Origin of the sequence: Rothia sp. P5764 (assembly GCF_048512965.1) — a bacterium.
In the GTDB taxonomy this organism is placed as follows: domain Bacteria; phylum Actinomycetota; class Actinomycetes; order Actinomycetales; family Micrococcaceae; genus Rothia.
This window is the reverse complement of the sequence record NZ_JBLXXQ010000004.1, coordinates 57,672-173,014: the sequence shown is the minus strand read 5'-3', so window position 1 is coordinate 173,014 and position 115,343 is coordinate 57,672. Positions and strand designations below refer to the sequence as shown.

The 115,343-nt window shown below is 56.9% G+C and carries 98 protein-coding genes, 2 tRNA genes and 1 pseudogene (2 of these 101 cut by a window edge); 75 read left to right on the top strand and 26 right to left on the bottom strand.

Translation table 11 applies throughout. The features are described 5' to 3' along the window. From ACN08Y_RS07490 to ACN08Y_RS07460, 7 genes are all read right to left on the bottom strand, one after another. On the bottom strand, positions 1-902 hold the beginning of the coding sequence (locus ACN08Y_RS07490; RefSeq protein ID WP_419111322.1) for an acetyl/propionyl/methylcrotonyl-CoA carboxylase subunit alpha. It extends 916 nt beyond the left edge of the window; only the first 902 of its 1,818 coding nucleotides appear in the window; it begins with the start codon at positions 900-902; its stop codon lies beyond the left edge, outside the window. A 106-nt stretch (positions 903-1,008) separates the two neighbouring features. Next, positions 1,009-1,704, bottom strand: coding sequence for a Maf family protein (locus tag ACN08Y_RS07485; protein WP_419112269.1), 696 nt, complete (start codon positions 1,702-1,704; stop codon positions 1,009-1,011). A gap of 171 nt (positions 1,705-1,875) precedes the next feature. Next, complete coding sequence (locus ACN08Y_RS07480; protein WP_419112268.1) at positions 1,876-3,399, bottom strand: aldehyde dehydrogenase family protein; 1,524 nt, start codon at positions 3,397-3,399, stop codon at positions 1,876-1,878. Positions 3,400-3,595: 196 nt separating this feature from the next. Next, positions 3,596-5,299, bottom strand: coding sequence for a DUF885 domain-containing protein (locus ACN08Y_RS07475; protein WP_419112267.1), 1,704 nt, complete (start codon positions 5,297-5,299; stop codon positions 3,596-3,598). Positions 5,300-5,391: 92 nt separating this feature from the next. After that, positions 5,392-5,709, bottom strand: a complete 318-nt coding sequence (locus ACN08Y_RS07470; protein WP_419112266.1) for an acyl-CoA carboxylase subunit epsilon — start codon at positions 5,707-5,709, stop codon at positions 5,392-5,394. A 14-nt stretch (positions 5,710-5,723) separates the two neighbouring features. Then, positions 5,724-7,328: an acyl-CoA carboxylase subunit beta gene (locus ACN08Y_RS07465; RefSeq protein ID WP_419112265.1), complete on the bottom strand. Its 1,605-nt coding sequence runs from the start codon at positions 7,326-7,328 to the stop codon at positions 5,724-5,726. 223 nt (positions 7,329-7,551) lie between these two features. Then, the gene (locus tag ACN08Y_RS07460) at positions 7,552-7,830 is read right to left on the bottom strand and encodes a YciI family protein (RefSeq protein WP_419099824.1); all 279 of its coding nucleotides are present in this window, start codon (positions 7,828-7,830) and stop codon (positions 7,552-7,554) included. A gap of 116 nt (positions 7,831-7,946) precedes the next feature. Here ACN08Y_RS07460 and ACN08Y_RS07455 point away from each other — a divergent pair, with 116 nt between their 5' ends. The 9 genes from ACN08Y_RS07455 to gatB all read left to right on the top strand — a co-directional run bounded on the left by ACN08Y_RS07455 (position 7,947) and on the right by gatB (position 18,993). Next, entirely contained in the window at positions 7,947-8,804 is an 858-nt protein-coding gene (locus ACN08Y_RS07455) for a biotin--[acetyl-CoA-carboxylase] ligase (RefSeq protein WP_419112264.1), read from the top strand. 99 nt (positions 8,805-8,903) lie between these two features. After that, a complete protein-coding gene (locus ACN08Y_RS07450; RefSeq protein WP_419099822.1) occupies positions 8,904-9,377 on the top strand; it encodes a PH domain-containing protein in 474 nt (157 codons plus the stop codon). Positions 9,378-9,657: 280 nt separating this feature from the next. Further along, entirely contained in the window at positions 9,658-10,785 is a 1,128-nt protein-coding gene (locus ACN08Y_RS07445) for an adenylate cyclase regulatory domain-containing protein (protein ID WP_419099821.1), read from the top strand. Continuing rightward, a complete protein-coding gene (locus ACN08Y_RS07440) occupies positions 10,782-11,858 on the top strand; it encodes a PP2C family protein-serine/threonine phosphatase (protein WP_419099820.1) in 1,077 nt (358 codons plus the stop codon). Before ACN08Y_RS07445 ends, ACN08Y_RS07440 begins: the two co-directional genes overlap by 4 nt. A 184-nt stretch (positions 11,859-12,042) precedes the next feature. Then, entirely contained in the window at positions 12,043-14,181 is a 2,139-nt protein-coding gene (ligA, locus tag ACN08Y_RS07435) for an NAD-dependent DNA ligase LigA (RefSeq protein ID WP_419112339.1), read from the top strand. A gap of 529 nt (positions 14,182-14,710) precedes the next feature. After that, complete coding sequence (locus ACN08Y_RS07430; protein ID WP_419112263.1) at positions 14,711-15,400, top strand: transglycosylase family protein; 690 nt, start codon at positions 14,711-14,713, stop codon at positions 15,398-15,400. Positions 15,401-15,597: 197 nt separating this feature from the next. Beyond that, positions 15,598-15,894, top strand: a complete 297-nt coding sequence (gene gatC, locus ACN08Y_RS07425; protein ID WP_419099818.1) for an Asp-tRNA(Asn)/Glu-tRNA(Gln) amidotransferase subunit GatC — start codon at positions 15,598-15,600, stop codon at positions 15,892-15,894. A gap of 9 nt (positions 15,895-15,903) precedes the next feature. After that, a complete protein-coding gene (gene gatA / locus ACN08Y_RS07420; protein ID WP_419112262.1) occupies positions 15,904-17,493 on the top strand; it encodes an Asp-tRNA(Asn)/Glu-tRNA(Gln) amidotransferase subunit GatA in 1,590 nt (529 codons plus the stop codon). After that, positions 17,494-18,993, top strand: a complete 1,500-nt coding sequence (gene gatB, locus ACN08Y_RS07415; RefSeq protein ID WP_419112261.1) for an Asp-tRNA(Asn)/Glu-tRNA(Gln) amidotransferase subunit GatB — start codon at positions 17,494-17,496, stop codon at positions 18,991-18,993. A 335-nt stretch (positions 18,994-19,328) separates the two neighbouring features. Here gatB and ACN08Y_RS07410 read toward each other — a convergent pair whose 3' ends face one another. Genes ACN08Y_RS07410 through ACN08Y_RS07400 form a run of 3 tightly spaced genes read right to left on the bottom strand, consistent with a single transcriptional unit; the run spans position 19,329 to position 23,552 of the window. After that, on the bottom strand, positions 19,329-20,342 hold the full coding sequence (locus tag ACN08Y_RS07410) for a hypothetical protein (protein ID WP_419112260.1): 1,014 nt from the start codon (positions 20,340-20,342) through the stop codon (positions 19,329-19,331). A gap of 26 nt (positions 20,343-20,368) precedes the next feature. Next, positions 20,369-21,343: a hypothetical protein gene (locus tag ACN08Y_RS07405; protein ID WP_419112259.1), complete on the bottom strand. Its 975-nt coding sequence runs from the start codon at positions 21,341-21,343 to the stop codon at positions 20,369-20,371. 40 nt (positions 21,344-21,383) lie between these two features. Beyond that, positions 21,384-23,552, bottom strand: coding sequence for a S9 family peptidase (locus ACN08Y_RS07400; protein ID WP_419112258.1), 2,169 nt, complete (start codon positions 23,550-23,552; stop codon positions 21,384-21,386). A gap of 349 nt (positions 23,553-23,901) precedes the next feature. Between ACN08Y_RS07400 and ACN08Y_RS07395 the strand changes: the two genes are divergently transcribed. Further along, entirely contained in the window at positions 23,902-24,585 is a 684-nt protein-coding gene (locus tag ACN08Y_RS07395) for an alpha/beta hydrolase (protein WP_419112257.1), read from the top strand. 161 nt (positions 24,586-24,746) lie between these two features. On the opposite strand, the gene ACN08Y_RS07390 is transcribed toward ACN08Y_RS07395, so the two are convergent. Beyond that, positions 24,747-24,965 carry an RNA-binding S4 domain-containing protein gene (locus tag ACN08Y_RS07390; protein WP_419100238.1) on the bottom strand — a complete coding sequence of 73 codons (219 nt, stop codon included), beginning with the start codon at positions 24,963-24,965 and terminating at the stop codon, positions 24,747-24,749. Positions 24,966-25,107: 142 nt separating this feature from the next. Between ACN08Y_RS07390 and ACN08Y_RS07385 the strand changes: the two genes are divergently transcribed. After that, the gene (locus ACN08Y_RS07385) at positions 25,108-26,490 is read left to right on the top strand and encodes a glycine--tRNA ligase (RefSeq protein ID WP_419112256.1); all 1,383 of its coding nucleotides are present in this window, start codon (positions 25,108-25,110) and stop codon (positions 26,488-26,490) included. A 286-nt stretch (positions 26,491-26,776) separates the two neighbouring features. On the opposite strand, the gene ACN08Y_RS07380 is transcribed toward ACN08Y_RS07385, so the two are convergent. Next, entirely contained in the window at positions 26,777-27,397 is a 621-nt protein-coding gene (locus ACN08Y_RS07380) for a GNAT family N-acetyltransferase (protein ID WP_419111336.1), read from the bottom strand. Between the two features lie 187 nt (positions 27,398-27,584). Here ACN08Y_RS07380 and ACN08Y_RS07375 point away from each other — a divergent pair, with 187 nt between their 5' ends. Together ACN08Y_RS07375 and ACN08Y_RS07370 are read left to right on the top strand one after the other, a co-directional pair. Next, positions 27,585-28,592 carry a GNAT family N-acetyltransferase gene (locus ACN08Y_RS07375; protein WP_419112255.1) on the top strand — a complete coding sequence of 336 codons (1,008 nt, stop codon included), beginning with the start codon at positions 27,585-27,587 and terminating at the stop codon, positions 28,590-28,592. A 3-nt stretch (positions 28,593-28,595) separates the two neighbouring features. Continuing rightward, positions 28,596-28,928, top strand: a complete 333-nt coding sequence (locus ACN08Y_RS07370) for an MGMT family protein (protein WP_419112254.1) — start codon at positions 28,596-28,598, stop codon at positions 28,926-28,928. Positions 28,929-29,374: 446 nt separating this feature from the next. On the opposite strand, the gene ACN08Y_RS07365 is transcribed toward ACN08Y_RS07370, so the two are convergent. Further along, positions 29,375-29,914 (bottom strand): hypothetical protein, encoded by a 540-nt coding sequence (locus ACN08Y_RS07365; RefSeq protein ID WP_419112253.1) that lies wholly within the window; start codon positions 29,912-29,914, stop codon positions 29,375-29,377. Positions 29,915-30,155: 241 nt separating this feature from the next. Here ACN08Y_RS07365 and dusB point away from each other — a divergent pair, with 241 nt between their 5' ends. The 14 genes from dusB (at position 30,156) to ACN08Y_RS07295 (ending at position 46,072) form a co-directional block, all read left to right on the top strand. Next, entirely contained in the window at positions 30,156-31,355 is a 1,200-nt protein-coding gene (dusB, locus tag ACN08Y_RS07360; RefSeq protein WP_419112252.1) for a tRNA dihydrouridine synthase DusB, read from the top strand. A gap of 625 nt (positions 31,356-31,980) precedes the next feature. Then, positions 31,981-32,352, top strand: a complete 372-nt coding sequence (locus tag ACN08Y_RS07355; protein WP_419112251.1) for a DUF6176 family protein — start codon at positions 31,981-31,983, stop codon at positions 32,350-32,352. Positions 32,353-32,763: 411 nt separating this feature from the next. Then, on the top strand, positions 32,764-33,330 hold the full coding sequence (locus tag ACN08Y_RS07350) for a GNAT family N-acetyltransferase (protein WP_419105040.1): 567 nt from the start codon (positions 32,764-32,766) through the stop codon (positions 33,328-33,330). Between the two features lie 32 nt (positions 33,331-33,362). After that, complete coding sequence (locus ACN08Y_RS07345; protein ID WP_419112250.1) at positions 33,363-34,703, top strand: deoxyguanosinetriphosphate triphosphohydrolase; 1,341 nt, start codon at positions 33,363-33,365, stop codon at positions 34,701-34,703. A 39-nt stretch (positions 34,704-34,742) separates the two neighbouring features. Then, entirely contained in the window at positions 34,743-36,653 is a 1,911-nt protein-coding gene (dnaG, locus tag ACN08Y_RS07340) for a DNA primase (protein ID WP_419112249.1), read from the top strand. 95 nt (positions 36,654-36,748) lie between these two features. Continuing rightward, a tRNA-Asn gene (locus ACN08Y_RS07335) sits at positions 36,749-36,821 on the top strand. Between the two features lie 636 nt (positions 36,822-37,457). Then, positions 37,458-38,327, top strand: coding sequence for a phage holin family protein (locus tag ACN08Y_RS07330; RefSeq protein WP_419100226.1), 870 nt, complete (start codon positions 37,458-37,460; stop codon positions 38,325-38,327). A 223-nt stretch (positions 38,328-38,550) separates the two neighbouring features. Continuing rightward, entirely contained in the window at positions 38,551-39,759 is a 1,209-nt protein-coding gene (locus ACN08Y_RS07325; RefSeq protein ID WP_419100225.1) for a glycosyltransferase, read from the top strand. A gap of 139 nt (positions 39,760-39,898) precedes the next feature. Then, positions 39,899-39,972 (top strand) — tRNA-Ile (locus tag ACN08Y_RS07320). A 390-nt stretch (positions 39,973-40,362) separates the two neighbouring features. Beyond that, on the top strand, positions 40,363-41,736 hold the full coding sequence (gene bioA, locus ACN08Y_RS07315) for an adenosylmethionine--8-amino-7-oxononanoate transaminase (protein WP_419112248.1): 1,374 nt from the start codon (positions 40,363-40,365) through the stop codon (positions 41,734-41,736). After that, on the top strand, positions 41,736-42,860 hold the full coding sequence (locus tag ACN08Y_RS07310; protein ID WP_419112247.1) for an aminotransferase class I/II-fold pyridoxal phosphate-dependent enzyme: 1,125 nt from the start codon (positions 41,736-41,738) through the stop codon (positions 42,858-42,860). Before bioA ends, ACN08Y_RS07310 begins: the two co-directional genes overlap by 1 nt. Further along, a complete protein-coding gene (locus tag ACN08Y_RS07305) occupies positions 42,857-44,056 on the top strand; it encodes a cytochrome P450 (protein WP_419112246.1) in 1,200 nt (399 codons plus the stop codon). Before ACN08Y_RS07310 ends, ACN08Y_RS07305 begins: the two co-directional genes overlap by 4 nt. Further along, positions 44,046-44,804, top strand: coding sequence for a dethiobiotin synthase (gene bioD, locus ACN08Y_RS07300; protein ID WP_419112245.1), 759 nt, complete (start codon positions 44,046-44,048; stop codon positions 44,802-44,804). The genes ACN08Y_RS07305 and bioD overlap by 11 nt, the downstream gene beginning before the upstream one ends. A gap of 215 nt (positions 44,805-45,019) precedes the next feature. Further along, positions 45,020-46,072, top strand: a complete 1,053-nt coding sequence (locus ACN08Y_RS07295) for a hypothetical protein (RefSeq protein WP_419105370.1) — start codon at positions 45,020-45,022, stop codon at positions 46,070-46,072. 85 nt (positions 46,073-46,157) lie between these two features. Here ACN08Y_RS07295 and ACN08Y_RS07290 read toward each other — a convergent pair whose 3' ends face one another. Continuing rightward, positions 46,158-46,751 carry a M23 family metallopeptidase gene (locus ACN08Y_RS07290; protein WP_419112244.1) on the bottom strand — a complete coding sequence of 198 codons (594 nt, stop codon included), beginning with the start codon at positions 46,749-46,751 and terminating at the stop codon, positions 46,158-46,160. A gap of 507 nt (positions 46,752-47,258) precedes the next feature. On the opposite strand from ACN08Y_RS07290, the gene rpsB reads away from it, so the two are divergent. The 12 genes from rpsB to dxr all read left to right on the top strand — a co-directional run bounded on the left by rpsB (position 47,259) and on the right by dxr (position 59,225). After that, on the top strand, positions 47,259-48,071 hold the full coding sequence (rpsB, locus tag ACN08Y_RS07285) for a 30S ribosomal protein S2 (protein ID WP_419100218.1): 813 nt from the start codon (positions 47,259-47,261) through the stop codon (positions 48,069-48,071). A 114-nt stretch (positions 48,072-48,185) separates the two neighbouring features. After that, the gene (tsf, locus tag ACN08Y_RS07280; RefSeq protein WP_419100217.1) at positions 48,186-49,016 is read left to right on the top strand and encodes a translation elongation factor Ts; all 831 of its coding nucleotides are present in this window, start codon (positions 48,186-48,188) and stop codon (positions 49,014-49,016) included. A 180-nt stretch (positions 49,017-49,196) separates the two neighbouring features. Continuing rightward, positions 49,197-49,937 (top strand): UMP kinase, encoded by a 741-nt coding sequence (gene pyrH / locus ACN08Y_RS07275; protein ID WP_419111366.1) that lies wholly within the window; start codon positions 49,197-49,199, stop codon positions 49,935-49,937. A gap of 193 nt (positions 49,938-50,130) precedes the next feature. Beyond that, complete coding sequence (frr, locus tag ACN08Y_RS07270) at positions 50,131-50,688, top strand: ribosome recycling factor (protein WP_419100215.1); 558 nt, start codon at positions 50,131-50,133, stop codon at positions 50,686-50,688. Positions 50,689-50,694: 6 nt separating this feature from the next. After that, positions 50,695-51,540, top strand: a complete 846-nt coding sequence (locus ACN08Y_RS07265; protein WP_419100214.1) for a phosphatidate cytidylyltransferase — start codon at positions 50,695-50,697, stop codon at positions 51,538-51,540. A 29-nt stretch (positions 51,541-51,569) separates the two neighbouring features. Next, the gene (locus ACN08Y_RS07260) at positions 51,570-52,211 is read left to right on the top strand and encodes a DivIVA domain-containing protein (protein WP_419100213.1); all 642 of its coding nucleotides are present in this window, start codon (positions 51,570-51,572) and stop codon (positions 52,209-52,211) included. Between the two features lie 135 nt (positions 52,212-52,346). Further along, positions 52,347-52,721, top strand: coding sequence for a DUF485 domain-containing protein (locus tag ACN08Y_RS07255; protein ID WP_419100212.1), 375 nt, complete (start codon positions 52,347-52,349; stop codon positions 52,719-52,721). Between the two features lie 92 nt (positions 52,722-52,813). Then, positions 52,814-54,367: a cation acetate symporter gene (locus ACN08Y_RS07250; RefSeq protein ID WP_419100245.1), complete on the top strand. Its 1,554-nt coding sequence runs from the start codon at positions 52,814-52,816 to the stop codon at positions 54,365-54,367. A 183-nt stretch (positions 54,368-54,550) separates the two neighbouring features. Beyond that, positions 54,551-54,817, top strand: coding sequence for a GlsB/YeaQ/YmgE family stress response membrane protein (locus tag ACN08Y_RS07245; protein ID WP_419100211.1), 267 nt, complete (start codon positions 54,551-54,553; stop codon positions 54,815-54,817). A gap of 183 nt (positions 54,818-55,000) precedes the next feature. Continuing rightward, positions 55,001-56,821 (top strand): ABC transporter ATP-binding protein, encoded by a 1,821-nt coding sequence (locus tag ACN08Y_RS07240; RefSeq protein WP_419105375.1) that lies wholly within the window; start codon positions 55,001-55,003, stop codon positions 56,819-56,821. An 84-nt stretch (positions 56,822-56,905) separates the two neighbouring features. Beyond that, positions 56,906-57,904 (top strand): alpha/beta hydrolase, encoded by a 999-nt coding sequence (locus ACN08Y_RS07235; RefSeq protein WP_419112243.1) that lies wholly within the window; start codon positions 56,906-56,908, stop codon positions 57,902-57,904. A 19-nt stretch (positions 57,905-57,923) separates the two neighbouring features. Continuing rightward, positions 57,924-59,225 (top strand): 1-deoxy-D-xylulose-5-phosphate reductoisomerase, encoded by a 1,302-nt coding sequence (gene dxr, locus ACN08Y_RS07230; protein ID WP_419112242.1) that lies wholly within the window; start codon positions 57,924-57,926, stop codon positions 59,223-59,225. A gap of 1,245 nt (positions 59,226-60,470) precedes the next feature. Here dxr and pflA read toward each other — a convergent pair. From pflA to ACN08Y_RS07215, 3 genes are all read right to left on the bottom strand, one after another. Further along, a complete protein-coding gene (gene pflA / locus ACN08Y_RS07225) occupies positions 60,471-61,352 on the bottom strand; it encodes a pyruvate formate-lyase-activating protein (protein WP_419105377.1) in 882 nt (293 codons plus the stop codon). A gap of 6 nt (positions 61,353-61,358) precedes the next feature. Continuing rightward, positions 61,359-61,610 carry an autonomous glycyl radical cofactor GrcA2 gene (gene grcA2 / locus ACN08Y_RS07220; protein ID WP_419100206.1) on the bottom strand — a complete coding sequence of 84 codons (252 nt, stop codon included), beginning with the start codon at positions 61,608-61,610 and terminating at the stop codon, positions 61,359-61,361. Between the two features lie 116 nt (positions 61,611-61,726). Next, entirely contained in the window at positions 61,727-63,847 is a 2,121-nt protein-coding gene (locus tag ACN08Y_RS07215) for a pyruvate formate lyase family protein (RefSeq protein WP_419100205.1), read from the bottom strand. A 610-nt stretch (positions 63,848-64,457) separates the two neighbouring features. Between ACN08Y_RS07215 and ACN08Y_RS07210 the strand changes: the two genes are divergently transcribed. Beyond that, entirely contained in the window at positions 64,458-65,807 is a 1,350-nt protein-coding gene (locus ACN08Y_RS07210; protein ID WP_419112241.1) for a M50 family metallopeptidase, read from the top strand. A gap of 61 nt (positions 65,808-65,868) precedes the next feature. Here ACN08Y_RS07210 and ACN08Y_RS07205 read toward each other — a convergent pair whose 3' ends face one another. Next, positions 65,869-66,351 (bottom strand): MOSC domain-containing protein, encoded by a 483-nt coding sequence (locus ACN08Y_RS07205; protein ID WP_419112240.1) that lies wholly within the window; start codon positions 66,349-66,351, stop codon positions 65,869-65,871. Between the two features lie 136 nt (positions 66,352-66,487). Here ACN08Y_RS07205 and ispG point away from each other — a divergent pair, with 136 nt between their 5' ends. The 4 genes from ispG (at position 66,488) to ACN08Y_RS07185 (ending at position 71,850) form a co-directional block, all read left to right on the top strand. Next, positions 66,488-67,651, top strand: a complete 1,164-nt coding sequence (gene ispG, locus ACN08Y_RS07200; RefSeq protein WP_419100202.1) for a flavodoxin-dependent (E)-4-hydroxy-3-methylbut-2-enyl-diphosphate synthase — start codon at positions 66,488-66,490, stop codon at positions 67,649-67,651. A 21-nt stretch (positions 67,652-67,672) separates the two neighbouring features. Then, entirely contained in the window at positions 67,673-68,857 is a 1,185-nt protein-coding gene (locus ACN08Y_RS07195) for a GNAT family N-acetyltransferase (protein WP_419105380.1), read from the top strand. Positions 68,858-69,146: 289 nt separating this feature from the next. Further along, positions 69,147-70,946 (top strand): proline--tRNA ligase, encoded by a 1,800-nt coding sequence (locus ACN08Y_RS07190; RefSeq protein WP_419105381.1) that lies wholly within the window; start codon positions 69,147-69,149, stop codon positions 70,944-70,946. A 97-nt stretch (positions 70,947-71,043) separates the two neighbouring features. Next, positions 71,044-71,850 carry a TSUP family transporter gene (locus tag ACN08Y_RS07185; RefSeq protein WP_419100199.1) on the top strand — a complete coding sequence of 269 codons (807 nt, stop codon included), beginning with the start codon at positions 71,044-71,046 and terminating at the stop codon, positions 71,848-71,850. On the opposite strand, the gene ACN08Y_RS07180 is transcribed toward ACN08Y_RS07185, so the two are convergent. Next, positions 71,847-72,695 carry a hypothetical protein gene (locus ACN08Y_RS07180; protein ID WP_419112239.1) on the bottom strand — a complete coding sequence of 283 codons (849 nt, stop codon included), beginning with the start codon at positions 72,693-72,695 and terminating at the stop codon, positions 71,847-71,849. The two genes, ACN08Y_RS07185 and ACN08Y_RS07180, sit on opposite strands and share 4 nt — an antisense overlap. A gap of 123 nt (positions 72,696-72,818) precedes the next feature. Between ACN08Y_RS07180 and rimP the strand changes: the two genes are divergently transcribed. The 9 genes from rimP (at position 72,819) to ACN08Y_RS07135 (ending at position 81,600) form a co-directional block, all read left to right on the top strand. Continuing rightward, complete coding sequence (rimP, locus tag ACN08Y_RS07175; RefSeq protein ID WP_419100197.1) at positions 72,819-73,418, top strand: ribosome maturation factor RimP; 600 nt, start codon at positions 72,819-72,821, stop codon at positions 73,416-73,418. Between the two features lie 136 nt (positions 73,419-73,554). After that, complete coding sequence (nusA, locus tag ACN08Y_RS07170) at positions 73,555-74,589, top strand: transcription termination factor NusA (RefSeq protein WP_419100196.1); 1,035 nt, start codon at positions 73,555-73,557, stop codon at positions 74,587-74,589. A gap of 151 nt (positions 74,590-74,740) precedes the next feature. Continuing rightward, on the top strand, positions 74,741-74,986 hold the full coding sequence (locus ACN08Y_RS07165; RefSeq protein ID WP_419100244.1) for a YlxR family protein: 246 nt from the start codon (positions 74,741-74,743) through the stop codon (positions 74,984-74,986). Between the two features lie 237 nt (positions 74,987-75,223). Beyond that, entirely contained in the window at positions 75,224-78,094 is a 2,871-nt protein-coding gene (infB, locus tag ACN08Y_RS07160) for a translation initiation factor IF-2 (RefSeq protein ID WP_419112238.1), read from the top strand. A gap of 105 nt (positions 78,095-78,199) precedes the next feature. Continuing rightward, positions 78,200-78,637 (top strand): 30S ribosome-binding factor RbfA, encoded by a 438-nt coding sequence (gene rbfA, locus ACN08Y_RS07155; protein WP_419105161.1) that lies wholly within the window; start codon positions 78,200-78,202, stop codon positions 78,635-78,637. Between the two features lie 5 nt (positions 78,638-78,642). After that, entirely contained in the window at positions 78,643-79,731 is a 1,089-nt protein-coding gene (gene truB / locus ACN08Y_RS07150; protein ID WP_419112237.1) for a tRNA pseudouridine(55) synthase TruB, read from the top strand. A gap of 15 nt (positions 79,732-79,746) precedes the next feature. Further along, positions 79,747-80,121 carry a hypothetical protein gene (locus ACN08Y_RS07145; protein WP_419100192.1) on the top strand — a complete coding sequence of 125 codons (375 nt, stop codon included), beginning with the start codon at positions 79,747-79,749 and terminating at the stop codon, positions 80,119-80,121. Between the two features lie 21 nt (positions 80,122-80,142). Next, the gene (locus ACN08Y_RS07140; RefSeq protein ID WP_419112236.1) at positions 80,143-80,583 is read left to right on the top strand and encodes a hypothetical protein; all 441 of its coding nucleotides are present in this window, start codon (positions 80,143-80,145) and stop codon (positions 80,581-80,583) included. Between the two features lie 66 nt (positions 80,584-80,649). After that, positions 80,650-81,600 (top strand): bifunctional riboflavin kinase/FAD synthetase, encoded by a 951-nt coding sequence (locus tag ACN08Y_RS07135; RefSeq protein ID WP_419112235.1) that lies wholly within the window; start codon positions 80,650-80,652, stop codon positions 81,598-81,600. A 75-nt stretch (positions 81,601-81,675) separates the two neighbouring features. Here ACN08Y_RS07135 and ACN08Y_RS07130 read toward each other — a convergent pair whose 3' ends face one another. From ACN08Y_RS07130 to ACN08Y_RS07120, 3 genes are read right to left on the bottom strand one after another with little or no spacing between them, the layout of a single operon-like run. Continuing rightward, positions 81,676-82,500 carry an aldo/keto reductase gene (locus ACN08Y_RS07130; RefSeq protein WP_419112234.1) on the bottom strand — a complete coding sequence of 275 codons (825 nt, stop codon included), beginning with the start codon at positions 82,498-82,500 and terminating at the stop codon, positions 81,676-81,678. 10 nt (positions 82,501-82,510) lie between these two features. Next, positions 82,511-83,248, bottom strand: a complete 738-nt coding sequence (gene mtnN, locus ACN08Y_RS07125; protein WP_419112233.1) for a 5'-methylthioadenosine/S-adenosylhomocysteine nucleosidase — start codon at positions 83,246-83,248, stop codon at positions 82,511-82,513. Further along, positions 83,248-83,715, bottom strand: a complete 468-nt coding sequence (locus ACN08Y_RS07120; protein WP_419112232.1) for an S-ribosylhomocysteine lyase — start codon at positions 83,713-83,715, stop codon at positions 83,248-83,250. Before ACN08Y_RS07120 ends, mtnN begins: the two co-directional genes overlap by 1 nt. A gap of 364 nt (positions 83,716-84,079) precedes the next feature. On the opposite strand from ACN08Y_RS07120, the gene ACN08Y_RS07115 reads away from it, so the two are divergent. The 4 genes from ACN08Y_RS07115 to ACN08Y_RS07100 all read left to right on the top strand — a co-directional run bounded on the left by ACN08Y_RS07115 (position 84,080) and on the right by ACN08Y_RS07100 (position 89,438). Further along, positions 84,080-84,742 carry a hypothetical protein gene (locus ACN08Y_RS07115; protein WP_419112231.1) on the top strand — a complete coding sequence of 221 codons (663 nt, stop codon included), beginning with the start codon at positions 84,080-84,082 and terminating at the stop codon, positions 84,740-84,742. A 225-nt stretch (positions 84,743-84,967) separates the two neighbouring features. After that, the gene (gene rpsO, locus ACN08Y_RS07110; protein ID WP_419100185.1) at positions 84,968-85,237 is read left to right on the top strand and encodes a 30S ribosomal protein S15; all 270 of its coding nucleotides are present in this window, start codon (positions 84,968-84,970) and stop codon (positions 85,235-85,237) included. A 253-nt stretch (positions 85,238-85,490) separates the two neighbouring features. Next, positions 85,491-87,719 (top strand): polyribonucleotide nucleotidyltransferase, encoded by a 2,229-nt coding sequence (locus tag ACN08Y_RS07105; protein WP_419105155.1) that lies wholly within the window; start codon positions 85,491-85,493, stop codon positions 87,717-87,719. Between the two features lie 387 nt (positions 87,720-88,106). Continuing rightward, positions 88,107-89,438, top strand: coding sequence for a M16 family metallopeptidase (locus tag ACN08Y_RS07100; protein WP_419112230.1), 1,332 nt, complete (start codon positions 88,107-88,109; stop codon positions 89,436-89,438). A gap of 80 nt (positions 89,439-89,518) precedes the next feature. Here ACN08Y_RS07100 and ACN08Y_RS07095 read toward each other — a convergent pair whose 3' ends face one another. After that, positions 89,519-91,474 carry an acyltransferase family protein gene (locus ACN08Y_RS07095; RefSeq protein ID WP_419112229.1) on the bottom strand — a complete coding sequence of 652 codons (1,956 nt, stop codon included), beginning with the start codon at positions 91,472-91,474 and terminating at the stop codon, positions 89,519-89,521. 335 nt (positions 91,475-91,809) lie between these two features. Here ACN08Y_RS07095 and dapB point away from each other — a divergent pair, with 335 nt between their 5' ends. The 11 genes from dapB (at position 91,810) to ACN08Y_RS07040 (ending at position 104,052) form a co-directional block, all read left to right on the top strand. Further along, on the top strand, positions 91,810-92,565 hold the full coding sequence (gene dapB, locus ACN08Y_RS07090) for a 4-hydroxy-tetrahydrodipicolinate reductase (RefSeq protein WP_419112228.1): 756 nt from the start codon (positions 91,810-91,812) through the stop codon (positions 92,563-92,565). 4 nt (positions 92,566-92,569) lie between these two features. Then, positions 92,570-93,175, top strand: a complete 606-nt coding sequence (locus tag ACN08Y_RS07085; protein WP_419112227.1) for a tetratricopeptide repeat protein — start codon at positions 92,570-92,572, stop codon at positions 93,173-93,175. Between the two features lie 73 nt (positions 93,176-93,248). Then, positions 93,249-94,181: a 4-hydroxy-tetrahydrodipicolinate synthase gene (dapA, locus tag ACN08Y_RS07080; RefSeq protein WP_419100179.1), complete on the top strand. Its 933-nt coding sequence runs from the start codon at positions 93,249-93,251 to the stop codon at positions 94,179-94,181. A 103-nt stretch (positions 94,182-94,284) separates the two neighbouring features. Beyond that, positions 94,285-96,000, top strand: a complete 1,716-nt coding sequence (locus tag ACN08Y_RS07075; RefSeq protein WP_419100178.1) for a ribonuclease J — start codon at positions 94,285-94,287, stop codon at positions 95,998-96,000. 213 nt (positions 96,001-96,213) lie between these two features. After that, on the top strand, positions 96,214-99,438 hold the full coding sequence (locus ACN08Y_RS07070; protein WP_419112225.1) for a DNA translocase FtsK 4TM domain-containing protein: 3,225 nt from the start codon (positions 96,214-96,216) through the stop codon (positions 99,436-99,438). A gap of 41 nt (positions 99,439-99,479) precedes the next feature. Beyond that, positions 99,480-100,085 (top strand): CDP-diacylglycerol--glycerol-3-phosphate 3-phosphatidyltransferase, encoded by a 606-nt coding sequence (gene pgsA / locus ACN08Y_RS07065; protein WP_419112224.1) that lies wholly within the window; start codon positions 99,480-99,482, stop codon positions 100,083-100,085. Between the two features lie 9 nt (positions 100,086-100,094). Beyond that, on the top strand, positions 100,095-100,598 hold the full coding sequence (locus tag ACN08Y_RS07060; protein ID WP_419112223.1) for a CinA family protein: 504 nt from the start codon (positions 100,095-100,097) through the stop codon (positions 100,596-100,598). A gap of 244 nt (positions 100,599-100,842) precedes the next feature. Continuing rightward, positions 100,843-101,292: a helix-turn-helix domain-containing protein gene (locus ACN08Y_RS07055; RefSeq protein ID WP_419100175.1), complete on the top strand. Its 450-nt coding sequence runs from the start codon at positions 100,843-100,845 to the stop codon at positions 101,290-101,292. A gap of 82 nt (positions 101,293-101,374) precedes the next feature. Next, a complete protein-coding gene (locus ACN08Y_RS07050; protein WP_419100174.1) occupies positions 101,375-101,596 on the top strand; it encodes a DUF3046 domain-containing protein in 222 nt (73 codons plus the stop codon). A gap of 231 nt (positions 101,597-101,827) precedes the next feature. Next, on the top strand, positions 101,828-102,934 hold the full coding sequence (gene recA / locus ACN08Y_RS07045) for a recombinase RecA (protein WP_419100173.1): 1,107 nt from the start codon (positions 101,828-101,830) through the stop codon (positions 102,932-102,934). A 125-nt stretch (positions 102,935-103,059) separates the two neighbouring features. Beyond that, positions 103,060-104,052: a regulatory protein RecX gene (locus tag ACN08Y_RS07040; RefSeq protein WP_419112221.1), complete on the top strand. Its 993-nt coding sequence runs from the start codon at positions 103,060-103,062 to the stop codon at positions 104,050-104,052. A 142-nt stretch (positions 104,053-104,194) separates the two neighbouring features. Here ACN08Y_RS07040 and ACN08Y_RS07035 read toward each other — a convergent pair whose 3' ends face one another. Beyond that, positions 104,195-105,334, bottom strand: coding sequence for a hypothetical protein (locus ACN08Y_RS07035; protein WP_419112220.1), 1,140 nt, complete (start codon positions 105,332-105,334; stop codon positions 104,195-104,197). Positions 105,335-105,369: 35 nt separating this feature from the next. Here ACN08Y_RS07035 and miaB point away from each other — a divergent pair, with 35 nt between their 5' ends. The 3 genes from miaB to dapF all read left to right on the top strand — a co-directional run bounded on the left by miaB (position 105,370) and on the right by dapF (position 108,905). Further along, positions 105,370-106,890, top strand: coding sequence for a tRNA (N6-isopentenyl adenosine(37)-C2)-methylthiotransferase MiaB (gene miaB, locus ACN08Y_RS07030; RefSeq protein WP_419100170.1), 1,521 nt, complete (start codon positions 105,370-105,372; stop codon positions 106,888-106,890). Further along, a complete protein-coding gene (gene miaA, locus ACN08Y_RS07025) occupies positions 106,887-107,876 on the top strand; it encodes a tRNA (adenosine(37)-N6)-dimethylallyltransferase MiaA (protein ID WP_419105145.1) in 990 nt (329 codons plus the stop codon). The genes miaB and miaA overlap by 4 nt, the downstream gene beginning before the upstream one ends. A gap of 72 nt (positions 107,877-107,948) precedes the next feature. Next, entirely contained in the window at positions 107,949-108,905 is a 957-nt protein-coding gene (gene dapF / locus ACN08Y_RS07020) for a diaminopimelate epimerase (protein ID WP_419105144.1), read from the top strand. Positions 108,906-108,984: 79 nt separating this feature from the next. Here the strand turns inward: dapF and ACN08Y_RS07015 are convergent, their stop codons facing one another. Beyond that, on the bottom strand, positions 108,985-109,590 hold the full coding sequence (locus ACN08Y_RS07015; protein ID WP_419112219.1) for a class I SAM-dependent methyltransferase: 606 nt from the start codon (positions 109,588-109,590) through the stop codon (positions 108,985-108,987). Positions 109,591-109,676: 86 nt separating this feature from the next. On the opposite strand from ACN08Y_RS07015, the gene hflX reads away from it, so the two are divergent. Next, positions 109,677-111,284, top strand: coding sequence for a GTPase HflX (hflX, locus tag ACN08Y_RS07010; protein ID WP_419111391.1), 1,608 nt, complete (start codon positions 109,677-109,679; stop codon positions 111,282-111,284). Then, positions 111,281-113,329, top strand: coding sequence for an ATP-dependent DNA helicase (locus ACN08Y_RS07005; RefSeq protein ID WP_419112218.1), 2,049 nt, complete (start codon positions 111,281-111,283; stop codon positions 113,327-113,329). Before hflX ends, ACN08Y_RS07005 begins: the two co-directional genes overlap by 4 nt. Before the next feature lie 96 nt (positions 113,330-113,425). On the opposite strand, the pseudogene lexA reads toward ACN08Y_RS07005, so the two are convergent. Next, a pseudogene (lexA, locus tag ACN08Y_RS07000) lies at positions 113,426-114,085 on the bottom strand (transcriptional repressor LexA); the annotation flags it as partial. Positions 114,086-114,356: 271 nt separating this feature from the next. On the opposite strand from lexA, the gene ACN08Y_RS06995 reads away from it, so the two are divergent. Together ACN08Y_RS06995 and ACN08Y_RS06990 are read left to right on the top strand one after the other, a co-directional pair. Then, a complete protein-coding gene (locus ACN08Y_RS06995) occupies positions 114,357-115,025 on the top strand; it encodes a LysM peptidoglycan-binding domain-containing protein (protein ID WP_419112217.1) in 669 nt (222 codons plus the stop codon). Positions 115,026-115,065: 40 nt separating this feature from the next. Next, positions 115,066-115,343, top strand: the start of a protein-coding gene (locus ACN08Y_RS06990; protein ID WP_419112216.1) for a histidinol-phosphate transaminase. It continues 868 nt past the right edge of the window; 278 of the gene's 1,146 nt are visible here — the first part of the coding sequence; its start codon is at positions 115,066-115,068; its stop codon lies off the right edge, out of view.

Below are 115,343 nucleotides of genomic sequence, written 5' to 3'. Positions count from 1 at the left end.
TCGGTACCCACTAAGAACTCGCAGGTACCCGCGCCCTGGTAGCCAGCCTCCCGCAAAATTGCCTTAGAAGCATCGTAGAGACGCTTGTTCTGATCATCGGTCAGGTAAGGAGCAGGTGCCTCTTCAACCAGCTTCTGGTTACGGCGCTGCAGTGAACAGTCGCGGGTGGAAACCACCACAACATTGCCGTGCGCATCGGCCAGGCACTGAGTTTCCACATGGCGTGGGGAATCCAAGAAACGCTCGATAAAGCATTCACCGCGCCCAAAGGCCGCAAGGGCTTCGCGCACCGCTGAGTCGTAGAGCTCACCAATACCTTGGCGCTCGCGGGCAACCTTAATACCGCGTCCGCCACCACCAAAAGCTGCCTTAATGGCAACGGGCAGGCCGAACTCATCGGCAAAAGCCTCGACCTCAGCGGCGCTCTTGACGGGGTCCTTGGTTCCGGGAACCAAGGGTGCGCCGACCTTTTCCGCGATATGGCGGGCGGCTACCTTATCGCCCAGACGGTTAATCGATTCGGGGGAGGGCCCAATCCAGGTCAGCCCAGCGTCAATGACCTGCTGGGCGAACTGGGCGTTTTCTGAGAGGAAGCCGTAGCCGGGGTGTACCGCATCGGCACCGGAGCGGCGGGCAACCTCAAGGAGTTTGTCCATGACCAGGTAGGACTCGGTAGCGGTGTTACCGCCCAGGGCATAGGATTCATCGGCAAGCTGGACGTGCTGGGCCTGGCGGTCAGGGTCAGCGTAGACCGCTACGGTGGCGATTCCCTCGTCCTGAGCGGCGCGGATAACGCGCACAGCAATCTCACCACGGTTGGCAATGAGTACCTTACTGACGGGGCCGGTGTGGCGGCCTGCAACAGGGGTAAATTGCTGATCCTGGGTCTTGGTTTCAGTCACGTACAGCTCCTCGGTAGTTTTACCCCGCCTAGTGCAGCGCGCTGGCGGGTGAGGCGGTTTTTAGGCACGCTTACGATGGCAAGCAGAAAAAGCCGCATCTTGAAATTTATCGCGATTTTTTCCAAATGTCGGTGATTGAAACGCCTAGACTGCCCAGCATTGTACGCAGGGCATGGATTGAGAGTCCTACGACGGTGTGATATTCGCCCTCAATCCCACGAATAAAGGCGGCGCCGAAGCCGTCGATGGTGAAGGAACCTGCCACCCAGATAGGCTCGCCTGTGGCTACATACCCCTCAGCTTCTGCCGGGCTGAGCGTGTCAAAGTGGACGGTTGCGGTGCGGAGCTCGCTGGCTTCGGGCAGTTTCTGCTGGGTGCCTGTGCGGTTGTCGATGAGCCAGTGCCCCGTATGCAATAGCCCGCTCCGCCCGCTCATTGCGGTGATACGTTCGAGGGCTTGCTCAGCGGTGCCGGGCTTGCCGTAGGCCTGCCCGTCAAGCTCGAAGACGGAATCGCACCCCAGAACCAGGGCGCCGGCGGTTTCGGGGAGCGCTGCAACGGCCTGAGCTTTTGCCTTGGCCAGTAACTGGGCTGTCTGGGCGGGAGTAATCTCCCCCAGCCCCCGCGCGTAAGCCTGGTTTTGTGCTTGCGCTAGGGCGGCGTCCTCATCGACGTCACTGACCAGGATCGTGAATTCAAGGCCGGCGTCTTCAAGAAGTTTTTTGCGAGCTGGGGAGGCTGAAGCCAGAATCAAGCGGGGCGAGTCTTGGCCGTTGTCATCGGTGCTGGTAGAGGTCTGCATATGACCAGTCTAGTGTCTTGTAGGAAAGAGACTTTGATAAGTGCATAAAACCCCGCTCTTTCTCTCCTAGCCCCGGTGAATAAGCTCGGAGTGAGGAGAGAAAGGGCGGGGTTATTCTTGCTCGGCTCTGGCTCAGGGCCTGGAACACCCAGGGCCTGGAACACCCAGGGCCTAGAAGAGGCCTGTCGGCTCAGGGCTGTAGGAGACCAGCAGGTTTTTGGTCTGCTGGTAGTGTTCAAGCATCATCAGATGGTTCTCCCGGCCAATACCGGATTTCTTGTACCCGCCAAAGGCTGCGTGCGCCGGGTAGTTGTGATAGTTATTGACCCAGACTCGACCGGCCTGGATCGCACGCCCAGCACGGTAGGCGGTGAACTGATCTCGGCTCCAAACCCCTGCGCCCAGACCGTAGTCGGTGTCATTGGCGATGCGAATAGCATCATCAAAATCGGTGAAACTGGTGGTTGCCAGCACAGGACCAAAAATTTCCTCACGGAAAATCCTCATATCGTTATTTCCAGCAAAGACGGTGGGCTGAATATACCAGCCCCCGGCCAAATCGCCGCTCAGTTCACAGGCCTGGCCACCGACGAGGACCTCTGCGCCTTCCTCTTTACCCAGCTGCAGGTAGCCGGTAATCTTATCCCACTGCTCCCGCGATGCCTGAGCACCCACCATAGTCTCGGTATCGAGGGGGTTGCCCTGCTTCATAGCTTTGACCCGCTCAATTCCAGCTTCCACAAAGCTATCGTAAATGGGCTTCTGAATTAGGGCACGGGAAGGGCAGGTGCAAACCTCACCCTGGTTAAGGCCGAAGGAGGCAAACCCCTCCAGAGCCTTGCTGTAGAAAGAGTCCTCTTGGCTAGCCACATCGGCAAAGAAGATGTTAGGTGACTTACCACCCAGCTCAAGGGTGACCGGAATGATGTTCTCAGAGGCGGCTTTCATGATGATGGAGCCGGTGGTGGTTTCGCCGGTGAAGGCTATTTTGCGGATTCTCTTGTGCCCAGAAAGCGCAGCGCCGGCTTCAGCCCCAAAACCATTAACAATGTTGAGCACACCGGCCGGTAATACATCCTTCCAAAGGTCTGCGAGAAAGAGGATGGAGGCAGGTGTCTGCTCGGCCGGCTTGAGTACGATAGTGTTACCCGTTGCCAGGGCCGGGGCGATCTTCCAAATAGCCATAAGGATGGGGAAGTTCCAGGGGATAATTTGCCCTACGACTCCCAGGGGCTCATGAAAATGGTAGGCAACGGTGTCCTCGTCCAGCTGGGAGATACGGCCTTCCTGCGTTCGGATTGCCGAGGCGAAGTAGCGTAGCTGGTCGATGGCCAGGGGGATATCCGCGGCAAGGGTTTCGCGGACTGGTTTGCCGTTCTCCCAGGTCTCGGCTACAGCTATTTTCTCTAGATTATCCTCCATGATGCTCGCCAGCTTGAGCAGGAGGGTGGCTCGCTCTGTAGGTGAGCTCTTGCCCCAGGTTATAAAGGCTTTCTCGGCAGCATCGACGGCTTTATCAATATCCGCAGCGCTTCCTCGGGCAACCTCGGTGAAGGGTTTGCCGGTGACCGGGGAGTAGTCCTCAAAGTAGTCTCCTCCGGTTGGAGCTACCCACTGGCCCCCAATGAAGTGATCGTAGCGGGACTTAAAAGTAAGAAGTGAATCCTTGGATCCAGGTGCGGCATAGACAGTCATGGCTCTCCTTTGAGCTGGGTGAGGATTTACCCCCACGATGGGTAAGGTAAATCACAGTCTAGTACCGCAATGACTGTAAAAGAAGAGGTCAAGGCCTCTCAACCGGGTCTAAAGCGCTGGCGGGCCACCGGCCTAACCGGTGGAGGCCTTGCCACATGCCCCGCACCGGTAAGAGTGCGGGGCATATGAGCTGTATTTAGGCTGCTAGTGCTCGGCGCAGGGTGTCAAGCCCTACTGAGCCCAGAAGGAGGGCGCGGGTATGGAAGTCTCGGTCAGAGATACCGGCAGCTCGTGCCTGCTCCCGGAGCTGGAGCCAGACACGCTCACCTACCTTGTAGGAGGGAGCCTGGCCCGGCCAGCCCAGGTAGCGCAGGAACTCAAAGCGGCGCTGGCCCTCAGAGGTATCCAGGTTAGCTTCCAGGAAGGCGTAGCCGCGCTCCGCATCCCAGACACCCGGTTCAAGACCGAGTTCAGCTACCCAACGCTCAGGGATCTCAAACTGGCAGTGCAAACCAATGTCAAAGACCACCCGTGCCGCGCGCATGCGTTGGGCATCGAGCATACCCATCCGGTCACCGGAATCAGAAAGATAGCCCAGCTCACCCATCAGGCGCTCAGCGTAAAGAGCCCAGCCTTCGCCGTAACCGGAGACCCAGCAGGCACTGGCACGCCACTTGTTGAGGGCATCGGCCATAGCGGTTGCGTAAGCAACCTGTAGGTGGTGGCCGGGGACTCCCTCGTGGTAGACCGTCGAGGTCTCACGCCAGGTACCGAAGGTGTCCTCGCCCGCAGGAACAGACCACCACATACGCCCTGCCCGCTCAAAATCAGCGGACGGTCCGGTGTAGTAGATACCGCCCTCCTGAGTGGGGGCAATCATGCACTCAAGCTTGCGCAGGGGACCTTCAATGGTGAAGTGCTCACGGCTCAGGTAGTCGACTGCGGCGTCGGATAGTTTCTGCATCCAGGCCTGCAGAGCATCGGTTCCCTTGAGAGTTCGCTCGGGGTCCGCGTCAAGAAGTGCTTTGGCTTCTTCGATACTGGCCCCGGGTTTGATCTGCTCGGCAACCTGCTTCTGTGCCTCGATAATCCGGTCGAGTTCTTCCACACCCCAGGCGTAGGTTTCCTCAAGGTCCAGGGCGGTTCCCACAAATTTGCGGGAGTACAGGGCGTAGCGGTCACGGCCCACGGCATCCTGTTCAGGGGCTTCGGGGCGCAGAGTTTCTTTCAAATAGGTCAGGAACTTACCGTAACCGGCCTTGGCCGATTCTGCCCCGGATCGGGCCTGCTCAGCGTGTTCGGGGCAGGCATCCACGACTTCCTGAGCCAACGAATCAAAGAAACCGCCTTCAGAGACGTAAGCGCCCACCTGCTCGATAATGGTATCGACCTGGCGAACAGCAGAGACCTTACCTGCCTGACGAGCCTGTTCTAGGGTTTCTGTAAAACCAGAAATAGCGGCAGCAACATTGTGCAGACGCCCTGCGATGTGCCCCCAGTCCTCGGGAGTGGAGCGGTTCATCAAGTCAAAGGTGGCGCGAATTGTTTGAACGGGGCAGGCGATGTTGTTGAGCTCCCAGCTGTCGAGTCCTGCTTCGTGCAGTTCAATCTCAAGGCCCAGGCGCTCGCGCATAGCATCGAGAGTGACAAGATCAATATCATCTGCTGGTTGGGCGCTATCAAGTGCGGCAAGGGTAGCCCGAACAGTAGCCACATATTCTTCGATACCCGCAGGGGAGTAGTCTGCGTACTCGGTTTCCCGGCCCTTATAGCCCTCCATGGTGGCAAAGGCAGGATCAAGTTCTAGGAGTTTCTCAAAGTGAGCGTTGGCGATCCGGTCAATCTGGGTTTCCGGGCGTTCGGTGCGGAAAATTTCAGGAAGTTCAGGGTGCATAGTCATACCTACCATTGTAGGCAGTATGACCTAGCTTTTATGGGAGCGGTCACAGGTAAAGGTTAGGTAACTTAGCTAGCTACCCTCACCACATGATGCTACTGGGGCCGCGCCCGTCTCCAAGACCCCGGCCCCGGTCGAAGCTTCACACCTAGCCGTTGGGTGTTATTCAGACGGCGTTGCCACAGCTCCAGCGCGGTTTCTTTGTGCGCATTAGCCTGCTGCTGAGCTGCGACAATCACGCTGGCAAGGGCTGCTAGTTCCTCCTCGGTTGGGTTGCCCTTGACCACAGAAAAAAGAGCGGGAGGCTCTTCGAGAGCACCCGGTGTATCGTGCTCTACTTTGGCAGGGGTAGAACGGGGTGCAGGCTGTTTCTTGCCGAAGCCCAGAAGGGAGAGCGGGTTAGCGGTTGCCATATCTACCTAAACCTTTACAGAGGAATGTTGCCGTGCTTCTTGGCGGGGGTTGCTGCCCGCTTATCGTGCAGAGCACGCAAGGCGCCTACAAGACGGACGCGGGTTTCGGAGGGCGCGATTACCTCGTCAATAAAGCCGAGCTCAGCCGCCTGGTAGGGGTTAAGCAGTTCTTCCTCGTACTTCTGAATCAGCTCAGCCCGTTTAGCCTCAATGTCTCCACCTTCTTGGGCAAGAGCAGCCAGCTCACGGCGGTAGAGAATATTAACGGCACCCTGGGCACCCATGACACCAATCTGGGCAGTGGGCCAGGCCAGGTTAATATCAGCGCCCAGCTTCTTGGAACCCATCACAATGTAGGCACCACCGTAGGCCTTGCGGGTAATGACGGTAACCAGCGGAACCGTCGCCTCAGCGTAAGCGTAGAGTAGCTTAGCGCCGCGGCGGATGATTCCGTTGAACTCCTGATCGGTACCGGGTAGGAAGCCGGGAACGTCAACAAAAGTGAGAATCGGGATATTGAAAGCATCGCAGTTACGCACAAAGCGAGCGGCCTTCTCCGAAGCATTGATATCGAGGGTTCCCGCAAACTGCATGGGCTGGTTAGCCACAATGCCCACGGTCTTACCCTCAAGGCGGGCATAGCCAACCATCACGTTGGGGGCATAAAGCGCCTGTAATTCAAAGAAGTGGCCGTCATCAACGACCGACTCAATCACAGCCCGCATATCGTAGGGCTGGTTGGCGGAATCGGGAATCAGCAAATCCAGGTCAAGGTCATCGACCGTAACCTGCGGCTCCTGGTCATGATCCAGCGGGAAAGGCTCGCTGAGATTATTAGAGGGCAGAAACTCTACCAGCTCACGCACAAAGTCAAAGGCGTCCTCTTCATCCTCAGCCAGGTAAGTGGAGGTACCGGTGACAGCATTGTGCTGGCGGGCACCACCCAGAGTCTCCATATCAACTTCTTCACCGGTCACAGTCTTAATTACATCGGGGCCGGTAATAAACATGTGGCTGGTCTTATCTACCATGACAATGTAATCAGTTAGAGCGGGGGAGTAAGCCGCACCGCCAGCGCAGGGACCCATGATGACCGAAATCTGGGGGATAACCCCCGAGGCCCGAACATTCATGCGGAAGATATCGGCAAACATAGCCAGCGAAGCCACGCCCTCCTGAATACGGGCGCCGCCACCGTCATTAATGCCGATAATGGGGCAACCATTTTTCAGGGCAAACTTCTGAACCTTAACAATCTTCTCGCCGTTGACCTGCGACAGTGAACCACCGTAGACAGTGAAGTCCTGAGAATAAACAGCAACCAGTCGCCCGTCAATAGTGCCATAGCCAGAAACCAAACCGTCACCGAGTGGCTTCTTCTTCTCCATACCAAAAGCGGTGGCGCGGTGCTTGGCTAGAGCATCAAACTCAACGAAAGAACCCTCATCCAGGAGCATCTCGATGCGCTCGCGAGCGGTCTGCTTGCCTCGCTCATGCTGGCGGTCGATAGGGCCTTGACCGGTAGGGGCTAGGGTCTGCTCGCGGCGGGCGTAGAAGTCCGCAATCTTACCGGCTGTGGTGGTCAGATCGGGTGCTTCGGAAGTGGAGTTCTCGCTCATGCTGGGCCTTCTCACGCGGGGGTTGGTAGGGCGGATGGGGACTGACCGGCGGTGGGGTCGTTCCTAACAACTATAGACTGCGCCGCTTGTGCCACCCAATTATTCTTGTGATTTTGAGGTCATTTTTTCTAAATAAGAGACGGGGCTAGAGCATCTGGCTATGTCATGAGACGTAGCTCTGCCCTAACCCCTCCCTGGAGATACTCAGTATTTACTGTATTTACTAACCGAGCTTGCCGATGACAGGGTTCCATTCGCGGACAGTGTGGCCGGTAACTGCGCCGCCGGAGTGCATGGGGTCAGCCGCAACAAGCTGGTCGAGCTCTTGGCGGTTCTGTACTTCAAAGATCAGCAGAGCGCCGGCGGGATCATCGACCAAGGGACCTGAGACGTAGAGCTTGCCCTGCTCGTGGAGCTGGGCAAGGTATTGACGGTGGGCGGGGCGGTGCTCAGCCTGAACTTCGGCGGGACCGTAAGAGTACTGGACTGCATAAACTGCCAAGGGAATAGCCTTTCATAGGGTGCATGGTATAGCCAGTATCTCACCCCTCTTACGACGGAAGCTACAAAAGCCGTAAAATGACGGGCAGAAGATACCCCAAGCTAGAAGGGCCCATCATGCACGCCAAACTCAGCGCAACTGAGCTTAACCTGACCGGGTACGACCGGGTTGAGGTGCTGACCAGGGTCGGATCTACCAACGAATACGCCCGCAAGATTCTGGTAGGCGATGCGCTGACTCGGCGTAGCTACGGTGAACTTTCACTGGTGAGTACCTCAGACCAGAATGCAGGTAAGGGGCGTCTGGATAGGGTGTGGGTCGCTCCGCCCGGTGCAACCCTTGCAACGAGTTTTATGGTGCGCCCTCATGCCAACCCTGCCAATAAGGTAGCTCCTGATCAGTATCACTGGTTTACTTCGCTGGTGGCCTTGGCGGCTTGTGATGCCCTGGAGCAACTGTGTGGGCTAAGCCCCTCCATCAAGTGGCCCAATGACGTTTTGCTGGGAAACCGTAAGGTCTGCGGGGTTCTTGCTCAACTGGTCATAGAGCCAGAAGGGAACATCTCGGTAGTGGTGGGTATTGGTATGAACCTGAACGTCAACCAGGAACAGCTGCCGGTGCCCACTGCCACTAGCACTCTTGTTGCAACCGGACAGGAGGTCAATCTTAACCGCGCTCTCAACATCTTGGCCCAGCGGTTTGAACAGCACTATCGTGACTTTGCGGCGGCAGGCTTTGATGCTGGGATTGACAGGGGAGCAGGAACTCTGATTCAGAGACTCAAAGACGCCATGAGTACCCTGGGTTCCAGACTGACCATTCACCTTCCGGGGGAGGAGATTTTCCGAGGAATCGGTGTAGACCTGACCGACCAAGGTCAACTGGTTGTTCGCTCAGCTACCGGTCAGGAACGCAGCTTCACTGTAGGTGATGTGGTGCATGTGCGACCCGAAGGATACGGTGCTGGAGCGTAAAGGGAGGCCTGTTCCCAATCATTTATACCTATATATACAGGGCTCTTTTCAGGGTGGGTTGAGGTATGTTTTCAGCTTTCCCCGATACACTCAAAGGCGATGAAACTACGCGGACCACTCAACCCAGATGAATACACGCTGACCGCTACGCGCGCTCACGGGATCGTGCTTGTGCGCCCTCTGTGCTATGTGCTGGTAGCCATGGCACTGTGGAGTTTTTCCTCGGCGCTAGGCTCGGCGCAGGCCTGGATCTCATACCCGGCCCTTATGGTGTCTTTGGTGCTGGCTGTGCTTGCCGTCAGGTACCTCGCAGCCTGGATTTTGACCAGTTACCTGCTGACCAGTGATCGGCTGGTCATTCGCCGGGGCTTATCTGCCAAGAAAGACATTTGCGTCCCCCTGTATGAAATTGAGAGGGTGAGCGTGGGGTACAAAGCTTTGATGGGGGTTGTGGCGGCGGCTCCTTTGACCGTGTATGGGCGTGGCATCAGCCATGTTTTGCGGGCTGTTCCTGATCCCGAGAGATTTAGTGCCCGTATCCGCACTGCTCAAGAAGAGTATCTAGAGCGCTAGCACCTTTGGGCGTCTAAGGGGTATCCCTTTTGACCAAGCGAGGCAGGAGTTGCCTTGGGTTTTTGCCTAAAAAGTCCTGTGATGAGCCCACATATGGCTGTATGGTTTTTGAAAAAGTGACCGGGGGCATAGAATATGCAGGTAAATGAAACTCTACCCCTGCCGGTCGTAGCCCAAGTCACACCGATTTGGGTATTCTTGAAGAAGGCCCCTTGGGGTCCAGCTAGTAATAATGGCGAGGCACCGAGCTCAGGCCAGAGAGAAGAGAAGGAATACTCCAGTGGAGAAGTCAGCACCCGGTAGCGAAAGAGCCGAGGAAACCGGCAGTGCAAGCAGCCGGAGCAGGCGCCCCCATAATCGCGTCCAGAGTCTGCTCTACCGCAGTGACGAAGCCCGCCGGGGAGTGCTAGAGCTTGAGCGTGCTCTCTTGGGTGATAACCTGACCATGAAACGCCGGGAGGTGGCTGAAGAAGCCGGTGTTTCCCTGCTGACCGCCCGTAAAATTTGGCGGTCTTTGGGGCTCCCTAACCACAAGGATGATGACGAGCACTTCACGCACGCCGACAGCAAGGCGCTTAAGACGGTGAACTCTCTAGTGCAAGAAGGCCAGCTCTCCGAAGAGGCCGCTCTTTCCATTACCCGCTCGGTCGGGCAAATGATGGACCGCATGGTTGTCTGGCAGGTAGAGGCCTTGGTTGAAGACATGGTAATCCACGGGGGTCTGACCGATACACAAGCCCGGGGGGAACTGCTGAACCTGCTCCCGCGTCTGATTGAAGACCTCGAGGATATTACGGTCTATGGCTACCGTCGCATGCTTAACTCTGCGATTTTGCGCCTTGCTTTGCGCAACGAGGAAGACGGCGCACCACTGGCCGATAGTGATTTGCCCTTGGCGCGCGGTGTTGGCTTTGTTGACCTTGTTTCGTATACCTCTCTCTCGCGTGAGATGAACGAGCGCAAACTGGCTTCTCTGGTGAAGAACTTTGAGCAGCGATGCGCCGAAGTTATTGCTGTGGGGGGCGGGCGTATCATCAAAACCGTGGGCGATGAGGTCATGTACCTGGTAGAGTCCCCTGAAGATGGTGCTCGTATCGCCTTGGCGCTCTCAAAGCTCATTAGCGAAGACCCCCTGCTCCCCGAAGCTCGAGTGTCCTTTGTGTGGGGGCGGGTTCTGCCCCGTCTGGGCGATATCTACGGCCCCACTGTTAACCTGGCTTCTCGCCTGGTAGCTTTGACTGAGCCCGGAATTGTGCTCACCGATGCTTCAACCGCTGAGGCGCTTGAAGACGATAAACGATTTGTGCTGATCCCGCAGGGCGTACGTAACGTGCGCGGGTTCGGTAATGTTAGGCCCGTGGCAATAACCCCGGGCATAGGCAACGAACTGGAGATCGATTTCGAATGACCCCGGCCCCACAACTCACCGTATATGCGGGCAAGTCAACTGACGTAGGCCAGTACCGCGATAATAATGAAGACTCCGTGGTCGTTGCTGGCACTCTCTGCGTGGTAGCTGATGGAATGGGAGGGCACGAGAAAGGCGAGGTTGCTTCGCGCTTATGCACTCGTACTCTGGCCTATTCTCCAATCTTTAGTTTGCCCGGTGGCATGACCCCTGAAGAAGAAAAAGCCTTTGACTCCGAGGTTGCGAGCGAGGCTCTTTCTGGGGATGCAGGTAGCCGCCTGCTCCGCCGACGTCGTAAAGAAACTTCAGCGCTTAATCGTCAGATTCTCAAGACTCTAGACAAGATTAAAGGGATCATCGGGGAAGCCGATGAAGCCATTAAAGGTGCCCTGGACTTACGAGCAGGTACCACCGTGACCGGTGCCTGGCTCACCCATATAGGGGACCAGCAGATGTGGTTTATTTTCAATGTGGGTGACTCTCGCACCTACCGGCTGGTGCGCAGTGAAGACGTAGAAACCGAGGACGCTCTTTCTATCTCGAACGGCCCTGTCGACGGTTTGGAGCTTGAGCAGATTACTGTGGATCACTCCGAGGTTCAGTACCTGGTCGATACAGGCCAGATTACTGCTCTTGAGGCGCTGACACACCCCCGGCGCAACGTCATTACTCGTGCGCTGGGTACCGGTAACTACTGGGAACCTGATTTCTGGGTAATTCCTGCCCGCGAGGGGGATCGCCTGATGATGTGCTCCGATGGGCTTTCCGGCGAGCTGTCCCATAACTATATGGCGCGTGTCTTAGCTACCGTTGAGCACCCCCAAGATGCGGCGGATGTGCTTCAGATGGCGGCTCTGCGTGCTGGCGGGCGTGACAACATCACGGTTGTGGTAGCCGATGCGATTACAACTGAGGATGCCCAAGCTCGTGCCGATGAGCTCAAGGAGCTAACTGAGAGCGCCGCCCAGCAGATTGTGACCGGTATTGACGGTTATGACTACCACCATACAACCACGACCGAAGAAGAGCAGTTCCACTCTGAGAAAGACCTGCACCGTGAAATAAACGGCTAATGATAGAGCCCCACCTGCAGATGCAGGTGGGGCTTTTGCGTGGGGTTTGTTTCATATCTACGCCCGGTTTTCTTGGTCAAGCCCTCCTATAGGGCACAATGGAAGCGTGAGTGAAAATAAAGACTTAGCCTCTGTCGAAGAAACTGCCCTCGAGCTTCAAGCAAGCGGCGGTGAGCGCCAGCAGATTCCCACAGATATTCGTGAGCAGTATGACCAGCTTGTGGACCGGGTGCGTCAGGCGCGTCAAAGCTACTATGTGAACGATGCTCCTACCATCTCCGATGCTGCCTACGATACCCTCTACCGGGACCTTGAGAAGCTGGAAGCCCAGTATCCTGAGCTGGTAGCTAACGACTCACCGACCCAGGAGGTGGGAGGCGAAGCTTCAGCCGCCTTCGCCCCGGTAACCCACCTGGCCCGTATGTACTCTCTGGAAGATGTTTTCTCACTAGAAGAGTTGGGCGCTTGGTTGGACCGCGCTGAGGCTAATGCTCAGCAGATGACCGGGAAGACCCCGGCTTGGCTGACCGAGCTGAAAATTGATGGTCTGGCTGTCAACCTGCTCTACCGTCGGGGCAAGCTGGTTCGTGCCGCTACTCGCGGCGACGGTACCACGGGCGAAGACGTCACCCACAACGTACTGACTATCGCTTCTATCCCCACCCAATTAGCGGGGGAGGGCCACCCCGAAGAGCTGGAGATTCGTGGTGAGGTCTTTATTTCCTCGGCTGACTTCCGTTCATTGAATGAGCAGATGATTGCCCAGGGCAAGGCGCCGTTTGCTAATCCCCGCAATGCGGCGGCTGGTTCGCTACGTCAAAAAGATGCGGCCTTGACCGCCGAGCGCCCCCTGAGCATGTTTGTGCACGGTATTGGCTCGCGCACCGGGCTTGATATCAGCACCCAGTACGAGACCTACGACCAGCTCAAAGCCTGGGGTCTGCCGGTGAGCCCCTACTCCCAGCTGCTGACTGGCAGGGCCGAGATTCTCGATTTCATTGCCCAGTACGGCGATCAGCGCCACTCTCTGGTGCACGAGATTGATGGCATCGTCATTAAGGTCAATGATTTTTTTACCCAGGAGCGCCTGGGCTATACCTCACGGGTGCCTCGCTGGGCCGTTGCCTATAAGTATCCACCGGAGGAAGTCAACACCAAGCTACTTGATATTCGGGTCAACGTTGGGCGCACTGGGCGCGTCACTCCTTACGGTGTAATGGAGCCGGTAAAGGTTGCAGGCTCTACCGTTGAGATGGCTACCCTGCATAACCAGGATGTGGTGAAAGCTAAGGGGGTTCTGGTTGGCGATACCGTTGTACTGCGCAAGGCTGGGGATGTCATCCCCGAAATCGTAGGCCCCGTTGTTGCGCTACGTGACGGTAGTGAGCGGGAGTTCGTGATGCCCACAGACTGCCCCTCATGTGGTCAGCCTCTTGCCCCGGCTAAGGACGGGGACGTCGATATTCGCTGTCTCAATGCTCGTTCATGCCCGGCTCAGCTAACCGAGCGCGTTAACCACCTGGCCGGGCGCGGTGCTTTTGATATTGAAGCCCTGGGGTACGAGGCCGCTCGAGCTTTGACCAGTCCTGCTGCTCCTGCCCAGGCACCACTGGTATCTGAAGCCTTCCTTTTTGACCTCACCGCCGAAGACTTAGCTGATGTTCGGATTGAGCGAGAGAAGAAGGTCAAGGGTGTTGCTACCGGTGCTAGCGAACTTGTGCCTTATTTCTACACCCGTGGCACCGCCAAAAAGCCGAGCGCTCCCACTCGCAATACTGAAAAGCTCTTCGAGCAGCTTGAAAAGGCCAAGAATCAGCCCTTGTGGAGGGTATTGGTTGCACTCTCTATCCGCCATGTTGGGCCCACTGCGGCTCGTGCCCTGGCCACAGAGTTCGGTTCAATGGATGCTATCAGGGCGGCCAGTGAAGAAGAGTTGGCGCATGTAGATGGGGTAGGGGCAATTATTGCTCGTTCCCTCATGGAATGGTTTGGTGAGGACTGGCATCTAGAGATCCTTGAGCGTTGGGCTGCTGCTGGGGTCCGCATGGAGGACGAACGAGACACCGCAATTGAGAGGACGCTGGAGGGCCTGACTATAGTGGTCACCGGTACTCTAGAGGGCTTTACCCGCGATAGCGCAAAGGAAGCGATTATCATTCGTGGTGGCAAGGCATCTGGATCGATTTCTAAGAAGACAAGTTACCTGGTGGCAGGGGCTTCAGCTGGCTCTAAGCTGGATAAGGCTGAACAGCTTGGTGTCCCTGTGTTGGACGAGGCTGGGTTCCGTGCGCTTCTGGCGGGTGCAAGCGAACCTTCCCACTAGAGGGTAATTACAGAAAGGTCACAGGGTTTTTGGATCTTGTGACCTTTTTGTGACCTAGAACCACCTGCCAGGCTAGGGGTTGAAAATTTTTTTGAGAAATTAAAAGAACCTTCTAACCTGTCTAAAAAATGCTTGTCCCGCTCTTAGCCTCCCAGATACAAAACCTATATATCCCCAAAAATCAGGGATTTTTTAAGGTGTGAAGGGTGATACAAGCCTGTCTTTAAGTGTGTGTATCGCACCCTCCAGAGGCGATGGGGGTCGCGCCCTTTGACTGTGTTGTGTCTCAAATTGGGGTTGGCAAAGCTGAAATCGTTACGTTATCGTTATCTACGAATCAATAAACGATCGTCCGAATGGGCGGTCAATAGTTCACGGTGGAAGCCGTGAACGCATGCTGGGCTGTACCGCACACCTGATGCCGTCTACAGGGTATAGCCTCAACTGATCCCACTACGATTACGGGTAGACGGCAATGCGAAGACGTCCAGGGATGGAAAGAGCATAAGGTGGCCTCACGGAGCATTACATGTCTTCCAATATTCGTCGTTCAGCAGCAGTACTGGCAATCGGTGGCGCAGCAGCCGCATCTCTGGCAGCTACCCCCGCAGCAAACGCTGCCCCCCTCGAAGCTTGGGAAGCTCTGGCTCAGTGTGAGTCAGGCGGTAACTGGTCAATCAATACCGGTAACGGCTTCTACGGTGGTCTGCAGTTCACCCCTTCATCCTGGGCAGCAGCAGGTGGCTCCGGTAGCCCCCAGTTTGCTTCAAAGGCAGAGCAGATTCGTGTAGCTGAAAACCTCCTGCAGATGCAGGGCTGGGGCGCCTGGCCTGCATGTTCATCTCGCTTGAACCTCTACGCCTACGGCACCGGTAGCGCACCCGCAGCCGTTGCTGAGACTCCTGCAGTGGCAGCACAGTCAACCACCGTAACCGAAGTTGTTGCTCCCGTTGTTGAGGCAGCTCCTGTCGTTGAAGCTGCACCTGTTGTTGAAGCAGCTCCCGTTGTTGAGGCAGCACCTGTCGTTGAAGCAGCTCCCGTTGTTGAGGCTGCACCCGCAGGCCAGACCTACACCGTTGTTGCCGGTGACACCCTTTCCGCTATCGCCTACGCTCACGGCTTCAACGGCTGGGACGAGCTGGTAGCAGCTAACTCCGACCTCATCAAGGACGCAAACGTCATTGAAATCGGTTGGGTACTGAACATCCCCGCTAAGTAAGACCTCAACTCTTAGCTTCAAGCGGTTATAAAACCTGTAGCTGTGGCCTACACCCTAGGGTGTAGGCCACAGCTTTTTCTGCGCTCTCCATGGTCGTGGGTTTCTTAGCTCCTGGGTAAGGGCGGGAAAATCGTGTTAAGCAGGCAAGCGGGCTAAGATAGACCATGAAAACCTCTATCTAAAATGTGGAAGTGATTATGTCTGTAATTACGAGTGAGCAGGTAGCGCACCTAGCTACCCTGGCTCATATCGAGATGACTGACGAGGAACTAGCTGCCATGGCCGCTGAACTCGACATCATCGTTGAATCCGTTAAATCTGTTTCTGATGCTGTCTCTGACGATATCCCGGCAACCAGCCACCCGATTCCGCTCAAGAACGTCTTCCGCGAAGACCTTGTAGGGGAGACCCTGAGCGCTGATGAAGCTCTCTCCGGCGCCCCCGACGCTGAGGACGGCAAGTTCAAGGTGCCCGCTATTTTGGACGAAGATTAAGGAGCAGGCATGACTGACATTATTAAACTGTCCGCAGCCGAAATTGCTGAAAAGCTTGCCGCTGGTGAGCTGACCTCAGTTGAGGTGACCCAGGCCTACCTGGACCATATCCTTGCTACCGATGGTCAGGCGCTTGACCCCGATAACCGGGCCGCTGGCAAGAGCGGCCTGAACGCTTTCTTGCACCTGAACTCTGAGGAAGCTTTGGCTGTTGCTCGGAGCGTTGACCAAGACCGTGCCGCTGGTAAGGAACTGCCTGCCCTGGCCGGTGTCCCTATCGCCGTGAAGGATCTGATCGTCACCAAGGGTCAGCCCACCACGGCCGCCTCCCGCATGCTTGAGGGCTGGATAAGCCCTTACGACGGTACCGTTACCCAGAAGCTCCGCCAAGCGCGCATGCCTATTCTGGGTAAGACCAATCTCGATGAATTTGCGATGGGTTCCACCACCGAGCACTCCGCCTTTGGCGTAACCCGCAACCCCTGGGCACTGGATCGCATTCCCGGCGGCTCAGGCGGCGGCTCAGCCGTTGCCGTTGCGGCTTTCCAGGCTCCTTTGGCCCTGGGGACCGACACAGGTGGTTCAATCCGTCAGCCTGCGGCTCTTACCGGCTCCGTCGGTGTCAAGCCCACCTACGGCTCAGTCTCCCGCTACGGTGTCATTGCTATGGCCTCATCTCTGGATCAGGTAGGCCCCTGTGCTCGCACCGTCCTTGATACCGCGCTACTGCACGAGGTCATCGGTGGGCATGACCCCAAGGACTCTACTTCACTGCCCGTTCAGGTCCCTGCTTACGCTCAGGCAGCCCGTGAAGGTGCCGCTGAGGGTGGCATCAAGGGTCTGCGGGTAGGCGTCATCAAGGAACTGACCGGCGAGGGCTTCCAAGCCGGTGTCATGGCTCGCTTCAATGAGTCACTGGAACTTCTCAAAGAAGCTGGGGCCGAAATCGTTGAGGTGTCCCTGCCCTCCGTCAGGGAAGCAATCGGTGCCTACTACCTGATTATGGCTTCGGAGGTTTCTTCAAACCTGGCCAAGTATGACGGCGTTCGTTTTGGCCTGCGTAAGCTGCCCGAAGAAGGCAGCATTACCATCGAGCGCGTCATGGCTGCTTCTCGTGCAGCAGGCTTTGGTGCCGAGGCTAAGCGCCGCATCATTCTGGGTACCTACGCACTCTCTGCCGGCTACTACGATGCCTACTATGGCTCAGCCCAGAAGGTTCGCACCCTGATTCAGCGCGATTACGCTAAGGCTTTTGAGCTTGCAGATGTACTGATCAGCCCCACCGCTCCCACCACCGCCTACAAGCTGGGTGAGAAGACCAAGGGTGACCCCATGGCTATGTACAAGGGCGATATCGCTACCGTGCCCACCAACCTAGCCGGTGTTCCTTCGCTGTCTCTGCCTGCCGGTCTAGCAGATGAAGACGGCCTGCCCGTGGGTATCCAGTTCACCGCTCCTGCCCATGAGGACGCCCGTCTCTACCGTGCAGGTGCAGGCCTGGAAGCCCTGCTTGTCGCTCAATGGGGTGGCTACCTGCACGAGCAGCTACCCGATACTGAAACCCTAATCCGTGACTTCGACTTCGAGGGAGCTAAGTAAATGTCTGACGAAATCCTGTCGTTTGAAGAAGCCATGGAGAAGTACGACCCCGTACTTGGCTTTGAGGTGCACGTAGAGCTCAACACCAAAACCAAGATGTTTGACGCGGCCCCCAACGAGTTCGGTGACACCCCCAACACCAACATCACCCCTGTTTCGCTGGGGTTGCCCGGTGTTCTTCCGGTGGTCAATGGCAAGGCTGTTGAATCCGCGATTAAGCTGGGTCTGGCTCTGGGCTGCGAAATCGCTCCTATCTCACATTTCGCGCGGAAGAACTACTTCTACCCCGATACCCCCAAGAACTTCCAGACCTCCCAATACGATGAGCCCATCGCCGCCAACGGGTCATTGGATGTCGAGCTGGAAGATGGCACCGTCTTTACCATTGAGATTGAACGTGCCCACATGGAAGAGGACGCCGGTAAGCTGACCCACAAGGGTGGTAGCGCTGGCCGTATCCAGGGCGCTGACTTCTCACTGGTGGATTACAACCGTGCCGGTGTTCCGCTCATTGAGATTGTGACCCGCCCCATTGTGGGTGCCGGTGAGCGTGCGCCCGAGCTGGCCCGCGCCTACGTTGCGGCAATCCGTGAAATCGTCAAAAACCTGGGTATCTCCGATGCCAAGATGGAACGCGGTAACGTGCGCTGTGATGCCAACGTCTCGCTCATGCCTAAGGGCACCACCGAGTTCGGTACCCGCTCAGAAACCAAGAACGTGAACTCACTGCGTTCCGTTGAGCGTGCTGTCCGCTACGAGATTCAGCGCCACGCGGCTGTTCTTGAGGCAGGGGAGAAGGTCGTTCAGGAGACCCGTCACTGGCACGAGGACACCCGCGAAACCACATCGGGTCGCCCCAAGTCCGATGCCGACGATTACCGCTACTTCCCGGAGCCTGATCTGGTTCCCGTTGTTACCGACAGTGAATGGATTGAGCGCCTGCTTGCAGAGCTACCCGAGCCTCCTGCCGAGCGCCGTCGCCGTCTGAAGGCTGACTGGGGTTTCTCGGACGAGGAGTTCCGCGATGTAGTAAATGCCGGTGCTATGGACGTTATCGAGGAAACCGTAGCTGCTGGTGCTCCCGCCTCCGTTGCTCGTAAGTGGTGGATGGGCGAAATCGCTCGTATCGCCAAGGAAGGTGAAGTTGAACTGACGGAAACCGGTGTGACTGCCCAGACCGTTGTCGAGCTAAATAAGCTGGTTGAAGCTCAGAAGATTAACGACAAGATTGCCCGCCAGGTACTTGGCTTTGTCATTGATGGTGAAGGCCAACCCGCTGAAATCGTCGAGAAGCGCGGCCTTGCTGTTGTCTCTGACGATGGGGCGCTGACCGCCGCTATCGACGATGCTCTGGCAGCTATGCCCGATGTTGCCGATAAGATTCGGGCCGGCAAGATTCAGGCTGTTGGCGCTATCGTTGGCCAGGTCATGAAAGCAACCCGTGGGCAGGCAGATGCCGGACGTGTGCGCGAGCTGATTTTAGAAAAACTGGCCGTATAAAAGCCTCTACGAGGGGCCTCAATAGCAAACAGCCCACCTGCTAGCAGGTGGGCTGTTTGACTCGCACCATTTATACCCTAGGGGGCATCATCTTGACCTTTCGGGCCAAGAGCTGGGCTTGAAAAACAAGCCCTAGAGATTCAGGAGCTATATCGCACCAAAACTACCTGAATCAATGACCGGGTGGGTTCCGCCGTTAGGAGAGCCAGATCTCTGGGGGGAGAGATCCTACTGACCAGCATGCCTGCAGATATGAGGTGAGCACCTGCGGTTTGTCAGGCTGGTTAGAGCCCTCCTGGCTGGCTGAGTAACCCCTCAAGAGGGCCTCAGCCGTTTTACCTCAACCGGTGCTTTGATTCTATAAGTGCCCATGTCGTTCTTATGTAGCACCGGGAAAAGGCAGCTGCTAGCGCCATCGAACCACCAGATAGTCGTCGCTGAGTAGGGGGGATAAAACAGGACGAGTAGTCCTCCACTGTTTCATGGATTAAAGTTGTGTCTGCTTTGGACCCGCGACCCTCCAGTAGAATTTCGATGTCTTTTTTCTGCCCTCCCGTCTCAACCCGGATCCCGGTGGAATGAACGCGCGTCGCTAAGGGGAAGTGGATTTTTCGGAAGCCCTCGGAATCGGCAGGAGCCTGGATAAGGACAGAAAACCTGAGCATAAAGGTTTGCAGGGGTGGTATGTACTGCAAGGGAGTAAAAACCCACTCCGGGCCACCTTCTAGCCTGCTGAGTAAGAAGTTGCTCTCTCGGACGGTGACTGTGCTAGTAGCTGAAAGCGGTAGCAGTAAGGCCGAGCAACCGGTCTCTAGGCTCAGGAGCTTGGCGTTGATATGAGCCATGACATGGTCTTCCCCATCCTGATCTGAGGGGGCTAAATCAACTCTAGTGAAGGAACTGACGATAGATGCCTGGGGCACCACTCTGAGCATTCCGAGCATCTCATCCGTCTCGATCCCTGTGGTCAGTACTTCATGGAGGTTAGCGCTGGCGGAGGGGCTGAAACTAAAGGTTTCGGTGAAAAGGTTGAGGGTGTCAAGACTGATATGCTCCCCGCGAATAGCGCGGCTGACCCGGTCTTTGTAGCGGCTGCTGGAGCAGTCTTGACCATAATAGTGTTTGCAATGGGCGGCGATGGCCCTGGATATGGCCCTGACCGAGAGAGTCTGGGAGGGCGGATCGCCATCTGAAGCGGTGTGCTTAGACCAGATAGCGCGGTTGCTTGCAGAGAGTAGTTCCTGGCGCAGAATCGCGCTGGCTAGTTTGACCGACTGGTCACGAAAGGAATGGGATACCGGTAGCTGGGCACCCTCATCCAGGGAAGGAAAATCAGGATTATGATTCATGACTAGAGTGACTTTCTCTCAAAGCCTTAAGAATCTGAGTGGGAGTGCTCCCACTGGTAGGCAACAATGGTGTCCTGAATAATGGGTAGGGACAGGGAATGATAGGACTGGTCGGGCAGGCTAGAAGAATCAATCAATTCGGATTCATCGATGGTGGGTCCCCAGATTTTTTTGACCATGTTCTTCAGGGGCGCCTGTCCATCAATCACTAAGGTGAAATTGTAACGGGCCTTTTCAAAAGGCCCCAGGGTGATGCAATTTTGGTTATCTGTGAGCTGATCTTCAGAGGGGTCGATATCGATTCGATACCGTACCTGGTGGATCTGTTCCTTACGGATGGGGCTAGGAGGCTGGATAACCAATTCCCACAGGGTGTTATCCTCCCCGTGGGGTTTGATCTTCTCCGGCGCCTGGGTCACCTGTAGCTGACCCCCCTCCAGCAGATTAAAGTCTGCCTGAGGGGCCTCAAAGCGGGGTAGGATACGGGTGACATGATCCCTGTCAGCTTGGATCACTTCTGTAATGTCGATGCTGGTTAAAAGGCCCTCCCTATCCGTATGGCAGATCATGATAGTGGACAAAGAAGTATAGTCTGAACGTGCTCTTTCTAGGGCATCTGGTGGCTCTTCCTCATCTGCCGAGGTAGTGGATATAGCCCTGCGAGAGAAGGTATCTGCCGAAAGGGCTTGGCGTAGCTCCTGGCGCTCTGAGAGAGTGAAACCAAAAGCGGACGCAAAGAGCTGAAGCGTTGAATCGGAGGGTAGATAGCCCGTGAGTGCGCGTGATACGCGGTCCTTGAGCGATTCTACTGATACCTCTGTGCCAGTCTCGTCAGAGAGATGATAGGCGATGAAGGTGGCTACAGCTCTTTGGTTGACCAAAGAGCCCCTTTGCCTCTGAGCATAGGGCATCCACTGAGCCCGGTAAGCAGGTTTACTGAGAATGGAGAGTAAGACCTCCTGAGTGATGCTCAGAGGGACCTTTGAAATATTGTTTGTCATAGTCGTAACTTATGCAAGGGGCCGTCCGGCCTGTGTCCGCTCAGTCTTGAGCACCTAACTTTTGTAGTAAGAAGGCATAGTCCCAGGCGATTTCTTTCCAGGCGGTATAGCGCCCCGAACCGCCACCGTGACCGCCCTCCATCTCAACCTTCAGGAGAGGCGTGGGGGAGTCCTGTGCAATGGTGTGCCTAAGAGCGGCAACCCACTTGGCTGGCTCCACATAGAAAACTCGGGTGTCATTGAGCGAGGTGACCGCTGCAATAGCAGGGTAGCGAACCGGGCGGATATTTTCGTAGGGGCTGTAGGACTTCATGTACTCATAGACCTCACGGTCGGTTATGGGGTTGCCCCACTCCTCCCACTCCAGGGACGATAGCGGCAGGTTAGGATCAAGAATGGTGGTCAGAGCATCCACAAAGGGTACCTGTGCAAGACAAGCGGCGTACTTCTCGGGAGCCATGTTCACCACCGCACCCATCAGTAGACCACCGGCAGAACCGCCCATAATTCCGATGCGGGAGGCATCAACCCAGGGCTGCTGTGCCAAAAAGTCGGTAGCAGCAATGAAATCGGTAAAGGTGTTCTTCTTAGCCAGTTTCTTGCCCTCGGTGTACCAGGCGCGGCCCAGCTCCCCGCCACCTCGAACATGGGCAACAACGAAAACGACGTTTCGGTCCAGCACACTCAGGCGGGCCGTTGAGAAATAGGGGTCCATGGAGGACTCGTAGGAGCCGTAGCCGTACTGAATCACAGGGTGTCCCTGACTCCGATCCAGGTCAGCGCGGTGCATGACAGACAGCGGAATCATAGCCCCGTCCTCAGCCGGTGCCCACATGCGGTAGGCCGTGTACTGCTCTGGCTGGTAGCCAAGGACCGGGGTCTGCCGGCGCAAAATGAGCTCATCGCTGTCCGGGAAATAATCGTAGACGCTATTGGGGGTTAGATAGGAGGTGTAGTTCAGCCGTATCACCGGGGACATGATACTGACCCCCGAAAAGGCCGAAGTATAAAGCTCATCGGTAAAACCGCCGGGCTCATAGAGACTAATACCTTGAGCGTGGGGGCTTTTAATCTGTTCTGCTAGAGCATCCCGAGGGGCAATAAAGACCTTGACCGTGGTGTTCTCACGGGCCATAAGTACCAGGTGATTCCGGGAGAACCGGACGGATTCAAGGCGAACGTCCGTTCTGTGGGGTACGAGCGGAACCCACGTTGAACGGAAATCTTCAAAAGCGCGGTAACTATCGTGAAGGGGTGCTAGAACCAACTCAGTATTAGGAGCCTGATAGTTGTGGCCGAGCATCAGGTAACCTGTTCCCTCGACATCAATCACGTCAGTGGAGTGGGCAATACGGTGCTTACGATCCAGAACGAGGGTGGGCTCGAGCTGGCCCAATTCGTGGATATTAATGACGCGGGTCTCAGAATACTCTGAATTGGAGGAAGAAATAACGACGTGGGTGCGGGACGAGGACATTCCCGCATCGAGCCACATGCCCGGATCGGCCTCAGTAAAAAGCACAATATCCTGCTCTGGGCTGGTGCCCAAGGCATGAGCGCGAACCTCGTAGGGCCGCCAGGACTCATCAGCCACTGAGTAGATCAGGTGGCTTGCGCCGGAGGCAAAGAAAGCACCGGCAAAGATGTTCTCCAAAGTTTCGGGGAGGAAGTCACCGGTCTCCAGATTCTTAAAGTACTGGGTGTAGCGTTCATCGCCGGAGCCATCAACACCGAAAGTCAAAAGGGTGCCGTCACGGGTGACCTGAAAAGAGCCCAGTGAGAAGAAAGCCATATCGCGGGCGAAGTCGTTACAGTCCAGGACGACCTGCTCCCCGTCAAGAGGCTGGCCGGGCTGAACGACCGGTGGCTCGTAGCGCTCCGCCAGGCTGCCCTCGGTCTGAGCGGGAACCCGGCACATAATCGGGTACTGCTGACCGGCGACGGTGCGATTGAAGTACCACCAGGCCCCCCTGCGCGAAGGCACCGACATGTCGGTTTGCTGGGTGCGGCCCTTGATTTCTTCAAAAATAGCGTCACGTAGGGGCTGCTGGTCGGCGGTCACGGCCTCGGTGTAAGCGTTTTCTGCCTTCAGATAGTCCAGTACCTGCTGGCTTTCTTTATCGCGGAGCCACTCGTAGTGGTCGATAAAAGTATCACCGTGGTGGGTACGTTCAAGAGGGGTACGTTGGGCAAGAGGGGGCACGGGCATGCTCGGTCACCTTTCAGCCAGATCTGTGGGTGTGTGCTACAAGGCAGGTAGGGCTACCCGGTCAGGGTAGAAAATGCCTACCAACTTTCTAGTAATTTGGTGGAACCAAATATCCTGAGTGTACGCAGTCTATAGCTTTTTTGCGACCAATGAGACTCTTTTATCTAGTGAGAGTCGTGATTGTTAGGTAGTTGGTCAGTTTTTAGACACCAGGAAAGACCTTATCTGAAGCTGGCAGAAGCAGATGAGTCACGAGACCTTCAACGAGCATCCCTGCCACATGCCGTGGCTCAGCTTGGCCACCCATGATAAGTTGAGAAAAATGAGCCACCAGCTAAGGACTAAGCCCATGAATACCCATACCCTTATCTACTCAAAAGCTGAACCCTTTCGCAAGGGCACCCACCTGGTCGTCCTCTTGCACGGCTACGGCTCCCACGAACAAGACCTCATGGGCCTGGTCAACCACCTGCCCCAAGAGGGCATCACCTACGCCTCAGTACGGGCACCCCAGCCGGTAGGCTACGCCCTGCCCGCCGACGCCAAGGACGCCTTCATTGGCGCAACCGCCCTGGGCTACCAGTGGTGGCCCCTCAACCAACAACTAGAAACCGTAGGGTTCCGTGCCATCGAACTGGCCGTGGACTACGTCCTGGAATGGCTAGAACCCCTTGCCGCCAACTACCGCAGCCTCAACCTGCTTGGCTTCTCCCAGGGTATGGCCATAGCAACCAGCATTGCCCGCCACCGGCCCGACCTGGTGCGCACTGTGATTGGGCTGTCCGGCTATGTGGTCGACGGGGGAGAGGGCTACTTCAAAGATGCCGAGCTCACCGCTCAACCTCTACCACTGTTCTGGGGCCGGGACGAAGCTGACCCCATCATCACCGCCGAAAAGATCAGCTTCACCCAAGAATGGGTCAAAGACCACACCGCCCTTACCGACTACCTCTACGCGGGCATCGGCCACGGGATTGCCCCCAGCGAACTAGCGCACATGAGCACCTTTATCCGCGAGAACATCTTGAACTAAATAGAAAACCGGCGGGCTGAATCATGCCAAACAGCCCGCCGGTACTAGGGCACAAAAGACCAAAGCCTAGGCTGAGGCCCTTGGCTCAGCACCCTAGCGACCAACTGGCTCGGGGCTGGCGTTAAGGGTCTTGGTCGCTAGGGTGCTGAGTTCACGCTTACCTAGTCGTGCGCCACCTGCACCGTGACCCCATTGAGAGTTACCCTATCCCCAGCATGCAACTGGCGGCCACGCTGCTCACAAATATCACCGTTCACCTTAACAAGGCCGTCCCGGATCACCTCACGGGCATGAACCCCGTTCTCCACCAGGTTCGCCAGCTTCAAAAACTGGCCCAGCCGAATCATCTCATCACGAATAAACACAGACTCAATACTCATAGCCTCCAGTCTAGCGACCAGTTGGTTCCCCGCCTTCAACCGGTGCGGTAGGCTTAAAGGCAGTATGCCCAACCGGGCACCGCCCCCACAATCCAAGCACGCCGCAACCGGTGGCGCAGGCTAACAGGAGAAACCAAAAAACATGGCACCGAAGTCACAACTTGATAACGTCATCTCACTGGCAAAACGACGCGGATTCGTCTTCCAAGCAGGTGAAATCTACGGCGGCTCCCGCTCCGCATGGGACTACGGCCCGCTCGGTGCCGAACTCAAAGAAAACATCCGCCAGCAGTGGTGGCAGACCTTCGTCCGCGGCCGCGCAGACATGGTCGGCCTCGACTCCTCCATCATCCTGCCTAAGGCGGTCTGGGAAGCCTCCGGCCACGTCGCCACCTTCACCGACCCCCTAGTTGAGTGCCTGTCCTGTCACTCCCGGCACCGCCAAGACCACCTCATCGAAGCTTTCGTTGAGAAGAAGGGCCGCCAGCCCGAAAACGGCATGGACGACATCACCTGCCCCAAATGCGGCAACAAGGGGCAGTGGACCGAACCCCAAAACTTCTCCGGCCTCATGAAAACCTACCTGGGACCCGTCGACAACGAAGAGGGCCTGCACTTCATGCGCCCCGAAACCGCCCAAGGCATCTTCGTCAACTTCAACAACGTCGTCACCGCCGCCCGCAAACGCCCGCCCTTCGGTATCGGCCAGATCGGTAAAGCCTTCCGCAACGAAATTACCCCCGGCAACTTCATCTTCCGAACCCGCGAGTTCGAACAGATGGAAATCGAATACTTCGTCCACCCCGACGACGCACCCAAATACTACGACCAGTGGATCGAAGACTGCTGGAACTGGTTCGTAGACCTCGGCATCAACCCCGACAACATGCGCAAATTCGATGTACCCGCCGAAGACCGCGCCCACTACTCCGCAGGCACTATGGACCTCGAATACCGCTTCGGTTTCCAGGGCGGCGAATGGGGCGAACTCATGGGCGTAGCCAACCGCACCAACTACGACCTGGGCGTCCACAACGAACACTCCAACGCTAAACTCGAATACTTCGACCAGGGCACCGGCGAACGCTACGTCCCCTACGTCATCGAGCCCTCCTTCGGTCTGACCCGCTCCATGATGGCCTTCCTCGTAGACTCCTATGTAGAAGACGAAGCCCCCAACACCAAGGGTGGCGTAGACAAGCGCACCGTCCTCAAGCTGGACCCGCGACTGGCGCCTGTCAAGGCCGCCGTCCTGCCCCTGTCCAAGAAGGAAGACCTGGTTCCTACCGCCAAGAAACTGGCCGATGAGCTACGCCGCAACTGGAACATCGACTATGACGACGCCGGTGCAATCGGCCGCCGCTACCGCCGCCAGGACGAAATCGGCACACCTTTCTGCATCACCGTGGACTTTGACACTCTAGAAGACCAGGCTGTCACTATCCGCGAGCGCGACACCATGACCCAGGAGCGCGTCTCCCTGGACCAGGTCACTGCCTACCTTGCAGCCAAGCTGACCAAGTAAGTCTGGTTCTCTGGGACCTTGCTGTTTCTGGCAATACCCTTAACACCAGCCTTAAACAGGTCACCGCTCTTCAGCAACACCCTTAAGGCCAGCCCCGCCAGTTGCCAGAGAGCGGTGCCGTCTTCGGTCGGAAATGGCCCTTAAGGCCAGCTCCGAGCCAGCTGCCGAGGCAACGGTAGTGCATTTGGCCCGGAGTACCAGCAAAATCAGGCCAAAAAAGCCGCCCGCCCCTGTTACCAGGAGCGGGCGGCTTTTGCCTTATAAGACACTAGCTAAGGGCATGAACCTAAACTTCTACGGACGCGTAGTTCACATTCAGGTGACCGCTCATAGAACGATTGGCCTCCCAGTCGCTCCGCAGGACCGACTTGATCACAGCGTCGTGGTAGGTGCCATCAATGAAGAATGCCTGGCGGCGGCGCCCCTCCGGAATAAAACCGCAGGAGGTATAAACGTGGCGGGCACGCTGATTGAAATCGACAACCTCCAGCTCAATTCGGTTCAAATCTAGATGCTCAAAGCCGTAATCCACCATCAGTTTGGTTGCCTGAGTACCGTAACCCCGGTTCTGCCCCGCTGAGCTGATGCAAATACGGTAATTGACGGACCTGCTGGTCGCATTGTATTCATTGAAGACAACCTCACCCACGTAACGGTTCAGGGCCGGGGCAAAAACAGCCAAATCAAGACGGTTATCTTTTGTATTCCTCAGTGCATACCAGTCACGGGTTGCCTGCTCATCAGCATCAGTGCCACCAATGAGTCGGGAATGCGCCGAAGCCGTCTTACGCAAAGCATCGGGCTCACGCAGAATCTCAATCATGGCATCGATAGCAGAATCGTTAAAAGGGCGTAACTGAACTAAAGAGCCGGTCAGGGTCGGCTTGTGAGAAAAAAGGGATGTCATGGAACCACACTAAGCGATAGAGTCAAATAAACTTTAAGCTCTCCTAGTCTAGCGGGTGAAGAGAAGGTTACAGGGCGGAGCTTGCTCACATTCGGGCACCCACCCCGCCTCAGTGGCAGGCAGGGAAGCCCTAGGGGACGTTAGAGTAGAGGGGTAGACCCCGCTAAGAGCCAAGGACAAGAACCCCGTGGACAAGACCACCCCCACTGCACCAGAGACCAAGACCCCCCTACCCGTCGGCTACACCCTACGCCCCTGGCGCACCGGCGACGACATGGAAATGCTCCAATACTGGCAGGACCCCGAAAACCGCCAAGTCGCAGCCTTCCGCTCATCCTTCTCTCCTGATACAGACGCGCCCTTTAGCCGCACCCTGGTTGCTGAACACCAGGGGGTTCCGGTCGCCGCAGGTACCATCTACGAAACCGACCTGCACCCACAGCGACTCTGGGCCTACCTGGAAGTAGCACCCGACCATCGCCGAACCGGCCTCGGCAACCACCTAATCGCCGCCCTCAAACACGCTGCCCAGGCAGCCCCCAGTGGTGTCAGCGCCTTCCGCACCAAGGTAGAGCCGGCTTCTAGCGGCCTAGAATTTGCTCAGGCCCAGGGCTTTGAAGTTATCCAGCGCTCGCGGATGGTTCGCATTGAAGCCGGTACTGTTCCACCGGTGCCCCTGCGCCAAGACGCCTCCGAACGCATGACCCAGACCATCGAAGACCTAGCCACCGGCTCTGTGGAGCTGACCCAGCGTTTCTGGGAGTTCTACCGGGGCATTCACGGCTGGGACCAGCCCGCTGACCTGTCCATTGGGCGGGTAAACAGGCTCTTCCTGTCCGATGAAGCTGAAGCGCTCGGCGCGGTCGTGCTGCGTGACGATATTCTGCGCGCTCAAGCCGAGGGTAAAAAAGGTGACATTCTGGCCTTTGCTGTTAGCTACCGGCCCCTGGCTGTTGACGCGGGCCTCATGGAAATCTCCGAGGACGATGCTACCGAAATCACCGTGGGCTACCGGCTGGGCCACCCCCAGGCCCGTGAAGCTATTATGCAGCTACTTTCGGTCATGACCGGCCAGTACGCGGTCTCCCTTGAGGTGGATGACTCGATGGAAGATCTGGCTGTGCTGATTGACCAGCTCATCAAGATGGGCTCCGCAAAGGTCACCAGCGAAACTCTGGTGATTGCGGATGCCTAACCGATGGAGGATGTACGGGTTGAGCGCGTCCTGAGGGTTGCTGAATCTATTCCGCCCGGGCGGGTGGCAACTTACGGGGATGTGGGTGCTGTTGCCGGGGAGTCTCCGCGTGTGGTTGGCAGGGTGATGGCGACCTGGGGGAGTGGGGTGCCCTGGTGGCGCGTGTGTAATGCCCGGGGTGAGATACCCGGTCATGCCGCACCTGCTACCGAGCGCTGGCGAGCTGAGGGTACTGCCCTGACCGCTGACGGGCGGGTTGACTTGCGGCAAGCTCGGGTAAGCGTGCCGGAATTGGCTCAATTATCTGCCACTTGGCTGGCTGAACTAGAGGTATGACGTAAGGCCCCGCCCTTTCGCTCTTGGGCCCGAGGTTATCCACCGGGCCTAAGAGCGAAAGAGCGGGGCCTTGCCGCTAGTGTGTGCCTTAGACCCCTATGTCGCGGGCTTTGCGTGATTTTTTGGAATCTTTGGGGAACAGATAGCTGCGGTTTAAAATCAAGGTTAATATCGTCCACCCTATAGCGGTGCTCGGGATATCGCGGAAGAGCAGATAGGTCATGAGTAGCCCCACGAAAGCCGCCCAGAGAGTCAGCCAGGGGTGCCAGCGTATCAGCGATGACCTTTGGTCTAGGTCAAGACATATCAGCACGTTAGCAACCATGAAGCTAAGAGCCGATATCACGCCTACTATCGGTCTACCGGTTGTTACCCCTACTATGAGACCGAAAATGCACCAGATTAGAGCTGTAATAAGTGCAGGGGCTACGCCCGCTACCGAGCCGCTACCAGGGGAGTTCGGCTGAGTCATCATTGAATATCACCAATCCTGTGATCCTGTGGGCTGAGTTAAAGGAGATTTGGCCGACCGGCTCGCCCCGCTGGTGGCGTAGCCGGTAAGTGAGGGTATAGCCTAAGGTGGCCTGTTCAATCACAGTTCTTTGGACCTCTATAAAATCACCGTTTGCCTCAAGGACCTGCTGCCAGACCTTAGCCAGCTTGCGTTTGGAGAGCATTCGGGCGGCGGTGTAGGTCATGTGATGGTGGACGTGTTGGTAGTCGCTGTGGGCGAGCGCGGCAAAGACGGCTTCGGCTACCTGTTGCAGTTTTGTCTCGATTTGGGGCAGTGAGCGTGCGTTATAGACCGAGTCGGAGAAACGTTGGGCGGCGGCCTGTTTGGTCACGCCGATGGCTGAGCCGATGAGTTGCCAGGTGGCACCGCCTGCGCGGGCGGCCTCTACTGCTTGTTCAAGGGCCTGGTTGGCGCGGGTGACCTCGGCATGGGCTGCGCCTACCGCGAGCATGAGCGGGTCTTTGGAATCCATAAACCCTCCTGGGGAATTGTCAAGAAAGATTGACTTTCCACAAGTATGAAATAAAATCTGAGTGCCTGTCAAGACTTGTTGACGGTACTCATTTTGGGTAAGTCTGGGGCCGCAAGGACCTGCCCCAGACCAGGCTGCGACGGTGCGGCTGTTCGGGTAAGAGCTGCCGGGTTATGCACCGCACACCCGCTTTGGGGTACCAGCCACTGCGCCCGCGCTGGGTTTATGCCAGAATTGCTAGGTGATCACAGAAGAAACTTCAACCGATAGCCCCCAGCAGGCCCGCACCAAACAGCTCAAGCTGCCGCCCCTGCAGCTGGGCAAGCACACCATTGACACCCCGGTCGTTCTGGCCCCCATGGCAGGGGTCACCAATAAGGCCTTCCGCAGGCTCTGCCGCGAGTACGGCGGTGGCCTCTACGTCACCGAAATGGTGACCGCCCGCTCCCTGGTGGAGCGTAACCCGGAGTCCTTGCGTATCATCGAGCACGATGGGGACGAGCAGATTCGCTCTATCCAGATTTACGGTGTGGATGCGCTGAACGTGGGTAAGGCGATCCGCCTGGTAGTTGAAGAAGACCGTGCCGATCACATTGACCTGAACTTTGGGTGCCCCGTCCCCAAGGTCACCAAGCTGGGCGGCGGCTCGGCCCTTCCCTGGAAGACTGACCTCTTTACCGCCATCGTGCAGACCGCTGTGCGCGAGGCCTCCCGCAAGGATATTCCCCTGACCATCAAAATGCGTAAGGGCATTGACGAGGACCACCTGACCTACCTGGAATCGGCTAAGATTGCGCGCGACTCCGGGGTCGCCGCGATTGCCCTGCACGGGCGTACCGCCGCCCAGCACTATTCCGGCAAGGCTGACTGGGACTCTATCGCGCGCCTGCGCGAGGCCATTCCCGATGTGCCAATTTTGGGCAACGGCGATATTTTCTCAGCTGAGGACGCGATCGCCATGGTCGAGCAGACCGGCGTGGACGGTATTGTGGTGGGGCGTGGCTGCCAGGGCCGTCCCTGGCTTTTTGGCGACCTGCAGAACGCTTTTGAGGGCTCTGAGGAACGCCACCGCCCGGCTGTGTCTGAGGTAGCCGACATGATTTACCGGCACGCGGAACTACTGGTGGAGACCTTTGGGGACGAGACTCGTGGCCTGCGGGAGATCCGTAAGCATGTGGCCTGGTACTTCCACGGCTACCCGGTGGGCGGGCGTTTGCGCGCCAAGATGTCCACGGTGCCTACCCTGGAGGTCTTCCGCGAATACCTGGCCGAGCTGGACCATTCCATTGGTTATCCGGGTGAGGCCGTTGAGGGACCGCGCGGGCGCGCGGGCAACCCCAAGAAACCGCACTTGCCGGACGGCTGGCTGGACTCCCGCCTGCTGGGCGACGCAGAACGTTTAGGCTTAGTGGGTGCTGAACTGGACATCAGCGGCGGGTAAACCGGCCTGTCCACAACTGTCACCGCCAAGATGCGGGCTATCTTTCCCTAGGCGGGGCTAACCTTCACACCTGGAAAGAAACCCCCGCGCTTGGATGTGCGAAAAGGGGATTGGCACCTGTACTAGTTCATGTCGGGTGGCGGCGGGTCGGTGGGGATCTGGTCCCTCCAAAAGTTAACATCCCACATGAGAGAAAGCGATCCAACTATGTGGAAGCTATGGAATAGAGGCCCGCATTTTTCCCCGTAAATGTTGCTGGCGGGGTCAGTGGCAGCGATACGTCGGACAGCAATAACGTTGAGCCCAATAGCACTGAGGATAAGAATAAGACCGAGCCACCACTCATAGAAAGCTGAACCAGCAGCTACCATAGTGAGCGTTAGAGTAGCCCCGCCTTTGGCTCTGTTGCCAAGAAAGAACTCATGGCTCCCCAGATAGCCTTGCCAACAAGCTATTTGGTAGGTGCGAGATTTAGTACGGATTAGTCTCTCAGAGCGGAATCGCTCAAGATCACCATAGTTAGGTACATATTTCTCCCTTTTCTCCCTCATAGGGCTACCTTACCAAGTTGAACGAGATCCTCGACTGGTAAAGTATATGGGCCTATGTGAACTACCCTGGAACCATGCTTATTGAACTTACCCGTTTTCGTGTTCTTCCGGGCAAGCGTGCCCTGGTGGATGAGTGGCTGGCCTTCCTCAACTCCAATATGGAGGCTGTGCGCGAGACCCTGGAACCAGAAGAAATGTATGTGGAGACCATCTTCGCTGAGACTATCGACGGGGTGGACTACCTCTACTGGTACTCCGTTCAAGGCGAGCAAGGCGCAAGCCGTTCGGTCCGCGACTCCCCGCACTGGCTGGACCAAAAGCACGTCTACTACTGGCGCGAATGTATCGACCCCACCTACGAGCCCCAGCAACTCACCCCGCGCGTCCACATGATGCCCGAACGGGTGCAGGCCTCCATGAAACCTCTCACACAAGAAAACACCTAGACTCCGCCATTACCACCTGAAAAAACCTCAAGCACCTATCCAGGCCCATGATTCCCTCATCACAGAATGGATTGCCAGCTACAAGCTACCTGAACAACAGGCTCCAGCCAGGCTCCTGTGCGAAGACAATCTGTCAAGATCAATCACAGAACTTGAAGAGCTCTGACCTGATGGAGCCTGCCTCAGCTGGTTCGGCGGTCCCGCTAGCAGCGCAGAACCCTGGCCCCACCGGGAGGACGAGCCCTCCACTGGCACATATCGCAATTCAGTGTCTGCCGCAAACCTTCAGGGGTCCTACAAAGAAGGCACCCCAGAAGGTTTACGGCACATATGCTTGGGGGGCGAGGGCGAAGCGGAGACTGGGAATGCCCCAGCAGCTACCGGCTTGCCCCAGCCACTAGACTAGAAGCTATGACCAGCTACACCGTTCGCCCCGAAAGCCCCGCCGATGTGCCGGCCATTGATGCCCTGCTCCAGAGGGTCTTTCCTACAGGCTACCAAGCCCAACTGGTCACCGACTTACGGGGCAACCCCGCCTCATGGGAGCCCGGTATCTCCCTCGTTGCCCACTCTGCCACCGAAGTCAGCCCCGAGCTGGCTGGCTATGTGCTTCTCAGCCGCTGCTGGGTCGGCTCCTGGCCCGCCCTCGCCCTGGCAACTCTGGCCGTTCACCCCAACCACCGGGGTAGGGGAGCAGGCACCACCCTGGTGCACCAGGCCCTCGAACTAGCTGGCAAACTAGCCCAAGAAACCAACGCCCCCACCAGCGTCATAGTGCTGGGCGATCCCGCCTACTACTGCCGCTTCGGGTTTAGACCGGCGGCCCACAGCGGCGTACGCGCCTACATTGACGGCATGACCCCCGCCGAGCTGGCCCAGAACCTGCAAGCGCTCAACCTGACACCCGACTACCCGCCGCTGGCCGGGGAAGTCACCTGGCCAGCCGAATACCGCCTTGACCAGGGCGACGACCTCTAACCCGCGCCAACCCACCAGCCAGAAAGCAGGGCATGACACCCACACCCGACCAAGTTCCCACCCCGGAACAAGCACCCACCCCCGGCTACACCAGCGCCGATGCCGCCCGCTGGGTACCCGAACACCACCGCTTTGTCTACCGCTCACCTTTCGAACGCGACCGCGCCCGCGTCCTACACTCATCAGCCCTGCGCCGCCTGGGGGCAAAGACCCAGGTGGTAGACCCGGACACAGACGACTTTGTGCGTACCCGCCTGACCCACTCCCTAGAGGTCGCCCAAATCGGGCGCGAACTAGGCCGTATGCTGGGCTGTGACCCAGACGTGGTAGACACCGCCTGCCTGTCCCACGACCTGGGCCACCCACCCTTCGGCCACAATGGCGAAACCGCCCTGGACCGTCTAGCCACCGACGCCGGTGGTTTTGAAGGCAACGCCCAAACCCTGCGCCTGCTCACCCGCCTGGAACCCAAAGTTATCCGCCATGACGGTGGCTCAGCCGGGCTCAACCTGACCCGCGCCGCCCTGGACGCCACCTGCAAGTACCCCTGGACCCGCCAGGCCGCACCAGCCCGAAACGACGGCAAACCCAACCGCAAATTTGGGGTTTACACCGATGACCTGCCCGTCTTTGACTGGTTCCGCACCGGTGCCCGCGAAGCCGGTGCCGAACCGACTCAGAAATGTATTGAAGCGCAGGTCATGGACCTCGCAGACGACATCTCCTACTCGGTACACGACGTGGAAGACGCCGTCTTTGGCGGGCACCTGCAACTGCACCAGCTCAAAGAACCCACCGCTCGCCAAGCTGTTTTTGAGAAGACCCGCCAATGGTACCTACCGGGTGTGGAGGACTCCACACTGGACCAGGCCCTAAGCCGACTCGAAGCACTGGGCCGCTGGGTGCCCTACATGAGCGGCACCCGCTCGTCGATGGCCGCTTTCAAGGCGCTGACCTCCAAATTGATTGGCCGTTTTGCCGCCAGTTCAATGGTGGCTACCCGCCAGCTCTACGGCAACCAACCACTCACCCGCTACCAGGCCCAGCTGGTTGTGCCAGAAGAAACCGAGCACGAAATAGCGGTACTCAAAGGCATTGCCACCGCCTTTGTCATGACACCGCGTGATGCCGGTGCCCACTCCGAGAACCAGCAGGAGATCCTGGAATTCCTGGTCCACGCCCTACTCGATAACCCGGACTACCTGGACCCGGTTTTTGCCGCTGACCTGCGTGAGCTTGGCCCCAACGAGGACACCGCCCGCCTGCGCCTGGTCATCGACCAGGTTGCCTGCCTAACCGACCGCTCAGCCGCCGCTCTCTTCAAACGCATCACCGGTAGCCACTGGGCGATCGGGGACAAACCCCTCTGGTAGGTCACCCGCCGGCTTGACCGCTCAACTAAACTTGAACCCGTGGCAGGCTTAATCAGAAAAGAAGATATTGATCAGGTGCGCACCCGCACCGACATCCGCGAAATCATTGAAGGGTACGTGACCCTCAAATCAGCCGGTATCGGCTCCTTTAAGGGTCTGTGCCCCTTCCACGATGAGCGAACCCCCTCCTTCCACGTGCGCCCACAGATGGGCACCTACCACTGCTTCGGGTGCGGTGAATCAGGGGATGTCATTAGCTTCCTCATGGAGATGGACCACACCTCCTTCACCGAAACCGTGGAGAAGCTAGCCGCCCGCATCAACTACGAACTGCACTACGAGCAAGGCAGCGGCATGAGCAGGGAAGAAGTGGGCCGCCGCCAGCGCCTGCTCGATGCCCACAAGATAGCCACCGAGTTCTTCCAAAAGAACCTCTACACACCCGCTGCCGTAGAAGCCCAAAAATTCTTGGGAGGTCGTGGCTTTGACCCCGCCTCCACCCAAAAGTTCGGTGTAGGCTTCGCCCCGCGAGGCTGGAACAACCTACTCAAATACCTCATGAACAAGGGCTTCACCACCGACGAGCTCCGCGCCACCGGCATGTTCTCCGAGGGCCAGCGCGGCCTCTACGACCGTTTCCGGGGCCGGCTAATTTGGCCCATCCGCAACATCACCGGTGAAACCATCGGCTTCGGTGCCCGCCGTCTCTTTGACGATGACCAGGGCCCCAAATACCTCAACACCCCAGAGACCACCCTCTACAAAAAATCCCAGGTGCTCTACGGCCTGGACCTGGCCAAGCGGCCCATCGCCAAGAAGAAGCAGATCGTGGTGGTCGAAGGTTACACCGACGTTATGGCCGCCCACCTGGCCGGGGTCGATACCGCCGTGGCCACCTGCGGCACCGCTTTCGGAACCGACCACATCAAAATTGTGCGCCGCCTGATCTCCGATGACGGCACCGGGGGAGAGGTTATCTTCACCTTTGACGGGGATGCCGCCGGGCAGAAAGCCGCCCTGGCCGCCTTCTCCGAAGACCAGCGCTTCGTCGCCCAAACCTACGTTGCCGTTGCCAAAAACGGTATGGACCCCTGCGACCTGCGCCTTACACGCGGCGACTCCGCCGTGCGGTCCCTGATCGAGTCCCGCCGACCCCTCTTTGAGTTCGCCATTGACGCGACCCTTGCCAACTACGACCTGAGCACCCTCGAAGGCCGTGTGCGCGGTATGCGGGCTATCGCCCCCATCATCGCCGGCATTAAGGACGCGGCCTTGCGCCCCGCCTACGTGCGCCAGGTATCCGGCCAGCTAGGATTAGAGACGGCCGAAGTTCAACGCGCCGTCACCTACGCCATCAACCACCCGCAGGCCAGCGCCAGCCAAAAAGCCGAAGCCGCAGAAGCCCAACGAGCCGCCTCCCGCCAAGAACAAGAAACCGTCAACACCGTAGCGGAACAGGACCCCTACGAGCTACCCGACCTGCGCGACCCCGCCGCCCGCACCGAACGCGAAGCCCTCGAAGTCATCCTGCAATACCCCGAATCCCTCAGCCTGGAACAGTGGCAAGAACTCGCCACCGTCCACTACCGCTACCGCGCCCACAGTGGCATAGCCCAAGGCATTATCGGGGCAGCCGGAACCATGGCACCAGCTGCCGGGCACGCCTGGGTCAACACCGTCCGGAGCCAGGCACCCGAACCCGTCCACGCCCTCATCGCAGAACTTACCGTAGCCCCCATACCTGCCCGCACCCCAGAACAGCTCCAGCGCTACAGCCGTGACATCCTCAACCGCCTCTTTGAACAGGAAATCACCCGCCAAAAATCAGACCTCCTCATGCAACTCCAACGGATCAACCCCGAAACTGACGCAGAAACCTTCCGCCAGATCCAACAACAGCTCCTCACCCTGGAACTACGCCGCCGCACCAAAATGCAAGGCCAAGACTAAATGTGACTGAGCTAACCTAATCTCGATTTGCGCAGGCCCCCGACCTCGCGTAAAGTTATTACACGTTGCAGCGACAACAATATCGCACACAACATTCCCCCGTAGCTCAATTGGCAGAGCATTCGACTGTTAATCGAAGGGTTACTGGTTCGAGTCCAGTCGGGGGAGCAGATATCAAGAAGCCCACTCACATGAGTGGGTTTCTTTCTTTAACCAGTAACCATTGCGCAGGCTCTTGTGAGCTCGCGCGCTCGCTCCCGCCTGCTCCATCTGGTTCGAGTCCAGTCGGGGGAGCAGATAAATAGCCCCGCCACTAGGAATAAAACTCAGCAGGCGGGGCTCATTTTTTACACCCAAAAACAAGCTGTGGTGTGTTTTTGGTGCTAATTCAAAAAATAGCTACCCTTCACCCAACGGGCTACCCAGATACCCTGTAACATCAAACACACTAGAGGCCCCCCACGTAATGCCGCCCTGTCCTAGCCGGCTTCCGACACCCAAGGGCACCTGCTGCGCCCCTTGAACCGTCTACAGCTAGTTAAAAATGTTTCGGAACAAACCCCATTCCCACCAGGAGAGAGGTACTGGAGTGTTCCCTTGCTCCCTTCCCAGCACAATGACCTCGGGTATTTTATAGAAAACATAAACTTCCCAGAGCTTAAAGCAAAAAAGTCAGTCTACTTTTTATTTATCTAGTGAAGGCTGTAACTATCTGCCTGCAAAAGAACAAATTATCGGTAGACTAAGTGTCTGATGTATGTGCCGATCAGGTACGTGATCGTTCGCAAACAAGAGAGGTGTCTTATGACCACTCCTAACGACCTCAACGGCTCCACACGAGCCCAGGGTCTGCGCGCTGGCCTTAATAACGTTAAGGCAAGCGTCACCAATGTGGCTGATGCTGGCAAGGTGCTGACCCGCCTGGCCCCCAAGCAGCTCAAAGATGAAGTCCAAATCGCCAAACTTGAGGTTAAGGAAAAAGGCCTTGCCCTGGGCAAGGGTGCCGCTGTGGCAGTCATTGCGCTGGTCTTTGCCCTCTTCATGGCCATTGCGCTGGTCATTCTGGCCTACGTTGGCCTCACCTCCTTCCTGCCCAACTGGGCTGCGGCGCTAGTGCTGGTGGGTATCTTCCTGCTGATTGCTATCATCGCTGGCCTGGTGGGCTACAAGATGATTAAGGCGCAGCTACCCTTCAAGCCTGAGTCAGCACTCTTTGGTGTTCTCTACGACCTGGGCGTGCTTAAGCAGGGCTCAGATATGACCTCTGCCCGCCTTAAGAGTGAGCAGGCTCAGAAAGCTGAAGCTAAGCAGGCTGAAAAGCAAGCTGAGAAGGAGAAGGAAGCCAATGAGCCTCAGGCTCCAGCGGCTCCTGCCCCCACCAAGGAACAGCTGATCCAGCGCACTAAGCAGCGCCGCGAACACCTCAAGACTTTGCGCGATGACCTCGAAAACTACTCTCGTGAAGTTCAGGCCGGTGCACGCGGTCTGGTGCAGAATGCCAAGTACTCAGTAAAGAGTGCTCCGCTCACTGCCCTGGACGGCGGCAAGAAGCTAGCGGCTAATGCCACCGACCCCGAAATCTTGCAGGCCCGCTGGAAGCCTTTTGCGGCTCTGGCTACTGCTGTAGGTGCAATTATGCTCTTCCTGGGTAAGCTCTTCCGTCGCAACAAGTAAGCTACTATAACTGTATCGGTCAAGTAGCAGACAAAGGTTCAGGCCCCGCTGGTGGAATATCCGCCGCGGGGCCTGAACTTTTTCTTTTAGAATCTTCGGTCAAATAGCCTCTTGGTGGCATACTCACCCTGTGCTGGCGTTGAGCTTGTGCATCTGGCCCTAAAACCCGGTAAGGTCATGGTAGGACACAATCCTTATCTAACCTGTTGAAGGGATCCAAAACATGGCTCATCAGCCCCTGACAATCCTTATCGGCGCTGATACCTACCCTCCGGATATCAATGGTGCGGCACAGTTCTCATCCCGCCTGGCTCATGCACTGGCGGAGCGCGGACACACAGTGCACGTCATGGCACCTAAGCAGGAAAAAGGAGTGACCAGTTCGCATACAGCCGACGGCATCACTGAGCATCGACTACGGTCACACAAGGTTGTTACCCACCCCTACATGCGGCTCAACTTCCCCTGGGAAATCTATTCGGAAGCTGACAAAATTATTGGGCAGATTCAGCCCGATGTTATCCATATTCAGTGCCACTACATTATCGGGCGTGTACTTGCACGGTTGGGTCGAAAGCGTGGGATCAGGGTTATCGCAACTAACCATGTCATGCCCGAGAACATCACCCCCTTCCTTCCCTTTAACGAGCGTATTAATGCTCTCTTGGAAAAAGCCTCATGGAAGGATATGCGCCGGGTGCTTAAGCAGGCAGCTGTCGTGACTACACCCACCCAAATCGGGGCAGACGCCATGGAAAACGCCGGTAAGTTCCAGCGACCTGTCCTACCGGTATCAAACGGTATTCAAAGCTCCGACTATGAGTTGGCCCCCGGTGAAACGGTGGGGAAGAACCCCGGAGAGTTGACTATCTTCTTTGCAGGCCGCCTGGCAGTTGAGAAGAACATCGATGTGCTGATTGAAGGTTTCTCAAAACTACCCCAGACCTTGCGGGAGCACACTGTCCTTGAAGTTGCAGGTACCGGTGAAATCCTCAACCAGCTCCAGGACAAGGCTCGTACTTGTGGTGTGAGCGATCGCGTGCGCTTCTTGGGGTATGTCTCTGACGAAGAGCTAAGAGCAGGCTACCTGCGGTGCGATGTTTTCTGTCAGCCAGGCACAGCAGAGCTTCAGTCACTGGTGACTCTCGAGGCCATGAGCGCTTCTAAACCCGTGGTTCTTGCTAACGCCCTAGCCCTGCCTCACCTGGTGGAGCAAGGAAAGAACGGTTTTCTCTTCGAGCCGGGTAACACGGATGAACTGGCAGGTTGCCTTGCCCACATCTTGGAGCTACCCGAACAAGAGCGGCGGGCTATGGGGGAGTATTCGCACCAGATGGTTACCCGTCATGCGGCGGATAAAACCTGGGAAACTTTCGAGTCCCTTTACCGATCCGATGAGCTGTACCGCCAGTTCGTGGAAGGCCGAGGCTAGAATCTGCCGAGGCAATCTATTGCGCCCAAAATGCGCAAGATAGGTGGAGTACCTGCTCTACTGGCTCAATGAGTAGTTTGGTAGGCGCAGTGTTTTTAGGTATTCTTAGAGGCAGTGCCGCTTGCACAAGCTGTACTGTGGGGCCTTAGCTCAGCTGGTTAGAGCAGGGGACTCATAATCCCTTGGTCGCGGGTTCAAGCCCCGCAGGCCCTACTCACGAACCCTTTGTCTCACCTGCTGTGGGGCAAGGGGTTTCTCTTTTTCGGTGGCTTTTCATGATGGTTGTTTTTGGTTTTCTTCCTCTTGGGCTCTTATGGACTCCGCTCTTTCGCGTTGCCATTTTGGGGTCAAATAGAAGTAGTGGTAGAGAAGAAAGAGGGCGAAGAGCAGGTTGAAAATGAGGATGGCAGCAATTGCAGTAGCTAGGATTTTCAGCATCTATACCTCCTCTATGGGCATCCTTTTGTTGGCTAGCTAGCACGATCTGGTGAGAGCTTCAGCATAGAATGAGGTGTGTATCACTTATGGCGTATGACTTGGGGTAGTTCCTTTTCGCAGGTTTCTTGTTTGGAGCTTGCCCAATCAATCACCTAAAATTGAACAGTGTTCAAAAAAACATATGCTCCAGCAAAGTCGCTGATTGAACGTGATCGTGGCCTCCTCTGGCACCCCTATGCTCCCTTGGAATCACGCCCCCTATATGCCGTAACAGAAGCGCAGGGGAGTGTCATTACGCTACAAAGCGCTCAAGGAGTCACCTATTCCGCACTCGATGCGATGAGTTCCTGGTGGTGCCAGGTCCACGGCTACCGCAACCCTGCCCTTGATCGGGCGCTGGCTGAACAGGCAACCCGTTTTTCTCATGTGATGTTTGGTGGGCTGACCCATCAGCCTGCTATTGAGCTAGCTGAGCGGCTGGTTGCACTGAGCCCCGAGGGGCTCAACCACGTCTTTCTGGCTGATTCAGGTTCCATCTCTGTGGAGGTTGCTCTCAAACTGGCTGTCCAGTACCAGAGCGCTCTGGGTAAGCCTGAGCGTCGCCGTTTTATTGCTCTGGAGGGCGGTTATCACGGCGACACCATCGGCGCCATGGGAGTCAGCGACCCCGCTGGGAGTATGCACCGCGATTTTTCCCACCTGGTTACTTCTCAGTTCTTTGTGCCCCGCCCACCAGCCGCCCGTTACCTGCCCCAGAGTGATACCTGGGAATGCGATGAGACCGAGCAAATGCAGTGGGAAGAAACAGTGAGCACCCTGGTAGGCCGCTACGCACAAGAGTCTGCTGCCCTGATTCTTGAGCCTGTGGTTCAGGGAGCTGGCGGCATGTTCTTCTACCACCCCAGGTGCCTCAATCATCTGCGTGCCCTAGCTGATGAGCACGGTCTTCTGCTGATTTTTGACGAAATTGCGACCGGTTTTGGGCGAACGGGGCGGTTGTTTGCTGCTGAGTGGGCTGGGGTGACTCCCGATGTGATGACGGTGGGCAAGGCCTTGACCGGCGGGTATCTAACGCAGGCGGCAACTCTGGTGACTAGTCCTGTGGCCGATGTGATCAGCAATTCTGTGCATAAGGCACTGATGCACGGGCCAACCTTTATGGGCAACCCACTGGTGAGCGCGGTTTCCTGCGCTTCCCTTGACTTGCTGACGGGTACCCTGCCCGCCGCGGAGGGATACCCCAGCTCCCTGTGGTCGGATAAGGTTCCCATCATTGGTGAGGATCTGCATAAGGGCCTTGCCCCTGCCCGTGAGCTTGAGATTGTTGAGGACGTGCGTGTGCTGGGTGCTATCGGTGTGGTGGAGCTGGTGCAGGAGGTTGATATCCCTGCTGTAACCGAGTGTGCCTTAGATGCCGGCGTGTGGGTACGCCCCTTCCGTAAGACGGTCTATACCATGCCGACCTATATTAGTAGCCCGCACGATGTGGAGCGTATTGGTGCGGGTATCTGTAGTGCCCTTGAGAGGGTGTATGGCTGATGGCAACCGGTTACCGGCGTCTTGTGGAACAGGCACAGAGGGTACGGCTGGCGCGTGGGCTGGAACGTCAGGCTGCCGTCTTGGGGCCGGTCGCCTGTGACTTGGCAACTAACGACTATCTGGGTTTGCGCTATCACCCCCGGCTGATCCAAGCGGGTCATCGGGCGCTGTCAGATTACGGAGCTTCTGCCAGTAGCTCGCGGGTGGTAAGCGGTACTCTGCCGGTGCACCGTGAGCTAGAAGAGGCCTTGGCTGACCTGCTTGGGGCAGAGTCAGCCCTGGTCTTTTCAAGCGGTTACGCTGCTAACCTGGGGCTTCTGGCTGCGCTGAGCAGACCCAACACCCTGCTGGTGATGGATGAGCACGTTCATGCTTCCCTGCACGATGCCGCTCGTTTGGGGCAGGGGCAGGTGAGGTTTTTTGAACACAACAACCTGGTCCAGGCTGAGCAGGTTTTAGCAGCTAGTTCTCATGCCGTGAAGCTGCTGGTGGTTGAGGGTATCTATTCGGTGCTGGGGGATAGCGCCGATCTAGTGGCCTGTTCTGAGCTGGCGCTGCGCTACGATGCCTTGCTGGTGGTTGATGAGGCCCACTCAATAGGGGTACGCGGCGCTGGCCGGGGGCTGGTGGCTGAGTTCGGTCTTGCCGGGTCTGAACATATCGCGGTGACCCTCTCCTTCGGTAAGGCCCTTGCCTCCCAGGGTGGGGCAGTGCTTGCACGTGCGGGGATTCGAGATTACCTGGTAAATAGCGCTCGCTCCTTTATCTTTGATACTGCTCTCTCCCCGGTGAACGCTGCAACAGCCTTGGAGAGTGTCCGCCTTATCGGTGAAGAGGGCCAGCCTTTAAGTGCCGAGGTGCTGGTCTGCGCACAGCTCATCAGCGGCCAGCTGGGGCTGGAACCAGCTGCTGGTGCTGTGCAGTCTCTACCTATCAGGCAGGGGTCGGGGTGCGCCCGTCAGATACAGGAGCGTCTTGCTTCACGCGGTCTGGCAGTAGGCTGTTTTCGTCCACCTGCTGTGCCCGATGGTATAGCTCGTCTGAGACTGACTGCTCAGGCAGGCCTCGATTCTCAAGTCTTGCAGAGAGCACTTGACCTAGTAGGAGAGGAAGTGGCCCTTTGAGCGCGCCACTAGAGCACTCCCAGTATGAGTCCTTTGTCTGGGATATGAGTCTGCCAACCAATGGGCAAAAATTGGTTAGCAGGGCTGAACTTTCGCAGGGGTACTGGCCTGTGCCGGGGGAGAACCCTTACCTGCTGGTGGGTGGTTCTGAGGCTCTTCGGCAGGTTATGGGCGACACCGAAACTTTTGCCCCCGATAAGGCACTCACCGCTGTTACTCCTTTGGAGCCGGCCTCCTTGCGGATCCTGCTGTCCTATGGGTTCTCGCTGCCGGAGGTCTTAGCCAGCGCAAAGGGAGAGCTTCACCGTTCGGTGCGTCAGCTGGTGGCTTCTTTTTTCACGCCCCAGAAGGTACGCGCCCAGGAGGAAGGGGTGCGGGCCCGGATGAAAGAGGTGCTCGCTGAGCGGGCACCGGGTAGGGGGCAGCTGGCGGTTTTTCACCTGCTGCCAGTGGCTCTGATGCAGGAACTCACCGGTGTACCCAGCCAGGACTACCTCGCCCAGGGACTCGATGAAGCTGAACTTGCTCGTTATTCCCTGGACTCACTCGAACTCTTCTGGGGTTGGGTAGAACCTGAACGCCAGCAGGAACTGGCCCACCGGGCAGGGCAGTTCCACCGCAAGCTTTCAGCTCTGGTTGCTGGGTGTGCTGAGCGGCCAGAAACCCTTTTCGGTGCGCTTGCCCACCAGAAGATTGAGAGCGCGCGGATTGTCTCGCTGGCCTACTTCTTAGCCATAGCAGGCCAGTACACCACCTGCCTGCTCATGAACTCAATCCTCCACGCCGGAGTCACTCAGCAGTGGGGCATTACCCTGGGGCAGTGCACCGACTTTTCTCGGGCTCAAGAGCTGGTGCGTGCGGTGCTCCAGGCGGAATCTTCTGTGCCGACCTGGCGACGGGTAGCTACCGCCGACAGTTCCATCGGAGGGTGCCCTGTCCATGCGGGGCAGGAGGTCCTGCTAGAGGTTAGCGGCCAGCAGAGTGATGACTACCGCCTGGCCTTCGGCTGGGGTGCTCACCGTTGCCTGGGTGCCCTCTTAGCCGAGTCAGAATCTACCTGGATGCTTCATGAGCTGGCTTGCTGGCTTGAGCACGAAAAGCTGAGCCTGCACCTGGCTGAGGAACCCCGCTGGCTTGATCTGCTGTCCTACCGCGCTCCGCTGGAGCTGAAATTTGAGGTGAGAAATGAGTTCTAGTGCCGTGATTTACCATATTGTCGGTACGGATACCGATGTGGGCAAGACCTTGGCAACCGCCTGCCTAGCATCTGCCCTGGAACAGGCCGGCAAACGGGTCGCTATCTACAAGCCAGCCCAAACGGGTGTTGGACCGGGCCAGCCCGGTGACGCTGATTTTGCCGCCTACCTGTCGGGCGCAAGGGCCTTTGAGGGAAGCAGAGCAAGCCGCCCTCTGGCCCCGGTAGCCGCCGCCAGGCTTGACGGTTTTACCCTACCGAGCCTGCAGAAACATGCTGAACGTATCGGCCTTCTCTCAGCCGACTATGATGCTGTTATTGTCGAAGGATCGGGCGGTGTCACTGTGGATATGGCTGAGGGGGAGCCCGGCTCCACCTACAGGCCCTACAACCATGCCCACTTGATTGAGCTTCTTACCCAGTCCGGGCACAGAGCAAAAACTTTCCTGGTTGCTCGAAGCGGGCTGGGAACCCTTAACCACTGCCAGCTCACCGTTTCGTACCTGAGTCAGCTCAATCTTCCGGTGGAGGGCCTTATCATTGGCTCCTGGCCTGCCCAACCTAGCTACATCGAAGAGAGTAATGTGTGTGCCTTGACCGAGATGGGCTATCGTGTCCTTGCTCGGATACCGGCTGGGTTGGGGCGGGGCTTTAGCGCCGGTGAAAGCCATGATCTGCTGTGGCCTGATGCTGCCCTGGAAGATTTCAGGGTGACGGCTCAGCAGCTCTTCGGTGCCCTGGTTGCCTAGGTGGGCCAGATGAGTTTTGGGTGAGCGTAGGAGGTCTAGAGGTCGCTATAGCTGAAGGAAGGCTTTAGTGGCCAAATACACATAATTTTATTTGCTTAATTCTCAATATCCCTATAGGTTGTATGGAGAATACAAATAAGTATTATTGTTTTCTATTGCTTAATGCCAGGGCAAACTGAAATTCTTTACTGTCCCCTTAATTTTAGGAACTTTCTATGTCCCCTGACAAGCAGCTCGCTGAGAAGACCGCTGTGGTCTCGCCAGCCTCATCCCACCGTTTTTCAAGCCTAATTCGCAATGAGGCGGGAGAAAATCTTTCCTGGCCCAGCATCTTTGCCGGTGTTATCACCTTCATTGCACTTAGCGTTCTTTTTTCCCTCGTTGGCGTTGCTATCGGCTTAGGCGGGGTGGACTTCACCTCAGATAATCCCACGCAGGGTGTAGGCACTGGCCTACTGGTGTGGTCCATTTTCTCACTGATTCTTTCTCTGGCCGCAGCAGGTTTTATTTCCGGCCTGACGGCAAGCCGCGCTGGTTTAATCCACGGCTTCCTGACCTGGGCACTTGGTCTGATCGTTGCCCTGGTCATGATTTCCACCTCCGTTACTAGCGCCTTTAACACCCTCGGCAGTGTCGTTGGGTCCGTAGGATCAGGCGTTGCCAGCGCTAGTGGCTCCGCTGCTGACCTGCTCGGGGATGCCGTTGATCTTCCTAGCGGCGATGAACTGGCCGTCAAGGCATCCGGTCTGAGCGATGATGTCGTTACGGCACTCAAAAAGACCCAGATCGAAGAGCTCCAGCCTGACTACCTCAACAACCAGCTCCAGGAATCACTGACCGACCTTCAGAACGCCGGTAAGCGCGTAATCGTCGACGGCGAAGACCTGGGCACTGTTACCGACGACCTGGGTAAGAAGATTACCGACCGTGCTTCTAAAATTTCTGATGGTATCGACAAGGACGAGATCGTTGCTGAGCTTAGCCGCAACACCGATCTGACCCCCGCAGAAGCTCAGTCAGCAGCTGACAACATCGAAAAGTCCTTCAAGGAAGCCAGCACTAAAACTGAGCAGGCTCTTAATGACATCTCAGATCAGCTGGATTCTGCTGTAGAGAAGAGCGCTCAGATTGCTGAGGACGCTAGCAACCAGGCAGCTAAGTACTCCCTGTGGGCCTTTGTGGGTCTGCTCCTTGCAGCTTGCATCACCTCCTTCACCGGTCGCTTAGGCGCTCGTATGGCTAGCTCAACTGCAATGCAGAGGAACTAGACTATAGGCCTGCGGTGCTCTAGCTATTGAGCCACCTTAGCCTTACTCGAAAGCTCCGGGCCCGCTGGCCCGGAGCTTTTGGCGTCTAGGCCGCGAAGTCACTCCCGATGGGTAGGAGAATACTGGGCTCCTCCAACCCCAGTAAGAGGAGCGGGTTAATGTAGCCCATGCCGTGAGCTGCAGTGGATTGAGTGCTCGTCGGCTCTCGGACGCCCCAGTGCAAACAATGGCCTTCTGGGCAGTGCTGAATAAGCGGGTCAAGGCGGGCGATAGGATCTCCGGCGGCTACAGTGGCGCCGACAGGTAGCGGGTCGGTGATCGGTTCAAAACTTGACCTGCGGCCATCGGGGTGTTCCAGTGTTATGACCTGCCGGTCCACTACGGTGCCCGAAAAGACAACCGTCCCTGCTGCCGGAGCTAGAACCTTTCCGTCAGCTTCTAAAGCTAGGTCTACCCCTCGGTGCCCGGCGCTCCACTTGGCGGCTGGCTTCTCAAAAGCCTTCACCACCGTCACTTGGCCCGCTAGCGGTGCCTGCCACACGGTGTTGCCTGCCTCCGCACAGGGACTAGAGACTATGACCCCTAAGAGGGCACACAGACAGTAGGCTAGCCACTGCCAACCCGACCGTAAGTAGATAGTTCTGAATTCCGGCTTGCCGCGCGGTGCACAAAGAATCACGGGCTATAACCTCCCTAGAAGAAGCACCCCTTACCCCCGGTACCTGCTCCCTAGAAGTAATCCGATATCTACCACTGGAAAACTGCCACCGCAAGCCCCCAAACCCCTGTGCTTAAAGCTCAAAAATGCGGTATAGTCGTAGATTGCAGTTTGCCGTTTGTCACCCCGCCCTGAGCGGAACACAAAACGGTAAGGGGAAGCCTTTTTACATGGTGACTCCTCCGCTGAAGCCTGACAGGTTTACCTGCCCAGCATTCACCCGGATCTGACGTCGCGTAACACCCAGCAGCTCACCCGAGTTGATAAGGAACTTTCGGTCCGGCCCTCATGGGTCGGTGAAGGTCCGAGAATCAGCCGCCGCTCCAGCGGCTGAATCGGGGCGTTACCAGGGGAGCGAGGCAAGAGCCTCATAGGCTCCACATGTAAACCGATAACTACTATGCACGGTGCGCGGTTAGCCTGGAATCAGGGGCCCGCCCGGCACTTACCTCAATATAAGGAGACGACATGCCCGTCGTAACTATGCGCCAGCTTCTCGATTCAGGTGTCCACTTTGGTCACCAGACCCGTCGCTGGAACCCCAAGATGAAGCGCTTCATCTTCACCGAGCGCAACGGCATCTACATCATCGACCTGCAGCAGTCACTAGCATTCATCGACCAGGCATACGAAGCTGTTAAGGCAACCGTTGCCCACGGCGGCACCGTTCTGTTCGTTGGTACCAAGAAGCAGGCTCAGGAAGCCATCGCTGAACAGGCTACCCGCGTGAACATGCCCTACGTTAACCACCGCTGGCTCGGTGGTATGCTCACCAACTTTGCCACCGTTTCAAAGCGTATCGACCGCATGAAGGAACTTGAGCAGATCGACTTCGATGATGTCGCAGGCTCACAGTTCACCAAGAAGGAACTGCTCCTTCTGCGTCGCGAACACGAGAAGCTGGAAAAGACCCTCGGTGGTATCCGCAACCTGACCAAGGCTCCTTCCCTGGTCTGGATCGTAGACACCAAGAAGGAGCACCTCGCTGTTGACGAAGCCAAGAAGCTCGGCATCCCCGTTGTAGCTATCCTGGATACCAACTGCGACCCCGATGAGGTTTCCTTCCCCATCCCCGGCAACGACGACGCTATCCGCTCCGTCAACCTGCTGACCCGCGTTATCGCCGATGCAGTTGCCGAAGGCCTGCTGGAACGCGAAAACAAGAAGGCCGGCAAGTCAGCTACCGCTTCCGAAGAGCCCATGGCTGAGTGGGAACGCGAACTGCTGGAGCAGCACGAATCAGCTACCAAGGCTGAAGCTCCCGCTGAAGAAGCTAAGTAAGACAGCATCATAGAGATATCGGCACCCGCCCACATTCGGTGGGTGCCGTTCTTTCACCCCGGCCCCCGGGGACAATAGATTTATCCCAATCTGTTCAAACACCAAGGAGTTCACATGGCGAACTACACCGCAGCAGACATCAAGGCTCTGCGCGAAAAGACCGGCGCTGGCATGCTCGACGTCAAGAAGGCTCTCGACGAGGCTAACGGCGACCAGCAGAAGGCAATGGAGATCATCCGCGTTAAGGGCCTCAAAGGCGTTACCAAGCGCGAAGGCCGCGCCACCGCTGAGGGCCTGGTTGCCGCTCGCGTTGAAAACGGCGTTGGCTTCATGATCGAAGTTAACTCAGAAACCGACTTCGTTGCTAAGTCCGAGCCTTTCATCAAGTTCGGTAACGATGTTCTCGAAGCTGCTATCGCAGCAAACGCTTCTACCCTAGATGAGCTCAAGGCAGCTTCTTTCGAGGGTAAGACCGTTGAGGAGCTCACCACCGAAGCAGGCGCACTGCTTGGAGAGAAGATCGTTGTTCGTCGCGTAGCACGCGTTGAAGGTGAAAACGTAGCAGTTTACCTGCACAAGACCTCCAAGGACCTGCCCGCGCAGGTTGGCGTTCTGCTGGCTGTCTCCGGTGAGAACACTGACGAGGTCGCTCACGACGTCGCTGTTCACATTGCGGCTATGAGCCCCAAGTACCTCAACTCAGACTCCATCTCCGCTGAGGACATCGAAGCTGAGAAGCGCGTTGCCGAAGAAACCGCTCGCGGTGAAGGCAAGCCCGAGCAGATCATCCCCAAGATTGTGGAAGGTAAGCTCAAGTCCTTCTACAAGGAAAACACCCTGCTCGACCAGGACTTCGCCAAGGATTCATCCAAGTCTGTTGCTGCAGTTCTGACCGAAAACGGTGCAAGCGCAACCGCTTTCGAGCGTTTCCGCGTCGGCGCCTAAAGCCCGCCACCGGGCGGTGCCCCAACCTAAGCCTGTAAGGGCATGTGATTGAGCACCAAAAATGCCCTGAACAAAGGGGAGCCCCCGCAAGGAGGCTCCCCTTTGCCGTATGCTAGAAGAAAAGCGTGTATCCAACCGGGTACCGCAAAAAAATTTTGACTATTTTCAGGGAGGGCCCTCATGACAGAGGCAACCAGCAAGATCCACAAGGACGACACCGGTAGGCGTCGCGTCCTGCTTAAGCTCTCTGGCGAAGTCTTTGGCGGCGGAGAAGTTGGTATTTCCACCGAGGTCGTTCGCGGAATAGCAGAGCAGATTGCATCAACTATCGGCAAGGTTGAGGTTGCGGTTGTTGTGGGAGGCGGAAACTTCTTCCGCGGTGCTGAATTGTCTGAAGCCGGCATGGACCGTTCTCGCGCTGACAACATCGGTATGCTCGGTACAGTTATGAACTCCCTGGCCCTGCAGGATTTCTTGGAGCAGGCCGGCATCGATACCCGCGTTCAGTCAGCAATTTCCATGCAGCAGGTGGCAGAAAACTACATTCCCCGTCGCGCCATCCGCCACATGCAGAAAGACCGCGTGGTCATCTTCGGTGCCGGCGCAGGCCTGCCCTATTTCTCCACCGACACCGTCTCTGCTCAGCGTGCACTAGAAATCCACGCTGACGAGGTTCTGGTCGCTAAGAACGGTGTGGATGGTATCTACACCGCCGACCCCAAGAAGGACCCCGCTGCTGAGCGTCTCTCCAAGCTCACCTATGATGAAGCTCTGCTGCGCAACATTCGGGTGATGGACCAGACCGCCTTCTCCCTCTGCAAAGATAACAAGGTCACCATGCGCGTCTTTGGGATGCAGGGTGAGGGCAATGTGGCTCGTGCCATTCTCGGCGAGGAAATCGGCACCCTGGTCACCGCATAAGGTGGTGGCCGCATAGGGGCCAGCCAACACAACCTACGGGGGCACCTGCTTGATAGCAGGTGCCCCTTGCCTTAAGCAAAACCAAAAATACCCGCCCTGCAATTCGCTCCCTCTAGCTTATGCCCACTAGACTAGGAAGAGACTATATAAGCGCCCAGCCACGGAGGCTAGGCACAATCAAAGGACACACGAGATGGTTGAAGAAACCCTGCAAGAAGCTGGCGAGAAGATGGACAAGTCCGTCGAGGCCCTCAAAAACGAATTTGCCTCAATCCGCACAGGCCGGGCCAACCCCGCACTCTTCGCCAACCTAACCGCTGATTACTACGGTTCGCCCACCCCCCTCCAGCAGCTCGCATCCTTCCAGACCCCCGAAGCGCGTACTGTTCTCATTACCCCCTACGATAAGAGCGCCATGGGTGCTATCGAAAAGGCTATCCGTGACTCTGACCTCGGTGCCAACCCCGCCAATGACGGCAACGTTGTACGCGTTGTTATGCCTGAAATGACTGAGGACCGTCGCAAGGAATACATCAAGCTGGCAAACCACAAGGCCGAAGACAGCCGTGTTGCCGTTCGTAACGCCCGCCGCCAGGCCAAGACCGCCCTGGATAAGCTCGTCAAAGACGGCGAAATCGGTGAGGACGAAGGCAGCCGCGCTGAAAAGGAGCTTGACGCACTGACCAAGAAGCACACCGACCTTATCGATGCCCTGTTCAAGAGCAAGGAAGCTGAGCTGCTAGAGGTCTAAAACGGTATGACTGTTCAATCTCAAGAACAGCAGCCCCGGGCCTCAAAGGCCGGTAGGAACCTGCCCGCTGCTATCACTGTTGGCCTGGTAATGGGCGCTCTTATAGCAGTGGGCTTGTTCATTTCCCCTCTTGTTCTTGTTGTATCGTCAGCTTGCGCAGGGGCAGTAGGCACCTGGGAGGTTTCTAACGGCCTCAATCAGAAGCGGGGTATGGGCGTACCCATTATCCCCGCTGTGGGTACCGCTTTCTTCATGCCCTTTGCCGCCTACTACGGGGGAGGGCAGTGGCTTATTTTCACGGTTGTTGCCTCTATCCTTATCTTGATTGCATGGCGGCTGGTGGGGGAGCGCGACGGCATGATTATGTCGATCATGGGCTCCATCTTTGTGATGTCCTGGGTGCCCTTCATGATTTCACTTGCTCTCCTGCTCTACCGGGAAGACTCCGGGCCTGCAAAGGTCTTCATGATCTTGCTCATGGCTATTGGTAATGACACTTGGGGGTATATCGCAGGTGTCAAATGGGGTAAAACCCCTATGGCTCCCAAAATTTCGCCCAAGAAGACCTGGGAGGGCTTTGCCGGCTCCATGATTGGGTCAATGGTTGTTGGGGTTCTCTGCACTTTCTTGATTGATGAACCCTGGTGGTATGGGCTCATTGTTGCTTTCTTTTTGGTCATAGCCTCAACTGCAGGCGATCTAGGCGAGTCGATGGTCAAACGCGAAATTGGTATCAAGGACATGTCGAATATCCTGCCGGGGCACGGTGGGGTCATGGACAGGCTCGATTCGATTGTTTTTGCCATTGCTATCGGGTATGTCATTTTCTCGGTGCTGGGCGTCCTCTTCTAATAGCATTTGCTCGACAGATATAGGGAGTTATGACAGTGAAACATCGTGCACAGAGTGCTGCCCCGCAGGCGGATTCCAAACCCGCTGCAAAAAAAGCGTCGAACAGTGCTTTTACTCTGGTCGGACCCAAAGAAAATGGCTACCGCACTGCTAGCGTGGACGCTTTCTTCACTCGGCTTGCCGATGACTATGAGCTCATGCTGACCGGTGCCCAGCTGAGCAAAGATGTGAATACCTCTCGGACCATTCGCGGGGCTGTCTTTGAAGCAGAACCCGGTGGATACTTGCCCGCGGAGGTGGACCGTGCGCTGGACCGGGTCGAAGACCGATTCTCTGAGTTGGAGCGTCGTCTCTACATCCAGAAGTACGGGCAGACTACATGGAACGATGCGATTGCGGAGTTGCGCCTGCTTCTGCTGGGGCGGTTGCGCAGGCCCGATGGCGAGCGGTTCCGCCGGCCCTCCAAGCGGCTGACCAAGGGCTATTTTGTCAAAGATGTTGATGCTTTGTGCCACCAGCTGATGGAGCATCTCAAAGGCCAGCATCAACTTTTACCGGACGATATTCGTGCGGTTTCTTTCACAGCCGCTACCGGCGAACTCAGCTATGAAGAAACGCAGGTTGATGCTTTTTTGGACCGTTGCATTGAGTATCTGCAGGACACCCTATAGAAAGATCAGCTACTAAGCTGCCATAAGGCGGGCGACCCGAAAACATTTCGGTGAGCCCGCCTTTTTTGACCCGCCTACTTGTGTGTAACCCACATTACATACTAATGTGTTCTCAGTTACACAAAGGAGGTAGTGATGGCCCACTCATCACCAGAATCTGGCCAGCCCCTTGTCGATGCCGAACACGTCGACTTTAGGGCGGCTCAGAGCAGTGACAGCTTCAAGGAGCTACGCAAAACACACCGGTCGTTTGTTTTCCCTATGACCGTGGCCTTTTTGGTCTGGTATCTGCTCTATGTCATCTTGGCGGTCTACGCACCCGGTTTTATGGCAACCAAGCTGGCTGGAAACATCAACGTAGGCATTGTCTTTGGCCTCTGTCAGTTCGTGACGACTTTTGGAATTACCGCTTTGTACATCGTCTTTGCCAACACAAAACTAGACCCTCGCTCTAGCCGCCTACGCAAGGATATTGAATCCGGCGATTACGCCCATACCAAGGCATCGTAAGGGGAATATAACAAATGACTTCTTCACTAACTGGCGTCGTGCAGGCCGCCGATGCAGCGAGCACCCAGGTGGTTGGAACTCCCTGGATTAATATGGTTGTCTTTGGCAGCTTCGTACTGATTACTATGGTGGTGGTTCTGAGAGCTTCTAAGAACAATAAGACTGCCGCCGACTACTACGCTGGAGGACGTTCCTTTAGCGGCACCCAAAACGGCCTAGCTATCGCCGGTGACTACCTTTCAGCAGCCTCCTTTCTGGGTATTGTTGGTGCTATCGCTATCCAGGGCTATGACGGCTTTCTATACTCCATCGGGTTCCTGGTTGCTTGGTTGGTAGCCCTCCTGTTGGTAGCTGAGCCCTTGCGCAATACCGGCAAGTTCACCATGGCCGATGTTCTTTCCTTCCGTCTGCGTCAGCGCCCTGTCCGTATCGCGGCCTGCATCTCGACTCTCGCTGTTACCCTCTTCTATCTGCTGGCTCAGATGGCCGGCGCCGGCGCTCTCGTGTCTCTTCTGATGGGTATTAGCTCCAAGGCCGGTCAGTCACTGGTCATCGTCGTTGTGGGTGTCCTGATGATTGTGTACGTTCTCATCGGTGGCATGAAGGGTACGACCTGGGTTCAGATCATTAAAGCTGTCCTCTTGATTAGCGGCGTTGCTGTCATGACCGTCTGGATCCTGGGTATCTACAAGTTCAACCTCTCTGATCTGCTCGGTGGTGCTGTTGAGGCCTCCGGTAACCCTAAGATGCTTGAACCGGGCCTCAAATACGGTAAGAGCGATTTGACCAAGCTGGACTTCATTTCACTTTCGCTGGCCCTGGTCTTCGGTGCTGCTGGCCTGCCCCACGTGCTCATGCGCTTCTACACCGTCCCCACGGCTAAAGAGGCCCGTAAATCAGTGGTCTGGGCTATCTCCCTGATCGGCCTGTTCTACCTCTTTACCCTGGTGCTGGGCTTTGGTGCTGCTGCACTCGTTGGTTCTGAGGCAATTAAGGCAGCTCCTGGTGGCGTGAATTCAGCGGCTCCGCTCATGGCCTACGAGTTAGGTGGCTCCTTGCTGATGGGAGTTATCGCGGCGGTAGCTTTTGCTACCATTCTCGCGGTGGTCGCTGGTCTAGCTATTACAGCCTCGGCCTCCTTCGCCCACGACATCTACACCAACGTTATATGTAAGGGGCAGTCTGATCCTGCCAAAGAAATCAGAGTGGCTAAGACGACTGTGGTGGTTATTGGCTTGCTGGCCATTGCCGGTGGTATTGGGGCCCAGGGGCAGAATGTTGCCTTCCTGGTGGCGCTTGCTTTCGCAGTGGCTGCCTCTGCTAACCTGCCGACCATCGTCTATTCCCTCTACTGGAAAGGCTTCAAGACTCGTGGCGCTCTGTGGTCCATGTATGGGGGTCTTGGGCTCTCCGTAGTTCTGATTATCTTCTCCCCGGTCATGTCCGGTGCTGAGACTTCAATGATTCCTACCGCCGACTTTGCCTGGTTCCCTCTGGCTAACCCCGGTCTTGTCGCTATTCCTGCGGCCTTCCTGCTGGGTTTCCTGGGGTCGCTGGGTGGTGAGAAAGAAGATGTTGCAACCCAGGCTGAGATGGAAGTTCGCTCTCTCACCGGTGTAGGTGCCGAAGGTGCTATTGACCACTAGCCTAACCTGCTTGATTTAGGCTGAAAGTCCCGTTGGCTTACCGCTGACGGGACTTTTCTGCTGGGATAGTTGTAAATAACACTATCACCCTACTTATTTTTATCTTGATATTTGATATAGAATAGGTAATGCTTATCCTTGCGGCTGATCATAGTCGCTAAGCAAAATATAGAAGTAGGTAACATGATTCTTTCCATCATTAGCTGGATTGTCCTCGGTCTGATCGCTGGCGCAATTGCCAAGCTCATCATGCCCGGTAAGCAAGGTGGCGGTTTTGTCGTCACCACCGCCCTCGGTATCGTGGGCGCTATGCTGGGTGGCTTCCTGGGTAGCTTCCTGCCCTTCCTTTCCGATGGTGTCAATGGCTTCAGCCTCGGCTCTGTCTTTACAGCAGTCGTTGGCGCGCTGATCGTACTCTTCATCTACCAGAAGGTAGTAGTTAAGAAGTAGCACACTTGAGAGGGCGGTAGCCCCTGAAGTAGAACCCGGTGGTTTTCCGACGACGGATACCACCGGGTTCTTTGTGCTTGAAGCCTACCGATGCGTGAGCAAAAAGGCAGGTCAAGCTCAAGTAAATCACCGGTATCAGCGCTAGGGTAGTGGTGCACCACCAAGACAAGGAAGAGCCATGCCATGAAAAGTATTACCAGAATTATAGGAGCTACCAGGGAACTCTGGCCTTTCTTCCTGGGAATCGTGCTCTGCGCGGTTCTTACCTCTGCGGCCTCACTACTTGCTCCCTTTATCATCTCCGGGGCAACCGATACCGTAGTCAATCACCTTAAGGGCTCAGCACCCACAACCGGGGCGATAATCGTCTGGTTGGCGGCGGCATACCTAGCGGCTCAACTGGTGAGTGTACTTACCACTAACCTTGGAGGTTACCTGGGAGATATCATGAGCCAGCGCATGCGCACCATACTTTCGGTGCGCTACTACGAGAAGCTTCTTTCTTTACCCCTGCCCTATTTCGACTCGGAACTGACCGGCACTATCATCGCTCGCCTGAACCGCTCTATTGCCGAGGTCACCCAGTTCGTCAAGACCATGTCGAACACCTTTATCTCCCTGGTACTTACTACAGTTTCGGTGATTGTGATTAGCTCCCTCTACTACTGGCCACTGGGATTGCTTCTCATTCTTATCTTCCCCGTCTACTTTTGGCTGACCAGTAAAACCAGCAGCAAATGGCAGGTCTGGGAGGGCCAGAAAAACCAGAAAATTGATCTTGCATCAGGCCGTTTTGCCGAGGTCATCGGTCAGATTCGTGTCGTTAAATCATTTGGGCAGGAAGAGCGCGAACTGACTCGCTTTAAAACTCTCTTTAGCGATACCATCAGCTTGACCGCCACCCAGTCCCGGTTCTGGCACAGCATGGACGTGGCCCGACTGAGCTTTCTAAACCTGATCTTTTTCGGTCTCTACCTGCTGATTTTCCTGCGGACCCTGGCCGGTGATTTTTCTATTGGTGACATGGTGCTACTCATTCAGCTTCTAGCTATGGCGGTTGCTCCCATCAATTCTCTGTCCTGGATCGTTGATAGCGCCCAGCGAGCTATTACCGGATCCAAGGACTACTTCGATGTCATGGAACGAGAATCGGACCCCCGAGCTTTAGCAATTACCCGTGAGGGGGCACCGGAATACACTCAGCCGGCGGCTATCACTGCATCTGAGGGCCAGGAACTGGTTCGCTTTGAAGAGGTGAGCTTTGGCTATGACGGCGAAGAGGATGTGCTACACAAGATCGACCTGAGCGTCAAGCGCGGTGAACGTATTGCGTTCGTGGGCGAATCCGGCGGCGGTAAATCAACGCTCATGTCGCTCCTAGAAGGCCTCTATGACCCCCGTACTGGTTCGGTGACCGTTGACGGTATGGATATCGCTGGCAGTGACCTGACCCAGGTTCGTTCTTTGATCGGCATGGTCTTTCAGGATCCCTCCCTGTTCTCGGGCACTATTGCCGAGAACATTTCCTACGCACAGCCGCAGGCCAGCCGGGAACAGATTATTGAGGCGGCTATCAAAGCCAATGCCCACGAATTCATCACCAAGTTTGCCGATGGCTACGACTCGCTCATTGGTGAGCGCGGACTCAAGCTCTCAGGAGGGCAAAAACAGCGGATAGCCATAGCTAGAGCAATCCTCAAAGATGCTCCCATCCTCATTCTTGATGAGGCAACCAGCGCCCTGGACACCAAGGCCGAGCGTGCTGTGCAGAAGGGCCTGGAGGAGCTGATGCAGGGGCGTACTTCTCTTATCATTGCCCACAGATTGTCAACTATTGCACGTGTAGACCGTATCGTCACACTTAAGAATGGGCAGATCGATGAGATCGGCAGTCCGGACCAACTAGCAGCTTCAGGAGGTATCTACGCAGAGCTACTTGAGTTGCAAAACAGCGGAGGTAAAACCATAGCTAAGAAACTAAAAAACTTCGATATTATTGGGTAGTATCAAAAAGATAGTCCCTGCTGAAGGCCCTAAGACCTCTGCCAGGGGGCCTGAGCGACGTCTTCCATGATACGGGGTAGGGGAATGAAAAAATTTTTGCTGGTCTTGGGGCTTGCCACCGCCGGTCACTGTGCTTACTGGCATCGGAAAGCACAGAAACAGGTTAACCCTCAGTTCTGGGGCCCGCGGCTCTATCTGGCACCCCTACAGGGCTTCTACGCAAGTCTTGGCTACCTCTTACCTGAGCCCCAGCGCAACTACCTCCGGGTAGCTCAACCTGTAGCGGGGGTTAAAGTTGAGCGGATTGAGCTGTCTTCCGCTGGGGTAAGCCTCAGCTCCTTTCTCAACCTCCCTGCACAGCGTCAGTCCGAAGGCGCTGTGCTCTTTATTCATGGTGGCGGACATCTTTTATCAAGTGCGGGACCTGCTCAGACTTATGCTAGTGCTCTGGCGCGAGATCTTGGTGTTCCCGTCCTCAACGTTGAATACCGTAACGCTGGTGAGGCACCTTTCCCAGCAGACTTAGATGACTGCTATAAGGCTTTGCAATGGTTGCAATCCTCAGGGCAGAAATATGGCTTTGACCCTTCATTGATTGCTGTATGCGGCCAGAGCGCCGGCGGGGGACTGGCTGCCTCCTTAGCTCAGCGGGCCTTGGACGCAGGCAACCCTCTCAACTTTCAGGCCTTGATTTACCCCATGCTCGATGATCGTACTACCGACCGATCAGATAGGCAGGGGCGCGGCACCTATGCCTGGACCCCCCTGGATAATAAGATCGCCTGGAACACCTATCTTGGTGGGCAGGCAGGAGCTCCCTCACTGCCTGCCTATGCAGCACCAGCGCGCAGGCAAAACCTGGCTGGCCTCCCTCCAGCCTGGATAGGTGTCGGTGACCAGGACCTTTTTTACCCGGAAGGGTGGGACTACCATCAGCGCTTATTGCAGGCCGGCGTGGAGAGCAAATTTCACCAGGTGCAAGGTATGTACCATGCGGCTGACATGATTTTCCCTGAGAGCCAACTCATCCGTGATTTTTATTCATCCATGCTCAGTGCGCTCAGAGCCTCTTTCGAAAACTAGTATGTGAGAAAATGAAGCCATGCGATTTGGTTCTAGTCAGTCCCACCCAAGCTCAGCTTGGGCCCTCACTGATCAGCTAAAAGATTTTCTGGCGCAGGGGCGTACCGTCACCCTCCTGGGGTCAACCGGATCTATCGGAACTCAGGGCCTACAGGTGATTGACCACCTCAACGCTTTAGCGGGCGCTGAAAGCGGGTCAGACGGTGCCCCGGTTCGTGTGCAGGCTTTGGCCGCGGGTGGGCGTTCGGTCGTTGCTCTGGCTGAGCAAGCTGCCCGTCTGCGGCCTCAGCTGGTGGCAACAAGCGGTGGGGAAGATGCTGCTCGCACCCTGCGTGAGGCTCTGGGAGCACTTGCACCGGGCTACGCCCCGCAGATTGAATGGGGGCAGGATGCCGCTACCCGGGCATCGGAAGCTGGTGCCGATGTAGTGCTCAACGGTATTACCGGCTCTATCGGGCTCAGGCCCACCCTGGCCGCCCTGACGGCTGGCTCTCAGGTTGCCCTAGCTAATAAAGAGTCGCTGATCGCTGGCGGTGAGCTGGTCAAAGCCGCCGTTGATGCCTCACCCCTGGAACAACCCATGGTGCCGGTAGATTCGGAGCACTCGGCACTCGCCCAGGCACTTTCAGCCGGGAGCGACCGCGAAATTGATCGACTGATTCTCACGGCCAGCGGCGGGCCTTTCCGGGGTATGAGCTACGAGCAACTGCGGGAGGTCACTCCGGCCCAGGCCCTGGCTCACCCGACCTGGGATATGGGCCTGGTTGTTACCACTAATTCGGCGTCTATGGTCAATAAGGCTCTTGAGGTTCTTGAAGCACATCACCTGTTCGGTATTGACCTTGACCGTATCGATGTGACTGTTCACCGCCAGTCCATCGTTCATTCCATGGTGCAGTTTGTGGACGGCTCAACCATTGCTCAGGCTTCACCGCCGACCATGCTCTTGCCGATTGCCCTGGGCCTGACCTGGCCCCACCGCATCCCTGGTGTGGCTCAGCCTTGCGACTGGACCCAGGCCAGCCAATGGACCTTTGAGCCACTGGATAAGACAGCTTTCCCAGCTGTAGAGATCATTAAAGAGGCAGGCAAGCGCGGCGGTACCTTCCCGGCTGTTTTCAACGCAGCTAATGAAGAGGCCGTTGCAGCCTTCCACGCCGGGAAAATTCGTTTTACCGACATGATTGAGACTGCCGGCCGTCTCCTGGATGAGCATGCCCAGTCAGCTTGGTGCGCTGAAAGCGGCTCCCTGACCCTTGAGACAGTACTAGGGGCGGAGAGCTGGGCTCGTACCCGCGCCCATGAGATTCTGGCCGGTTAGTTCTCTGCCACACCTGGCTTGGTATATATGAAGAAACCCTGCAAAAACGGGGTCGGCACCAGGTAAAAAGCAGGTGCCGACCTTGAAAGTATGCATATCGCATAAGTTATTGGTGGGTTGTAGAGCCCTACCTGGGTTTTAGAGAGTCGTATGGGAGCATCAACACTAATGTTGAAACCCCTGGCTAGCTCTTGATGTTGTACTCGATGCATAAAACTGGGCAAGAATACGAGCTCGTGAGGTACTCATTACTTGAACAAAAACTATTGGGATGATTCCGACTCTCATTACAAGACCTTCGATATTTCTTCACCGTAAGGCCAGCCGATGATAACTATCACAAGAAAAATGATAATGAGCCCCAACAGAAGATAAAATATTTTATGATTTGTATTCATATCATTTTATCAAAATTGGACTGAACACGAATTATCACTAACACTAACACCTTTATTGTACCCAATAAGCCTCGCACACTGAGTGTGTCCCCGTAATTCGTACCCAAGTGGCCTAAAAGAGAAATAATTGTTAGCTACCATTCGTGCGCTTACTGTCCCATAGATACCTGAAGATGGTTTTGAGCTTGTGAGAAACCACTCCGGCATATGCGTTTGCCCCCAATGGTTAGTTTCAGTGCTACTGGTAATCCGGCCACTTGCATAGCACCATTTACCCTCGACCGTCGTCGTAAACAAAAGATTACCGAATACATTATTCTGATAGGTTTGAATTGATGCATTCCAACAACCGGATATTGGTGTAGCTCTTATCAAGGAGGGTGCAGCAATAAAACTTGATGAATTTTCACTGGCGACTGCTGTAAAGTCTTCAAAAAATCGACGCTCATCCACCGTCAGGGAATCCAGAGGGTCTTTTGATGTTCCTGAGTTTACTATTTTCTGGTAAATAGCGTTGTTTTTTCTTGAGGTGAGAGAGGAAGCGTTAGCCAGCGATATGCTAAGAGTTGACAACGACAGGGGGAGTAAAAGAATGAGAAAGGAATTCGCCGTGGTGTGCATAGAATTTCCTTACGCTTGGAGATTTCTTTATGAAATCTGCTTGGGTTAGGTGCCTAGAATTCTAGGCGATGAGGTGAATCCTAGTCAAGAGATTTTTATAGAATTTTTGCAATAATATTATGATGGTTTAATTCGATGCGCATATAAAAACCCACCCCTATCTTCCCTCTGAAAACGAAAAAAGGGGTGACGCTCTTTTTATGCAACATTCATGCCCAAAAGACGGTTAGTAGACGGCGAGCCCGCGTGCCCGGAAGATATCGCGGGCCGCTTCGGTGTCTTCGCGGCTGGGGGGCTTCACATCGGCTAACTGGTAGTCATAGCCCAGGGACTCCCATTTGTCGGTGCCCATCTGGTGGAAGGGTAAAACCTCAACCCGCTCCACGATGTTGCGCCAGCGGCAGACGATATCGGCAACCTTCTCGATATTGTCCGGGTCATCGGTGTAGCCGGGGACCAGAACAAAACGAATCCAGGTCTTAATACCCAGCGCTGAGAGCCGATCCCCAAAGTCAATAGTGGGTTGGAGAGCTCTTCCGGTAAGTTTCTGGTAGACCTCTTCAGAACCAGATTTAACATCGAGTAAGACCAGGTCAACGTTTTCAAGGAACTGGTCTGTTGCGTGAGCACCCAGGAACCCGGAGGTGTCAATGCAGGTATGAATACCCAAAGACTTGGCGCTCATGAGGATATTCTCAGCAAAGGGGCGTTGCATGAGCACCTCACCCCCGGAGATAGTAATACCGCCACCGGTAGCTTTAAAGATTTTGCGCATGCGCTTAATCTTCTTCATCAGATCTGAGGCCATGATGGGCTGACCGTCCTTCATCTTGAAGGTGTCAGGGTTATGGCAATAAAGGCAACGGAGCGGGCAACCGTTCATGAAGATGGTCATGCGGGTGCCCGGGCCGTCAACAGCTGTCACCAGTTCCCAGGAATGGATAGAACCGAGCTGGCCCTCGCGCATGAGCTTAATCTGGGCAGAGCGCTCCAGCTCCGTCATCTCACCCAGGCCCCAGGTTCCAGCCCCAGAATGCCGGTCCGCCGGCGGAGCAAAAGTTAGCTCGCCGGCGGTATCGGTGACATCGTGTGTGACGTCGAGAGACATAGGAACCTATGCCCCGTGGTGGAAGGTGCGTGAGAGTACGTCTAGCTGCTGCTCACGGGTCAGGCGCACAAAGTTAACCGCGTAGCCCGAGACACGAACGGTCAGGTTGGGGTAGTTATCGGGGTTCTCCATTGCGTCCTCAAGGGTTTCGCGGTTGAGAACATTGATATTTGCGTGGTAGAGGCCCTTGGGGGCGGTCTTGGTGGCGCGATTTGCCTTCATAGAAGCCAGACGCTCTTCGTAGGTCTTTACAGCCATGGTTTTCTCCTTAGTGATGAGGTGTTGATAGGGTTGCCGCCCCGGTCGAGGGGGGCCAACCTGCTGGTGCAGGATCGGCGGGCACCCCTCGACCGGGACACTAAATCTATTGAGTTTTAGTCTTCTTCGGGGATAAAGCCGGCATCGAGGATGCCAACTAGGTTGGTTACCTGCTCGTCCTTGGTGCGGCCAAGACCGTTGGGGGTGATGGTATTAGTTAGGGAGATACCGTCCAGGGCGTCCTCGTAGTCCAGCTTGCCGACCGAGAGCATAGAGGCAACCATGCCGTGGGTGTCCATACCGTTCTCTGGGTTGGCGCCGGGGGAGAAGGGGGTACCCGCACGGTGGCCAGAGGGGAAGGAACCTGTTGCCTTACCGTAGACCACGTTAGAGGTAATGGTCAGAACCGACTGGGTGGGGATAGCATCGCGATAGAGCGGGATAGCCTTAATCTTCTCCATCACGGTGTGAACGATGGTTGCGGCGATATCATCGGCGCGGTCATCGTCGTTACCGTAGGTGGGGAAGTCGCCTTCGGTAATGTAGTCCACAATCAGGCCGGTTTCGTCACGAACCGGGGTGACCTTGGCGTACTTGATAGCAGCCAGGGAGTCAGCAACGATGGACAGACCAGCGATACCGCAACCCATGGCACGGATAATATCCGAGTCATGCAGGGCCATTTCGATGGACTCGTAGGCGTACTTGTCGTGGCTGTAGTGAATGATGTTCAGAGCCTCAACGTAGGTGGCAACGACCCAGTCCAGCATCTCTTCGTACTTGAGCCAGACATCATCAAAGTCCAGGGGGCCGTCGCCGGTGACAGGTTCGTAGCCCTCAACAACCTGCTTGCCGGTCATCTCATCGCGACCACCGTTGATGGCGTAGAGCAGAGCCTTAGCGGCGTTGACGCGAGCGCCGAAGAACTGCATCTGCTTACCAATCTTCATGGGTGAGACACAGCAGGCAATGGCTACGTCGTCGCCCCACTGCTCACGAATCTGGGGGTCAGACTCGTACTGGATGGAGGAGGTCTCAATGGAGATAGCGGCGCAGAATTCCTTGTAACCGGCGGGTAGATTCTCGTCCCAGAAGATGGTGATATTGGGTTCTGGGGCGGGGCCCAGGTTACGTAAGGTTTGGAGCAGACGGAAGGAGGTTTTGGTGACCAGGGTGCGGCCGTCGCTGGTGAAGCCACCGTCGGACCAGGTAGCCCAGTAGGGGTCGCCGGAGAAAATCTGATCGTAGTCGATGGTGCGTAGGAAGCGAACGATACGCAGCTTGATGACCAGGGCATCAATCATTTCCTGAGCATCAGATTCGGTAATCAGGCCAGCGGCTAGGTCACGCTCAAAGTAGATATCTAGGAAGCCGGAGAGGCGACCAATAGACATGGCGGCGCCATCCTGTGACTTAACCGATGCCAGGTAGGCGAAGTAGGTCCATTGAACGGCTTCCTGGGCGGTGCGGGCAGGGTGGGAAATATCGAAGCCGTAGAGCGCTGCCATCTTCTTGAGACGTTTCAGAGCCTTAATCTGCTCTGAGTGTTCCTCGCGGTAGCGAGCCCAGTGCTCACTGAAGCCACGGTCAGCTACAGCGTCCTTAGCGCGTTCCTTATCGGCAATCAGGTTATCGACACCGTAGAGCGCTACACGGCGGTAATCACCGATGATGCGACCACGGCCGTAGGCATCGGGCAGGCCGGTGATGATGTGCGAGGAGCGAGCCGCGCGAATGCGGGGGGTGTAGATATCAAAGACGGCATCGTTGTGGGTTTTGCGGTACTCGGTGAAAATCTTCTTGATGTTTTCATCGGGTTCCTTGCCAGCTTCGCGGATAGCGGTCTCAACCATGCGCCAGCCGCCGTTGGGCATCATGGCGCGTTTGAGCGGAACATCGGTCTGTAGACCAACGACAACATCGTCGTCTTCAGAGATGTAGCCCGCGGGGAAAGCATCAATTTCGGCGGGGGTCTTGGTGTCTACGTCGTATACACGGTTCTTGCGCTCTACGGAGAGGTAGTTCTTTTCAAGAGTGTCCCAGACACGCAGGGTCTTTTCGGTGGGGCCAGCTAAGAAACTGGAGTCCCCCTCGTAGGGGGTGAAGTTAGCGAAGATGAACCCTCGCACATCGATGCTGTCCTGCCAGGGGCCGGGTGCAAAACCCTCCCAGGCGCTCGCAGAATGTTCGTTGACAAAGACTCCAGCGGTGGCGGGAGCTTCAACCTGTGCGGTCATAAATGGTACTCCTTGTCAGAAGTGACGGTGCGGGCGCACGGGAGCGGGCGCTCGATGATCTTTCACTCTTTGATTGTGGCTTAAAGTGCGGCAAAAATAAAATCTGCATAAAATATGCTTGATTATATTTAATCTGCATAGATCAGGGTGTTTACCCATGTCAAGTCAAATTTAGGGGTGGCTTCTGGGGGCTTTTGCTGCTGGGCGTGTGACCTAGGGAAAGCATAATTACCGGTTATATAACGCAAGTGTGAAGTTAGGGCATTTTTGACCTAAAAGTAAGGGTGGAAACTACCTCAAAGACGGGGTGGGACCCAGCCTATAAAGTCTGGGTCGTGGCCGTATCTTTACTGCACCCGAGACCCCGTTGAGTAGCCAGGGGGGGAGAAGATGAGGGAGAGAGGGAGAGAGCTGTTACCCAAACAGTCTTGTAGCCACAGAATATCTCATAGCACTTAGCGCCCCTATGGGGGGCACAGTAAGCCCGGCGTGTTTTAGGGGCAAACTCCAAGAGGTCTGAACTGGCGGCTCGGATGGGCTTAGCGTACGCTGGCTTGTATCTTTAAATCCGGCTGGTTCTAGCCGGACGTCCGGTTTCAAGGAGTTGTGCGTGACAATCTTGCTTTTCCTGGTGGGTGTAGTGCTCATGGCCCTGGGTATTGCCTTCTCTATTGCCCTCCACGAGGTGGGGCACCTGGTGCCCGCCAAGCTCTTTGGTATACGGGTTCCCCAGTACATGATTGGCTTTGGCAAAACGGTCTTCTCTTGGAAACACGGTGAAACCGAATACGGATTTAAAGCGCTACCGCTGGGTGGCTACATCTCCATGATTGGCATGTACCCGCCCGGTCAAGATGGGCAAAGTGAGGGGCGGGCAGGTGGAACTAGCCCTCTGCAACAGCTAGCCCGCCAAGCTCGCCAGGCTGATGTTGAGCGCATCCGCCCCGAGGACCAAGGCAGGCTCTTCTACCAGCTTCCGGTCTACAAGCGCATCATTATTATGCTGGGTGGACCCGCCATGAACCTGCTGATTGGGCTGGTAGCTACCACAATTTTGGTAACGGGCTTTGGTTCCTACCAGCCAACCACCGGCATTCAAAGCGTCTCGCACTGCGTCCAAACCCTTGATGCTACTAGGGCTAAGAGCGCTAACTCCGCAGAGTGTGGGGCTGATGATCCGCTAGCGCCCGCTAGTGCCGCAGGTCTCAAGCCCGGTGACACCATTCTCGAATTTGCTGGCCAGAGCGTGACCAGCTGGGAGCAGCTCACTGAACTGATCCGTAGCAAGGCCGAGAAAGAAGTCCCGCTAACCGTCCAGCGCGGTGACCAGACGCTAGAGCTGACTATCACACCCATGTTGACTGAACGCCCGGTAGTTGATCCGCTCACCAGCACTTACCAGACCAACCCCGACGGTAGCTATAAAACCCAGGAAGTGGGCTTTATCGGTATTAGCCCCGCTACTGAGCTGACCCCCGGCACCGTGGGGGAGGTGCTCCCCACAGTTGGGCAGTCCCTGGAACGTATTGGCGCAACTCTGATTAAGCTTCCGGCCCGCGTCTACGGTGTGGCAGTTACTCTGGTGACCAACGGGGATCGTGATGTAAACAGTCCGGTTTCGGTTGTTGGTGTTGGCCGGATCGCTGGTGATATTGCTGCGCAGGATGAAATTAGCCTGCGAGATAAGGCGGCCACGCTGGTGTCGCTGATTGCCCAGATGAACCTCATGCTCTTTGCCTTTAACCTGATTCCGCTTCTACCTCTGGATGGCGGGCACGTCCTGGGCGCCCTGTGGGAGGGGGTGCGCCGCAAGAGCGCCAAGCTACTGGGTCGAAAAGACCCCGGCCCCTTCGACCCGGTTAGGCTCCTGCCGCTGACCTATGTGGTCGCCGGTGCCTTCCTGCTTATGACCGTCATTCTGGTGGCCGCCGATATCTTCAAACCCATCAGCCTCTTCTAAGCTCGACTGAGCATGCGATACTATCTCCAGGCCTGATAGTGCCCGGCTCAATCACACGGGCCTAGGTGCCGCAGTCACCGTGCTGGGCGAAGGTCTTAACCCACCCTTTACGCCCCAGCCAGTCAGCAAAAGTTCTGCAGGGCTGGCGCGGGGAGCTGACTTCAAGTACAGCAGAGCCAACACTGAACCGCTGATTGACCAAGATCTCAGGCCAGCTAACGCCTTCAGTTGTGACGTTCTCGCCAAACATGCCGTTAGGGTAGCTCCTTCCTGCCTGCTCACCCCAGTAATCCAATTCTTCACGAGCATAAAGGTAGACAGCTTTTTCAGCCCCGCCGTGGTGCTTACTATCACCCACAAAATCACCGGCAACACCGGAGCCATCGCCATAGTTCGTGCCGGGAGCAAAAACATCGAGGGAACTCACAGCGACCTTACCAATACCGGTCTGACGCGGGGTTCTGCCAACTAAGGTAAATGGCTGAGCGATATTGGTTGAAAGAACCCGAGGCCTAGCAGAAAAGGTCATCACAGTGGTACCCATACGGTTTATCCTAGCTGAGCTGTGTCGAAAGAGTCCCCGGCCTGTCTTAGTAAATATGGCCTAACTGGTGCACAATAGAGGATGACACTGTACGCCTGCGCCCACCGGCAGGTGTAAGAAACTTTTGGAGGAAAACTTGACCTCGGTTGCTCTTGGAATGCCCGCCGCACCACCCCCCGTTCTGGCACCACGCCGTAAGACCCGCCAGTTCAAGGTCGGTTCCGTAGGGGTAGGGTCAGAATCGCCGGTCTCCGTGCAGTCCATGACCACCACCAAGACCCACGATATCGGCGCCACCCTTCAGCAGATTGCTGAACTCACGGCCACCGGTTGCGATATTGTACGCGTAGCCTGCCCCACCGATAAGGATGCAGAGGCCCTGCCCATTATCGCTAAGCAGTCCCAGATTCCTGTGATCGCCGATATCCACTTCCAGCCCAAGTACGTCTTTGCCGCTATCGAAGCCGGTTGCGGTGCCGTCCGAGTTAACCCCGGCAACATCCGTAAGTTTGACGATCAGGTCAAGGAGATCGCTGCTGCCGCTAAGGACCACGGTACCTCAATCCGTATCGGTGTTAATGCCGGCTCACTCGATAAGCGCCTGCTCGAAAAGTACGGCAAAGCCACCCCAGAAGCCCTGGTGGAATCCGCTGTCTGGGAAGCCTCCCTCTTTGAGGAACACGGCTTCCGGGACTTCAAGATTTCAGTTAAGCACAACGACCCCGTCATCATGGTTGAGGCCTACCGCCAGCTGGCAGCTGCTGGTGACTGGCCCCTACACCTAGGCGTTACCGAAGCAGGCCCAGCTTTCCAAGGAACCATCAAATCGGCAACAGCCTTTGGTGCCCTGCTCTCCGAGGGCATTGGCGATACCATTCGCGTGTCCCTCTCCGCGCCTCCCGTTGAAGAGGTCAAAGTAGGCTCCCAGATTCTTGAGTCCCTGAACCTGCGCCCCCGCAAACTTGATATTGTTTCCTGCCCCTCCTGTGGCCGTGCCCAGGTCAATGTATGGGAACTAGCCGAGAACGTCACCAAGGGCCTTGAAGGCATGAAAGTTCCCTTGCGCGTGGCCGTCATGGGGTGCATTGTCAACGGCCCCGGCGAAGCCCGTGAAGCCGACTTGGGTGTCGCCTCCGGTAACGGTAAGGGCCAGATCTTTGTTAAGGGTGAAGTCATCAAGACCGTTCCCGAAGACGAGATCGTTCAGACCCTGATTGAAGAGGCCAACCGTATCGCCCGCGAGATGGAAGACCGCGGCGAAATTGACCTGTCAGGCGAGCCGACCGTTTCAGTCTCCTAAAGCCTTCAGAAGAAACCCATCGTGTCTCTCTTTTCACGCTTCCAGCGCATCAGCGATGATGTCATAATCCGCCCCCTCACCCTCGATGACCGGGTAGAACTGGAAACCATGATTAGTTCAGACCCGGTGGGTTTTCTCTTTGCCGCTGAACACCTCCACCATTTTGGGTTACCTGCCCCGAGCGCACTGACCTCGCGCAAAACGCCCAGCGGCTTCATTGGTATTTTTGTGCCTCGAAATGCCAGCGGGAAAGAGAGCGGCTACAAGGGGGCACCACCCGCAGTAGGAGGCGGGTATGGTGGCATCGAGATGCCGCTTCCGGAACGCCTCAGAAACACCCTAGATACTCTGCTGGGCAAGACCAGCGACTGGGTGAGCCGATCGGCTGGGGCACACTTTAGCGACCCGGCTGAGCGGAACCTGGCTCCCATGCCGGGACTGGCTGAGACACTTGCCCCGGGGGAGGGGCCTGAAGCGGAACCCAGAGATTGCCTAGTGGGCGCTTTCTGGCTTGGAGCTAACTGCGTTCCACTTTCGCTACCGGAACCCTACTACGAGACGGTTGCCCACTATATTTGGCGGCACAACCGCAAAATTGCATCAATTTTCGGCCACCGCCAAGCAGTCTTGGGTATATGGGGGCACCTAGCTGGGCGCATGCCAACCCCCTTCGGCATCCGCGAAAGCCAGCCCTTGCTTGAGCTCCCCGTGGACGCTGACCTCACAGCGCTTGCTGAACAGTCGCTGGCTCGCCCGCGGCTGGGCGCTCCACCTATCATTGAGCCTGTGCGCTGGGCCCGCACCGATGACAGGCCCAGCCTGCTCAGAGCCTCTATCGCCATGTTCACCCAAGAAGTAGGCTATGACCCCATGACGCGGGACCCTTCCGGGTATGCCCACCGCATTGATGAACTCACCCGAACCGGTCGCACCGTGGTCGGTGTTAACTCCGAGAATATCGTTATTTTTAAGACGGATATCGGGTTGGCGCACGGTTCAATCTGCCAGCTTCAGGGCGTGTGGCTCCACCCCGCCTACAGGGGGCACCGTCTTGCCCCCACCTTGCTAGCTCAGGGCGCAGAGCTAATTCGCCGGCGTTTTCCCCAGCTTTCTCTCTACGTCAACGATTACAACAGTGCGGCCAGGGCTCTCTACCGGAGCACCGGCTGGCAGCAAACAGGCACTTTCTCTACTGTGCTTTTCTAAGGCGATCGCAGATCGATCCGTCAAGAACCGCCCCGGTAGCCTACCCTCTGTACAAAGCGGAGCTAGCTTCTGTGGAAGAGACCAACTGGGGGTAGCCGGTCACCATCGATGCCCGGCAGGTCCCCCGGTAGCAGAGATGTCTTAGCCTCACAAGAAGCGGTAAGCTGGTAGAGAGTATGCCCTGCCCTTAATCCTAGGGTAGGACCAGTCAGCGGGCGAGGAGCCCGAAGCCTAGCGCAGCCTATAACTCTACGAGGTTGCCCTATGAGAGAAATGGAAGCAAGCCACCTTGGTACAGCGCCTGTCCCACCTTTTCCTACGCACTTTGCGTGAAGACCCTGTTGATGCTGAAGTCGCCAGCCACAAGCTACTGGTTCGTGCCGGCTATATCCGGCGCGCAGCCCCCGGCGTGTACACCTGGCTACCCCTGGGCCTGAAAGTCCTGGGAAAGATTGAGACCATTGTCCGTGAGGAAATGAACGCCATTGGTGCTCAGGAAGTCCACTTCCCGGCCCTGCTCCCGCGCGAGCCCTACCAAGCAACCAACCGCTGGGACGAATACGGGGATAACCTCTTCCGCCTCAAGGACCGCAAGGGGGCAGACATGCTCCTGGCCCCCACCCACGAAGAGATGTTCACCCTGCTGGTCAAAGACCTTTACAGCAGCTACAAGGATCTGCCGGTCTACCTCTACCAGATTCAGACCAAATACCGCGACGAGGCCCGCCCCCGCGCAGGCCTACTGCGTGGTCGCGAGTTCATTATGAAGGACTCCTACTCCTTTAACGTCGATGATCAGGGGCTTGACGAGGCCTACCAGGCCCATCGCGCAGCTTACATCCGAATCTTTGAGCGCCTGGGTCTTGAAATTGAGATCGTCCAGGCCCAGTCCGGCGCTATGGGCGGTTCGCGTTCTGAAGAGTTCTTGCACCCCACCCCGATTGGCGAAGATACCTTCGTGCGTTCTGAAGGCGGCTATGCTGCCAACGTTGAGGCAGTCACTACCGTTGCGCCTGAACCCGTTGATGCAAGCAATACCCCGGCTGCTAGCGTTCTCGATACCCCTGATTCACCGACCATTGAGATTCTTGTCCAACAGTCCAACGCACTGCACCCCCGCCCTGAGGGCCCCTGGACTGAGGCTGATACCCTCAAGAACGTTATCGTTGCCGTCACCCTGCCTGACGGCAGCCGTCAGCTAGTTGCTATCGGTCTACCTGGTGACCGTGCAGTTGATATGGGCCGCCTAGAGGCCAACGTGGGTGCTCTACTGGGCGTTGGTGGTGAGGTAGAGGTTGAGGCCGCCACTGAGGAGGACCTTAAGAAGTTTCCGCAGCTGGTTAAGGGCTACATCGGCCCCGGTCTGTCGCTAGATCATAAGTTCCTGGGCGTAGAATCTGCCACCGGTATTCCCTACTACCTTGACCCCCGCGTCGTTGAGGGCTCTGCCTGGATTACCGGCGCAAACGAAGACCAAAAGCACGTCTACAACCTGGTCGCTGGCCGCGACTTTGAGGCCGACGGCATCATCGAGGCCTGCGAGGTCCGCGAAGGCGACCCCGCCCCCGATGGCTCCGGTCCGCTGATTGCCGCTCGCGGTATTGAGATGGGGCACATCTTCGCTCTGGGCCGCAAGTACGCAGAAGCTCTGGGCCTGAAAGTGTTGGACCAGAACGGCAAGCTCCAGACCGTGACCATGGGCTCCTACGGTGTGGGTGTCACCCGCGCACTGGCAGCTATCGCCGAGGGCAACCACGATGACCGTGGCCTGATCTGGCCCCGCAACCTGGCACCTGCCGATGTGCACCTGGTGGTCACAGGTAAGGGCGCTGAGGTGCTTGAAGGCGCTGAGAAGCTAGTAGCTGAGCTTGAGGCTGCCGGCCTGGACATCATGTTTGATGACCGCCCCAAGGTATCACCCGGTGTTAAGTTCGGCGATGCTGAGCTCCTAGGTGTTCCCACCATCCTTGTGGTGGGCCGCGGCTTTGCCGATGGCAAGATTGAAATCAAGGACCGCCGGAGTGGGCAAGCCCGTGAAGTAGCTTTGGACGAAGCAGTTGCTGAAATCCTAGCTGAGGTCGGTCGCTAGAAGCCTATGAGGAATCTGCTGGGCGGGGTAAAGCAAACTTTGCCCCGCCCGCACTGTAAGTGCCCCGACGCCGGTGGGGTAGAGAGGACGCCAACCCGTGGATATCCTTGGTGCTCTGGGGCTTGATGGGCTGGGGCTTAACCCCCTGAGCATTTGCTTGCTTCTGGTAGCGGCCCTAGGCGCAGGCTGGGTTGATGCTCTAGTAGGCGGCGGTGGCATGATACAGCTGCCTGCCCTGCTTCTGGTGCCCGGCTTAAGCCCGGTCCAAGCGCTTGCTGTCAATAAGCTGGGGTCGGTTTTTGGTACCCTGACCAGTGCGGTGACCTATGTGCGAAGAACCCCCATTGATATTCGTACTACTGTGCCAGCTGCCTGCCTAGCTTTTGTGACCAGTATGGCCGGTGCGGTGCTTGCGACCGCTCTACCGCAGGAGTTCTTCAAACCTATTATTGTGGTGGCCCTTTTAGCGGTCCTGCTCTACACCGTTTTTAAGCCCTCCTTAGGCGGTTCAACAGAATTGAAATACCGGGGCCTTAAACACCTGATGGTGGGCCTGGGGGCCGGTGCGGCTATTGGTTTCTACGATGGGCTCTTAGGCCCGGGTACAGGTTCTTTTCTGATGGTCGTTCTGGTTGGTCTGATGGGGTATAGCTTCCTGCAAGCAAGTGCTCAAACAAAGATTATTAATGCGGCCACCAATCTAGGTGCCCTGGTGCTTTTTGCTGCGTCAGGTCAACAAGTGTGGGCGCTCGGTCTCATGCTGGGCATAGCAAATATGGTCGGCGGCTACCTGGGCGCGCGTACGGCTATGGCGCGCGGTAACAGTTTTATTCGCTTCATGATGGTGATTGTGGTCAGCGCACTGATACTGAAGCTTGGGGCAGATATTCTGGCTGGTCGCTAATCCAAGGTGTGGAGCGCTAGAGCTAGAGCAATGACTTCGATGGAGTCTTCTGCGGTACTCACTGCGGGATCGGAAAAAACCGCCATAGAGAGGGCTGGCAGGGTTGCGGTCAGGTCACGGAGTTGGCTCTCTGCTTGTTCTGGGGCAACCGTGGGGTAGGAGGGCTGTATTGCTTCAAGGCGCTGGCTACAGATGAGGGCGGGGGTCACTGTATCGCGCAGGGCGGCGCTCTGCTGGGCTAGAGTTCGGGCCTTTGCTGCTAGACCGGTGTAGCCCTTGTCTGCGCGGGCGGCGTAGACCTCAGAGGCATAGTTAATCCGGTAAAGCACCTCCTGCATCTGCTCAAGGGAAGATGACGGTTCCGGCGCTTCGACCTGGGGGTTAGTGCAGGTGAAGTTCTCCAGCTCCTTGATCTTTTGGGCTAGGGCAGCCGGGTACTTATTGTCGGTTATTCCCTCGCTAAGAGCTGCACTCCATAAGCGGGTGACAGCAGTCAGCGCGTGAGCTCTGTCTTCAAGGGAGTCTGTTTCAAGACCAAATTGCACAAGAGCGTCGGCGCTTGCTGTAAGTTGCTGGGGGAGCGGTTCAGCCTGCGAACTTTCAGCAAAATCACGTGCGGCGGGAGCTAGCTGCGCCAGGGAATCATCAAGGGCAGTAACCAAAATATCTTGGCCTTCGGCTTCAGCGGCCTCACGTAGCGTCTTTAGCTCAAGGGCAATAGTAATTTGGCCGGCCAGATCAGCTTTGATTCCTTCCTGCCGCTGTATGCCCTGCCAGCCCATAACCAGAAAAACAGCTAGCAGGCAGGCCAGCAAGGTAATGAGCGGGCGGAGAAAACGAGACATAGAGCGGGCCTTTCAAGAGGGGGAGTTTACCCACCATTGTGCCAAAAAAAATCTGGCTTCAGCTCACCCTGGTAGGCTTAGGGATTTAGAAGACCCAGATACGCTCGCAGAAAGGGAAGGATCATGGCAGGACCAAAAGCCGGTAAGAAAGAGGCTCCCAATGCGCGGGAACGTCGAGCAGCGGCCCGAGCCCAAGAAGGTATCACCCAAAGAGCCCCAGCAGAGAGCTTTGTAAGCCTTGAAAGCGTTCGTCCGGTAGTAACCGAAGTCGTTGAAGGTCAGTTCAAGCTGGTGCTGGAGAAACTGGCCCTCAGGGGTAAAGGAGCTAACCGCACCCTTGAAATCGTGCTTGACTACCCCGAAGATCGTACAGACGCCCTTTCCCTTGACACTATCGCTGAGGTTTCACAGGCTCTCTCCCAAGCGCTTGACTCAGCTGATGACGGCGAGGTTCCCTACCTGCTTGAAGTATCTTCACGGGGAGTGACCAGCCCGCTGACCGAAACCCGCCACTGGAAACGCTCCATTGACAGGCTCCTGGCAATCAGCCAGACCGACGGGGAAACCTACTTAGCCCGGCTCGACTTCGTCACCGAAGAAGGCCCCGTGGTGCGCCGCAAGAAAGAGACCAAAAAGGGTCAGCCCGAAAGCTACCGCGACGCGCAGACCCTACCCTGGGCCACAATTTCTTCCGCAAAAGTAGAAATTGAATTCAACCGTTAGCAAGTACTCGGTAGAATAAAAACAAAACGACCACCTCTCAACATATTGAGGCCGCACGGTACGCCGTGCGAACATACACCGAAAGCGGTGCCGGAGCCTATGAGCCCCGGCACCGTATTACACGGAAGGGCCCACCATGGACATTGATTTGAGCAACCTTCGCCTGCTCGAAAAAGAGCGCGATATCTCGATCGACCACCTGATCCCAATGATCGAAAGTGCCCTTCTTTTGGCTTACCAGAAGCAGATCGGCGCGATTCGCGGTTCACGAGCAGAGATTGACCGCTCCAGCGGCACCGTCACCATCTGGGCGCCTGAGCTCGATGAAAACGACCAGATAATCGGTGAGTTTGACGATACTCCTAAAAACTTTGGCCGTATCGCGGCTTCTACCGCCCGCCAGGTCATTCAGCAGCGCCTGCGTGATGCACAGGACTCCGCCGTCCTGGGCGAATACAAGGACCGCGAAGGCCAGCTGATTTCCGGTGTCATCCAGCAGGGCCCCAACCCCCGGATGATTCACGTTGATTTGGGCACCCTCGAAGCCGTCCTCCCGACCGCTGAACAGGTCCCCGGTGAGCGCTACACCCACAACACCCGCCTGCGTGCCTATGTTCTCGAGGCCCGCCGCGGGCCTAAGGGCCCCTCCATTGTTCTGTCACGCTCGCACCCCAACCTTGTGCGCCGCCTCTTCGAGCACGAAGTGCCCGAAATTGCCGACGGATCAGTAGAGATTATGGCCATTGCCCGCGAAGCCGGGCACCGCACCAAGATCGCAGTTCGGGCAACTAAGCCCGGCATTAACCCTAAGGGATCCTGCATCGGTGAAATGGGTGCCCGCGTGCGCGCTGTCATGGGGGAGCTGAACAACGAGAAAATAGATATCGTTGACTACTCAGACTCACCCGAAGAGTTCATCGCAGCTGCCCTGTCACCCGCACGGGTTAGTGAGGTCACCGTGACCGAACGTAAGACTTTCTCTGCACGCGCCATCGTTCCCGATGACCAGCTCTCACTTGCTATCGGTAAGGAAGGGCAAAATGCTCGACTGGCCGCAAAACTGACCGGCTGGCGTATTGACATCATCTCGGCCTCCAAATATGAGGCAGCTATGGCAGCAGCTCAAGCAGCTGCTACCCCCGCCGAGGGAGACGGCTCGGACGAGAGCTAACTAACATAATTGCCGTTAGCCCCCGCAAGGGGGCTAAACTGGCTATAGAGGTCACAAGACCCAGTGCTTAATGCTGGTCTCGTAACAGCTAGCTAACCGGCCAGGCCCCAGGGCGTACAGCCGGGCGAACACATGAAGGGAGCAACCAAAGCTGCACACCCCCGTCCGCACCTGCATCGGCTGTCGAACCACCGCAGCACAAGCTGACCTCACACGAATTGCCCTCAGAGGCACCGCCCCACCCAGGGCAGTCTTTGATAGGGACAAAAGCCTCCCGGGGCGTGGAGCCTGGCTCCACCTGACCGAAGCATGTCTGACCAAAGCACTCAAAAAGGGTGCCTTTGCCAGAGCATTCAGAACCCGGGTGGATACCGCCGAACTGGTGATCAAAGCATAAGCCGAGCTCACCGGTTGACGGCCCGTTTCTCGGGCTGGCGAACCATATAAGTCAACGGGTTTGACGACTTACCTTGTAAGAAAGCGAGTCAGAAAACTGATGGAAACCCAATGAGTGCCGCGCAATGAGTACTAACCTGTGCTCGCCAACCGGCAAAAAAATAGCTTTATATAAGCTCAAACCTCACACAAACTGAAGGTTCGCCCCTGTCCTGGTGCGAACCAGAACAGGAGAAAAGTGGCTAAGCCCCGCGTTCACGAGATCGCTAAAGAGCTCGGAATCCCCTCAAAAGAAGCCGTCGCAAAGCTTCAAGAACTTGGCGAATTCGTCAAGGGAGCATCATCAACTTTGGAAGCTCCGGTAGTTAAAAAACTACGCGCAGCTTTCCCTCAGGCAGCTGCTCAGGCAGAAGCCTCAGAAAAGAAGGCAGAGGCCAAGAAGCCTGCCGCTCCCGGTGCCAAGACCGAAGCAAAGACATCTGCACCCAAGCCTGCTGCCGCTGCACCCGCAGCTCCCAAGCCTGCCGCAACGCCCAAGTCAGCCGCAGCGCCAGCCGCCAAACCTCAGGCAGAAGCTGCCACACAGCCTGCTGCCGACAAGGCAGAAACCAGCAAACCTGCTGGCCCCCGCCCCGGCAACAACCCCTTCGCACCGACCCAGGGCATGTCTGCTCCCAAGCCCGGTGCCCCTAAGCCCGGTGCTCCCAAGCCAGCCGGTGCTAAACCCGGCCCACGCCCCGGCAACAACCCCTTCGCCCCCTCCCAGGGCATGGGCAAGCGTAATGAACGCTCAGAAGGCGGTCGCTCAGGCGGCCCCCGCCCCGTAGGTGGACGCAACCCCCGCGGTGCTAATAACCCCGGCGGTCCCCGTCCTGCCGGTGGCGGCGCTCCTCGCCCCGCAGGTGGCCGTAACAAGGCCCCTCGCCCCGCAGGTGCAGGTGCAGCAGGCCCCCGTCCCGCCGGTGGTGGCGCTCCTCGCCCCGCTGGTGGTGGCAACCGCCCCTCACCCAACATGATGCCCACCAAGATGAGCGGCAATGTCGGTGCTCGCGGTGCTGCTAGTGCTCCTGCCGGTGGCGGCCCTCGCCGTGGCTCAGGTGGACCCGGTGGCGGTAACGGTGGTGGCGGTTTCAACCGCGGCCCCGGTCGTGGTGGCCCCGGTGCCGGTCGCGGTAACGCTCAGGGTGCTTTCGGACGCGGTGGCGGTAAGCGCAAGAAGGGCAAGACTAAGTCAGCTCTGCGCCGTGAAGAGCAGCTGAGGCAGCCTACCATTGGTGGCGTCGCTGTACCCCACGGTGACGGCACTACCGAGATTCGTATGCGTCGCGGTGCATCGCTCATGGACTTCGCCGAGAAAATAGGTGCAAACGCAGCCGCACTGGTTACCGTTCTGATTCACCTGGGTGAAATGGCTACTCAGACCCAGTCACTCGATGAGGAAACCTTCGAGCTACTTGGCGCTGAGCTGGGCTACGTCGTTAAGATCGTATCTCCCGAAGATGAAGAGCGTGAGCTCCTTGAATCCTTTGACATCAACCTTGATGCCGAAGCTGACGCTGAAGACGATGCAGTACTGGAAGTTCGCTCACCGGTTGTTACCGTGATGGGTCACGTTGACCACGGTAAGACCCGCCTGCTCGATGCTATCCGTAACACCAACGTCATTGACGGGGAAGCCGGTGGCATTACCCAGCACATTGGTGCCTACCAGATTCACACCGAGGTAGATGGTGAAGAACGCTACCTGACCTTTATCGATACCCCCGGTCACGAAGCCTTCACCGCTATGCGTGCCCGTGGTGCTAAGGTCACCGACATCGCTATCCTCGTGGTAGCTGCCGATGACGGCGTCATGCCCCAAACCGTTGAAGCTCTCAACCACGCTCAGGCTGCTGACGTGCCGATCGTTGTTGCTGTCAACAAGATCGATAAGGAAGGCGCTAACCCCGAAAAGATTCGCGGTCAGCTCACCGAATATGGCCTGATTCCTGAAGAGTACGGTGGCGACACCATGTTTATCGATGTTTCTGCCCGCCAGGGGAAGAACATCGACGAACTGCTCACCGCTGTTACCCTGACCGCCGATGGCGCTCTGGAACTGAAGGCTAACCCCAACAAGGAAGCCCGCGGTGTAGCTATTGAAGCTAACCTCGATAAGGGCCGCGGTGCTGTAGCTACCGTTCTGGTTCAGTCCGGTACCCTGCGTATCGGTGATGCTATCGTTGCCGGTTCAGCCTACGGTCGCGTTCGTGCCATGTTCGATGAGAACGGCACCAGCGTTGAAGAAGCTGGCCCTTCACGCCCCGTCCAGGTGCTTGGCCTCAACTCCGTGCCCCGTGCAGGTGACACCTTCCTGGCAACTGAGGAAGAGCGTACAGCCCGCCAGATCGCTGAGAAGCGTGAAGCCGCTGACCGCAACGCCCAGCTGGCTAAGCGCCGTAAGCGAGTCACTCTTGAATCCTTCGATGCCGCTGTGGCTGAAGGCAAGATGGACACTCTCAACCTGATCATCAAGGGCGACGTTTCCGGTGCTGTTGAAGCGCTGGAAGAGTCACTTATGAAGATTGACGCCGGTGGCGACGAAGTTCAGCTTCGCGTTATCCACCGCGGTGTTGGTGCTATCACCCAGAACGACGTCAACCTGGCAACCGTTGACAACGCCATCATCATTGGCTTCAACGTCCGCCCGGCAGAGCGCGTTGCAGAACTGGCCGATAGCGAAGGCGTAGAAATGAAGTTCTACTCCGTGATCTACCGTGCTATCGAAGAGGTCGAGGCAGCCGTCAAGGGTATGCTCAAACCCGAGTACGAAGAGGTTGAACTGGGTTCAGCCGAGGTCCGCGAGGTATTCCGTTCCTCCAAGTGGGGCAATATCGCAGGTTCAATCGTCAAGTCAGGCGTTATCAAGCGCAACTCCAAGGCGCGCCTGGTGCGTGATGGTTCGGTGGTTGCAGATAACCTCACCATTGAGTCCCTGCGCCGCTTCAAGGACGATGCTACCGAGGTCCGTGAGGGCTTCGAATGTGGTATCGGCCTGGGCTCCTTCAACGACATCAAGGACGGCGACGTCATTGAAACCTGGGAGATGCAGGAAAAGCCGCGCGTCTAGTCTTTAGATAAGACCTAGGAAAGGGGTGGGGTAGTCGTTTGACGATTACCCCACCCCACTACAATTTATAGAAGCAGAATAAACTTTCACATCAAGGAGAACACCATGGCAGATCCGGCACGCGCCGCCCGCCTAGCAGACCGTATCAAGGTCATTGTTGCCCAGGCGCTTGAGCGCCGCATTAAAGACCCACGTTTGGGCTTTATTACCGTCACAGATGCCCGGGTCACCAACGACCTGCAGCACGCAACGGTCTACTACACCGTTTTTGGGAGCGAAGAGGAACAGGCTTCAACCCGCGCCGCTCTTGAGTCAGCTAAGGGTATCTTGCGGGCAGAAGTCGGTAAGAACATCACCGCCCGTCTGACCCCAACCCTCACCTTTGTACCCGATGAGGTGCCGGTGAACGCCGCTCACATCGAAGATCTGCTCCGCCAGACTAAGGAACGCGACGCCGAGCTTGCCGCCGCCCGTGAGGGCGCCGAGTACGCAGCTGGTGAGGACGCTTACAAGATTGCTGAAACTGACGAGGACGAAGCCTAGAGACCGTGGCTAAGAAAGCACCGACCGGCCCTTCTGGCCTGATTATCGTCGATAAACCTGCGGGTATGACCAGCCACGATGTTGTCTCTAAGATGCGATGGCTTGCAGGGACCCGCAAGGTAGGCCATGCTGGCACCCTGGATCCTATGGCAACCGGGGTGCTGATTTTGGGCGTCAATAAGGCAACCAAGCTACTGACCTGGGTGGTAGGAGAAAGCAAAACCTATACGGCAACTATTCGCTTGGGCGTATCGACGCTTACCGACGACGCCGAAGGCCAGGTTACTGCTTTGGCTCCTGCCGGCGCTCTTGAAGCCCTGACCGATGAGCTGATTGCTGAACAGGTAGCGGCTTTGACCGGCGATATCATGCAGGTGCCCAGCGCGGTGTCTGCCATTAAGGTGAACGGCGTTCGGTCTTATGCTCGGGTCCGTTCCGGCGAGGCCGTTGAGCTAGAGGCCAGGCCGGTGACGGTCCACAGCTTTGAGGTGGAGGGCCTTGACCGGCTCACTGCCACCTACCCGGTTCCTTCTGCTGAGTCCCCGGCGGGAGAGGCCGTAGAAAAGGGATCTGGACAGCAAGAACAGAATGAATATGACGTCCTCGATGTCCGGGTGACGGTTATCTGCTCGGCGGGTACCTATATCCGGGCTCTGGCACGCGATATGGGAAAGGCACTGGGGGTTGGCGCCCACCTGACTGCCCTGCGCCGCACCGCTATCGGTGAGATTAGGGCTGAGGATGCTCATAGCCTGGACACTCTGATTGCCGGGCGTGAAGCAGAACAGCCCCTTCCGCTGCTTGCTCTCGAGGAGGCCGCCCGCCGACTGTTCGGTGAGCGTCTTGTAAATGCCCAAGAGGCTACCGACCTGTCCAACGGGCGCAGGATTAGCCCTAGCGCTGGTGCCGAACAGGCCAAGCGGCACAGCAGTGCCGGTGGCTCAAGAGGCGGCCACGATAAACCCACCACCGAAGGCATCGTAGCGGCTTTTGCCCCCGATGGAACCCTGGTCGCTCTCATCGAGAACACCCGGTTCCGCGGTGAAGACCTAGCCGCCCCTGTGCTTGTCTTTGAAGCCGGTAGAACTTTCTAGGAACGAGAGAACACAATGATAATTGCTGGACTTGACCTGTGGTTTTGGGTCTGCCTTGGGCTGGGAACCCTATCTTTTCTGGTCTGCCTGCTGGCTTTCTTGCGAGGACGGGCACCCGATGACTTCAGCCAGGGCTCGGTTCTAATTCTCGAGGCTTTCCTACTGGTCTACCTGGTCGGCTCTATCATTATGCAGGCAGTGACCGATGGGCCGAGCGGGGACTGGTTGGAGTACTATGGCTATCTGGTGACAGCCATGATTATTCCGGTGGGCACCTTTATCTGGTCTTTGGCGGAGCGCACCCGGTGGTCGACACTGGTTCTGGGGCTCACCGGCCCGGTCTTGATCATCATGGTTCACCGCATGAATATGCTCTGGTACTACTACTAAACCGATACTGAGGATACACAGATGGCACCCTCCACTTCACCGCACCAGGTATCTGCCCCGGCTAAGGGCTTTGGCCGCTTACTGGTAGTCTTTTACGGCATCTTTACCCTTTCAGCGGGTGCACGAGCACTGTACCAGGTGATTCGTAAGTTTGATGAAGCTCCGCTTTCTATCAGCCTCTCGGCGCTTTCGGCTTTAATTTACCTGGTGGCTACTCTGGCGCTCTCCCGTAGGGGCCAGGGCGCTTGGAAAGTCTCACTGCTGGCGGTAGGGACCGAGATGGCTGGTGTTTTGCTGGTCGGTATATTCTCCTACCTTCAGCCCCAGCACTTTGCTCTAGCCTCCGTATGGTCTCACTTTGGGTCGGGCTACGGGTACGTTCCTCTTGTCCTACCCATGATTGGGCTCTGGTGGCTCAATAAGGCTCGTCCTGGTAAGACAGCGCATGACGGGCGGAGCTAGGCTGGTTCTTTATGGACCGGTATCAGCACGTAGGATAGACACCAGCAGCAACCCACAAGGAGCACAGTGAAGCGCTACACCGACCTCGCCCAGATTCCCGCTGGCTACGGGCCTACCGTGGTCACCATCGGCAACTTTGATGGTGTTCATATCGGGCACCAGAAGGTACTCTCTACGCTGGTGGCTACGGCACAAGAGCGCGGGTTGACCTCTGTTGCTGTTTCCTTTGACCCGCACCCTGCGGTGGTTCACGGGCCGGCGGGGTCGCACGTCGATATCATGGGGCAGAAGGACCGCCAAGCGGTTATGGCTGAACTGGGCGTCGATGTTTATCTGCTCCTGCACTACGACCTTGACTTTGCTGCTCAGACTCCAGAAGAATTTGTGACCCGCACCTTTGTTGACGCGCTGGATGCTCGGTGCGTTGTCATCGGTGATGACGTTCGATTCGGCACCAATAACTCAGGCAACCTGGCAACCATGAAGGAGTTGGGCCAGCGTTTCGGTTTTGATGTTGTGGTTGTTGAGGATCTTCTGGTGTCCGATGCCAGCCGCTGTTCTTCTACCGCTATCCGTCAGCTCCTTGGACAGGGCAGAGTAGCGGAAGCCGGCTCCCTGCTGGGCCGGTCCCACTACATGCGCGGTGAAGTCGTCCACGGTGCCGCTCGGGGTCGTGAACTCGGGTTCCCCACCGCCAACCTGTCGGCCGATTCCAAGGGCTTGGTTCCTGCTGATGGTGTTTATGCAGGCTGGCTGATTGATGAGCAGGAAATTCGGCACCCTGTTGCCATTTCTGTGGGAACTAACCCCACCTTTGAAGGAATTACCACCCGCCAGGTGGAAGCCCACGTCATCGATCGGACTGACGAAAAAGTTGAGGACTTTAACCTCTACGGGCAGCAGATCACCTTGGAGTTCGTCGCTTTCTTGCGGGGCATGGTTGCCTATACGGGCGTCGAAGCTCTAGTGGAGCAGATGTATCAGGATGTTGAACAGGCTCGGCAGATCCTGAGCTAGAGTTCAGCACAGACCAGACGACAGACTACCGCCCCGGCAGAAAATACTCTGCCGGGGCGGTTGCGTCCTTGGGGCTTACATTTCTTCGTGGGTGGCGGGGTCAAAACCCCGGCCAAGGCCCGCTTCTAAATCATCAATGGTGGACATCTGCTCTTGGGTGAGTTCCCAGCTGAAGACATCCAGATTTTCTTCCATGCGCCGGGTGTGAGCTGATTTGGGTAGGGGCAGGTGTGCCTTTTGAACTTCCCAGCGGAGGATAACCTGGGCCGGTGTCCTTCCGATGTTTTGAGCTATCTCTGCCAGGCTTGGGTCCTTGAGTAGGCGGGTCTTCCGCCCCAGCGGCGACCAGCACTGCGTAAGGATAGCCTTCTGACGGTTGTAGCTGGCCCACTCCCGTTTCTGGGAGTAGGGGTGGAGCTCGATCTGGTTGATAGTGGGGGTAACCCCTGTTTCTTTAACTAGGAGGTCAATGTGCTCTGGTAAGAAGTTCGAGACACCGATGGTGCGCACCAGCCCCTGCTCTTGCATCTGGATCAGTGCCTTCCAGGTTTCTAGGTAGAGCCCCTGGGAGGGGTTGGGCCAGTGAATGAGGTAGGCATCAAGATAGTCAAGACCCATGCGCTTGAGTGTGCCTTCCAGGGATCTGAAGGCACTATCGTGGCCGTGGTCACGACCGGGGAGCTTGGACTGAACGAAGATTTCTTGACGGTCCACACCAGAGCGCAGGACCCCTTTTCCTACTCCTACTTCATTGCCGTAATTGACCGCCGTATCAATGAGACGGTACCCCCTGACGATGGCTTCCGATACGGCAACCTCTGACTCTGCGTTACTGAGAGGGTAGGTCCCTAGGCCCAGGGGCGGGATGGAAGTACCATCGCGCAGTGTATGGTTTTGCACAGGTTATCTCCTAGATAGTCAGGAGGGCTAGGACGAGCTGGGCGCTCCTAGCCGCTACGATGGGGGCATCCATGTGGAAGTCCTGATCGGCTGCGGGGCCGCAGAGATCCGAAATACCACGGATAGCGATGAAAGGAATTGAACGGCTAGCACAAATTTGTGCCAGCGCGGTGGTTTCCATGTCTGTGGATAGTGCCTGGGGGAAAATCTCCCGGGTGTCCTTGACATTATGAGCAGTTACGAAAGAGCCACCAGCCAGCATCGTACCGAACAGGGGCTTGCCTTGGCCGGTGTAGCTGGCAGCAGCCTGCCGGGCCTTATCAACCAGTGCCGCATCGGAACTATAGCTAGCTGGCATACCGGGAACCTGACCGTAGGCGTAGCCAAATGCTGTGGCATCTGCGTCGGTGTAGGTGTAGTCGGTGCCTACCGCCAAATCGCCTACCTCCACGTCGGCCCGTAGGCCACCGGCTGTACCGGCAGAGATAACTGCGGTGGGGTTGGCAACCACTGAAAGCGCCAGGCTCAGGGCCGTGGACGCGTTGACCAAGCCGATCTTAGAACGCACCAGCAGAATGGGGTGCTCTTCGCTGTCCGTCGTGTAGGTACGGGGGTAGAAAACTGCCTCACCCACGGTGAAAGCGGAGCCAGCTTCTTCAGTAGTTTCAAGGAAGGGCGCTGCCTCTTCATCCATTGCCACCTGAACGATAGTGGCACGGTCGAAGCCTTTGAAGGTAGGAGCGGACACTAGGCCATCACCTGCGCCCATTTATCTTTACGGTCAAGGAAGATCCGCACAGCTTCTTGGGCTTCTTGCAGTGAGTGGTTAGCACCCCAGCCGCACTGAACCTCATTGGCCGCAGGGACCTCTGTCGCCCGAAGCAGATCGTTCATGGTGGCTTCAAGGATAGCCATAAAGGCCTCGGGTTCGAGCCCCAGGGTCAGGGCGTAGAAACCGGTTTGGCAGCCCATAGGGGAAAAGTCGATGAGAGCGTCGGTGTGGTTGCGCATATGGTGCGCGGTCATATGCTCAATCGAGTGGATAGCCTTCATGCCCAGGTGCTCTTTATTGGGCTGGCAGAAGCGGACATCGTATTTGATGAGGACGTCCCCTCCGGGTAGTTCTTTTCGTCCTGCGACGCGCACATACGGCGCAAGAACGAGGGTGTGGTCTAAATCAAATGATTCAACATTGGTTTGATCTCGTGAAGTCATTGTTAAATTATATAGTCCTCAATGGGCTACCCAAGAGTAACCGCCATGTTTGTAAGGCTTGAGCTGTGAAGTGATGTGAAAATTGGGTTTGAGCGAATGAACAAAGGGGTATCGGTTCGTATTCAGCCTCCTAACAGTAAAGGCCCGACCTGGGGACTCTTCCCCTGATGAGGAAAGTCGGCAACCCCGTCATGACAAAAATCCATAGTTTTAGACTGTTAGGATTGAAGCGGTTGAGAAAGCTTGCAAAAGTTTCTGTTTGGTTACTGCTCAAGGTTTTTAAACTCACCCGGTGGGTAAAATGAGCTTAGAACTGACGTTTGGGTTCGTTGCGTATACCGTTTACATAGAGCGAAAGAATCAAATGACAGAAAATCTAACCCGTCGAACAGTAACAAAGGGCGCAGCCTGGTCTATTCCTGCTGTGGTTGCTTCTACTACTATCCCGGCGTACGCAGCATCAAACCCTTCGGGTCAGGTCTCACCCAGTTCCAACACGATTGTACCCGCTGTAACTATTACTGTTACCGGAACGAAGTCGTTTACGGCTTTTGGGGAGCCTGATAGCTCCGGCGGCGGAACCTCCTACAGCATCAATTCAGGGCAATGGCAAGTTGTTCCCCCCGCAGAGCTAGGCACCGTTACCGCCTTTAAGGTAGAGGAAGTCGTCGGTTCTGCCGCCTTTGTGGTGAGTGCCAGTGGAGTCAAATCAACCGCCACCGTCACGAAAGCTTCCGCATCTGAAACCCAGACCATTGGGTCAGGGGTAGAGCGCCTTGTAGAGATTCGTTCCCAAGTTCCTTACCGCCTCTTGGCTAAGAAAGCCGATAACTACATGGAAAAGGTATCAATTCCTTTCCAACTCACATGGTTTAAGGGTCTGTCCCAGGTAGGGCAGGCCAGCTCTTACTATATTAACTGGGACTTCTCTATCGCACCGGACTGGTTCGGTAACTACCCTGATGAAGGATCTGTATCTACCAGCGGGGAGGGCTACAGTATCAGCGCTCTCCCGCTCTACGAGTAAACTGCATACAAAGGTAGATATACTCACACTAAATAGTGAGAAGCCCGTCTTGAAACCCCGCACCGCTTTGCTATAGCCTTGAGAGTGGCCCCTTAGTGGGGTTAACCAAGTAAATATTCTTCGACTGCGGTCCGTGGCAGTCAGAATACAAAAATCGTTAGATTTTTGCTCCCGCTAGTAAACACTAGTCGGGCCGTACACGGCACTAACTCTAGGAGTTATAAAGTGGCACTCGATCCCGCCATCAAGCAAGAAATCATGAAGGAATACGCAACCCACGAAGGTGACACCGGTTCACCCGAGGTTCAGGTTGCAGTTCTGACTCGTCGCATCACCGACCTGACCGAACATCTCAAGTTCCACAAGCATGACCACCACTCACGTCGTGGCCTCATGATCCTTGTTGGTCGTCGCCGTAACCTGCTGGGCTACCTCAAGAGCATCGATATTGAACGTTACCGTGCACTTATCGAACGCCTCGGTATCCGTCGCTAAGGCGAAGGCTGCACCAGAGTGAGGGCGCCACTGTAATCCACCAGTAACTTCGGGTTCCTTGGAACACGGAGTCAGTGTGGGGCAGTGACGCCCTTATAGTTCTCCCAAGAGAACATCAACATAAACTACGAAGTCGTCGCGCATTGTCACGGTCCTCGGTAGCGGTTTACAGAAGACACCCGGCAAGGGTGCTCCCACTGTGAGCCTCAATCGATGACCAGCAGCGCGGCGCAGATAAGGAAACGGAGGAACCTTGGAAGGTCCCGAAATTCAATTTGCAGAAGCAATCATCGACAACGGCAAGTTTGGAAAGCGCCTTGTACGCTTTGAAACAGGCCGCCTAGCCCAGCAGGCAGCTGGCGCAGCTCTGGTCACTATCGACGAAGATACGACCCTGCTCTCGGCCACCGCCGTTGGCAAGAGCCCCCGAGAAGGTTTTGACTTCTTCCCTCTCACCGTAGACGTTGAAGAGCGTATGTACGCAGCCGGTAAGATTCCCGGCTCCTTCTTCCGCCGCGAGGGCCGCCCCTCAACCGAAGCGATCCTGGCTGCGCGTCTGATTGACCGCCCTCTGCGCCCTGTCTTCAAGAAGGGTATCCGCAACGAGGTCCAGGTTGTTGTTACCGTTCTGACCATCGACCCCGATGAAATCTACAACACTGTAGCTATCAACGCCGCATCCTGCTCCACCACCCTTTCAGGTGCACCCTTCGCTGGCCCCATCGGCGGCGTACGTATTGCCTTGATAGATGACCAGTGGGTCTGCTTCCCCAAGTTCTCCCAGCTTGAGAACGCGGTCTTCGACATGGCCGTTGCCGGTCGCGTCGTGACTAAGGCAGACGGTACCGAAGACGTTGCCATCATGATGGTTGAGGCTGAAGCTACCGATACCTCCTGGAAGCTCATCAAGGAAAACGGTGCCACCGCACCCACCGAAGAGATTGTCTCTGAGGGCCTAGAAGCCGCAAAGCCTTTCATCGCCGCTCTGTGCAAGGCCCAGTCAGACCTGGCTGCACGCGCAGGCAAGCCCGCTATGGAACTCCCCATCTTTGGCGAACGTGCCGCAGAGGTAGATGAAGCCGTCAAGGCTTTTGAACCCAAGATCGTGGAGGTCTACTCCATCGCAGGTAAGCAGGAGCGCGAACTGGCATCTGCTAACCTTCAGCAGGAAGTTCTCGAAGCACTCGCTGGCGAAGGTAAAGAATTTGAAGGCCGCGAAGACGAAGTTAACGCAGCATTCAACGCCCTGAGCAAGCACCTTGTACGTCAGCGAATTCTGACAGAGCAGGTTCGTATCGATGGCCGCGGCCTGACCGATATCCGTCAGCTCACCGCCGAGGTTGAGGTTCTGCCTCGCGTACACGGCTCAGCAATTTTCGAGCGTGGTGAAACCCAAATTATGGGTGTGACTACGCTAAATATGCTTAAAATGGAACAGCAGCTGGACTCACTCTACCCGGTCAAGTCCAAGCGCTACATCCACCACTACAACTTCCCACCCTATTCCACAGGTGAAACCGGTCGCGTTGGTTCCCCCAAACGACGCGAAATCGGTCACGGTGCCCTGGCCGAGCGTGCCATCACTCCGGTCCTTCCGGACCGCGAGGATTTTCCCTACGCAATCCGCCAGGTGTCAGAAGCCTTGGGCTCCAATGGTTCAACCTCCATGGGCTCAGTTTGCGCTTCAACCCTTTCCCTGCTCAACGCAGGTGTGCCCCTGCGTGCACCTGTAGCGGGTATCGCTATGGGCCTTGTCTCCGATGAGGTCAACGGCGAAACTCGCTATGCAGCTCTCACCGATATCCTCGGTGCAGAAGATGCGCTGGGAGATATGGACTTCAAGGTAGCGGGTACCAGTGAGTTCGTGACTGCTATCCAGCTTGATACCAAGCTGGACGGTATTCCCGCCTCGGTTCTGGCCGGTGCCCTGACCCAGGCACGCGAAGCACGCCTGCACATCTTGGAAGTTATCAATGCCGCCATTGACGCTCCCGACGAGATGAGCGACTTTGCGCCCCGCGTGATTTCGGTGAAGGTTCCCGTTGCCAAGATTGGTGAGGTCATCGGGCCCAAGGGCAAGATGATCAACCAGATCCAGGAAGAGACCGGGACCGACATCTCTATCGAAGATGACGGCACCGTCTACATCGGTGCAACCGATGGCCCGTCCGCGGAAGCAGCTCGCGCAGCTATCAATGCCATTGCTAATCCTCAGGTTCCTGAGATTGGCGAACGCTACCTGGGTACCGTTGTGAAGACAACTGCCTTCGGCGCTTTCGTATCTTTGACCCCCGGCAAGGACGGCCTGCTTCACATTAGCGAGCTTCGTAAGCTCAATGATGGCAAGCGCGTTGACGACGTTGAAGATGTCGTCGGTGTAGGGCAGAAGGTTCAGGTTGAGATCGCCAAGATTGACGACCGTGGCAAGCTGTCACTGATTCCGGTTGTTGCGGAAGAAGACAGCGAAGCCACTGAAGGCTAAAAGCAGGATTTTGACTTAGGTCGATGCCCTGTCGCTAAAGAATAAAGAGGGAAACTCATCACTCGATGAGTTTCCCTCTTTATAAGTCAAACGGTTGAAACCTTGCAATCGCGGAGATTCGCCCTGCCAGCAAAACCTTGACTCATCACATGCTGTTTGAACAAGTATGCCTTGTCAGGGGCTTGCTTTATCTTCCTTTAGGGGCTGACTTCAGGTTCCTAGGGCTTGGGTAGGGCCTCAGCCAGTAGTTCTGCGAATATACCTTGCCATATTACTATCCTTGATGACTGCCCTTGTGTACCTAGCCCGTCAAGTCACAGCACTAGGTTTTGTGTTTGCTCCGGTAAGGTATATGCCTGGATATGTCTGATCTATAGAAAGCGCACTATGCCCATAGAACTACCCATCACCCTGGCGGATCTCGCCGGTGAGCTTGATTATCTGAATGGTCGTCTGATCTATGTGGGGGAAGGCGGTAACGAGGTTCGCCGTAGCGTCTTACCCGGTGGCGTTCGCGTGATTACTGAACGTATGCCCTCCCAGCGCAGTATTTCTCTTGGCTTTTGGGTGGGCGTTGGCTCCCGCGATGAACAGCCCGGCATGCTGGGTTCTACGCACTTCTTAGAACACCTTCTGTTCAAGGGTACCCCCAGCCGTACAGCATTAGATATAGCCCATGCCTTTGACCGCGTAGGTGGTGAGTCCAATGCGCTGACCGCTAAAGAACACACCTGCTACTATGCGCGTGTGCTCGATGACGACACCGCTATGGCAATCGACCTTATCGCTGATATGGTGACTGGCGCGGTACTGGACCCTGAGCTCTTAGAACAGGAGCGCGGTGTCATCCTGGAAGAAATCGCTATGGACCAAGATGACCCCACCGACGTTGCTTTTGAATCCTTTATTGAACAGCTCATGGGGCAGAACCCTCTGGGGCGACCTATCGGTGGTACCCCTCAGGAGATTACAGAAGTAGCCCGCGATAAGGTCTGGGAACACTACAAGAAGTTCTACACCCCGGACAGGCTGGTTATTTCTGCAGCGGGCAGCCTAAACCACTCACATATCGTTCAGCTAGTTCTCGAATCACTGGACAACCGGGGCTGGGACCTCACCGAGGGGAAGGCCCCGGAACCTCGCCGGTCCCGCCAGCAGGCAGTTATTGTTCCGGGCGCTCGGGAGCGGACCCTGGATAAAGGGTTCGAGCAAACCAACATTGTGATGGGTTGCCCCGGACTGGTAGCTGGCGATGACCGCCGGTATGTGATGAGCGTGCTCAATAGCGCCCTGGGTGGTGGAATGTCCTCCCGCCTTTTCCAGGAAATCCGCGAAAAACGTGGCCTTGCCTACTCCACTTTCTCCTTTAGCGGCTCCTACTCCGATGCGGGCTACTTCGGTATGTACGCCGGGTGCCTACCGGCTAAGACCCAGCAGGTAGGTGAGCTCATGCGCTCAACCTTTGATGAATTGGTCCGTGACGGGCTCACCCAGGACGAGCTGGATAAGGTGCTCGGGCAGCTGGGTGGCGGAACCATTCTGGGGAGCGAAGACGCGGGGTCCCGGATGAGTCGTCTGGGTCGTGCAGAACTGGATTCAGGCCAATTCCGGAGCCTTGACGAGCTCCTAGAGGGGATCCGATCTGTTACCCTCGAAGAGGTTCAAGAGCTTGCGGCTTTCCTATCCAAGCAGGAATGGGTCACTACCATTGTGAAATAGCAAATGATCAAAGCCCCTCCCTGATAACAGGGGGGGGCTTTAGCTTTACCCGCAATGTCAGGGTGATGGACGGCAGAGGACTAGGGCCGGTTGGCGGCAACCGCTTGCGCTACCGCCGCTTTAACAGTTGAGGCGTAGACCGTAAGGCCCTGTCCCTGGGGGTGTACGCCATCAGAGACAAGGTACTCCGGGTGTCCGCTTGCTGCGGCCTGCCAGTCAGCAATAAAGACGGTGCCGGGGTTCTTCTGCGCAAATTCACGGATGACCTTGTTGGAGGGCTCTATCCAGGTGAGGTTTGCTGGCCCCAGACCTGTTACCAGCACAATCTTTCGCTGGCCATCGGGTGAAACGGTAGCTTTGAGTGTTTCCAGTTGCTCCAGTGTGAATGTTGAGTTAGCGGTCACAGAAAGAACCAGTACCTGGCCTGTCTGGCTGTCCTTGGTCATTTGCTCGATGAGAGGTAGGGCCGCTGAACTGGTGCGGGAGACCTCGGCATTAACCCTTGCAAGTGGCATTGCCTGCCCGAGCGCAGCCGCAGAAGCCAAGGTGACTGAGTCCCCAACGATGGTGACGCTTTGGCCCTCAGCAGTAGCCGGTAGAAGATCTGCAGTCGCGCTGGGGGAGGGGCTGGGGGTGTGGCTTTCTTCGCTGGTCTCAGCTACTTGGGTTTCTGTGGCTTCGGGCGCCCGTGATGGGTTCTCTGACGCGGTGTAGTTTTCCCCTGCTGCGACGACAGCCTGGGCCTCGGTCATAGTTGGCGCTGTGCGAACTGCAAAAACCGTGCAAATGAGCACAACCGCAGTGAGCGCCGCTGAAGCCAGCGGCAGGGTTCTCTGGCCGGGAACGAACATAGCGGAAAGCCAGGCTGTAATTGCACCGCGGAAACCCAGTTTACGAACCGGCTGTTCAATATAAATGTAGGACAGTCCCGCAATCACCAGCGTTAGCATAAGAACTCCGCCGTTTACCCAGGGGGAGCGTGCGGCACCGAAGGTGTAGTGGGCGAGGACCATGAGCGGCCAGTGCCACAGGTAGATGCCGTAGGAACGCTGACCTACCCACACGAGGGGGTAGAGCGAAAGTAAGCCTCTAAAGAGGTTGCTGGTGCCACCGCGCACATCGGGTAGAAGCGCCTGAATCATGCCAAGACCTAATAGAGACCCTGCCAGTAGGCCCCAGGGGATGAGCAGGCTTGGGCGCTGATCGGTCAGAGCCAGGGCCAGGGGGAAGACCAGCCCCAGGCAAGCCCACCCGATGAGCTGGCGGATCCAGCCCCAGATTCCGTTGCCGTAGCCCACATGGTCATAAAGGCGGGGGTCAACCGGCGGGTACATAGACCAGGGCACCAACATGGCCAGAAGAACGCCGAGCATCAGCCCGTAGAGGTGGGTGTCCGTACCGTAGTAGAGGCGGGTTGTGGAGGCACCGATGAAAGTGAGAACCAGTGCTGTGAGTAATGAGAGCACACCTAAAATTGCCGGAACCAGCGCCCGCTGCCACCATTTGGCGGTGAACATGAAGACGAAGACCATAATGACCGGCCAGAAGAAGTAGAACTGCTCTTCAAGAGCCAGCGACCAGAAGTTGGTCATCAGCTCAGGTGAGGTCTGCACAAAGTAGTCGTTACCGGCACCGATCAATAGCCAGTTAGATGAGTAGGTAAAAGCGCCCAGAATCTGGCGGCCTAGCCCGACTTGAGCGTCCCCTCCCACAAGTAGTGCCAGCGCGCCCACAACCAGGCTGAGCCAAGCAAAAGCCGGGACAAGGCGGCGTAAGCGACGGATCCAGAAGGAGACAATATCCATTTTTCCGGTGTAGGCGCCTTCGCGCAGTAGGAGCGCGGTAATCAGGTAGCCGGAAATGACGAAGAAGATATCGACACCGATCATTCCACCGGGTAGGTGCTGGGGCCAGAAATGGTAGATAACCACCAGCAGGACGGCGAGCGCACGGATACCGTCCAACCCGCGCAGGACAAAATGACCCTGGCCTTCGGGTGGGTGAACATCGGAGTAAAAAACGTGGTCGTCTTTCATGGGTCCTTAGGGGGTCATAGTCAGCTGTGCTAGGGCACCCTATCTAGTGTAAGAGCTAGGTGGGGTTTTGACGCTATAGCCGGAGAGGTGTTGGTCGCTTCTGTGCCTGGGGGCTTGAGTATGTTAGGCAATAGCAGCTGGCAGCTTGCGGTATTTTCCACCTGTCCTGGTTGCGGTGAATACGCTGGGTCTGCCCAGGTTGGGGTGCGTAGCCTGGTCCTGTTGGCTAGAGTAGTGATGTGACTCGTTAGCGTATGGCCTGCCATCACCACGCGTCATATGCGGGTAGTGTCTGGCTTACCCGCACTGTTTACTAGCTATTATGAGGGAAACACATGAGCAAGGTATGGAAAGTCGCTGTGGTGGGAGCCGCAGGTCGCATGGGGGCTGAGGCTGTTAAGGCGGTGAACACCGCTGCGGATATGGATCTGGTTGCTGCCCTGGGCCGAGATGATTCCCTGGACCTCCTCCTTGAGCACGGCGCTGAAGTCATGATTGACCTGACTGTTCCTGCCGCTACCGAGACTAATGTTCGTTTCGCAGTGGAGCACGGTATCCATGCTGTTGTGGGTACTACCGGCTGGACCGAGGGGCGTCTGGCCTCCCTTGAGGCTCTGCTAGCTGAGCACCCGCAGGTTGGTGTGCTTATCGCCCCCAACTTTGCTATCGGCTCGATTCTTGCAACAGAGTTTGCAGCTAAAGCGGCTAAGTACTTTGAGTCCGTTGAGGTCATCGAGATGCACCACCCCAATAAGGTTGATGCCCCCTCCGGTACTGCCGCCCATACCGCCAAGAAAATTGCTGAGGCTCGCAGAGCCGCCGGTGTGGGCCAGTCACCCGACGCCACAGAAACCGATGAGGGCGGCTCACGCGGTGCCCGTGTAGAGGGCGTTAACGTCCACGCTGTGCGTCTGCGCGGTCTGACTGCACACCAGGAAATCCTGCTGGGTGATCCTGGCCAGCAGCTGGTGATCCGCCACGATTCTTTTGAGCGCACCAGCTTTATGCCCGGTGTCCTTCTGGGTGTTCGGCAGGTTGCCTCCCACCCCGGTCTGGCCCTTGGGCTAGACCGCTACATGGATCTGACCTAACCCGATGGGTTCACTGCGCTTATTTACGGCCGGAGCCATCGTCCTAGCAGTTCTGACCCTTATGGTTCTGCCCCTGCCGTTGGGAACTCGACTCTTCTTGTTAGCTGTCGGTGTTTTCTGCGCGGTTTTTATTGCGGTGGACGCCGGTGGCCGGGGAAGAATCTTTGCCTCACTGGTGACAGTGGCTCTGAGCCTCTACCTTGCCCTGACCGCCCAGCGCGGGGTGCTCCTTATGCAGGGCACGGGGCCGGTGGGTATGGCCTTAGGGCTAGCCCTGATCGTTCTGCCTGTCTTGGGGGCTTGGGCTATGGTTCGTGAAATTGTCTTTGGGGCCCGCACCCAGCAACTTGCCTCGCTTATGGCTGCTGAGGGAAAGCTCCCGGAAGATAACCTGCCGCGAACCGACTCAGGTCGCATAGAACGCGCCGCCGCCGATGCCCAGTTCGCTGATTACGCTCAGGCCGTTGAGAATTACCCGCAGGACTGGTCACACTGGTTCAATCTATCGCTGGCTTACGATGCTGCCGGTGACCGTAAACGAGCCCGTAAGGCTATGCGAGCCGCTATTAGCCTCTACCGTGGCGGGTCAGTAGCCAGTATCTCTGTCTAAAAGTTTGCTTGGCTACTTCAGCAATAAGTAAACTCACCCTCCCGTAACCCCAGAATAAGGTAACCTTATTAGTATGTCTGAGACTTCACCGCACACAGTAAAAGCCACCGAGCCCGTCTTTGGGCGACTCCTGACCGCTATGGTCACCCCCTTTACCGCAAACGGCGAAATTGACGAAGCCGCTACCGCTGGGCTTGCTCAAAACCTGGTTGACCGTGGCCACGACGGCCTGATTGTGTGCGGCACAACCGGCGAATATTCCACCATGACCGATGAGGAAAACGAACGCGTTTTCCGCATCGTCAAAGAGGCCGTGGGGGACCGCGCCAAGATTGTTGCTGGTGTTGGTTCTAACGACACCGCCCACACCCTGCACCTAGCCTCCCGCGCTGAGGCCGTAGGCGTAGATGGCCTACTGGTTGTTACCCCCTACTACAACAAGCCCACTCAGACCGGCCTTGAAGCCCACTTCCGCACCCTGGCGGACGCGGTTAAAACCCCCGTCATGCTCTACGACATTCCCGGTCGAGCGGGTATCGCAATTAGCCCCGAGGTTTACCGTGCCCTGGCCAGCCACGAGAATATCGTTGCGGTCAAGGATGCCAAGGCTGATTTCACCGCTGCTACCGAGGTCATGGAAACCACTGACCTGCAATACTACTCAGGTGATGACGGGCTGACCCTGCCCTGGATTGCTATGGGCGCTGTGGGCCTGGTTGGTGTCACCAGCCACCTAGCCCCCGAACTCTTCCGCAAGCTCATTGACTCCGCCCTTGCCGGGGATCTAGCAACCGCCCAGCAGATCCACCTTGACCTTGCCCCCATCGTGCGTGCGGCCATGAGTCGCGTACCCGGGTGCGTTGCCGCCAAACAGATTCTGCAGTGGCAGGGCCTGCTTGAAACCAAGACCGTGCGCCTACCCCATGCGGTAGCCACTGAAGCCGAAGCGGCGCTCATGCGAGCAGACCTTGAAGGTTCCGTTATCGCTTCCTCCCTCCTTAAGTAAAGACCTATTGCGGGGTCCGGCGGGTTCACCCAAAATCATGCGATTTTGAGGTGGCCCGCTTTGCCCGTATTGAGAAAAAATAAATCGACAGATAAGAGAACACATGCAAACAGTAACCAGTCCGCACCTTCCCCCCAAACTCAGGAAAGACACCCTCCGCGTTGTCCCCCTGGGTGGCCTGGGCGAAGTTGGCCGCAACATGACCGTCTACGAGATCAACGGCAAACTGCTCATCGTTGACTGTGGCGTGCTCTTCCCCGAAGAGTCTCAGCCCGGCGTTGACCTGATTCTTCCTGACCTGAACTACATCAAAGACCGACTGGACGATGTTGTAGCACTCGTGCTGACCCACGGCCACGAAGACCACATCGGCGCTGTTCCCTATCTCCTGCGTCGCCGCCCAGATATTCCCTTGGTTGGCTCACAGCTGACCCTGGCACTGGTTGAAGCTAAGCTACAGGAACACCGCATCAAGCCCTACACCATGGAAGTCCTTGAAGGCCAGGTTGAGCGCTTTGGCCCCTTCGAGTGTGAATTTGTGGCGGTTAACCATTCCATTCCCGACGCCCTGGCTGTCTTTATCCGTACCCAGGCAGGTAAGGCCCTGCACACCGGTGACTTCAAGATGGATCAGCTACCCCTCGACGGACGCCTGACCGACCTGCGCCACTTTGCCCGCCTGGGCGAAGAAGGCATTGACCTCTTCCTACCGGACTCCACTAACGCTGAGGTCCCCGGCTTCACCCCCACCGAGAAGAACATCGGGCCCGTTATCTCTAACGTCATGCGCGATGCCAAGAAGCGCGTTATCGTTGCCTCCTTCTCCTCGCATGTCCACCGTGTACAGCAGGTGCTGGATGCCGCGGCAGAACGCGGCCGCAAGGTGGTACTAGTGGGCCGCTCCATGGTCCGCAATATGACCATCGCCGAGAAGCTGGGCTACCTCAAGGTGCCAGATGGTCTGCTCGTTGACCTTAAAAAGGTTGATGACTACCGCCCCGACCAGATTGTTATGATGTGCACCGGTTCCCAGGGCGAACCCATGGCAGCCCTGTCCCGTATGGCAAACGGAGACCACAAGGTTCAGGTTGAGCAGGGTGACACCATCATCTTGGCATCCTCACTGATTCCCGGCAACGAAACCTCTGTTTACCGCGTGATTAACGGCCTGATGAAGCTGGGAGCCAACGTGGTCCACAAGGGCAATGCTAAGGTCCACGTATCGGGTCACGCCGCAGCGGGCGAACTGCTCTACTGCTACAACATTCTGAAGCCCAAGAACGTCATGCCCGTTCACGGTGAAGTTCGCCACCTGCTTGCCAGCGGTAACCTGGCCGTGGAAACCGGCATCAAGACCGACCGCGTTCTCATCTGTGATTCGGGTACCGTTGTTGACCTCAAGGACGGCATGGCCGAAATCGTCGGACAGGTCCCCTGTGAATACGTCTACGTTGATGGTAAGTCAGTAGGCCATGTGACCGAAGACGACCTCAAAGACCGCCGCGTCCTGGGAGAAGAAGGCTTCGTGTCGATTGTGACCGTGATTGACCGTGCCACCAAGCGTGTTGTGACCGGCCCCGATATTCACGCCCGCGGTATCGCAGAAGACGACTCGGTCTTTGACGACATCACCCCCAAAATTACTGCGGCCCTGGAAGATGCACTGCACCGGGCACCCGAACGGGTTCACACCGCCCACCAGCTGCAGCAGATTGTCCGCCGCACAGTGGGGGCCTGGGTTGCGCGCCGCCTGCGCCGTAAGCCCATGATTGTTCCTGTGGTCATCGAAACCCACACCGCTGAGGCCGATAACAGCTAAAGCATCTGCCCGCCTCGGTTATACCCAGGGCAGGCAGGGCGGGGGAGTGGCTCAGCCCAATGCTGAGAAGCTACCCTCACGATGACTCTGCCACCGGCTTTACCCCTGCACGGGGGAGCCGGTGGCTGTAGTCTGTTAAGAACTACGGTCGCCCACCACCCGGTGCCAGCGACCGTCTGAACTGCACACCGTCACCGACTTGTATTGAGAAGAATGGCTCCGCGAAAGTCTGCATCGAGTAAATCAGCTCCCCGCTCCACCGGGAGTGGCTCAAGGGCGTCCTCACGGCGTTCAACCTCAGCCAAAGGCCGAGGGAAAAAGGGTGCCCCCGCACCGGCTCAGGAAAGCAATATCTTCATTCGAGCTATTGTGGGTGCCTGGCAAGCTCTTGCCTTCATCATCGGTGGTGCTATCCGCCGTATGGGTGCCCTGCGCACCGATATCGAACTTCACGAACGCCGCGATGGGGGAGCCCTCTTTATCCTGGCTATCGGTCTGCTGACTGCCGGTGTGGAATGGTGGGGCTGGCGTGTTGATACCGCAGCTTCCCTCTCCTGGTACGAGTGGCCTCTGCACCTGTGGCACATCATTGTGGGCGGGCTCTTTGGTCAAGGCTCACTGCTCATACCCATTCTCTGCCTCATTTTTGCTATCCGTATTTTCCGTCATCCCCTGGAGGTTAGGGAAAATAACCGGATTGCTATCGGGTTTACTATCATGACGGTTTCGGCTTCAATGATGGGAGCCAAGGTAGCTGGTTACCCCACTTTTTCCAATAACTTTGATGACTTCTGGGGTGGCGGTGGAACCATTGGTGTTCTCATCGGTACGCCCGCTAGCCGTATTGTAGGTGGCATTTCTGTGCTGGAGTGGCTGGTCATTGCACTGGTCTTCTGCGCCGGTGTACTGGTTGCTACTGATACGCCCCTGCGTCAGGTTTGGCCGAAGCTTGTTTTCATTTTCAGTGTGCTCCTGGGGGAGAAACCCAACGGCTCTATCCGCGATGCAGGCCGTCCATCTCGCGCTCGTGCTCAGGATGAAGTCGAGACGCGGGTGCTTGATGAGGAGCATGACCGCTCCTACCTGTACGAAGAGGTTGCTGATACTCCTAGTCCTGCACGCCGTGGTGGGCTGCTGGGCTGGCTAGGTTTTGGGGCGCGGCCCGATACCGACCCCAGGCTTGACCGTTACGAGGGCGATGAGGCCTACCAGAGCGCCCTTCTTTCTGAGCCTGAAACCGATACCGCTCCCGTAGGGCGTGTCACCGCTACCGGTGGTCGCCCTGGCAGCGCTCACCCACAAGAAGCCTTTGATGTTGAGGCACCCCGCAAGCAGACTCGGAAAGAAAAGCGGGCAGCTGCTAAGGCCGCTAAAAAGCAGGGCCAGCTCTTTGACCAGGGCGCCTGGGCCGATGACGGTTATCGTGCCTCCGATGCACCTGCCCAGCGGCTGGACCAGGCTCAGCGGGCGGCCGCTGAATACGGCCGTTTGCCTGAACCTGAGGTAGAAGCAGAACTTCCCAAGACTCTTGAAGCCTGGGAAGAACCTGTCGATGAGGCACCGGCTGCCCTGGAAGCCCCGACCCCTCAGAAGCCCGTAGCGCCTCGTGCGCCTTCTGTGCCTCGACCTTCTGCTAGGCCTACCGCTGCGGGTTCTGCAACCGGCTCTGCCCTCGGTGCCGCCCTGACTGGAGCCGCAGCCAAGGGTTCAGCACCTGCTAAGCCTGCGGACACCCCAGCGCCCCGCCTTGAACGGCTCGCCGCTAAAATTCAGAACCACACCGTTGCAGAGACAACCGAACAGCCCCGTGGGGAACTGGTTGTGGAGTCCTCAACCGGTACCTACGCCCTGCCTACCGAGAGCATGCTCGAAGCAGGCCCCCCCGCTAAGGAAAAGTCCGAAGCCAATGAGCAGGTCGTTGAGGCCCTGACCAACGTGCTGGATCAGTTCAAGGTCGATGCCGAAGTCACCGGCTTCTCCCGTGGACCCACGGTCACCCGCTACGAGATTGAGCTGGGCTCTGGTACCAAGGTGGAACGCGTTACCGCTCTGTCCAAGAACATTGCCTACGCGGTAGCTTCGGACGATGTGCGTATCCTGTCGCCCATTCCCGGCAAGAGCGCCATCGGTATTGAGATTCCCAATACCGACCGCGAAATCGTGGTGCTGGGTGATGTCCTGCGTTCGGCTAAGGCTCACGCAACCGAGCACCCCATGGTCATGGGCGTTGGTAAGGACGTTGAAGGTGGCTTCGTCATTGCCAACCTGGCTAAGATGCCGCACATGCTGGTGGCTGGTGCGACCGGTGCCGGTAAGTCCTCCTTCGTGAACTCCATGATTACCTCCATCCTGATGCGCTCCACCCCCGATCAGGTTCGCCTGATTATGGTGGACCCCAAGCGCGTAGAACTTACCGCCTACGAGGGCGTGCCCCACCTGATTACGCCCATCATCACCAACCCCAAGAAGGCCGCCGAGGCCCTTCAGTGGGTTGTGCGTGAGATGGACGCCCGCTACGATGACCTGGCCCACTACGGCTACAAGCACATTGATGATTTCAACAAGGCGGTCAAGGCCGGCAAGATTCAGCCAGATCCCGGTTCTAAGCGCCAGATTAAGGCTTACCCCTACCTGCTGGTCATTGTGGACGAGCTTGCTGACCTCATGCTGGTGGCTCCGCGCGATGTTGAAGAATCTATTGTGCGTATCACCCAGCTAGCTCGTGCCGCCGGTATCCACCTGGTACTGGCAACCCAGCGCCCATCGGTGGATGTTGTGACCGGCCTGATTAAGGCTAACGTGCCTTCGCGTATGGCTTTTGCGACCTCATCGGTGACTGACTCCCGCGTGGTCCTTGATCAGCCCGGTGCCGAGAAACTGATTGGCCAGGGTGATGCCCTCTTCCTGCCCATGGGTGCTTCCAAACCCATGCGTGTTCAGGGTGCCTGGGTGAGCGAGTCCGAGATTCACGAGGTCGTGGAGCACGTTAAGAAGCAGGCTCCCGCCATCTACCGCGAGGACGTCATCGCTGTTGCCCCCTCCAAGAAGATTGATGATGACATTGGAGATGACCTCGATGATCTCTTGCGGGCCGCTGAACTAGTGGTGAACACCCAGTTCGGTTCAACCTCCATGCTGCAGCGTAAGCTCCGTGTGGGGTTTGCTAAGGCTGGCCGCCTCATGGACCTGCTCGAATCCCGCGAGGTCGTTGGCCCCTCCGAGGGGTCCAAGGCCCGTGACGTTCTGGTTCAGCCCGATGACCTGCCCACCGTCCTAGCAAAGATTCGTGGTCAAGAGCCCCCGGTGGAGGCCACTGATGATACCTACGGCCATGACCCAGTTGCTCACATGAACGACGGAGTCCCAGAAGCTGTGGACTACTACGACACCATGGACGAACCCGATAGCGAAGACGCCTGGAACCTGACCGGCAGATAGCCCCTTGATCCCCGGCCCCCGCTCTACTCTAAGGAGAACCGATGTCTGAGCATAACCCCGGTACCGTATCAAACTGGAACATACCCAATGCCCTGACGGCCCTGCGTATTGTTATGGTTCCCCTCTTCGTCTGGGCCCTGCTGGGCGGTGGGGTCTACGGTGCTAGCGATATGGGCCTGCGCTGGTGGGCCGTCGTCATCTTTATCCTGGCTATGATTACCGACTGGCTTGACGGTCACCTGGCCCGCTCGCGGGGGCTGATTACCAGCTTCGGAAAGATTGCCGACCCGATTGCCGATAAGCTTCTGACCGGTGCCGCCTTTGTTGTTCTTTCTATGCTGGGGGAGCTGTGGTGGTGGGTCACCCTGGTCATTCTGGTGCGCGAGTGGGGCATTACCGTGATGCGCCTGTTCATTATCAGGTACGGTGTGATGGCCGCCTCTAAGGGAGGTAAGCTCAAAACCGTTTTGCAGACCCTTGCCCTGGTGCTGATGATCCTGCCTCTGGGTCTTTTGGGTAGCTGGGCACTCTGGCCGGGCTGGCTGCTCATGGCCGCTGTTGTGTTAGTGACTGTAGTTACCGGTATTGATTATGTGCTGAAGGCTATGCGGTTGCGCCGCGACTATTACGCCCAGCAGAGCAAGTAGGTCCCTGTTATGCAAGCTCCTGACGCTCAGTTCCACCTGGAGGAAGCCGCCGCCCAGCTCGTTGCATCGGCAACAGAGTCGGGGTGCCTGCTGGCAACCGCTGAGTCTTTGACCGGTGGCATGGTTGGCCAGTTCATCTGTTCGGTGCCCGGTGCTTCTGCCGTCTACCGGGGTGGCGTTATCTCATACGCTACCGAGGTTAAGGCTCAGGTGCTGGGGGTTCCGGTTGGTCTTCTGGCTGAGCGCGGTGCGGTGGATCCCGATGTTGCCCTAGCTATGGCCGCTGGGACGGCCCGGGTTTGCGGTGCCGACTACGGTGTTGCCACAACGGGCGCTGCTGGCCCGGAGCCATGTGACGGTAAGCCTGTTGGCCGGGTCTACCTGGCGGTATACGGTCCCACAGGTAGCTGTGTCGTCGAGAAGAACTACGCCGGGGGGCGGGCTGGGATTCGGGCGCAGGCCGCTCACCATGCCCTGCTTTTGCTGGCTGAAGCTATCGGGAATAATTTTTAGCGGGGGACTGAGGATGCTCGCACACTACCTCCTCAAAATTTCCAGGAAATTTTCAGATGAATTTTTCAGCAAACAGGGAATGAAAACACAGAACTGTAGGTTTAGATAGATGTCATAAGAATAAAACGTGAACTTACGTGACTTATTCTCAACTTGAGCTGACGAACACGTAGCAATTACGTTAGGCTGAAGTACACAGCTCCTGATCTACCGGGAGCACGATCACCAGGAGATTGGTATAAAAATGACTAAGCAACCCGTATCCGTGAACGGTGTCGTCCGTTGGAAGGATGTGGGTCAGACCGAGAACACTGTCCCCGCCCAAGACACCGGTAAAGTTATTCTGCTCCGCCACGCAATTGGCGAAGTCCTGCGCGATGTCCGCCAGCGACAGGGGCGAACCCTCCGCGAAGTTTCACACTCTGCGCGAGTCTCCCTTGGCTACCTCAGTGAGGTAGAACGCGGTCAGAAGGAAGCCTCATCTGAGCTTCTTGCCTCTATCTGCCAGGCTCTCAACATCTCACTCTCAGCTATGCTGGGCGAAGTATCCCACCGCATGGCTGTTGAAGAAGGCTTCTCGGTACCCGATACTGTGCCCGCAGAATTCTCCGAGCAGTTCAAGCGTGAATACGGAATCGCGGCTACTTCAAGCCGAGACATTCCTGCCGTTGAACGCCCTCTCCTGACCCGATAAAACGGAGTGAGCGTACGACAAGGAGCCGGGTCCCTCACAGGGGGAGCCGGCTCCTTCTATCTGCAAGCAGGAAGAGGATAGGATGAAACTTAGTGAATTTTGGGCTGCCATGGACCACGAGTTTGGCCCAGCCTATGCCAGGCATCTGGTGCGGGATTTAGTTCCGGGTGATTTTGGGGACCTGACTGCGGGGCAAGCTCTGGAGGCTGGTGCCGATGTGCGCACCGTCTGGCTCGCGATTTGCCGGGAACAGGACGTCCCCGAAGCACGTAGGCTTGGCCCGGACATACCGCCTGCCCCCTAGCTGGGGAGTTGGGTGTGGCAGGGAGCCCAATAGAAAACCATTCGTACTTAATAGAAAATATGTTCTAGTTTGTGTACTATTGTGTACAGATAACAGTGGTGTGGCGGCACAGAGAAGAATTATCCACAGGTTTACAAGAATCTGCGGCCTATTCCCTAAAGTGTCAGCCACCCGTATTACCGTGGAGACCAGAAGGAAAACCGGCTCCGCGATAAGAAATGAGGAAGATGTATGGCAGCGAAAACTCGCATGCAGTCCGTAGGTCAGGTTCCGGCTGAAGGCCGCGAAAAGGCACTTGAAGCTGTTCTTGCCCAGATCGATAAGAACTACGGCAAGGGCTCAGTGATGCGCCTGGGTGACAAGGAAGCCACCAAGGTTGAAACTATTTCTACCGGGGCGCTTGCCCTGGACGCCGCCCTGGGTATTGGTGGACTGCCTCGCGGTCGTGTCGTGGAAATCTACGGCCCTGAGTCTTCCGGTAAGACCACGGTTGCCTTGCACGCGGTTGCCAACGTTCAGAAGCAGGGTGGCATTGCCGCCTTCATCGATGCTGAACATGCTCTGGACCCGGTATACGCAGCCAAGTTGGGTGTTGACACCGATGCCCTGTTGGTATCCCAGCCTGATACCGGTGAGCAAGCCCTGGAAATTATGGACATGCTGGTGGGCTCCGGCTCCATCGACATCATTGTGGTTGACTCCGTAGCCGCCCTGGTTCCCCGCGCTGAAATCGAAGGCGAAATGGGTGACTCCCACGTGGGTCTGCAGGCTCGCCTGATGTCCCAGGCTCTGCGTAAGATTACCGGTCGTCTGGCCTCTACCAACACCACCGCTATCTTTATCAACCAGCTTCGCGAGAAGATCGGTGTTTTCTTCGGTTCACCCGAAACCACCACCGGTGGTAAGGCGCTCAAGTTCTATGCGTCGGTGCGTATCGATATCCGCCGTATTGAGACTCTTAAGGACGGCGCTAACCCCATCGGTAACCGCACCCGCGCCAAGGTCGTCAAGAATAAGATGGCTCCGCCCTTTAAGCAAGCCGAATTCGATATTCTCTACGGTGAGGGTATCTCGGTTGAAGGTGGAATCCTTGACCTGGCTGTTGACCACAACGTGGTCAAGAAGTCCGGCGCCTGGTTCACCTACGAGGGTGACCAGCTAGGCCAGGGTAAGGAAAATGTTCGTCGTTTCCTCAAGGATAACCCCGAGCTGACCGAAGAAATTAAGTATAAGACCATGGTCAAGCTCGGCATCATTGAAGCTGAGGAAGAAGAGACGGAAGAGCTAGAACCCAGCACTTCAGTCGATCCTCTGGACGATATCTCCGAGAACTTCTAACCTGACTTTCCCAGGGTAGGCCGCTACCGCCAACTCGGCGGTAGCGGCCTTTCAGCATAGATAGAGCTTGCCCCTAAGCTAGAGAACTTTGTATTCTCTTCCGCAGAAGAAGGCCCCAAGGACCAATGACTGATACAGATTTTCTGAGCCCCGAGGAATACCCGTCCTGGCACCCCGCCGCGCAGGGGCTGAGTGAAGACCGCCCCGGCGATAGTTACCTGTCTGTTATGCAGGGGCAGGGCACTCCCTACACCGGTGGCGCCGGGAATACTGCTGACTCAGCTGACAACACAGCTAGGGCTGTGAATAGGCAGGGCCGGCAAGAAGAGCTAGATAAGTACCGACACCGCCGGAATCCCCAACTGAAAAAGGGCTTCCGTAAGCCACCGGCCCGCTATGCGGCCCGCTCACCCTTTGCCCCTGCAATCGGTGCACACCAGGAGGACGTCCAAGAGAAGCGGTCAAGCGGGAAACGGAGTATCCCGCTTTTTAGGGAAGGCTCTAGCCTTAATGAACCGGTGAGCGATGCTGAACTGCTGGTCCAGGGCCTCACACCTATGCCAGGTAGCCGGGGTCGTGGGCAGGCTGAGCCGGAGAGTGAATTTAGCCGTGCCAAGAACATTGTGCTCAACCAGCTAGCGGCGGCACCTAAGTCCCGGGCTATGCTCGAAGGCAAGCTGGCGGAGAAAGAAATTTCGGCAGAGGTCATTGAGGATATTCTGAACCGTTTTGAGGCGGTTAACCTCATCAATGATGCCGAGTTTGCTGAGATGTTTGTGCGCTCGCGGAGCAAGGTTAAAAAGTTGTCGCGGTCAGCTATCCGTAGGGAGCTTAGAGCTAAAGGGATTGAGGGCGAGCAGGCAGAAACTGCTTTAGAGCACAGGACCGAGGAGGATGAGCGGGCTGATGCGCACGAGCTGGTGCGTAAGAAATTGCGGCCCTCTATGAACCTGGCGGACCGCGCGGAACGGGATAGGGTGATGCGCCGCCTGGTGGCCATGTTGGGCCGCAAGGGTTACCCGGCAGGTCTGGCTTTTGGGGTGGTTCGGGAAGAAGTGGAGAATTATGCGCGGGAGATGGGGGCAAATACAGAGGGCAGCTTCAACTACTGGGAATAGCTAGGGGAAGAAGGTCTTAGCGCTTGGCCTGAGATAAGCCCCAGGACGAAGAGAAGGAGGGCCGCAACCAAGAGGGCAAAAGATAGGAAGATGAGCATATCTAGCAGTGTTTCAGCCTCTGCTTGGAATCGGTCAAAACTACTTATGCCAACTGTTCAGCTAGGACTGCCTGAATCGTCAGTACTGCTGAACGCACTGCCGGAGCCTGGTACACGTCGGTGTGGGGGTAGGGGGCAACTAACCGATAAAACTTTTGGGTAGCTAGCTGCCAGTTCTCGTGCCCGGCCAAGGCCGTGCTGACTGGGCCCTTAGGCCATGATGGGAAACCTAGCATCATTTCTGCCACCGGTAGTGCCCAGTGGTGTATGCAACTACCCTCTGCATCAATTGCTCGAACTGCGCGAACCAAGGGAAAAACAGGATTAGCTGATAGGTCGCGGCTATTCCCTGAACCCGTCAGATAATCCCTGCTCGGTAGGAGTAAATTGGCCGGAGAAAAATCCCCCGAAGACAAGACAGCATCGCCTGGCTCTGGGGATATGATGCTCCCTACCTGCTTCTGCCACAGCTCGAACTCCTCAGAATCTAGGGCTACCCCCTTGGCTTTAGCTAGGAGAGCTAGCCCCTTAAAGGCAAGCTGGGGTGAGGGTATCGACCCCGGTGCAGTAGCCTGTGGATCAGCTTCTGCTAAAGCCTCAGCAAAGGATTCTTGGGCTGTAGCCTGCGCCGGTGAGCCAAGAATGTTAGCCCACGTAAAGGCCCAGGCATCCAGTGCCTGCAGGGACGTGGTATCCGCTCTGGAGGACAGCAGAAGCTCACCCAAGCTGACGGAAGAAAAACTATCGCTCTTAATGTCTTCAAGAATCAAGAGTCGGCTAGCATCGTCGGCCGCCAACAAACGGGTGTAGAGGCCCGGTACCAGGGCATCCAGTGCACCCAACCCATGCTTCTCCCTCAGATACCCAAAGCCACCGGAATTGCTAGCTGAGTCTTTGCGCCGAAAGTATTTGAGGATGACGCTGGGCACCTCACCCAACCCCGGCAGATCCACCGTACCGGGGCTAAACCGCACCCTAATCACTACCGAACGCATACCGGCAGAGAGAATCTGGGCATGGGTTGGGCAAGCAGCCAAGGCTTTGCTTGCCTGGTTCAAGAGCCAAGCCAGAAGCTGCAGAAATCGGGGCGAACTAACGTCCTGCTCGGTCACTTGCGGGCAATAACCTGCCGAAGCGCGCTGAGCAAGTGACCAAAAGAATGAGGCGGAAGGCAGAGCTGACATAGTGCCCATTATGACCTATCGAGTAATCTAGTGGAGTGAGTATTGACGTGAACCCCGAAAAGCCCCAAGCACAGACCAAAACCCGTACCTACGAGGTACGTACTTTTGGTTGCCAAATGAACGTGCACGATTCCGAACGTATGAGCGGTCTGCTCGAAGCCAGCGGCTACCTTCCTGCCACTGAGGGAAGCACCCCCGACCTGGTGGTGTTTAACACCTGCGCTGTCCGCGAGAATGCCGATAACAAGCTCTATGGCAACCTGGGCCAGTTAGCTCCCGTCAAACGCGAAAACGAGGGGATGCAGATTGCGGTGGGCGGTTGCCTAGCGCAGAAAGACCAGGACACCATTCTGAAGAAGGCTCCCTGGGTTGATGTTGTCTTTGGCACCCACAACATTGGCTCCCTGCCCACTCTGCTTGAACGCGCTCGTCACAACCAGGAGGCCCAGGCTGAGCTGCTCGAATCACTTGAGGTTTTCCCCTCCACCCTGCCCACCAAACGCGACCATGTCTACTCCGGCTGGGTTTCAATCTCCGTGGGCTGTAACAACACCTGTACTTTCTGCATCGTCCCCTCCCTGCGCGGTAAAGAGAAAGATCGCCGCCCCGGCGAGATCCTAGCCGAGGTTCAGGCACTGGTCGATGACGGTGCTATTGAAGTTACCCTGCTGGGTCAAAACGTGAACTCCTACGGTGTGGGCTTTGGCGACCGCCAGGCTTTCTCCAAACTCCTGCGTGCCTGCGGTGAGATTGAGGGGCTAGAGCGTGTGCGTTTCACCTCACCTCACCCCGCCATGTTTACCGATGACGTCATCGAGGCGATGGCCGAGACTCCGAACGTCATGCCGGTGCTCCACATGCCCCTTCAATCGGGTTCCGATAAGGTGCTTAAGGACATGAAACGCTCCTATCGGTCCACCAAGTTCCTGGGGATTTTGGACAAGGTCCGCGAGCGCATCCCCGAGGCCGTGATTACCACCGATATTATTGTGGGCTTCCCCGGCGAGACCGAGCAAGACTTCCAGGAGACTCTGCGCGTGGTAGAGGCGGCCCGGTTCTCTTCTGCCTTTACTTTCCAGTATTCGATTCGCCCCGGTACTCCTGCTGCCACTATGCCTGACCAGGTACCCAAGGCCGTGGTGCAGGAACGCTATGAGCGGCTGACCGCTCTTCAGGACCGGATCGCGGGCCAGGAGAACCGTAAGCAACTGGGTAAGACCGTTGAGCTGATGGTGACCGCTGAATCTGGCCGTAAGGCTGAGCAGACCAACCGGCTTTCTGGCCGTGCCCGCGACCAACGCCTAGTTCATTTTTCCGTACCTGAGGGCTGCCAGCTGCCCCGCCCCGGTGACCTGGTTACCCTGCCTATCACCGAGGCCGGTTCCTTTCACCTGATTTCTGACCCCGCCCCCGAGCAGTATTCGGTGCGCCGTTCACGCGCCGGGGACGCCTGGGACCGGGCTCAGGCCGATTCCTGCGGTACCGGTACTACCCAGGTCCCCGGTTCGCCGGTTTCCTTGGGTTTCCCCACCTTTAAAAAATCAGCGCTCTCATGAACAGGCCCGTTCAGAAAACCAACCTTGGACCCGGTCCGGCAGAACAGGGCGGGCACTGCGACTTCGGCCAGCTACCCGTGATTGCTGTGGTAGGCCCGACCGGTAGCGGTAAGAGTGACCTGGCCATTGAGCTGGCTCTGGAACTAGGTGGGGAGTGCGTCAATGCTGACTCCATGCAGTTCTACCGGGGTATGGATATTGGCACTGCCAAGCTGACAGCAGAAGAGATGCGGGGTGTACCACACCACCTGCTCGATATCTTGGATGTGACCCAAGAAGCCTCCGTTGCTGTTTTCCAGGGCCAAGCCCGCCAACTCTTTGACCAGATTAGAAGCCGGGGCAAGTACCCGATTCTGGTGGGTGGTTCCGGCCTGTACGTGCGGGCGGCCCTGGACGTATTGGAGTTCCCCGAAACCTGCCCCGCTGTTCGCGCTCGCCTTGAGGCGGAGCTCGTTCAGCAGGGCCCTGGGGCCTTGTTAGCCCGCCTGCGCGAGGTAGACCCTGTCTCAGCTGACCGGGTAAAGGATGACCGCCGCCTGGTGCGGGCACTGGAAGTGTACGAGGTGACGGGCCGCCCCTTCTCGTCCTTCATGCCAAGACGCACCTACTACCAACCGGCTCTCCAAATTGGGCTGAGCGGTGACCGTGCTGAGCTACACCGGCGTCTGCACGATCGGGTGCTCACTATGAGGCAGAAAGGCCTGCTCGAAGAAGTCCAACGGCTCGAAGCCCAGGGCTTACGTCAGGGTAAAACTGCCTCAGCGGCTATTGGCTACCGGGAGTTCCTTAAGGCTTTGGACTCATCACGGGGCCTGCTGCCCGCGGGGCAGGAATACTCGGTGGATTCGGCTCTTGAAGATACCGTAACGGCCACCCGGCAGTTTGCCCGCCGTCAGATTACCTGGTTTAGGGCAGACCCCCGTGTGCACTGGCTGGAATGGTCTGATCCACGCAAACTTGACCTGGCCCTAAGGCACATCTCTTAGGGCAGGCAGGCACTAGACTAAAAGAAGATATGAGGCCCGAGAGCGGCCAAGCCCAATGGAAAGGCACTAGCTGTGGCAACCCACACTCAAGAAATCGCCCCCTGGGGAGACCTGACCGGCAAGACCCTGACCAAGGGGCAGGCTACCGGTAACGACTTTATTTTTGTGACAGACCCTCAGGCTGAGCTGGACCTTACTCCCGAGCTAGTTGCCAAGGTCGCTGACCGCCACTTTGGTATTGGTGCCGACGGTTTCATTCGCGCTGTCAAAACAGCAAACCTGGACTTTGCGGCTCACCTGCTCGAGGAATACCCCGAGGCTACCTGGTTTATGGACTACCGCAACGGCGACGGATCTATCGCCGAGATGTGCGGTAACGGTGTACGCGCTTTTGTGGACTACCTGATTGCGGAGAACCTTGTTCAGCTTGAGTACGGTGAGCGGCTCCTGATTGCCACCCGTGCGGGTGTAAAGACTGTGGGGCGTACCGAGACAGGCTACGCCATTGATATGGGCCCCTGGAGCTTTATTAACGGTGATATGGCCCGTGATAACGGCACCGATGCGCAGGTGACAGCCAAGGGGCTACGGACACCGCGCGGTGCCCTCTCCATCAGCATGGGCAACCCTCACACCGTGGTGATGCTAGGTACTGACGGCAAGCTGGACGGTCTGAACCTGTATGATGCACCCAAGGTTTCACCGCTCCCGCCCGAGGGCACCAATGTTGAATTTGTGGTCCCCGAAGAGATTTCTGCTGAAGACGGTGACCCCGCTACCGAGAACATCGGCTCAATCCGTATGCGCGTGCACGAACGTGGAGTGGGGGAGACACTTTCCTGTGGCACCGGTGCCTGTGCGGCTGCTGCAGCCACCCGCTTCTGGGGTGGGGAAGATGCACCCGATGAGTGGCTGGTCCGTGTACCCGGTGGCACCCTGGCTGTTACCTTTGTGTTGGGTCCTGATGATCTAGAGCATGTTGTTCTGGCCGGCCCTGCCGCTATGACCGGGAAAATCCTCCTGGGCTAAGACCCCAAGAACTTTATCAAAGAACCGGCCCCGCCTGATATGCGGGGCCGGTTCTTCTGCACTTGTTAGTCCTGCCGTTTTATGGGCGGTGAACCCGGATAATACGGAAGCCCTTAGAGCTGGCATAACGGCTGGTTTCAAGGTCGGGGAAAGTCTGCACCAGCCATTTTTGCAGTGAATCGGAGCCCAGGTTCTTCTGCACAACCAGGTAGGCGTTCCCACCGGGGGAAAGACGGGGGAGCCAGGTCTGCATTATCTCGTGCAGGACTTCTTTACCTACCCGAATAGGAGGGTTAGACCAGATGGTGTCAAAGGTCAGCGACTCATCCAGGGCTTGGGGGGAGGACACCCTAATATTGTTTAGCCCCAGCCGCTCAGCGTTCATCTGGGTGAGCTGGGCAGCGCGTGGATTGACCTCCACCCCGTAGACCTGCGCCTCAGGTGCCAACATGGCCAGGGTCAGGGTAATAGGCCCCCAGCCACACCCAATATCAAGCAGGCGTGTTCCTTGGGGCGCGGGGGCTTCATCGAGCAGAATCCGCGTGCCCTTATCGACACCGCCGGGGCTAAAAATTCCGGGGGCTGTGAGCACCTGGACTTTATCTGCTGCCAGTTCCACGGTGAGGGGTTTAGTTGCAAAGTCACCTGCGGGTTCTTCAGAAAAATAGTGTGTTTTGGTGCTCATAAGCCCTCATTCTACGGCACTACTACTCACCTTAGACGCCGCACGCTAAACTTGTAGGGACGATTGATTCTTAAACGAAAGGCACTATGGCCGACTCATTACGCCCCGGCAAGGAACCGAAGCTACCCTCCGATGAGCAATTACGCCTGACGGTAGATCGAGTACTGGGCCGAGCCTCTAGCTCAACCGGTAACCTCCTGGGGCAGCGAGCCCGAGAGCTCTCCCACAACCAGCCCGAACACTCATCCTATGACGGTGATCAGCAGGACCTTGAAGAACGTCGGGCTCTGCGCCGCGTCGCGGGCCTCTCCACCGAACTCGATGACGTTACCGAAGTCGAATACCGCCAGCTCCGCCTGGAACGAGTCGTCCTGGCCGGTGTGTGGAGTGAAGGTACCCTGGCTGAAGCCGAAAACTCCCTGCGTGAGCTGGCCGCGCTGGCAGAAACCGCTGGCTCCGAAGTGCTTGATGGCCTGGTACAGCGCCGTCTTAAACCCGATCCCGGCACCTACCTGGGCTCAGGTAAGGTGCTTGAACTCAAGGATATTGTTGAAGCTACTGGCGCGGATACTGTCATTGTCGATGCAGAGCTAGCGCCTTCCCAACGCCGTGCGATTGAGGATATTGTCAAGGTCAAAGTGATCGACAGGACCGCGCTGATTCTCGATATCTTCGCCCAGCACGCTAAATCTCGGGAGGGTAAAGCCCAGGTTGAGCTAGCCCAACTCGAATATATGCTCCCTCGCCTGCGCGGTTGGGGTGCCTCCCTGTCCCGCCAGGCCGGTGGCCGTGCCGCAGGGGGCGAGGGCATCGGCTCTCGCGGCCCCGGTGAAACCAAAATCGAACTGGATCGCCGCCGACTGCGCGCCCGTATGGCTAAACTTAAGCGCGAAATCGCCGCCATGGCACCTGCCCGCGAAACCAAGCGTCTCAACCGTAAACGCAACAGGGTGCCCTCCGTTGCTATCGCCGGTTACACCAACGCGGGAAAGTCCTCCTTGCTCAATAGGCTCACCGACGCCGGCGTCCTGGTCGAAAACGCCCTCTTTGCGACCCTTGACCCCACCGTACGTAAGGCCCAGACTCCCGATGGGGTAGGTTACACCCTCTCCGATACCGTAGGTTTTGTGCGCTCTCTGCCTACTCAGCTGGTTGAGGCCTTTCGCTCAACCCTTGAAGAGGTCGCCGACGCAGATGTCATTGTGCACGTGGTCGATGTCTCCCACCCCGACCCGGAGGGGCAGATTCAATCGGTCCGCCAGGTGATTACCGAGGTGGGAGCACAGAACATTCCCGAGATTATTGTGCTCAACAAGGCCGATACCGCCGACCCTTTCGTCATCGAGCGCCTGCGCCAGCGCGAACCCAGCCATGTTGTGGTCTCCGCTCGCACCGGTGAGGGGATTGAGGAGCTCCAAGTAAAAATTGCCGAGACTATCCCGCGTCCATCGCTGGAACTACACCTGCTTATTCCCTACGCCCAAGGTGGGGTTGTCTCCCGCCTACACGAGTGGGACGCCGAAATTCTCCGCACTGCCTTTGTCTCTGACGGTACCTACGTCCACGCCCTGGTGCGTGACCAGGTAGCCTCCGATTTGGCAGGCTATGCCCTGGACGCTGACCTACTGGAAATCCTGCAGCCAGAAATTGACCAAGCAGTTGCGGCAGGAGCGGTGGAGACCGTCCGAGTATGACCCAAGACATCACCGCACCCACCGGGCAGGAACTTGAAACCCTGCCCGGTGCCCAGCCTGTTCTCAAACTTCTGGACACCGTTATCGCCCGTAGTGGCGGCCAAATCCGACCCGGCCAACGAAAAATGGCCGCCTATGTGGCCCGCGCGCTCGAAAGTGACCGGCATCTACTGGTCCAGGCAGGAACCGGCACCGGTAAGTCCCTGGGCTACCTGGTCCCAGCTCTGAGCGCAGCCCAGCACTCCGACAAACCCATTATTGTGGCCACAGCAACACTGGCGCTTCAGTCGCAGATCGTTAGCCGCGATATTCCCCGGCTTCTTGAAGCCCTGGGCGATGAACCAGAACACCAGACCGATGTGGCTATTCTCAAAGGGCGGAACAACTACCTCTGCCTACACAAACTCGAAGGCGGCTACCCAGACGATGACGGGGAGGCGCTCTTCGATATGGACACCGAGACTGGCTCTGTAGGGCCAGCCGGAAAACTGGGGGAAGAAGTAGTTCGCCTGCGCTCCTGGGCCCAGACCACAGAAACCGGGGACCGTGACCAACTCCTACCCGGGGTCAGCGACCGAGCGTGGCGGCAGGTATCGGTAAAGGCCTCCGAATGCTTGGGCAAGAAATGCCCGCTGGTCGAAGAATGTTTCAGCGAAAATGCCAGGACACGGGCGGCAGATGCCGACATCGTGATTACTAACCACGCCCTGCTAGCTATTAATGCCTTTGAGGGAGCGGCTGTCCTGCCGGATCACGATATTGCCATTATCGACGAGGCCCACGAGCTCGCAGACCGAGTCACAGGTGCCGTGACAGGTTCACTTTCCCCGGCCAACATCACCAAGGTGGCCCGGAGCCTCAAACGCCACACCGACGCTGACCACCGCGCCCTTGAACAAGCTGCCCTGGCTCTCGATGACTCCCTCAATGGTGTTCCCGCCGAGCTCATGACCAGGGGCCTGCCCGAACGTGTTGCCGCCGCCATGGAAAGGGTGCGCGATGCTGCCCGTCAGGCCATAACAGACACCAAGAGCGGCGATAAAGATGCCGATGCCGGCCGTCAGATGGTGCGGGCAAGCCTGACCGAAGTACACGAAACTGCCGAAAAGATGCTGACCGCAGATCCTAACTTCCAGGTCATTTGGGTATCGCGTACCGGCTCCTGGGAGCCGGGCAGAGGCTACCTAGCGGCGGCTGAAGATGACCCTGCCACCCTCAACATCGCCCCGATTTCTGTTGCAGGCTATCTGCGCGAAGGCCTTTTCGATAATCGCACCGTGGTGCTGACGTCCGCGACTCTGACCGTGGGTGAGTCTTTTGACGCTACTGCCGGTTCGCTGGGCCTCATGGGGCAGGGCTCCCCCCGCTGGGACGGCATCGATGTTGGCTCCCCTTTTGACTACCCTAAACAGGGGGTGCTGTATATCGCTTCTGACCTGCCTAAACCCGGCCGGGGTGTTTCGGTGGAACAGCTGGACCGGCTGGTGGAGTTAGTGACGGCATCTGGTGGCGGTGCCCTGGGGCTCTTCTCCTCTAAACGGGGTGCTGAACTTGCCGCTGAGTATGTTCGAGAAAAAATTGATCTCACGGTGCTCTTGCAGGGGGAGTCGTCCTTGCGGGCCCTGGTCAAGGAATTCACCGAAGACACCCATGCCTGCCTCTTTGGAACCATGAGCCTGTGGCAGGGCGTTGATGTGCCCGGCGACTCTTGCCGTCTGGTCGTTATGGACAGAATCCCTTTCCCACGCCCCGACGACCCGCTATCACAGGCTCGGACCAGGGCAGTTGCAAGTCACGGCGGCAACGGTTTTATGGCTGTTTCAGCTACTCATGCGGCGGTGCGTATGGCCCAGGGAGCCGGTCGCCTAATTCGCTCTGTGCATGATCGCGGTGTGGTTGCTGTGCTGGATTCTCGACTTGCAACCCAGCGTTACGGGTCATTCTTGGTCAAATCGCTACCACCTTTTTGGACTACTACCCGCCAGGACGTAGTGGTAGGCGCCTTACAGCGCTTGCATGAAGCCCTTGAAAGCCAAGAAGCCTAATCAGGGATGGCAGAGTAAACAGTCTGGGGCCAGAATCATGGTGATTCTGGCCCCAGACTCTTGAGCTAATAAAATGCTCGCTTTGTCAGATTCGCTCTAGAGACTACGCAGCACGGAGACGACCTTGCCCATGATGGTTGCTGAGTCACCCAGGATGGGTTCGTACTGAGTGTTCTGAGGTAGCAGCCAGGTGTGCCCATCACGCTGGCGGAAGGTCTTAACCGTTGCCTCGTCATCGAGGAGGGCCGCCACAATTTCACCGTTTTGGGCAGTGTTCTGAGCACGAACCACCACCCAGTCACCGTCGCAGATAGCGGCATCAATCATGGAGTCACCTTTGACTCGAAGCATGAAGAGGTCGCCCTGGCCCACCAGCTGACGCGGGAGAGTCATGACGTCTTCGACCGCCTGTTCTGCGGCAATTGGTGCGCCGGCGGCAATGCGTCCAACCAAGGGGACGGTAGCTACGTTCTCATCATTCTGAGCAAAGGTGGGAAGCACCGGCAGGGTAATGACGCTGGTCTCAGGCCTTGGCTCTTCGAGCGGCTCTTCACCTGTGAGTACTTCAATAGCGCGTGGCCGTTTGGGGTCCCTGCGAATGTATCCCATCTCTTCAAGCCGGGAGAGCTGATGAGTAACAGAAGAGAGCGAAGCCAACCCCACAATATCCCCAATCTCACGCATAGAGGGCGGATAACCGTACTCGTCAATTGCAGTAGATATTGCGTCAAGAATTTTCTTTTGGCGCGCTGTCAGGGGGCGAGCGCCCTTAAGGGAAAGGGGTGCCGGAGTCTGCGGGGTTCGTTCGCTCACGGTGTCTCGTCTCTTATCGGTTCTTAAAGTGTCAGCCACCCCTTGTGTACTTATGAAGTGGTCTTCTAAGACTATGCCAAGCCAGCAGCTTATTCAAACATTTGTTCTAATTTTTCTCGACTCTGTTCGATTTTTCTGATAGAACATATATACGAATCAATTTTAGAACAGACATTCGATGTGGGTGTCTGAGCATGAATCAGGAGAAAGACTTATGAGCACTATCGCACTGCCCGAGTTTATGGCTCGTACTTCTTTGAAGAAGCCCCTTGATCAGGCAGCTACTTTCGTTCCCCGATCAACTGCCTCCGAAGCTGTCTCGGCGGGTTCTGTTCGACAACCTCGTTACCGTATTCGATATGCTCCCCTTAGCCCTTGTGCCGGGCACCTGGAGGCGAACGCCAGCTCCTCTGGGAGAATCAAAGGAGCCGCTCAGCGGCAAGTTGCCCACGCTGACCGTCCCACCTTGCCCGCTACCAAGCGGGGACTGGAGTCTCTAGAAGCTGGGCAGAATGGCTACCAGGTTACTTGGGCAACCAAACATAGTTCCCGTGTGTCTCAGCGCGGGGGTTTCCGCCTTACCCGGAGGGGGCGGCTAATTTTTCGCGGACTACCGCTACTCACGCTGGCAGCCCTCATGGTCTTGGGTGCCTTCACCTTTGCTTTCCCGACCCAGGCCAAGAGCAGCACAAGCTATTCCGAAGCGCCCGTAAGTCAGATGGTTAGGGTCTACCACGGTGACTCCCTCTGGACTATCGCCCAGCAGGTCGCCCCGGGGCAGGACAGCCGTGACGTCGTCAATCGCATTATGCAAATCAACGATTTAAGGAGCGCCCAGGTAGAGCCCGGACAGGTGCTTGAAGTGCCCGTTTACAGTAAATAGAGCCAAGACTAAGTAATTCCCCTCAGAGTTCGGGATAAAAATGCGGGAACCAGAGCCCAGTAGATACACTAGGGGGGTGACTGATACTACTCAAAGCCTTGATGCCCTGCCCTTGCGTGATGACCTGCGTGGCCGCTCACCCTACGGCGCGCCCATGATCGATGTGCCGGTAACGCTCAACGTTAATGAGAATACGCACCCCATGCCTCAAGAAGTTGTGGAGGCTATTACGCGTGAGGTTGCCCAAGTGGCAGTCACCCTCAACCGTTACCCGGACCGTGAATTTGATACCCTGCGTGCTGAACTATCTGCTTACCT

Bases quoted from the DNA above. Each gene is read 5' to 3' on its own strand.
- ACN08Y_RS07450 (WP_419099822.1), top strand. From the start codon at position 8,904: ATGAAACTACGCGGACCACTCAACCCAGATGAATACACGCTGACCGCT.
- rimP (WP_419100197.1), top strand. From the start codon at position 72,819: ATGGCAGGACCAAAAGCCGGTAAGAAAGAGGCTCCCAATGCGCGGGAA.
- ACN08Y_RS07050 (WP_419100174.1), top strand. From the start codon at position 101,375: ATGAAACTTAGTGAATTTTGGGCTGCCATGGACCACGAGTTTGGCCCA.
- ACN08Y_RS07395 (WP_419112257.1), top strand. From the start codon at position 23,902: ATGAATACCCATACCCTTATCTACTCAAAAGCTGAACCCTTTCGCAAG.
- ACN08Y_RS07205 (WP_419112240.1), bottom strand. From the start codon at position 66,351: ATGGGTACCACTGTGATGACCTTTTCTGCTAGGCCTCGGGTTCTTTCA.
- ACN08Y_RS07260 (WP_419100213.1), top strand. From the start codon at position 51,570: ATGACAGTGAAACATCGTGCACAGAGTGCTGCCCCGCAGGCGGATTCC.
- ACN08Y_RS07380 (WP_419111336.1), bottom strand. From the start codon at position 27,397: ATGACATCCCTTTTTTCTCACAAGCCGACCCTGACCGGCTCTTTAGTT.
- ACN08Y_RS07345 (WP_419112250.1), top strand. From the start codon at position 33,363: ATGACACCCACACCCGACCAAGTTCCCACCCCGGAACAAGCACCCACC.
- recA (WP_419100173.1), top strand. From the start codon at position 101,828: ATGGCAGCGAAAACTCGCATGCAGTCCGTAGGTCAGGTTCCGGCTGAA.
- ACN08Y_RS07295 (WP_419105370.1), top strand. From the start codon at position 45,020: ATGTCCCCTGACAAGCAGCTCGCTGAGAAGACCGCTGTGGTCTCGCCA.
- dapB (WP_419112228.1), top strand. From the start codon at position 91,810: ATGAGCAAGGTATGGAAAGTCGCTGTGGTGGGAGCCGCAGGTCGCATG.
- pflA (WP_419105377.1), bottom strand. From the start codon at position 61,352: ATGTCTCTCGACGTCACACACGATGTCACCGATACCGCCGGCGAGCTA.
- ACN08Y_RS07015 (WP_419112219.1), bottom strand. From the start codon at position 109,590: ATGAGCACCAAAACACACTATTTTTCTGAAGAACCCGCAGGTGACTTT.
- tsf (WP_419100217.1), top strand. From the start codon at position 48,186: ATGGCGAACTACACCGCAGCAGACATCAAGGCTCTGCGCGAAAAGACC.
- ACN08Y_RS07075 (WP_419100178.1), top strand. From the start codon at position 94,285: ATGCAAACAGTAACCAGTCCGCACCTTCCCCCCAAACTCAGGAAAGAC.
- grcA2 (WP_419100206.1), bottom strand. From the start codon at position 61,610: ATGGCTGTAAAGACCTACGAAGAGCGTCTGGCTTCTATGAAGGCAAAT.
- ACN08Y_RS07060 (WP_419112223.1), top strand. From the start codon at position 100,095: ATGCAAGCTCCTGACGCTCAGTTCCACCTGGAGGAAGCCGCCGCCCAG.
- ACN08Y_RS07410 (WP_419112260.1), bottom strand. From the start codon at position 20,342: ATGAATCATAATCCTGATTTTCCTTCCCTGGATGAGGGTGCCCAGCTA.
- rpsB (WP_419100218.1), top strand. From the start codon at position 47,259: ATGCCCGTCGTAACTATGCGCCAGCTTCTCGATTCAGGTGTCCACTTT.
- ACN08Y_RS07115 (WP_419112231.1), top strand. From the start codon at position 84,080: ATGACAGAAAATCTAACCCGTCGAACAGTAACAAAGGGCGCAGCCTGG.
- ACN08Y_RS07040 (WP_419112221.1), top strand. From the start codon at position 103,060: ATGACTGATACAGATTTTCTGAGCCCCGAGGAATACCCGTCCTGGCAC.
- pyrH (WP_419111366.1), top strand. From the start codon at position 49,197: ATGACAGAGGCAACCAGCAAGATCCACAAGGACGACACCGGTAGGCGT.
- frr (WP_419100215.1), top strand. From the start codon at position 50,131: ATGGTTGAAGAAACCCTGCAAGAAGCTGGCGAGAAGATGGACAAGTCC.
- ACN08Y_RS07430 (WP_419112263.1), top strand. From the start codon at position 14,711: ATGTCTTCCAATATTCGTCGTTCAGCAGCAGTACTGGCAATCGGTGGC.
- ACN08Y_RS07250 (WP_419100245.1), top strand. From the start codon at position 52,814: ATGGTTGTCTTTGGCAGCTTCGTACTGATTACTATGGTGGTGGTTCTG.
- ACN08Y_RS07455 (WP_419112264.1), top strand. From the start codon at position 7,947: ATGCACGCCAAACTCAGCGCAACTGAGCTTAACCTGACCGGGTACGAC.
- ACN08Y_RS07485 (WP_419112269.1), bottom strand. From the start codon at position 1,704: ATGCAGACCTCTACCAGCACCGATGACAACGGCCAAGACTCGCCCCGC.
- ACN08Y_RS07100 (WP_419112230.1), top strand. From the start codon at position 88,107: ATGCCCATAGAACTACCCATCACCCTGGCGGATCTCGCCGGTGAGCTT.
- dxr (WP_419112242.1), top strand. From the start codon at position 57,924: ATGCGATTTGGTTCTAGTCAGTCCCACCCAAGCTCAGCTTGGGCCCTC.
- ACN08Y_RS07355 (WP_419112251.1), top strand. From the start codon at position 31,981: ATGCTTATTGAACTTACCCGTTTTCGTGTTCTTCCGGGCAAGCGTGCC.
- ACN08Y_RS07240 (WP_419105375.1), top strand. From the start codon at position 55,001: ATGAAAAGTATTACCAGAATTATAGGAGCTACCAGGGAACTCTGGCCT.
- ACN08Y_RS07005 (WP_419112218.1), top strand. From the start codon at position 111,281: ATGACCCAAGACATCACCGCACCCACCGGGCAGGAACTTGAAACCCTG.
- ACN08Y_RS07440 (WP_419099820.1), top strand. From the start codon at position 10,782: ATGACCCCGGCCCCACAACTCACCGTATATGCGGGCAAGTCAACTGAC.
- ACN08Y_RS07350 (WP_419105040.1), top strand. From the start codon at position 32,764: ATGACCAGCTACACCGTTCGCCCCGAAAGCCCCGCCGATGTGCCGGCC.
- ACN08Y_RS07475 (WP_419112267.1), bottom strand. From the start codon at position 5,299: ATGACTATGCACCCTGAACTTCCTGAAATTTTCCGCACCGAACGCCCG.
- ACN08Y_RS07245 (WP_419100211.1), top strand. From the start codon at position 54,551: ATGATTCTTTCCATCATTAGCTGGATTGTCCTCGGTCTGATCGCTGGC.
- ACN08Y_RS06995 (WP_419112217.1), top strand. From the start codon at position 114,357: ATGAGCACTATCGCACTGCCCGAGTTTATGGCTCGTACTTCTTTGAAG.
- ACN08Y_RS07400 (WP_419112258.1), bottom strand. From the start codon at position 23,552: ATGCCCGTGCCCCCTCTTGCCCAACGTACCCCTCTTGAACGTACCCAC.
- ACN08Y_RS07095 (WP_419112229.1), bottom strand. From the start codon at position 91,474: ATGAAAGACGACCACGTTTTTTACTCCGATGTTCACCCACCCGAAGGC.
- ACN08Y_RS07145 (WP_419100192.1), top strand. From the start codon at position 79,747: ATGATAATTGCTGGACTTGACCTGTGGTTTTGGGTCTGCCTTGGGCTG.
- ACN08Y_RS07255 (WP_419100212.1), top strand. From the start codon at position 52,347: ATGGCCCACTCATCACCAGAATCTGGCCAGCCCCTTGTCGATGCCGAA.
- ACN08Y_RS07405 (WP_419112259.1), bottom strand. From the start codon at position 21,343: ATGACAAACAATATTTCAAAGGTCCCTCTGAGCATCACTCAGGAGGTC.
- ACN08Y_RS07180 (WP_419112239.1), bottom strand. From the start codon at position 72,695: ATGTCTCGTTTTCTCCGCCCGCTCATTACCTTGCTGGCCTGCCTGCTA.
- ACN08Y_RS07365 (WP_419112253.1), bottom strand. From the start codon at position 29,914: ATGGATTCCAAAGACCCGCTCATGCTCGCGGTAGGCGCAGCCCATGCC.
- rbfA (WP_419105161.1), top strand. From the start codon at position 78,200: ATGGCAGATCCGGCACGCGCCGCCCGCCTAGCAGACCGTATCAAGGTC.
- dapA (WP_419100179.1), top strand. From the start codon at position 93,249: ATGTCTGAGACTTCACCGCACACAGTAAAAGCCACCGAGCCCGTCTTT.
- ACN08Y_RS07465 (WP_419112265.1), bottom strand. From the start codon at position 7,328: ATGAGCGAGAACTCCACTTCCGAAGCACCCGATCTGACCACCACAGCC.
- ACN08Y_RS07055 (WP_419100175.1), top strand. From the start codon at position 100,843: ATGACTAAGCAACCCGTATCCGTGAACGGTGTCGTCCGTTGGAAGGAT.
- ACN08Y_RS07370 (WP_419112254.1), top strand. From the start codon at position 28,596: ATGGAGGATGTACGGGTTGAGCGCGTCCTGAGGGTTGCTGAATCTATT.
- ACN08Y_RS07140 (WP_419112236.1), top strand. From the start codon at position 80,143: ATGGCACCCTCCACTTCACCGCACCAGGTATCTGCCCCGGCTAAGGGC.
- ACN08Y_RS07265 (WP_419100214.1), top strand. From the start codon at position 50,695: ATGACTGTTCAATCTCAAGAACAGCAGCCCCGGGCCTCAAAGGCCGGT.
- ACN08Y_RS07070 (WP_419112225.1), top strand. From the start codon at position 96,214: ATGGCTCCGCGAAAGTCTGCATCGAGTAAATCAGCTCCCCGCTCCACC.
- ACN08Y_RS07385 (WP_419112256.1), top strand. From the start codon at position 25,108: ATGGCACCGAAGTCACAACTTGATAACGTCATCTCACTGGCAAAACGA.
- ACN08Y_RS07085 (WP_419112227.1), top strand. From the start codon at position 92,570: ATGGGTTCACTGCGCTTATTTACGGCCGGAGCCATCGTCCTAGCAGTT.
- nusA (WP_419100196.1), top strand. From the start codon at position 73,555: ATGGACATTGATTTGAGCAACCTTCGCCTGCTCGAAAAAGAGCGCGAT.
- ACN08Y_RS07480 (WP_419112268.1), bottom strand. From the start codon at position 3,399: ATGACTGTCTATGCCGCACCTGGATCCAAGGATTCACTTCTTACTTTT.
- ACN08Y_RS07390 (WP_419100238.1), bottom strand. From the start codon at position 24,965: ATGAGTATTGAGTCTGTGTTTATTCGTGATGAGATGATTCGGCTGGGC.
- gatC (WP_419099818.1), top strand. From the start codon at position 15,598: ATGTCTGTAATTACGAGTGAGCAGGTAGCGCACCTAGCTACCCTGGCT.
- ACN08Y_RS07035 (WP_419112220.1), bottom strand. From the start codon at position 105,334: ATGTCAGCTCTGCCTTCCGCCTCATTCTTTTGGTCACTTGCTCAGCGC.
- ACN08Y_RS07325 (WP_419100225.1), top strand. From the start codon at position 38,551: ATGGCTCATCAGCCCCTGACAATCCTTATCGGCGCTGATACCTACCCT.
- gatA (WP_419112262.1), top strand. From the start codon at position 15,904: ATGACTGACATTATTAAACTGTCCGCAGCCGAAATTGCTGAAAAGCTT.
- bioD (WP_419112245.1), top strand. From the start codon at position 44,046: ATGAGTTCTAGTGCCGTGATTTACCATATTGTCGGTACGGATACCGAT.
- gatB (WP_419112261.1), top strand. From the start codon at position 17,494: ATGTCTGACGAAATCCTGTCGTTTGAAGAAGCCATGGAGAAGTACGAC.
- ACN08Y_RS07470 (WP_419112266.1), bottom strand. From the start codon at position 5,709: ATGGCAACCGCTAACCCGCTCTCCCTTCTGGGCTTCGGCAAGAAACAG.
- ACN08Y_RS07235 (WP_419112243.1), top strand. From the start codon at position 56,906: ATGAAAAAATTTTTGCTGGTCTTGGGGCTTGCCACCGCCGGTCACTGT.
- ACN08Y_RS07215 (WP_419100205.1), bottom strand. From the start codon at position 63,847: ATGACCGCACAGGTTGAAGCTCCCGCCACCGCTGGAGTCTTTGTCAAC.
- miaA (WP_419105145.1), top strand. From the start codon at position 106,887: ATGAACAGGCCCGTTCAGAAAACCAACCTTGGACCCGGTCCGGCAGAA.
- hflX (WP_419111391.1), top strand. From the start codon at position 109,677: ATGGCCGACTCATTACGCCCCGGCAAGGAACCGAAGCTACCCTCCGAT.
- ACN08Y_RS07330 (WP_419100226.1), top strand. From the start codon at position 37,458: ATGACCACTCCTAACGACCTCAACGGCTCCACACGAGCCCAGGGTCTG.
- ACN08Y_RS07120 (WP_419112232.1), bottom strand. From the start codon at position 83,715: ATGACTTCACGAGATCAAACCAATGTTGAATCATTTGATTTAGACCAC.
- pgsA (WP_419112224.1), top strand. From the start codon at position 99,480: ATGTCTGAGCATAACCCCGGTACCGTATCAAACTGGAACATACCCAAT.
- ACN08Y_RS07310 (WP_419112247.1), top strand. From the start codon at position 41,736: ATGGCAACCGGTTACCGGCGTCTTGTGGAACAGGCACAGAGGGTACGG.